Source organism: Desulfosediminicola ganghwensis (assembly GCF_005116675.2).
GTDB lineage: Bacteria > Desulfobacterota > Desulfobulbia > Desulfobulbales > Desulfocapsaceae > Desulfopila > Desulfopila ganghwensis.
Window position 1 is genome coordinate 1476374 of record NZ_CP050699.1, and the last position, 115343, is coordinate 1591716.

The following is a 115343-nucleotide window of genomic DNA, read 5'->3' on the forward strand; positions in this document are numbered from 1 at the left end:
TGTTGTCGGTGTGCCCGGAGATATCGTTGAAATAAAAAACAAGCGAGTCTATATCAACGGTACGGCTATCGAAGACCCCCATGCCCATTTTACCTCACAACTGGTAGTCAGCGGCAGGGAGAGCAATCGGGATAACTATGGGCCGGTAACTGTCCCGGATGGGTCGCTACTTGTGCTTGGCGACAACCGTGATAACAGTTACGACGGCAGATTCTGGGGATTCGTTGACCAAAGAGACGTGCTGGGCAAGGCCTTTATCCTGTATTGGTCATGGGATCTCGAGAAACCGCTACTTTCAATGGATAGGTTCACGTCGGTTCGCTGGAGTCGGATCGGCAGCCTTATAGACTGATAAACCTTTGAACACGGGTAACACCATTGCAGGAAAACTATAACTTCAAGCACAGGCATATCCTCGGTCTCGAGCAAATGAGCGCCGATGATATCTGCCATGTGATCAATACAGCACGCTCATTTAAGGAGGTCTCCGCACGGCCGATAAAAAAGGTGCCGACCCTCCGCGGTAAGACAATCGTCAATTTCTTTTTTGAGCCATCGACAAGGACCCGCCTCTCATTTGAGATAGCAGCCAAACGAATGAGTGCCGATACCTTCAATATCTCGGCATCGACGAGCTCCGCCACCAAGGGTGAGACCCTCATTGACACTGCGAGAAACCTGCAGGCGATGAATCCTGATATCATTATCCTTCGCCACTCCAGTTCCGGGGCGCCGCATCTTCTTGCACGTAATGTTCAAGCTTCGATCATTAATGCAGGGGACGGAACTCACGAGCATCCGAGTCAGGGGCTTTTAGACATCATGACTATCATGGAGCATAAAGGTAGTCTCGCGGGTTTGAAAATCGCCATAATAGGTGATATTGCCCATAGCAGGGTCGCCGGCTCTGATATCAGGGGCTTTACCACACTCGGTGCACAGGTTTACCTGGCTGGTCCCAAAACTTTCATGCCGGCCGCGATCGAGCAGATGGGAGCAGTTGTCTGTGAAGATGTGCGCGACGCTGTTCGCGATGCGGATGTGGTTATGGCGCTCAGGATTCAGCAGGAGAGGCAGAATGACTCCCTCATCCCCAGTCTGCGTGAGTATGCCGTCTGCTACGGCATTAATGACAGGTTGCTGCAGCTGGCTAAAGACGATGTGTTGGTAATGCACCCCGGGCCAATTAACCGAGGTGTGGAGATGAATCCGGATGTTGCAGACGGCGCAAGATCTGTGATTCTGGATCAGGTGACAAATGGTGTGGCTGTCCGGATGGCACTGCTCTATCTCGTGTTGGGAGGAGATAAACCGGGCGTGGAGCAGGGAGGCTGATATGGACGGATTAATCATTTTAAAAGGCGGGAGGGTAATCGACCCGGTAAATGGCAGAGATGAAGTTGCGGATCTCTGGGTTACAGATGGGAAGATTGTAGCCTCTCAGGCTGAGACGCCTGCGGATGCCAAAGTAATTGATGCGACTGGTTGCTGGGTGGTGCCAGGGTTGATAGACATCCATGTCCATCTCCGCGAGCCAGGCCAGGAGTACAAGGAGAACGTGGCGTCTGGTACCCAGGCTGCCGCGGCCGGTGGCTTCACCGCTGTGGCATGTATGCCCAATACCACCCCGGTCAACGATAACGGCTCGGTGACCCGGCTCATACTTGAGCGGGCCGAAGGCTGTGCCGCCAGGGTGTATCCGGTTGGTGCAATCAGCAAAGGCAGCAAAGGCGAATCCCTTGCTGACTACGCAGAGATGAAAGAGGCCGGCATTGTCGCTGTGACAGATGACGGAATGCCTGTTGTCGACAGTCAGCTGATGCGCCGGGCCATGGAGTATGCGGCAAGTCACAAACTTGTTGTCATGTCCCACTCTGAAGAAGAGGCGCTGGTTAGAAACGGTTGTATGAATGAAGGGCTTAACTCCACCCGGCTCGGGCTTCGTGGAATCCCTGCCGCAGCCGAGTCTATCATGGTCTATCGCGAAGTGGCCCTGGCTGAGCTTACTGGCACCCATGTCCATATAGCTCATGTGAGTTGCGAAGATGCCCTGGCGGTTATCCGCTTGGCGAAACAACGTGGGGTGAAGGTTACTGCCGAGACCGCTCCGCATTACTTTACGCTCACCGATGACGCCGTGTTGGGGTACAACACCAATGCCAAGATGAACCCGCCACTCAGGTCGGAAAAAGACCGGGAGGCGATCAGGGCTGCCCTGGCGGATGGTACTCTCGATGCAATTGCCACTGATCATGCTCCGCACTCCGTTTTAGAAAAAGAGCTGGAGTTCAACTACGCTGCCAACGGCATCACCGGGTTGGAGACATCCTTGTCACTCACTCTGGAGCTTGTGCGCCAGGGAGTAATTACCGAAAGCAGGATGGTTGAGCTGATGAGCGCCGGTCCTGCGGGCATTATCGGTGTAGAAGGTGGTCAGCTTGGTGAAGGGGCAGTTGCGGATATCACTGTGATCGACCCGGAAATGGAGTACGTCTTTACCGCTGAAGCGAGTTTTTCAAAGGGGAAGAATTCTCCCTTTAATGAAACAAAGATGAAAGGGCGGGCGATAATGACCTTGGTCGATGGCGAGGTGAAGTACAGGCTCTGATCATTTTTCGCATACCTGAGTCATTTTTTTAAAGGGCGAAAGAGCTTGTGCTCCTCGCCCTTTTTCTATTGGTGCGAAGTGAGGGCCGTCAGGTCTTGTGCGTTTTATGGAAATAAGGTTATATTTCGCAAGGTAATTTTCGTATCACATCAATACCGTGAGGTGATACCTCGGCCTGGTATGCGAGAATCATAACTCCTTTGTCGACGGCTTCTTTCAAGGTCTCGCTGTACACGGGGTCGATATGGGCAGCAGGTGCAAAGCTGTCTGTGTCCATGCGCTGTACCAGAAAGAATATACAGGCACCGTGCCCCTGTTCTGAAAGGATCATTAATTCCTTAAGGTGCTTAGTGCCGCGGGTGGTCACGGCATCCGGAAACATTGCCTGACCATTTTCAACAAGCGAGCAGTTTTTTATTTCAACATAGGTTGTCATCTCGTTATGGCTGACAGCCAGGTCGAGTCTGCTGGAGCTTGAAACCTTCACTTCTCGACGAATAGCAGTCACTTTATCGAACTCGGCAATTTGACCGTCGTTGATTGCTTCTGCAACCAGTCGGTTGGTGAGGCCGGTGTTCACGCCTATCCAGGTACCATTATTTTGTACCATTTCGAGAGTGTGGGGGTATTTTCTCTTCGGGTTGTCTGATATACTCATGGCAACCGGGCTGCCGGGTTCAGAACAGGAGCGCATGGAACCAGTATTCGGGCAGTGGATAGTGAGGGTGGAACCGTCGGTGAGTTCCACATCGACGAGAAAACGTTTGTAGCGCCGGATTAAGGTGGCAGTTGTTAGAGGTGGATTAAATTGCATGCTTTTTTTGGGGATGTGTGGTATTCCTGATAGGTTTCTTTATGAAAAACAATGACGTCGCGTATAAACGAAATTTATGAATTTCGTTCGTTGAGGCCCCGCAAGCGATCCTTGATTGCGGACATAGAGGCGGCATTAACACTTGTGACACAATACTCATAAAGGAGACGTATTGCCATGTATTTAGGTATCAACGGTCTTGGACGAATTGGGAAGCTTTCATTATGGCACCATGTATCGCGTAAGCACTTCTCAGGGCTTGTTGTTAATACCGGTCGCGAAGTCGGAGGCGGACTTGCCGATCTTGCAGCGATCATAGAGCGTGATTCAACATATGGACGGCTGGGTACGTATCTCCACGGCCATACGGCAGGGAGGATGATCCAGGAGCTTGATGAAGAGAAAGGCTCCATGGTGATTAATGGTGTTCCTGTACGCATACTGCGGGAAGCCAGAAATCCTCTCGATATTGCCTGGCGGGAAAATGATGTCAAGCTGGTGGTGGATACCACCGGTGTCTTCAAAGACCCCACTGCGGATGCCAGTGAAGGCCGTGGTGCAATGAGAGGTCATATGCAGGCAGGTGCGGAAAAGGTTTTATTGTCTGCGCCATTCAAGATTAAATCCAAAGGGCTGGATATGCCGGACGATGCCATTACCACGGTAATGGGCATCAATGACGACATGTACGATCCGGCCAGGCACAATCTCATCTCTGCTGCCTCATGTACCACTACCTGCTTGTCATACATGATCAAACCACTCATGGAGCGAATGGGAGCGGATCGTATTCTCAGTGCTTCAATGGTGACTGTTCACGCGGCAACAGGCAGCCAGCAGGTACTTGATCGTCTGCCCGGCGCAGGTGCAGCCGACCTCAGGAAAAACCGTTCGATTCTCAATAATATCATCCTGACAACCACCGGAGCGGCCAAAGCGCTTTCGTTGGTTATTCCAGAGATGGAGAAAATCGGTTTTATGGCAGAATCTGTCCGTATTCCGACTTCAAGTGGTTCCCTGATTATCCTGGTGCTCAATCTGCAGGATGAGCTTGATACCCCGACAAAGCGCGCGGATATCAACAGCATCTACAGAGAGTTTTCTGAGGTTACCCCATACCTCGAGTATACCGAGCAGCAGAATGTCAGCTCGGATATCCTCGGCACTCCAAGGGCTGCTGCGGTTATTGAAGCGTCTGAGACGCATACGCGTACCGCTGCTATTCCGGTCAACCTTGGTAAGGTCAAGGGGGCAACTGTTGCAGCTGGTGCCGATCCTGTCCTCAATGTACCGGTAACCCAGGCGGTGGTTTATGGCTGGTATGACAACGAACTTGGTAGCTATACCAATATGCTCGGTGATTTAACCGTCAAGGTTGCCGACGAAATGGTTTAAGTCGTTACCTGTGAATATCCGTAACATGGCTCCGGAAGACTGCGGGGCCATTTCCATTATCGAGCAGGAGTCTCCATCTCCGTGGACACCTGCTCAGATTCTTGCCGAACTCCCCCTGCCCGAAAGTATTGTGCTTGTCTCAACCGATGACGATGGTAACATTAATGGCTGGTGTTGTTCTCGCTATTGCGGGCCTGAAGCCGAGTTGCTGAAGATCGCGGTTGCGGCCTCCGAGCGCAGAAAAGGTGTGGCGCAAAAATTGCTCAGAGTTCTTATCAAAAAACTGGCGGCTGTTAACGTCAGTAGTCTCTTTCTTGAAGTACGGTCGAAAAATGAACCGGCGTGTAAATTTTATTGTTCCCAGGGGTTTGCTCAAGTTGGCGAACGCGCTGGGTATTACGCGAATCCCAGGGATAATGCCTTGATTTATAGGAAAGAATTGCTCTATATTGATGGTTGAAGGTGCTATTTTCTTCCAGTTAGACAACCAGCCTTGTTCCGGAGATTTTACGATGAAGACTATATATGATTTAGAACTGTCGGGCAAACGTGTGCTCGTGCGCGCCGATTTCAATGTGCCGATGGATGATGGCGGCAATATAACCGATGACATTCGCATCCGTATGGTGTTGCCGACCTTGCAGCATATCCTTGAGCAGGGAGGCTTACCGGTTATCTGTTCCCATATGGGGCGGCCCAAAGGGCAAAGGGTGGAAGCGTTCAGCCTGCGCCCGGTAGCGGAACACCTGGCAGCCTTAATTGGGAAAAAAGTGCATTTTGCCACCGATTGTATCGGCGAAGAGGCAGAAAAGGTCGTGGCGGCAATGGCAACAGGCGAATTAGTCCTGCTGGAGAATCTGCGCTATTATAATGAAGAGACAGCCAATGATCCGGATTTTTCCAAAAAGCTAGCCCGCCATGCTGAGGTTTACATAAACGATGCTTTTGCCTGCTCGCACAGGGCGCATGCCTCTGTGGTAGGCGTTGCCGAATTGGTCAAAGATAAAGGCGCCGGCATGTTGCTCCAGACAGAAATGGATTACTTTCACAAGTCGATGGATAATCCTGTTCGTCCCTTAGTTGCTCTGGTTGGTGGTGCAAAGGTGTCATCGAAGATCGGTGCACTTGAGAATATGCTCGGCAAGGTAGATAGTATGGTGATCGGCGGCGCAATGGCCAACACTTTTCTAAAATCCATGGGAGTTGAGGTCGGTGCCTCAAAAGTGGAAGATGATCTGCTCGATACTGCCAGAAATTTCATAGCCGCAGCCGAAAAACAGGGAGTAAAGCTCTATCTGCCGGTGGATTTTGTGGCTGCTGACTCATTCAGTCCCCACGCAGTTACCAAAAACGTGACCTACAAGGATATCCCGGAAAACTGGATGGCCCTTGATATTGGGCCGGCAACCACTATCCTATTTCAGGAAGCGTTGGCTGATGCCAGAACCATTGTCTGGAACGGGCCAATGGGAGCTTTTGAGATGGACGCCTTTGCGCGGGGAACCATGGCTATCTGTCAGGCTGTCGCCTCATCACATGCACTGTCCATAACTGGTGGCGGCGACTCAAATGCGGCAGTGAAGAAGTCTGGTGAATCCAGAAATATCTCGTATATGTCCACCGGTGGTGGTGCCTTTTTACACCTTATGGAAGGGAAAGAGCTGCCGGGTGTTATTGCACTTGGCGACTAAGACGTAACCGGTCGAGTCTGTTTACGTCATAGCAAAATTTCAAAGAGGATCATCATGAGAAAATCGTTGATGGCCGGTAACTGGAAAATGCATACCACCCGTGAGGATGCATGCCGGTTGGCTGAAGAAGTTATGAAGCATTGTCCCACCTTTGCGGATCGGGAGGTGCTTCTCGCTCCACCCTACACCGTTATAGCTGCGGTGGCTGAAACGGTTTCAGGCAGTGATATCATTGTGTCGTCCCAGAATGTCTGCTGGGAGGAACAAGGCGCTTTTACCGGTGAGATTTCACCGGTAATGGTTAAAGATGCTGGTGGTAGTGCGGCCATTATTGGCCATTCAGAGCGCAGGCAGCTGTTTTTTGAGACTGATACCCTGATAAATCAGCGGGTAAAAGGCGCTCTGGATTTTGATCTCATGGCCCTGCTTTGTGTCGGAGAGACCCTGACAGAACGTGAGTCGGGCCAAATGCTCAATGTCCTTGAAACCCAGATTAGAAACGGATTGGCCGGGGTGAGAGCCGAGCAGATGGCCAGGGTTGTTATTGCCTACGAGCCAGTCTGGGCTATTGGCACAGGCAAAACAGCAAGCAAAGAGCAGGCACAGGAAGCTCATGCTTTTATCAGGGAACTTATCTCAAAGTTGTTTGAAAAAAACGTTGCTGAGCAAATGAGAATATTGTATGGTGGCTCGGTCAAACCAACCAACGTAGATGAGTTGATGGCGCAACCCGATATAGACGGTGCGCTGGTTGGCGGAGCCGCTCTGGACGCTGAATCGTTCGGGCGTATTATTAATTACCAGAAGAACTAAAAGAAGGTCTGAATGGATACATTACTCACAATTGCACACGTTGTCGTTTGCCTCTTCCTGGTAGGCATTGTCCTGCTTCAGCAAGGTAAAGGCGCCGATATAGGTGCAAGCTTCGGTGGGTCCAGTCAGTCACTTTTTGGCTCAGAGGGCCCAATACCACTGCTGAATAAAATCACCACGGCAGCGGCTGTAATTTTTATGGTAACTTCGTTGTCTCTTGCCTATATTTCATCGGAAAAAAGTGCTGGATCTGTGATGAAAAGTGTGGTAAAAGAGCAACCCGCAGCAGTTGAAGAGGCAAAACCTCTTGCCCAGGAAGATGCAGTTCTTCCCGCAGCAGAAGAGACAGAAGCAGCAACAACTGACAGCGAAACAAAATAGACACACTCTTTGAGTGCCGAAGTGGTGGAATTGGTAGACACGCTATCTTGAGGGGGTAGTGGGCCACGCCCGTACGAGTTCGACTCTCGTCTTCGGCACCATTTATATAAAACCGTAAATTACTGAACAGTAATTTACGGTTTTTTTTTATCCATTTTTTTAAATTGGATTTTCAGGTTGCTTTTGAATCTCAGCAAGGATCGATCGGGAATTAGGCGTGAGAATACAGACGTATAGGTTCAGTTGATTATATGCCTGATAAAAATACGCTGAAAGAATTGGAATGAAACGCTGCCCTGGTAGGGTGTAACTTCTAAATCTTTTTTTTATCCTCCCTCAAATCTTACGCTGAGGATGCTGGTAATCTCATTGTGTGTTGTCGCCATGTTGTCTATGTCTATAAACGACTATCCATCTATTCCCCGCCACCTTGTAATCATTGACCCCTTAACGGTTTCTCACTATCATCTGCTTTTCATGTAGGCAATCGAAATGTATTCAGTGAGGCAAGAATGAAATTTCTAGAGGCGAATCTTCTCGATCATCTTGAAAGACCTGAGTTTGCAGACCTGTATTCAGCCCTGGAGCCCGAATATCATGCCAAGGGGAACTTTGTCAGTCAGCCGGGTGATCAGCGCAATCGAATCTTCATTGTTGTGCATGGCCGGGTGCGTATTTATCTCGGTTATGAGGAAAAGGAGTTCAGTCTCGGTATTCTGACGCGCGGAGATATCTATTCGAGCCATACCCCTACATTTGTGCAGGCGCTTACTGACGCAACCCTGCTTACCGCCAACGTTGAGACTTTCCGGCAACGCATGGTCGGTGACCCTGAAATCACCAAAGCCATGGTACGGGTGCTGGGTAATATTCTGGAGCGTTCTTTCTCAATAATTGACAGCCTTGCCTTTAAGGATGTGGGTGCACGTCTGATAGCTCTGCTCTCCTACGAAGCGAGAAAACACGGATCAGTGCAGGGTGATGGTTCAATTGAGGTTGAAATAGATCTGTCGACCGAGCACCTGGCTCGTCTTGTGGGCTCGTCGAGGCAGACGATCTCAATGCTCCTCAATGAACTTATACGTGGCGATCTTGTTATCCGGCCACGGCGGGGACTCTATGTAATTCAGGACATTCAGGCCCTGGAACATGCTGGTGGGATAGGTATCCAGTAAGCGGTATTGTTTTTTTCTTTTTCCTCTGTCAGGTAGACGACAGTTTTTTAACTGACGACGGTGTACTGATGTACATACCTAGTGAGGTAAACCGGGTTTCCTGAGCGTAAAAAGATTTCGGAGGAGAAAAGATGGCTAAAGATAGTGGTGATGTGAAGAACAAAAGCATCTGGGAAGATGCTACGAAAATGATAGAAAAAGCGGCCAGGGATGGCGTGGAAACTGTCTGGGATCGTTTTGAACAACAAACACCCGGGTGCAAATTCTGTGAATTGGGGTTGACCTGCAAAAACTGCAATATGGGACCATGCAGGATCAGCCTCAAAGAAAACGGCAAGATGCAGCGTGGAGTTTGCGGGGCTGATGGTAACGTCATTGTAGCCCGAAATTTCGGCCGCTTTGTCGCTGGTGGCTCTGCTGGACATTCCGACCATGGCCGGGACCTGATTGAAGTACTTGAAGCGATAGTGGAGGGCAAAGCCAGTGCTTACACCATCACGAATGAAGAGAAGCTGTACCGGGTCGCACAGGAGGTAGGAGTAGCCACCGATGGCAGGACAAAGCAGGATGTGGCGAGAGAACTGGTCGATGTCTTGTTTGCAGATTTCGGCAGCAGAAAAAAAGAACTGGCCTTTATGGGCCGGGTTCCCGAGAAGCGAAAAGAGATCTGGCGGCAGTTGAATGTAATTCCCCGGGGGGTGGACAGGGAAATAGCAGAGATGATGCACCGCACCCATATGGGGTGTGATAATGACGCGATTTCCACCATGCTGCACTCAGCCCGGACGGCCTTGGCAGATGGTTGGGGTGGCTCGATGATTGGGACTGAATTGTCGGATATTATTTTCGGAGTACCGACCCCCGCTGCATCGAAAGTAAACCTGGGAGTGATCCGGAAAGAACAGGTCAATATCCTGGTGCATGGCCACAATCCGGTGGTCTCAGAAATGGTTTTGGCAGCAGCCCGTGATCCGGAAATGATTGCCAAAGCAAAAGCAGCCGGCGCGGAAGGCATCAATATCGGTGGATTGTGTTGTACCGGCAATGAGCTGCTCGGCCGTCAGGGAATTCCCATGGCAGGCAACCACCTGATGACGGAACTGGCCATAGTGACCGGGGCGGTGGAAGCTGTTGTGGTCGATTACCAGTGCATTATGCCAAGCCTGGTTCAGGCGGCTGCGTGTTATCATACCAGGTTTATCACGACTTCCGACAAGGCGCGTTTTACCGGTGCAACCCATGTGTCATTTGATACTTCAAGAGCAGCGGAGCAGGCGCGCCAGATCGTCGAAATGAGTATTGAGGCATATGGTAGTAGGGATAACTCAAGGGTTGAGATCCCGGTGGAGCCGGTGGATATAGTCTCAGGTTTCTCCAACGAAGCCCTGCTGGACATGCTGGGAGGTAGTCTTGAACCGTTGCTTGAGGCCATTAAGGACGGATCGATCCGTGGTGTCGTGGCGATAGTTGGCTGCAATAACCCCAAATTCACCCACGATTCACAGAACGTGGGGCTCGCTAAAGAGCTCATCAAGAGAGATATTCTCGTGCTCGCCACCGGCTGTATCACCACAGCGGCAGGAAAGGCGGGACTGATGGTTCCAGCAGGTGCCGAAATGGCAGGGCCGGGTTTGCAGAAGATCTGTGGCGCTCTTGATATACCACCGGTGCTGCACTTCGGCTCATGTGTTGATAATTCGCGGGTCATCCAGTTATGCGGTAGTATTGCCGACGCTCTGGGCGTTGACATCTCTGATCTTCCGGTCTGGGGCGCTTCGCCTGAGTGGTATTCGGAGAAAGCGGTGGCTATTGGCGTTTATTGCGTGGCTTCCGGTATTCCGGTGCAGATCGGTACCCCGCCCCAGATCACTGGTTCAAAGCTGGTGACTGATCTGGCAACAGGTGGGCTGGAAGACGTTTTTGGCGCATCATTTCTGGTGGAAGCGGATTACAGGATTGCGGCAGAGAAGATGGATGAGCGGATCAAGGCAAAGCGTAAGGCGCTTGGGCTTGGTGAGTAGTCACAATTCAGGTTGTAAAGGGTGGGGCAGTACACGGCAATAACATTGCTGTGATACGTTCAACTGTACGACAGATCACAGACAAAGAAAAAGGGGGTGTTCCGTGTGAACACCCCCTTTTTCCGTTCGGCGAATTACAGGCTGATACCAGCTTATTTCTTTAGTGCACCAATGGGCAGAACGGTACGGCCGTACTCATTGTTCAGTACCTGCGCCATGGCAAAATAGATCGCGCTCGCGCCACAGATGATGCCTTCAAAGCCGGCAATGGTACCGATCAACTCGCTGCCGGTGAAATCGCGGGCAGCAAGCAGAAAGAACAGCAGCGTCAATGAACCGAACACAAACTGTTTGGCCCGGGGATAGCGGAGTGAGCCGACAAACATGAAGGTGGTGAAAATTCCCCAGAGGAGAAGGTACCAGCCCATGAAGCTATGTGGACTTGCAGGTAGTCCCATATGCGGCATGGTGAGCAGGCCAACAAGGGTAAGCCAGAACAGTCCGTAAGAAGTAAAGGCCGTGGTGCCGAAGGTGTCACCCCGGAAAAAGCACATGATGCCGACGATTACCTGGGCTATACCACCATAGAAAATGCCCATGGCAAGAATCATGGAGTCGATGGGAAAGAACCCGGCATTGTGAATATTGAGCAGAATAGTTGTCATACCGAACCCCATAAGTCCTAGGGGTGCGGGATTGGCAAGTTCGCGAGACATGTTTCACCCTTTGTAAATGAATAATTCCAGCCACCGTTGATGCTACTGCGCATCAGGTGCAAAAGAAAAAGGGAGGAACTTACAGAAAGACGGGGAGTAAAGCAATTAAAATTCACGAAAACATGTTGTGATATGTACTTCGCAAAGTGATAGTTCTACCTCTGTGATGAGGGAATGTGCTGGTATCTCAAAGATATTCAGAAGCCAGGATGTACCGCTCTCATAGATGACAAAAATGCAGAATGTCGAATGAGGTTTTACGGCATATCCTCAAAGCGACGGGTTGAGCTCATTCGGCAGAAATATTCTCTATGTGGACGCGGGGTGAGAACCTCGATGTCCTTTGCAGGGCAACCTCATATTATGACCCTGCAGTAAGGTCCTAGCGTTATGAGTAATTCTCCGCAGGCATCTGTGGGTAACGTAGCGGGAGCCTCTCAAACGGTTTGGCAGAATCGGGCATAGAGTAAATTTGAAGGTGAAATTGACCGTTTGTTTATGCGAGATGATCTTTAGCTGCGAAAAGTCGGGTAAAGGTGTCATGCGTAGACATCTGTGTGGACTGTGTTACAATCAACAAAGAAAATTGAATTATGTTGTGAACAATTCTTGACCTTGTCCCGGGGCTATGGTAAAAACACGTCTCCTTGCTACGGGAGAGCAGAAACTGCTCAACCGTCCGGGTCAACTACCTGATATCAGCAGTCCGGATACCAGGCAGCTTTAACCGGAGCAATCATATTGCTGTTATGTGCCGAAGTGGTGGAATTGGTAGACACGCTATCTTGAGGGGGTAGTGGGCCACGCCCGTACGAGTTCGACTCTCGTCTTCGGCACCAACATATAAAAAAGCCGGAATCACTGAAAAGTGATTCCGGCTTTTTTCGTTTATACCGTTCTCGAATTATAATTCCCCATGAGATAGCAGAGGTTTCGAATTCTGGTCCCTGCATAAACAAATAATCTGATCACCAAGACTCCACAGCTAAAGGTTGATGCGTGGCAGAAGCAACGGGGACCAGAAGTGAAACTGCATGATAATCGATTTTCACGAAGCAGGAGCACATCGCCCAATGATAGGGTAATGTTTGATGGTGCAGGACTGTGGCGTATGTAACTCTGCTGAAAAAAACTCAGCGGATCAAGCTTTGCTCTGGAAAGGAGAAGAGTATGGGGACGGATGGCTATAATCCAGCTTTGCATCATCTGGGCAGGCGTTTGCGGTTGGCAGTGATTGGTGGCGGCCCTGGATCGTTTATCGGGGGAATGCACCGGCAGGCGGCCAGATTGACTGACTGTTACGAGTTGGTTGCTGCAGCACTTTCCTCAAACCCGGAGCGCGCAAGACAAGGCGGGAAAGATCTGGGCCTTTCAGAAGATCGCATCTACACTGATGGACTGGAGCTGATTCGATCCGAAGTGGCCAGAGACAACGGTGCAGAGGTTGTGGCGATCATGACACCGAATGACAGTCACTTTATCTATGCGGCTGCCGCAATGAAGGGTGGTCTGGATGTGATATGTGATAAGCCGATGACCAATACTCTGGATGAGGCAGAGAAGCTTGTCGACATGGTAGCGCAGACAGGGCGGATATTCAGGCTTACGCATAATTACACCGGCTATCCACTGGTTCGTCAGGCAAAAGCCATGGTGGAACAGGAGGAATTAGGTGAGATTCGACTGATTCAGATTGAGTATGTGCAGGGCGGCAAGGCTGATGAGTCGAAGGCAGATCCGACAGGGGCAAATGCTCCCTGGCGTTATCGAGTTGAAAAAGGTGGTCCTTCTCTGGTGATGGGGGATATCGGAACCCATGCCCATAATCTTATCAGATATGTGACAGGACTGGAGGTTGCGGAGGTTGCTGCAGAGGCAGGTGCCATAGTACCGAACCGGCTGATTGACGATTATGCCGGGGCCATGCTCCGCATGAATAATGGTGCGCGGGGGAGTTTCTGGGTAACCCAGGCCGCGGCGGGGGTGGAGAATTCGTTGCAGTTTCGAATCTCCGGAACTAAAGGTACTTTGGAGTGGGGCCAGGAGGTTCCGCAGCGTTTAACTTTTAAGCCCCTTGGCCGGCCGGCAGAGGTGAGGACACCAAACGGCCCCGGAACTTTGATGCTTTCCGCATATGCCAGCCATATTGTTGCAGGGCACCCGGAAGGTTTTCCGGATGGATTCGCCAATATTTACCGGGATGCTGCAGAAGCTATAGCTGCAAAACGTGCTGGTGTTCAACCAAGGGGGGAGGCGATGACCTGTCCTGATGAAAAAGACGGACTAGCCTCTATCCGCTTTGTGACAGCTGTGCTGAAATCCTCTGAGCTTGAGAGCCGTTGGGTTGGAGTTTAGTTGTTTCTTCTAACTATCAGAATTGTAGAGGGTTCTCTAAACTTTTTCAGGCTGAAGATTGGGGTTGAATAATCGTTCTTGTTAATGTCGTCTTGGACCGGACGGATAAGCGTTATGGTCATGTGTCTAATTATGCCTATCAATCAAGTGTAGTTATTTCCGATTGAAAATAATCATTCAAAAAGTTAGGTTTGGGGTGCTGGTGGTGTAAATCCTTAATCGTCTACGATTAATCTAACTCAACAGGGTGACTTATGATCAAGCAAATGGCATTGTGCGTTACGTTGGCCTTGAGCGCTGGTTCAGCAATAGCTGCTACGGAGATAACGCCGGGTGGTCCCTGGCTCACACCAAATCAGCAGGTTTCATTATCGAGGATCAGCACATACGAAGATCTTGAGAAGAAACTTTTTCAGTTAGAAAAATCTTCCAAGGGTCTGGTGGAGCTGGAGGTAATTGGGCATTCCGGGCAGGAGAGAAATATCTATCTGGCAAAAGTCGGTAATCCTGCAAACACTCCCGTTATGATAATGACTCAGCAGCATGGTAATGAACAGATGACCACAGAGGCTGCGTTGCAGGTGTTGCAGCAACTTGCCACCGGCAACAGCAAGGTAATGTCGATTCTCGATAAACTTTACGTCCTGATGATTGTACGGGCTAATCCTGATGGTGCTGTGTTGGATACCAGGGGAAACACTGACCCATCGGCACCTCCGCGCAACTCAGGGAGTTGTTTTGCCAGTGATGGCACGGTTATTGATGAACTACTTGATCAGGGGCGAGGGGTGTATTCCACAACTTTCGTGGATGCTGATGGAGTCCTTCAATCGGACTATGATATCAACAGATATCATTGGCACGATTGGTCGCAGAGTGATCAAGTCGTCTGCAATCCAGGGCTGTCAGGCCCTGCATTTGATCCAGATGTCAACCCGGTACCTGAAGCTCAGGCAGTTCTTGATGCCTTCAACTATTATGCCCCTCTCTGGATTGCAGATTTTCATCATCAGGCGACATATGTCACAGATGATGGTGAAAATGTCACGAGCTCAATTCTCTGGCCGAGAAATGAGAATGTTGAGGCGGGGGTAGTCGATCTTTCGAAACAGTTGTGTGTGACAATCTATGAGCATATGCAGCAATTTGGTTTCTCGACTGTAACACTTTATCCTGGTGGTACCTTCCCTGGAATTGCCAGGAATGCTTACGGACTTGGTGGCTCCGGTTCAATTCTCGTTGAACTGAAAGGTGCAATAGGGCAGAAGCAAAGTGGTATGATCATTAAGCACGCCTCAGAACAAATGTGGGCTATACTGGAGGCCACCGCAAACGAAAGCCTTTTTGGGATAGATCCGCTATTGGCTGATGAGATACCGGCAGATCGTTACTTCTATTACAAAGATTTCCAGAAGTCGGCAGATGACAGTGAAGAATAGATCACGGCAATCTCCTGATTGGTTGCCGTCAGCTCTCTGCAGCACCATTTTAGTTTGCTGAGAGGTCGTTTCATGCTCTATTGGCCTGCGTTCCCTGTGAACAGCGGGCGGATAGAGCATGAAGCCGAACTGCTGGGCGATTATGAAAGGCATCATTATTGATATTGCTCACAAAACCCGCAAATTGTGAATTTCCAGATTGCGCGGCTGTAGTGGTTGCTCCCAACAAGCGTTCCTGAATTGGATCAGGTTTTAATAAGGCAGTCCGACCGTACTTCTTTTTTTGCAGAACTGATTTTCGCAGGCAAGGTGTTCATATTATTTAAAAGGTTAGGCTTTTGCTCATTATGTGTGCTGAATACGTGGTGGTTTCAGTAGATTTTCTCAATGAGAAAGATTCCTGATTGTGGTATTGACTCGTGAAAGATAGCGCTTCAGCTGTATTTGTAATTATTCTTTCAACGAGCAGTTACCATGTTAAACAATTCTGTAGATTCTCCATCAGAGCCAAGTCCCTCGGCTCTGGCTCTTTTGCCGCTTGGCGTTTTTCTTCTGCTATTTATAGGGGTTGGCGGTTATTTGACCATGCAGGGGGTAGATTTTGCCTTCTATCAGCTTCCTGCCCCCGTTGCCGCCTTGCCTGCCGTTATCCTGGCACTCATTTTGAGTAAGGATAAACTCAATAAGGCACTCGAACATTTTCTGCGCGGCGTAGGCCATAACGATATAATGGCCATGTGTATGATCTATCTGCTGGCAGGCGCATTTGCCGCTGTTGCCAAGGCAACGGGTGGTGTTGATGCCACTGTCAATCTGGGCCTGTCTCTGTTGCCGGCGAGTTTTATCCTGCCTGGCATATTTATTATTTCAGCTTTTATCTCAACAGCCATGGGCACTTCTATGGGCACCATTGCTGCTGTCGCCCCCGTGGCGTTGGGAATTGCGCAGGTGGCAGGCATTGATACATCCCTGATGGCTGGTGTGGTCTTGAGTGGTGCCATGTTCGGCGATAACCTGTCTATCATTTCCGATACCACTATTGCGGCAACCCGCTCCCAGGGCTGCCACATGAAGGATAAATTCAGGGAAAACCTGTTTATTGCCCTGCCTGCAGCTGCTGCAGCAATCGCCATATTCATGATGAGCAACAGTGTTACCGATGCTCCGGCAGCAGAGTCTTTTGAGTGGATCAAGGTACTTCCCTATATAACGATCCTGGTATTGGCCGTTTCGGGGTTGAATGTTTTTGTGGTTTTGGGAATTGGCATTTTGCTGGCTGGAACGATTGGTATGGTTTCGGCAGCGGATTATACCCTGGGAAATTATGTAAAAGATATTTATGCAGGTTTTGGCAATATGCAGGAGATTTTCCTGCTCTCCATGCTTATCGGCGGCATCGGTGAATTGATGCGAAGACAAGGTGGTCTCGCCTGGCTTACAGGTCTGGTTGGGCGGGTAATCGGTGCGTTCAGCAAGGATCATAACACCGGCAGTAACCTGAAGGCAAGTGAGCTGGGGATCGCTGGGCTTGTGGCCCTTACCAATGTCTGTACAGCGAACAATACTGTCGCTATTATCGTTTCCGGTGGTGTGGCCCGCAAGCTGGCTGAGGAAAACGGGGTAACAGCAAGGCGGTCCGCAAGTCTGCTGGATATTTTCTCCTGCGTCATACAGGGCTTGTTGCCCTATGGTGCCCAGGCATTGTTGCTTGGTTCGGTTTTTGCGCTTTCGCCTCTTTCTGTGGTCTCACATTCGTACTATTGTTTGTTGCTTGCAGCATCAGGTATCATTGCGGTTTTTTTGAAACGTCGAAGGCAATAACCGGCGGGTTGTCATTCATCAGGGTTAAGGGGCGGAATACGGCGTGCCGGCATAATGCTGGTGCGCATATTCTATTCTACGAGTTCATCTTTCCCGGACACAAACGTGGATACTGGGGATGTATCTCCGCTCTTGATTATCTCAGAACATTCTGCAATCGTTGAAATAGGAATAGTTGGTGACTTTGTAACGAGTGATTTTACTGTTCCGGGCTTTGATCTGCAGTTGCATGTTGGCAGATTTGAAGGAGTTCTATTATTAACAGCAGGTGGCCAAGTGAGGAGGCTATGGAAAGTAAACATATAGCAATGAACGCATTGAAAAAAAGTATTTCGATATCAATAATGTTGGCAGCAATGGCTCTTTTTGCCAGTGGTTGTTCAGTATCCTATTCTCTGGAGAAATCATCCGATTCCGTTTCCAAGAGCTCTGAGTCGATTATGGGGAGTTTTGAGTCAATTTCCGCAAGCTCATCCGGCTCTGATGAGTCTGTGGCAATGAATCTGAAGCTTTATCAGGATGACGTTGCAGGTCTGGTGAGTTTTTATGTGAAAAGGCACGGAAAGAGCCGGGCTGCATTTGAGAATGACCTGAATCAGATTGCCAGATCCCATGGCATTACTAACTGGGAGACAATGGAAGAAACCTACGAGGCAATTGGACGTGGTCTCAGTATTGGCGGTGTCTCAGTTTATGGGCATAGCTGGTTGCTCGACGAAGGGTTGATGAAAAGATATGATAGAGCCCTGAAAAGAGGATATGGCGTTTCCTAAGTATATTTCCGCTCTTTTTCTCTTTCTGTTTTTTTCCTGCTCTGCCCTGGCGGTAGAGCAGGAGCTTACCCTTGATTTCGTCTACGTTTCTCCCAATACCGGGCATGCTGCTGGTGGCCATTATGGTTTGAAGTTAGGGGGATTTCTGTACCATTACCAGTTTTTTGCTAATGGTGAATTCCTGCTTGTGCGGGACAGCTGGCAAAAGTTCACTCTTATTTATGCCGAGTTAAGCAACCGCCCTATTCATATCGCTGAAGTACCTGTTGATGCCAACACCTTTGAAAAAGTTGAGCATCAGCTGGCACAGACCCTGGTCAGGCAGAAGCTTGATCAGCAGCAGCGCCATGACCTGATCAGGGCCCAGCGTTTGCTTGATTCTCTGAAAAGTGATAACAGCCGTATTGTTATCCCTGCTGTGGGATTTTTTGCAGTAGATAATTCAGTTGGTGCTGCCAGGTTGTCGACTTCTTTACGGCAGAAAATTGCCGCAGATATTGGCGGTGGGGCTTTTGCAGAGAAAATCGGCAGGATTGAACAGCGTATCGCCTTGCATGAGACAAAGCCTGTTACTGCTCAATGGAGCCTGGAACTGCAGAATATGTTGCAGAAAAAGCTTGCCTTGGAGGTTATTGATTCAGGGCGTAGCCTCAGTGAGTCGGCGGTCATTGCACCTCTCCCCGACGAATTGCCGCTCAATGAAGATGTTCTGGCTGCTCTTAAAAAATATCGGCAGACTGTATATCAATCACTGTTGAGGCTTATCGTCTCAGATCGTGCCGGCGACGGGTCGGCGCTGCTCCTCCAGCTTGCCAGATACCATGTGCTGTCTCTGTCCCTGGAAGAGCGGAGACTGTACTCACTCGACCCCTTTCCTGAAGATGCCCTTACAATTACCCTTTCAGAGCAAATTGTTGAATCTGATGCCTTGCAGAACCTTTATCGCGCCCAGTTGCTTGACCGCCGGAATCTGATGGAGCAGATGGTGACGGGTCAACATCATGAACTGGTAATAAACAGGCTGGAAGAGGTTCGGGGGAGAATGGCTGAACTCGATAAGGTGTTTCAGGGCGCGGATCAAATACGTTATGATCGAGGCAAAATGGTGCCAGAGAAATCCGGGGCTGTGCACTATGACTTTCAGTTTTCAGAAGATACCTTGGAGGCGGCCATTGCAGACATCTCAGACGAATTAGAGCAGGCGAACCGCCAGATTCTTGCAAATTACAGCTATAACTTGCTCAGTCGTAACTGTGTGACAGAGATGAATCACCAGCTGAACGCATCGTTTTCCTCCCGCGAAGAGGGTGAACGGCAGTTGGGGGGCTGGATCTCGCCGGGTGAGCAATTCTCCTTCAGTCCATTCATGTTCCACAGCCTGGTCAAAAAAAATTATAATCTCCATGATAAAGAGGAGATTCTGTCAAGGCGATTACGTCAGCTTGAAGACCAGCAACTGAATTCGCTTATTGCCTGGCTGCGAGAGTCCAATGCGATGACGAGTACCCTCTATACCAGACGGGACCGAGATACTGCCTTTCTGATGTTTACCGATAACAACTGGGCATTACGACCGGTGTTTGGGCTGGTCAATGCAGGATATGGCGCTCTTTATACTCTCGTCGGGGTGTTGACCTTGCCTTTTGATAAAGGTGAACGTTTAGAGCAGGGAGCACAGGGGGTATTCTATAGCCTTCCAGAACTGGTATTCGTCAATATTCGCAAGGGTACATATCTTGCGCCGGATTATTCCTTTCTAGAGGAATCCCCGTAAAAAAATAGGCACTATTTGTTTTAATTATAGGATCGCGAAAGATTAGTGATCATGCCAATCTGTGAAATTCATTGTGCTTTCTGAAATGATAAACTAGGTTTCTGGCCACGATGTAGCGCATAGTGTGCAAAATGTGCATTTGTCACATTGTGGCCGTAGGGACGGAAGATGTGAAGGGCAGACTCAGGTGTCTGTACTCGCATGGAATATTTTTTTAATAAGTTTATTCAAGGAGTTGAGGTACGATGTCGGATACCCACAAAGTTGCAGAAAGACGCCCGCTGTATATCTCATATGCCGGGCCCGCATTGCTCGAAACACCACTTTTGAATAAAGGAAGCGCCTTTACCGAATATGAACGACTTATGTTCAATCTGGAGGGGTTGCTGCCGCACAATATAGAGACAATCGAAGAGCAGGCCGAGCGTTGTTACCAGCAGTTTAAAAGTTTTGAGAACTCACTGGATAGACATATCTATCTGCGCAATATCCAGGATACCAACGAAACCCTCTTTTTCCGACTGGTGGTTGAAAACGTGGAAGAGGTTATGCCGTATATTTACACCCCTACAGTGGGAAAGGCATGTCAGGAGTTCTCGAAGATATACCGTCGTAAGCGGGGATTATTCATCTCGTATCCCGATCGTGACCGCATAGATGACATTTTGCAGAATGCGACCAAGCACAATGTTAAAGTGATTGTCGTCACCGATGGTGAACGAATTCTGGGACTTGGTGATCAGGGTATCGGCGGCATGGGCATTCCTATCGGTAAGCTCTCGCTGTATACCGCCTGTGGTGGAATCAGCCCGGCGTATACTTTGCCGATTGTGCTTGATGTCGGAACCAACAATGAAGAGCTTCGCAACGATCCGCTCTATATGGGGTGGCGCAATGAGCGAATCGATGGTGATGAATATTTCGAGTTTGTAGAGAAATTCGTGCAGGCGGTTAAACGCCGCTGGCCGGATGTGCTGCTGCAGTTTGAGGATTTTGCCGCAACGCATGCTTCGCCGTTGCTGGAAGAATATCGTGACCGGATGTGCTGCTTCAACGATGATATACAAGGCACCGCAGCCGTTACTGTAGGGACTTTGCTGGCAGCGTGTAAAAATCTTGATCAGCAGTTGGGGGAACAGAGAATTCTCTTTTTGGGAGCGGGTTCAGCCGGCTGCGGTATCGGTGAGCAGATTATCGCACACATGAAACAAGGCGGGCTGACCGACGAGGAGGCCCGTGGCAGAATTGCCCTCATAGATTCCCGTGGTCTGGTCACGGATGATCTGGAGTATTTGAAAGATTTCCAGAAACCGGTTGCCCAGAAGCGTGAGGCCAGTGAAGGTTGGCAGCGTAACGAGAAAGGGCGGGTCGATTTTGTCAACACTGTTCGTAACTACAAGCCGACTGTGTTGATCGGTGTATCTATGCAGCCGCAGGTTTTCACCAAAGAGATCGTTGACCTGATGCTGGAGACTACTGAAACCCCAATTATTCTTCCCCTTTCCAATCCGACTTCCAAATGTGAGGCGTACCCCGAAGACCTGTTGACCTGGACTGATGGTAAGGCGGTTGTGGCTACAGGCAGTCCGTTTGATCCGGTAGAGCTGAATGGTAAGAGCTATCCGATTGCCCAGTGTAATAACTCGTATATCTTTCCGGGTGTTGGTCTTGCTGTTTTGGCCTCGAAAGCAGGCAGGGTGACGGAGAATATGCTGATGGCTTCCAGTGAAGCACTTGCAGAATGCTCAAAAGAGTATGAGGGCGATGCCTTATTGCCACCACTGACTGATATTCGTGAGGTGAGTGTAAAGATAGCCCGGGCAGTTGCCAAGCAAGCAATGGCGGATGGTGTGGCAAACGTCATCACTGACGAGGCTCTTGACGAGCAACTTTGTGAGAACTTCTGGGGTCCTGAATATCGTAATTACAGACGTACCTCCATCTGATCAGCTATCACAGTGGCTCACGTTATCTGAGATGGGCCGGATCTTCAATTGAGCGGGAGGCTGTTGCCTTCCGCTCAATAGTTCGGCTAAGAGGTATTCTTCAGCTTCTTAGCTCCCTCCCTGTTGTTTTACTTCCCCTTAAGGCTAGACGGTTGCCAAACGGTCAGACAAGAAAAAATGTGCCTGCATGGCAGTTCCGGGCAATTGGTTCTTGTTGTCGAAATATTGCGCAAAGAATAGTTCTTATTACTGATTGTGCTTGCTTTGCGCTATTATCTTTTATATCGGAAAGTTTTTCCATGGTCCTGTCAAGTAGTTGATTTCAAACTGGGGCAGGAGGAATTTAAAGCGAGAATAGTTTAAGTTTTAAGTGTGGCTAAATTGCCTGGGGACTACGCCCTGCTTATACTTTTGCATCAGTGGATCCCGGAAGGGAACCGTTTGAAAAGAGCTGGAAATCAGCTTCAGGTATTTGATACAACCTCAATTTGGGATGCATATAATGAAAAGCAGAACCGCAATATTCTTTTTCGCTCTTTTGGTGAGCCTTCTGGTAGGTGTTTCTTCTGTTGTTGCAAACACTGTGGTGAAAGTGGGGATGTCCGGCAGATATTTTCCATTTACTTTTGTTCAGATGGATAAACTGCAAGGTTTTGAAGTTGATCTCTGGAATGAGATTGCCAAGCGAAACAACTACATAGTCGAGTATGTCACTGCCAACTTCTCCGGTCTTTTTGGTCTCCTGGAGACGGGGCGGATCGATACCATCTCCAACCAGATAACCATTACCCCGGAGCGAAGCGCAAAATATCTGTTCTCTGAACCATATGTTATCGATGGGGCGCAGTTGGTGGTCAAGAGGGGGAATGGTGAAATTCAGGGCGTGGATGACCTGGATGGTAAAACCGTTGGTGTGAACCTCGGCTCAAATTACGAACAGCTGCTTCGTGAACTTGATATAGAGGGAACCATTAAAATCAAGACCTACGATACCGGCATTGAGCATGACGTTGCCCTGGGGCGGACAGATGCATTTGTCATGGATCGGCTCTCAACTGTACAGCTTATCAAAAAGGCCAACTTGCCGCTTGAGCCTGTTGGTGAGCCCTTTGAAAGGATTGAGAATGCCTGGCCCTTTGTCAATAATGCCCAAGGAGTGCAGTTGCGGGACGAGGTGAACAGTGCCCTTCGGGCAATGCGTGCGGACGGTACCCTGGGAGCGATAGCAGTAAAGTGGTTTGACGCGGATATCACAAAATAATAATCGGGGATTGGTTTTGAATACCTGTCTCCAGGTGGGGGGCCATGATTTTTGACCTGCAATATATGTTTTCGCTTATGCCGATTTTGTTCAGATATCTGGGCATAACCTTGGGTATGGCCTTTTGGGGGCTGTTATTCAGCCTTGTCATTGCGGTAGTTCTGGCGCTGGTTCGGGTATATCGGCTCCCAATTTTTAATCAGTTGAGTCAGCTTTATATTAGCTTTTTCAGGGGAACACCTCTCCTGGTGCAGCTCTTTCTGCTCTATTACGGTCTGCCGCAGATTGCCCCAGTGTTTGTGGGTCTCAATGCTTTTTCGGCAGCGGTGATAGGTTTGAGTCTACATTTTGCCGCCTATATGGCTGAATCTATCCGCGCTGCAGTTATTGGTGTTGATCGCAGTCAGCGGGAGGCGAGTTTATCTATCGGCATGACAGAGATGCAGGCCATGCGTCGGGTTATACTCCCCCAGGCTACCAGGGTCGCCCTGCCGTCGCTTATGAACTATTTTATCGATATGATCAAGTCTACCTCGCTGGCGTTTACCCTTGGCGTGGCAGAGATAATGGCCAGGGCGCAGATGGAAGCATCTTCCAGCTTCAAGTTTTTTGAAGCGTTTCTGGCGGTGGCGCTCATCTATTGGGGGATGGTGTTGATCCTTACCCAGGTGCAGAATTGGGCAGAGATCAGGTTGAACAGGGCGTATAATCAATAATTTTTCAGCTCTTATCTATCTTGGGGCCTGGCAGTACATCTATGATTCAGATCAGAAATCTTAGTAAGAAATTTGGAGAAAACAGGATCTTCTCAGGCATTGATCTCGATATTGCCAAAGGAGAAATTGTTGCCATAATAGGCCCTTCGGGAACAGGGAAATCTACCCTGCTCCGTTGCATCAATTTCCTCGAGACAGCCGATACCGGCAGCGTCAGGATTGACGATGTGTCGTGCGATATTCGCAGCGCCAGGAAGAGTGATATTCTGGCACTGCGTCGCAAGACCGGTTTTGTCTTTCAGAATTACGCGCTCTTTGCCCATATGACCGCCCTGCAGAATATAGCGGAAGGGCTGACAACCGTACATGGTTGGAAGAAATGGGCTGCCTGTGACCGGGCCCGGCAGATTTTAGAAGATATTGGTCTCGGTGATAAGGGGGATCATTATCCTGCTGCTCTATCTGGTGGTCAGCAGCAGCGGGTCGGCATTGGCCGGGCAATGGCGCTGGATGCCAAGTTACTGCTCTTTGATGAACCGACCTCATCACTCGACCCTGAGTGGGTGGGGGAGGTGCTCGGCCTGATGCAGAAACTTGCCCGCCGCCATCAGACCATGCTGGTGGTCACCCATGAGATGCAGTTTGCCAGAAATATCGCCGACAGGGTTATCTTTATGGCTGACGGCGGATTCGTTGAACAGGGCGAACCGGCCAGGATCTTCTCGGCGGCAGAAGATGTGCGTTTGAAAAAATTCCTCAACCAGATTCAAATCCACTAAGAAGCCTCAAAAGTTTAAACAGAAAAATTTCTTCTACTCTTCCCGTAGCTATGGAGCAGAGATGCATCTGTTTGAATCCACCCATATTTGCAATCACTTCACATATTTTTCTCAATTTCATAGAATTAGCACACGTGCAGTTTCGGTATCATCACCTGGCTCGGTTTGGCTATTATCAGTCAGCAGTTCTCTCAAGTTATTGTGGGTACGCTTCTGGCAGGTACATCAAATGATGCCATTGGGGGGGATTTTGTAAGGTTCGGTTGACAGATGTAGGTCCTGGCTTGGGTCCGTTCTATGCCTTATGTTTTTGGTTGGTTTAGGTTGGGGTGGGTCATTTGCATCGTATTGTTAGGTTCTTAATGGGGCTGGTCGATTGTGTTAAATATTTATTACTGCTTACGGCAGTGCTTGCATCCCAGCTGTGTACCATGTATATAGGTCAATAATTGGATACATATGTATTAACACTCGGGAGAATGTATCACTGTGAACAATGAACATACCTTACTGACACGGATCGCTTGGGCCTACTATAACGAAGGGTTAACTCAGGCCGAAATCGCCACCAAGCTCGGGATAACCCGTGCACGGGTTAATAAGTCACTTCAGGATTGCCGGGATAGTGGTTTTGTCCAGATTATCATTAATGCCGAAGAGGTAAGTTGTGCAGAGCTGGAGAATAAGCTCGAGAAGCGGTATGGACTTGTTAAAGCTATGGTGGTACCGACTCCCGTCAAGGAAAAACATCTCTATGCAGCGATAGGGGAAACCGCTGGCTCCTATGTTTCAGGTAATTTGCGGGATGGGCAGAGTCTTGGGCTTGGCTGGGGGAAGACCCTGCGTGCTGGCCTGGGCGGGGTGGTGCAGCGGGGACCATCTGAAACCTCCATTGTCTCACTCTTTGGTGGTCTGCCAAGAAGCGGAACGACTAATCCCTATGATATCGCAGCGGTTTTTTCCAGGCGGCTCAATGTTTCGAAATGTCATTATATCGCCGCCCCCATGTATGTAACCTCTGAGGAGGTTCGTACCACTCTCATGACCCAGCCAATGTTTGAAAGAACCTTTCAGCGTGCAGTAGAAGTGGATATGGCGCTGGTCGGTGCAGGTGATCTTACCGTTCGTTCCACCAATGTGGTGCTCGGGGCGCTTACCGAAAGTGAATGGAATTCCCTTCTTGAAGCAGATTCTGTCGGGGAGGTGTTCGGCTATTTTCTGGACAAAGACGGTCAGCCGATTGATCATCCTATTAACCGACGGTTCATGGGAGCCGATCTACATCACTTGAAGAAAATACCGACCAAAGTGGTCGCCTCGGGTGGTATTCATAAAGTTCCAATTATTCAGGCGGTCCTGCGGGCAGGATACGCAGATATACTCGTTACTGATGAGGTAACCGCTCAAGCTGTGCTTGAGAATTGATACAAACGAGGTTGTAAAACATGGGTAGTACAGTTGCATCATCGGACAGGGCTGTTATTGAAGCGGTGTTCTGGGATATTGACGGAACGCTGATTGACAGTGAAGAGTTGCATTATGAAGTAATAGCCGATTGGTGTCGCTTACGGGGCTATACCCTCAATAAGCAGGACAATGAACTTTTGCTTGGTAAGTCCATGGCTGAGAAATGGCAGTATCTTGCGAAAGTCCATGAGTTCAACAGTAATCTGGAATCTTTTTGCCAGGAGTGCGCCGATATCTATTGCGAGGCTCTGCAAGAGGGGATGGCGCGGTCTGAATCAATTGCTGTTTTCAATAAAATTGCCGAACTTGGTATTCCCCAGGCCTGTGTATCCAACGGCGACATGCAGGTAGTCGAGGCCAATCTCGCCCTGTTGGGGCTGAGAGAAATGGTACGTTTCAGCATATCAGGGCAGGATGTGGTAAATGGCAAGCCTGATCCGGAACCGTATCTGGTGGCGGCAGAAAAGCTTGGGGTGAGCCCGGCCAGATGTCTGGTGGTGGAAGATTCCATTGTCGGGGTTTCGGCGGCTGTTAAGGCAGGAATGACAGCGGTCGCCTGGCCAGAAGCAGGCACAAGCAGAACAGGATATGAGGCTGCACAATATTTTCTTTGTTCCCGGGAGGAGTTTCCCTGGAAGTTGTTGAACTATGAGTTGAAGAGTTAGTTTTTCCCTGTCTGCTGGTACGAGCCAGGGAGAATACATATACAGCGTTGTACAAAACACCACGCGATAAAGTGGAAAACGATTAAAGGAGAAAAAAATGCGTAAAAGTAAACTGGCGGCACTGGGACTTTTTGTTTCTATGACCTTGGCTGGTGGATCATCTGCCATTGCTGACGATTATAAATTAACCCTGAGATTGAGCCACGTTTTCAGCCCGGCAGAGCAGTTGACCATATCCATGGATGCTGTGGCGGATTCCATTCGGGAGAAGACCGATGGGGCGATCAATATCCAGACTTTTCCACAAGCGCAGCTCCCAGCTTATAAGGAAGGTGTGGAGCAGGTAGTTCGCGGAGCCAACTTCATTTCTGTTGAAGATCCATCTTTCATCGGTGATTATGTTCCAGACTTTAAAGCGCTCTATGCCCCAATGCTCTATCGCAGCTTCGATGAATACGTTGCCCTTACCGAGGGTGAACTTGTTGCCGATATGATGGCCAAGGCCGAGGAGCAGGGTATTAAGATTCTCGCCCTCGACTATGTATATGGTTTCAGAAACCTGATCACCCAGAAAGTCATCACCACTCCGGAAGATCTGAATGGCATGAAGATCAGAACTCCGGGTTCCAAGTCCTATATCGATACCCTTACCGCCATGGGCGCAGTTGCAACTCCTCTGCCATGGGGTGAGACCTTGTCCGCTGTTCAGCAGGGTGTTGTGGATGGACTTGAAGGTTCCGAGTTCACCAATATCGGTACCAAGGTATACGAAGGCCCAACCAAAAATGTTGCTAATACCCGTCATATTCTTGGCACCTGTGGTGTATATATTTCTACAGATGTATGGAACTCTATCCCTGCCAAGTATCAGGCTATCATTGCGGAAGAGTTCACCAAAGGCGCAACCGATATGGTAGAACTGCTGAAGTCCCAGCACGGTGGTGTGGTGAAGGAGCTTGAGTCATACGGCGTGAAGTTCAATGAAGTTGACGGCGATGCGTTCCGCAAGGCGCTGGCTCCGCTGTATAAAGAAGATCAGGGTATGACTCCTGGTGTTTTTGAAGCGATTTTCTCAGAGCTTGACAGCATGAGATAAAATTTCTTATCGGTGCACGGAAGGTATGTCTTCCGTGCACGTTCTTTGTGAGCAATGTCGAATACACCTAAAAAGATTTACAGCAATTTAGACCTTATCCTCGCCGGTGCTTTTCTCTGTGTCACCGTACTGGTAGTCATTGTCAATGTAGCCCTGAGGTACCTTTTCCACGGTGGCTTGTATTGGGCTGAAGAGGTGGCCACAACCAGTTTTATCTGGTCTGTTTTTGTGGGCTCCGCTGCGGCTTATCGTTACAAAATGCATATTGGTATCGATTTCGTTACCCGCTTTGGTCCCCGGACGTATCGCGCTGTTATCGCAGTGGTAATCGATATGATGATGGTCATTATCAATGGCTATATCGCTTACCTGAGCGTTCTCTTTATCCAGGCGAACAAGTTGAAACGCACTCCGGTTCTCGATATCCCTGCAATTTACGTAAATCTGGCTTTGACTGTTGGTTTTACTTTGATGACGATTTATGCCCTGACCTTTTGCTATCAGGATCTGCGCAAGCTGTTCTCCCCCGAAGATGACCAGCTTCCCCAAAAAGCGAGTTCATCAAAGTGAAGATAAGCAAATTATACTTGTCCGAAATCCGCCCAAAGACGTTACATATTTAAACAAATAACGCCATGTCAACATTCCCCGTCATCATAGTAATGCTGCTTTATTTCACCAGCATTCCCATAGCTTTCGCCCTTTTGGCCGCGGCTCTTGCCTACTTTACCTTTGGCGATGTGGGAACACCGCCGGATCTCATTCTGCAGAGGTTTCTTACCTCAACCGCTTCGTTCCCGTTGCTGGCTATTCCGTTTTTCATCATGGCGGGTGAGATTATGAATTATTCAGGGATAAGTGCTTCGCTGATGAGAATGGCTGAGGTGCTCACCGGCCATCTGCGAGGCGGTCTTGCCCAGGTGAATGTTCTGCTCTCAACTCTGATGGGCGGTATTTCCGGTTCGGCCAATGCGGATGCGGCCATGCAGTCGAAAATTATTGTGCCGGAGATGAAAAAGCGCGGTTACAGCGCTCCATTTTCAACAGCGATAACTGCCGCCTCATCTGCAATCGCACCAGTTATCCCGCCAGGCATAAACCTTATTATTTACGCTCTTATCGCCCAGGTTTCGGTGGCGAAGATGTTCATTGGCGGCTATACACCGGGGCTGCTCATGTGTTTCGGCCTGATGTTTACCGTTCATCTCATTGCCAGAAAGAGAAATTATCAGCCGACCCGGGAGAAGATGGCCTCTGGAGCTGAGATTTTCAAACAGTTCAAACAGTCGATTTGGGGATTGCTGCTGCCTTTCGGTATAATTTTCGGTATCCGCTTTGGTGTTTTTACCCCCACCGAAGCGGGCGCGATGGCGGTGCTGTTCTGTATCGTTATCGGTGCGTTTGTTTACAAACAGCTGAAATGGGAACATTTCCCCATAATATTAAAAAATACAGTTCTTGCTACCAGTTCGGTAATGCTGATTATTATTGCAGCTTCCGTTTTTGGCCAGTATATGAGCTGGGAGAGAATCCCGCACCAGCTGACCCAGAGCATCCTGGCCATTTCAGATTCTCCATGGGTTATACTCATTGTAATAAATGTCCTGCTCCTGATCCTTGGCATGTTCCTGGAAGGGGGGGCGCTGCTGATCATTGTTGCACCGCTTCTCGTGCCACTGGCCAAAGTTATGGGCATTGACCTGATTCACTTTGGCCTGATCATGATTGTAAACATCATGATTGGTGGGATAACACCACCTTTTGGTTCCATGATGTTTACGACCTGCTCCATCACAGGGGTACGGATCGGTCAGTTCATTATGGAAATATGGCCATTTATTATTACTCTGCTGTTGGTACTGCTGGTGGTGACCTACCTGCCTGCAGTAGTAATGTTTTTGCCAAACCTCTTGTAATAAAGGATGTCTAAATGCTGTTGATAGGCCATCGGGGGTGCTATTACCCCGGCTATAATCAGAATACCATTCGCGCTTTCGAGAAAGTTGCCGGAGAAGGTGTTCCCGCCATTGAATTTGATGTGCAGTTATCGGGTGACGGCCATCTGGTAGTGGTCCATAACCTAGATCTCAAGGAAGTTTCCACTGGTAAAGGTGCGGTCTCCGGCACCGATTCCAATACTTTGAAGAGCCTTTTCGCCGGGGACCCGACACGTGGTGAGGATCGCATCCCCTTTTTGTCGGAGGTGTTCGACTTTTTCTCGGCTATTAAGGCTGAAGAACGACCGGCTCTTCACCTCGAGCTCAAAGGGGCTGATACCGGTACCCGGTCTGGTGAAATGCTCGCTGAGTATGTTGCCGCGGCAAAACTGCAATATTCAGATCTGGTGGTGAGCTCGTTTAACTGGCAGGAACTTGAAGATATTCAAAAGGTTTGTCCGGAGTTGAAAATAGCATTGCTCGACGGTGCCATCCGGCGTAAGCAGTTGATGCCAAAGACAGGGCCGGAGGCGGAGCAATATTTTGAGCGTATTTTTGCCTATGGTGCCGAAGAGTATATGCTGCCGCGGTTTGCCAGCCTTGAGGAAAACCTGCAACTTCTCGATTCAGAGTGCCCTGACCCTGGTTTACGCCAGGTCCTGGCTGAAGAGATCGAGGCATGTCTGGCCGGTGAATACTATACAGATCAACTGCTCGACAGGGCCTGTGAGATGAATGCGGTGTCGGTTAATGTCTGGTATCGCTCGTTGCCGGCCCACTTTATCGAAAGAACTCACAAGCGGGGGCTTCTTCTGCAGGTCTTTACTGTAAATGATCCCGATGACCTGTTGGCTGTCGCCAAGCTGGGAGTCGACGGCATCTTTACTGATTATTACAAGGATGCTGCCCGCTTGCTTGCAGATTATATCGAGCAGTAACAAGCTTATAGACTTTTCATGGTCAGGTTTGGTGTGTAGCTTGGAGGTATCATCAGTTCAGGCAGGGTTATCCTGACCAATTGCCTATAATATTAGGCAATTGGTAGAACAATATCTTGCAACCTGGTCAAAGAAAATGTAATTAGCATTCATAGAGGTGGTTCCCCGTCCGCCCGGGCGGGCTGAGGGAGCCACTTTCAGTATAATTCCAGCGCCTGGGAAACAATTCTACGCTTTTTCCCGGCAATCCCTTCAGATACTACCAGAGGCTACACCGTGTTTGTCTTCGATAGTACTGAGTTTGTAGAAAATTCACCCTGACATCTGCAGCTCGTTTTTTACCGTTGCGGATGCACCCAGATATCATCATGCAAATTCGGCCTTCATCTCTTTTTTTTGATCAGGAAGATTATCAGCTTCTGGAAGTCGTTGTTGATGTCGTGGACCAGGGCGCAAGCTCGAAAGTTCTGCAAACTCTGCTTGAAGAGCATATGCACCCCCACGGCATCAAGGAGATGGCCGCTCCCCAGGGCCTTCGTGTTGCCTACGCCATGGCAAGGCTGCTCGATTCTTTTGACAAGGGCAAGGCGGAAGGCCGGATCAAGGCATTGCAGGGGCTGCAGGATGAGGTACAGCTCTCTTTGAATTTCTATCGCAAAAATGCTGCCCGGGCCTTGCTGCAGATAATGAAAGAGCTGATGCGGAGTAAGGGGGATGAACTTCGTCAGTTGAAACTGGCCCATGATTTTCGCATGGTTTCAGCAGGCAATCCCCGGACTGTTCGAGCGCAACTTGAAAAGTACCATCTGCTCGAGATGCCCGAGGAATGGAATCAGTGTGCCTTTGATCATCATGTGCACGATGCCAATACCAAGGGCCGGAAATCTCCTACCCATCTTGTAATGGATGCCTGGATCAAGGGAATCAGGCATCTGACAGTTGTTTACTATAATTTTGTGCGACCCGATGTGGTGCGGGAATTGATTGCTGCCGGTGAGATCCTTGATGTGAAGGTCCAGGTGGGCATTGAGATGACCAGCAGGTTCCATGATAAATATGTTCGTTTCACCTGGGAACCTCACGACTTTACCAGCAACAGCCAGTTTCTCAGTTTTCTTGAGCACGAAGAAACACAAAAGCTGATGACAGAGGCGAGACAGGTCTCATTGTATCAACAGCGCTATGTTTTTGATGTGTTCGACCTGTTCAATGAGCTGTATCTACCGCAGTTGAACGAAAATCTTCAGCTCGAGCTTGAGCCGCTTGATCTCAGTAATTTCCTATCTTTTATTGGTGTGGGGCAGCCATCGCTGCTTCATCTCGCCAGATATATTCGGGATACGCTTTTAAGAGAAATCGGTGCTGTGCTGGAAGAATACAACAGGCACAATCCCGGGGGGCAGGAGAAGCTTTTTGAGTTAAGAAAGAGACGCCTGGCAACCCTTGAAGTTGAAAACATAATCGATGAGTTCCTGGCGCCGGCACGCAATCCGCAGCTGCATAACCCGAATCGTCCTGTCTTGGTGGACGACGAGAGTAGAGCTGCTGATATCCCGAAACTGTTACAGGAATCCCCCCAATCTCTGATGCGCAGGTTGCGCTCGTTGCATTCAAGCTCGAGATTTGTTCTGAACCTCGGCAATTTGTCTCTGCAGGATACCCTTGAGCTACTGTATGACTGTGGGGGAATGATTACCCACATCGAAGCATATAACCTCGTTGATGCAGCCCACGGCATGACTTCCGGCATAAGCTCAGGCAGGGAATATTTTGCGGGCGAAGCTGTCGATTTAAAGAGTCCGGAGCGAAATTACAAACTTGTCGGTGATTTGCAAAGGGCCTTGAATGAAGATAACGTCATCAGTCTCAAGAGAGCGATACGGGCAATTATCTGGGAGCATGAAGAGCGATATCAGTGGATTATCAGGAACCTGCAAGGGAAAAAAGAGAAAAAAAGCGAGCTGGCACCTGAATTACGGCTCCTTGAAAGCCGTAAACGAAGGTTATTGGATATCCTCTATAATCTCGAAGAATTTCATAATTATTACAAACGGAAAAGCCTGCTTTCCCGGATTGGTTCAGGTTCAACAGGGCAGGCTGAACATCGGCACGGGATGGGGTTTGCGGTGATCGATACCTTGCCGTTGAGGTCACAACGCAAGGTCTATGAGGCTGCAGCCAGTGCTGACCGTACCATTATTCCTGTCAGCGCCATGTTGACCAGGACCAGCCATCGAAAAAGCCATCATTTGCCCGATACCGGGAGCCGTTTAAATAAACTGGGTGGTCTCGTCAGGGCTCTCAGAATACGCATGGGGCAGCAGTGGACTGACTGGAGCATGGATGAATTCGTCGTTCATGCCGGTACTTCCGGTAACATTGCCACGCTTGGTGGTATTGCCAGAGGTTCTGGCAACGGTAGCGCGGACCAGATTAAAAACGGCAGTCGCGCAAAGCAAGGTGTACCAGCCCGCATCGCGAACAGCTGGAAATATCTGAACACTACCATAAAGAACAGTCTGAAGGTGTTGTTGGGCTTTATACCGGCTTTTCTTACCTTTTACCTGACGAAAGAGTGGTGGTTACTTGCCTGGTTTGGTGCGGTTATCTGGTTTGGTATTACCGGTTCACGAAATATTATCCAGTCTGTGTTGGGGGGCGGCGGCCTCAAGCGTTCTCCGTTATTGCCCTGGAGTTCCCTGGTCAATTGGAACCGAATTGCCGACTCCCTCTTATATACCGGCTTCTCCGTTCCCCTCCTTGATTTCCTGGTGAAAACTCTCTTGCTCGATAAGGGTTTTGGCGTAACCACGGCCAATAACCCGATCATGCTGTACGCAGTGATGGGGCTAGCCAATGGCATCTATATTTCCAGCCATAATATGTTGCGGGGGCTGCCTAAGGGTGCAACTATAGGTAATTTTTTCCGTTCCATCCTGGCGATTCCCCTGGCTGTTCTGCTGAACTCTCTGGTTGGAGCCGTTTTGTATATGGCTGGCGTTCCGGATGTTTCTGGAATGTTGCAGAAATGGGCCGCAATAATCTCAAAATTTGCCTCAGACTGTGTTGCGGGGATAATAGAAGGCCTTGCTGACCGACAAGCAAATATCAGAGCGAGACTGACTGCTTATAGAGCCAAGATCACCCAACTTTTTGGTGTCTTTTCCCAGCTCGACCTGATGCTTCCTGAAGAGGATGTACTCGACCTTCTGCAGTCTCCGAAAATGACTATCCAGACCCTGAATTACCAGGCCAGGGAGCAGGAGAAATATATCATCGTAAACGCGCTTGACCTGATGTATTTCTGGATGTACCAACCGCGTGCAAGCAAGGCATTATGGTTGACCATGCAGGACATGTCGGAAGAGGAGTGGTTGATTTTTTATCGCTCTCAACTGGTGCTGAAAAGACATAAAGAGATCAGCCAGGTATTCGTGGATGGCTTGGTCGGCAAGAATTTTACCAAGGCCCTGGCTTTTTATCTGGACAGGTCAGAAGAGTATCTCAGGGATCTGGAACGGCTTGGGGCAAAGCGAAGATAGGGGAAAAAATTATCTCCGGAGTAGCGCACAAAAAGAGCCAGAGTGCGGTATGCGGCGCACTCTGGCTCTTTGGTATTGCATCTGTATCAGATACGTACTCAATCAGGTTCACGAAGAGAACTGTGAAGAGCACGGGGGTAGCCCGAGTTTCTCGTGAACTCAGGCAGTACCATATTGAAATATTCCGACAGGATATTTGCGTAGTCAGCGCAGTCCTGGGCCTATACGCCTTCAGTGTGCTTTCAGCTTAAAAGAACAGGTGTGCCATCATCGCAATGACCGGCAAGGTCACCAGGGTGCGCACCAGGAAAATGATGAACAGTTGCCAGAGTTTCACCGGCAGCTTGCTGCCGAGGATAAGCGCGCCCACCTCTGAAAGGTAGATAAGCTGGGTCACGGACACTGCAGCGATGACGAAGCGGGTCATTTCCGTTTCAATGGATGCGGCCAGGATTGAAGGCACGAACATGTCTGCAAAGCCAACCATTAGAGTCGCTGAGGCTTTGGCCGCTTCGGGCACGCCCAGCAATTCCAGCAGCGGAATGAACGGCATACCCAGCCAGGTAAAGATCGGCGTCGTTTCTGCAATGACCAGAGCCACAGTACCTACCGCCATGATCACCGGCAGCACCCCGATCCATAGATCGGCCACGTTTTTCAGTCCCTGTTGCAGTACCAGACCAGGTTTACTGGCACGTTGCGCCTGTTGCAGGGCCTGGTGCCAGCCCCAACTCAGTACAGTATGTCCTTTCGGAATCAGGTCTTCATTGCCTTGCCGTTTCTTGCCGTTAATGTATTTGTCGGTAAAAAGCGATAGTGGTGGGATACGCGGGGTGATAACGGCTGCGGCAAAACCAGCAGCGCAGACGGCAGCATAAAATTGCAGAAACATATGCTCCAGGCGAACCTGGGCCAGAACCACCAGTGAAAACGTGATAGAGACGGTTGAGAAGGTTGTTGCCATGACCACACCCTCTCTCTGGGTGTAGTGGCAGTCCTCATATTGTTTGGTGGTCAGCATGATGCCTACGCTGCCATCACCGAGCCATGAGGCAAGGGAGTCAACTGCGCCACGGCCAGGCAGGGTAAAGAGCGGACGCATGATTGTGCTCATCAGGGTGCCCACCAGTTCCAGCAGACCGAAGTAGAGCAAGAGCGGCAGCAACATGCCGGCAAAAAGGAACACACCGAGAAGGGTAGGCAGCAGATCGAAGAGGATGAGCCCGCCGGTGTCTTCAGACCTGATAACTTCAGGACCGAAGCCAGATACGATGGCGAGCACCATCGCGGCACCTGCCATTCGGACCGCATACCAGCCGGGCGAAAGTTTGAACAATGCAGTCAATAAGGGGCTTTTACCCAACCAACTGGGCTTGGCAAACAGCACGTAGCTGCTCATCAGCGCACTGCTGCATATCAGAGCCGTGATAAGCCACTTTGCCCACTCCCCAATGCCGGTGGTAAAGAGTTTGGCCAGAATGGCAACGGGAATGGTTACAGAGCCATTATATGGAATAGGAGTCATAAACAAAAAGACTCCCAGTAAAGATGGCAGCAAGAAGCTGATTACCTTAGGCGAAGTTGTATCTATTTTGCCGGCCAGGTCGGCTACTTCGGAATTCTGCATAACTACAAACTGCTCCCTTCGTAAAACTGATAGGTTCAATGCCTACTGAAAAAAAAGCGGGAGAATAGCGTATATATGTAGGCAAGGCAACGACTAAATGGGCAGGTTGTTGTGGTGAAGTAGCCTCTGCGAAGTTCAACAAAATTGGGCATTGCAGCAAAGTTTGGTTATATTCGATTGTTATGAAAGTCAGTTTCTATGAGGGGCTTGTGGCGTCTGGGAAAGAATTTTTTTGAGTGTGAAAGGAAGGTATCCGGAGAGGGGAGCTGCGGAGAATCATAACCCCTCTGATATACCGGAGGCTGTTGGAGACTCCCTTCCTTGAACTGGGGTAAGGTGGAGGAAAAAGACACCAATGTTAAGAAAACGAGGACAAGGAGGTGTCCCTATGACCAATTAAACCAACATTCAAGGAACATACATGGCTTTTTGCTCCCTCAGAAGTGTGGCGGAAAAGTGTTGCATTACCTGATTCAGCTCAGTGCCGCGTACTTCAGAGTCTCGCGAGCTCGCTTACCTGCCAAGGAGTTGCTGCACGGTACGCGATGATCAGAAAGTTTTGATCTGGGCATAGGGTGCCTTTTCTCTGTTGGGTTCTGGATGTTTCGACAAGTGGTTATTAGGCATAGCCGAAACGTCCTGATTCACCACGTCAAAAAGAAGATAAACGACTTGCCGGTGAGATCAAAGCGGCTCACCAAAGAAGCCGGGAAACATATGGGCCAGAAAGGTTACAAGGCGACCTGGCTGAGCATGGTATGCATGTATAGAGCCTTTGATGGATGTCATTTCGTTGCTCCCCATGAGAGGTGATGTTTGCATTACATAATTTTAGGAGGTTAGATACTTCGGCAGGATTTGCTGAAATACTGCGATGCTGCAGCCAATTCGGGAGAATTTGTAATATGTTGTAGGATCGGTGTTGATCGTTTACTGTGAAATGTTTAATGAAAAAGAAATTTCTTGCATCATTACAATAACGTGCGATTGAAGCCTAACTCTCTTTTGGGGGGGTGTCGTGAACGTCCAAGGTCAGGTAGTTTGCCTACTGCTGGCTGCTATGTTGATTTTCGCAGGAACAGCCAATTCCGCCGGTAACAGTTCTCCGAAAGCTCAGAACGGCCTGCTCGATCTTTCTGGCTGGGATTTTCAGCGTGACGGCAACATCAATCTCAACGGAGAGTGGGAATGGTACTGGCAGCAATTGCTTGACCCTTCTGATTTCAGCGTTGTCCCCCCTCCCCAGCCAACCGGGCTGGCAACCCTGCCCGGCGCCTGGAACGGAAAGGAAGTAGACGGCCAGACGCTTACAGGGAACGGCTTCTCAACTTACCGTTTAACTACACTTGTTCCGCGAGATGGGCGTATAAAGGCTATCAGTATCAAAAACCAGTCTTCCGCTTACGTTCTTTATATCAATGGACAGATCGTCGCCCGCAACGGTGAAGTGGGGACGGAACGTGACACAGTAACCCCCCGGTACCGGCTTGAGCAAAAACCTTTTCATGACAATAGCGGATCTCTCGAAATCATCCTGCAGGTGGCCAATTTCAATCACCGAAAAGGCGGGATTTGGAATCCCATCAAGCTTGGCAATGCTGACACCCTTCGTTCCGAACTAAACCTCCAGTGGATTTTCGATCTCAGCCTATTCGGCTGCCTCATGGTGATGGGGATCTATTATATTAGCCTGTATGTACTCTATCAGGATGATCGCTCCCCCCTGTACCTTGCCATTTTCACCCTCTTCATAGCTGCAAGGATTCTCGTTACCGGCAACTACTATCTAACCCAGATCTTTCCACACATACCGTGGGAACCGGCATACAAGTTTGAATTTGGTACGATCATTGTTGGCCCTGCAGGTCTGCTACTCTTTGTTGTCAGCGTGTTCGGTAAGAAGAAAAGAGACATGCCCGCATCAATCCTGCTAGGTTGCATGGCCATAATCGGTTGCATCACTCTCATAACACCCGCCCGGATCGCCAGCTGGCTCGTTGTTCCCTGTCAGCTGTTCATCCTGGGCATCTTCGTCTACATCCTCTATGTATTGGTCCGAGCCCTGTTTCAGGGTGACCAAAAAGCCGCTATTCTACTAGGCGGCATGCTGCTTTTAACGGTTACCGTCGTCATTGATATTCTCAGCGCCAATAAGCTCATCTACCTTAGCTACCTAACTCATTTCGGCATTTTCTTCCTCATTCTGTCCCAGTCGTTCGTTCTGTCTGTTCGTAGTTCAGATAGTTTTAGGCAGGTCAACATGCTATCCGGTGAACTAGCCAAAAAAAATCTCGCCTTGGAGCGACTGGACATGCTCAAGGATGAATTTCTTGTCAACACCACCCATGAGCTGCGCACACCACTGAACGGGATCGTGGGCATGGCTGAAAGCCTGCTTCAGCAAAATGGCGATCCTGCTTCATCAATGGCGCAGACCAGCCTGAAAACCATCATTGCCAGTGGAAGAAGACTGAACGGGTTAATCAATGATGTTCTCGATTTCGCTCGGCTGAAAAATCATGATGTAACGCTCAACCCCACGGCTGTCGATCTGAAAAGCCTCACGGACAGTGTTATTTACGGGCTGCAGCCACTGGCCGACAGGAAAGCGCTTCTGCTGATCAATGAGATTAGCGAGGACATACCAGCCATTCATGGAGATGAAGACCGTCTTCAGCAAATTCTCTACAACCTGATCGGCAATGGCATCAAGTTTACGGAAAAGGGGGTGGTGCGGGTTCATGCAGTTTTACAAGACAGTTGGGTGCGGGTATCGGTTTCCGATACCGGTATCGGCATTCCCCCGTCCCGCCTCGGGACGATCTTTTCCCCCTATGAGCAGGGAGACGCCGAGACGATTCACAAATATGGTGGCACCGGCCTCGGTCTGCCCATCGCGGCAAAACTCGTAACACTCCATGGCGGCACGTTAGAGGTTGATTCAGACGTACCCCGTGGCTCTGATTTCAGTTTCACCGTTCCAGCCAGCCAGCAATCATCTACCGTTGATCATGACCGGCGGGCGGTTCCATCGTTATCTCCCAACCACATACCCCACTGGCCGAAGGGGCGAGCTGTGGTTCCTGGTGAATCGATACTTGTCGTCGACGACGATCCAGTGAATCTACAGGTGGTTGGCCATCATCTCCAGGCAAAATCCATCCCCTTTGACCTTGCCGCCGATGGGGTTGAAGCCTTGGAAAAGGTTCAAGCTGGTCATATACCGGCCGTGATTCTGCTGGATATTATGATGCCGAAACTCGACGGTTATGCAGTCTGCCGGCAGCTACGGGAGAAATATTCCGCCGCCGAGCTACCAATCATCCTGCTTACCGCCCGCAGTGGTCTGGATAATCTGGTACGGGGGTTTAAGGCTGGCGCCAACGATTACATTACCAAACCTTTTGCCAGAGATGAACTGCTTGTCCGCGTGCAGACTCAGCTGGATCTACAAAAGGCCTATAAGACGTTGGAAGAGAACCTGCTGCTGAAAACGGAGATAAAGCGGCGAAAACGCACCGAGCTTGACCTGAAGGTCATGCAGCGGCGACTCGCTAGGATCCTTGATACGGTCAACGATGCGGTGCTTGCCGTTAATGAGAGTTTAGAACTGGTATTCGTCAATTCCAAAGGGGCCGCACAATTGGAAAGCGATGCGCTGGCGTTGCTCGGCCTCCACGTCGGGGAGGTGTTTACACCTGAAAGCAGGCGGGAATCCATGGAAGTTTTGGAGCAAATATTGAGTGATGGTGAAGGAGATGATCGAATCAGGGAAAAGCGATTCACCATTATGCGGCAGCAGAGCCCACCGCTTGCCTGTGCAATTCAGTTTGTCCGGCTGGAGATTGATGCCGAGCAATTGGTCGTACTCATCTTTACTCCTCAGGATCAATGGAACGGTGGCAACTATCCGGCTGACCAAATGTCGGTCCTGAAGCTGATTGAAGGGCTCAACACTACTCGACAACGTATGCTCTGCATGGAGGAATCTCTGCAACACCAATCGCCGGACGAACTGCAGCAGGTACAGAACAACTTTAAGCTCGTCCGGACTGCCCTGACGGAAATGGAATCGCGCCTGGCCGGGAATTCGAATGATATGATCAGAAAAAGCCTGGCCATCGAGGCCATGAATCTGTCCCTTGAATACTGGCAACAGTCAACTGGGTTGACCAAAGCCGACCTGGCGGAACAATCCGGCATCTGGAAAGTCTACACCAATCCGGATGGGTTTTCCCGCACCCAGACCCTGGATAAATACCTCGATGCGACTACCTTGCCCAACTATCCAAAATGGCATAATATCCTCGCCACTATTGAATTTGTTCTCGTTGCCTGCGACACCCCTTCGCCTGCAAGGGACTTGCTTGAGGAGCGGGCATTGCAGCTACGGTTGGCACCCTGATTGGCTTACCTATTGCCCCCCCTGCCGGACTGAATACCCGACAGGCAGGAACCTGCTTTATTGAATAAGTGGTTAGCACAATGTGCTTTCTTGCTAAGTAGAACCAATCATGGGATATGGGTAGAGTCAGAACTTTCAGCATTGTCCGCAGGTATATAGGTCATCCCATCAAGGGTGAGGTTTTCAACTGCAAAGGCCAGGGTGTCTCCAGAATTTACCGATATCTTTCTGGATTCTAGGACAGCAACACCGTTTTTGTCGGTCCCTTTCGTTACGACCATAAGTAACGAGGCGTTGAGCTCCCAGCGTCCGGAAACCGATACACCCTTCAATGGCATGCCGTTCCCGTCAGTAACAGTAACGAGGGACTTGCCGAGATAGCTGGAACCCCTTTTCATCAGAAGCAGATCCATATCAGCAATGTGCATCCTTGCATCTGGGGCTATGGAGGCGTCATTCACCGTCACGATGAACGTATCGGCTCCTGTTGCCCCGCCATTATCTTCGACGGTCAGGGTAATAACATGTTCACCGATTGAAAGAGGCACAGCCAACGTCGCGGCTGTGCCGAGTATTGTTTCACCGTCCTGCCAGAGATAGGAGATGATTTGCCCATCAGGATCCGATGAAGCGGAGCCGTTAAGCAGTACGGTTTCCGCTCCATCACCATCCTCATCGTCAATGCTCCGATCATTACCACCATCCACCACCGGTGGTTGATTGGCGACAACGGTCACTGTTACTTCATCCGTAGCACTCATGCCTTCATTGTCCGTAACCGTCAAGGTGATCGAATGCTCCCCTATTGAAAAACTGCCGGTGAAGACTTCTGCTGTTCCAAGGACACGTTGATCTTCGGTCCATAGGTAAGAAAGAGGAAAGCCTTCGGGGTCCATCGAGGCCGACCCGTCGAGTGTATACAACTCAAAACTATCTCCATCAGCGTCCGAGAGCGTGTCACCGGTCCCGGCATCGGCCGTCGGAGGCAGGCTCGGCAAAGGTGCGGCTGGCTGGCCGATGACGGAGACATCGTCTATGTACCAACCTTCGAAATCGTTATACATCTTGTCAACGGTGTCGAACGAAAACCGGAGACGGATTATTTCGCCATCGTATGCTGCGATGTCCAGTGTTTCCTGAGCCATGATGTTATCGGTGCTCCTGCTGGTAAATATCTCAGTAAATGAAGCTCCGTCGTCTGTACTGATGGCTACAAAGGCCTTGTCGAAATTCGGATCATCTTCCGTTTCAAGGTAGTGGTTGAACAGGAGTGTTGAAAAGGTGACCGTGGTCAGGTCAATCGGGGGCGAGATGAGATAGCCCTCGTTGGCAGCTCCGGTATCGTAGTTGAGAGTATTGTCAATTCCATAGTGCCATGATGTGGAAATGCTTGAGTACCGGGTGCCGGAGAGGTGCCAGAGGGCTGTCTCGCCCTGGACAGTCCATGGATCATTTTCCTGCTCAAAATCATCGTAAAAGATTGTTGTCAACTCCGGCTGCTCCAATGATACCTTGCCGAGCAGAGCATCATATCCGTTGAGTCTTCCGCCTGTTGCAACCCTGCCCCTGAGGCCGATTGCAGGTGATACGGCGTTGAGTATACGGTCTTTCACTGTGATGATTGTCGATGCTGGGAATTCGGCCATAAGCAGCGCTGCGACACCGGTGACGTGTGGTGCCGCCATTGAGGTTCCGCTCATGTGTTCATATGACTCATTTGGGGTGGTTGACAGGATATCCACTCCCGGTGCGCCCAGATGTACTGTGGAAGGGCCATAGTTCGAAAAAGCTGCAAGGTTGTCATTGTGGTCCGTTGCGGCAGTTGAAATGATGTTCGGTAAATCGTATGCGGCGGGATAAAAAGGGGTTATATCAGTGAAGGAGCTACTGTTGCCTGCTGCAGCAATGACAAGATGATCTGCAGCTCCGATAGCCTCCTTGAGCGCTTGTGAAAAGCCTTCGCTTCCCCAGCTGTTATTTGACAACTGGGCCCCCTTCTGTACTGCGTACTGGATGGCTTCGATTGCATCGGTCACGGTTCCGTTGCCGGTGGCATCCAGAAATTTCAGAGGCATAATGCTGGCCGACCAGCATACCCCCGCACTGCCTGTACCATTGTTGCCTGCGGCTGCAATGATCCCAGCGACATGAGTTCCATGGGAATGATCGTCGTAAGGATCATTATCACCATTGGCAAAATCCCAGCCCCGGATATCGTCGACAAACCCGTTATTGTCATCGTCAATACCGTTGCCTGCTATTTCGCCATCGTTTGTCCACATGTTAGGAGCAAGATCAGGGTGAGTATAGTCCACACCGGAATCGATCACCGCCACAATCACGGCGGAGGCATCGGATCGAACATCCCAGGATTCGGGGGCGAAAATGTCGGCTTCTGTCGTTCCCCCAGTCTGCCCGTTGTTAAATAGACCCCAAGATTCATGGAAATAGGGGTCATTTGGAAACATCGCCGCGTGAACTATGTAATTCGGTTCGGCATATTCTACCCTGCGGTCACGGCGGTATTGTTGTACGAGTTTATCTATAGATCGCCCTTGGCCGTGAACCTTCAGTTTCATGAAGCGACCTTTCCGATTTTCAGATAGTACGGAGGTCTGATGAAGCTGGTTGATGCTGTTGATCTCATTCCGACTGGTTCCGGATGTATATTTTACTATAATTTCATCCTGTACAAATCTTAAGTTCTGGTGACCGGCCTGAATCGAGGCTGAAGCTGTTGATGTCATACAAAGTAAAACGAGCACACCATACATGAGTTGAAATGAAGGCCGCATTTTTCTTACCTTTGCTTTTGATGTCGAACAGGTTGATAACAGCCGGGACCGATCTGGCAGACCGGTCCCGGCTGCACCCAGCCACAGGAGCGGCCATTGCCTGGGGAGCCTCTCCTGTAAATCTTATCTTATTGATCAAAAACAATTTTACTGCGCTGACCCTCAGGCACCAGGAGGAGTGTGCGATTATCCTCCATATACTTCTTGATTGCCGCAAGCTGGTCTTCCAGGTCCAGAAGTTGTGTGTTGGTATTGCCTGAACTTGTCCTGAGCTCGCTGATATCACTTTTGAGGAGGTTTACATCCTCCTGCAAGACCACGACCTTGCCTTTCTTGCCTTCCGAGGTGTTGAACTGGTTCCAAATCTGCTTGCTGCAGGCTTTGGAGTCGTCTGCTTGATAGGACTTAGCCATTTCCCCACTGAGGGCGGTTATTTCCTTTGCATCACTCAATATGGTGATCACCCCTTTGAATACATCATTGAGTCCCTTAGCGACATGGAATGCGATTGTCATCGGAGAACATGCTGCCCTGGCATTGAATCCCATAGCATCCTGAGCGCAGGTGTCATGGGCTACATCTGATATAGTTTCTAGCACTTCAATCCCGACATTGGTGACAATGACCACTGCATCTAGGGAGGTGATGGTAATTTGAAGAACCTGTTCAGCGATTAGGTGGTCGCTTACCGGATCGGTCGTGACGTTGTCGCAGGGGTCGTCTGCTGGGGCTGGGGGTTGGTAGTCATCCTGGGTTACCGGCATGGCGGCAAGCATGGCTCCCAGTTCGGAGATCATTGCGCGCTGCTGGGCAAGCACCACATTTGCAGCACGTTTAGACGATATGGCATCCTTCAAACTCCCAACGAAACGCTCTTTATTCTGGCCTTTTCGTGAAACCCCGTTGCCATCAGTTTTGTCGTTACAGACCTGATCGCACATGTTCGCTTCGCGCTCATTTACCCAGACATCTTCCCCGTACAGATCTGTAGCGGAAAAGACATCACATTTTCCATTGCCGAACTTGTCTTTACCATTTCCTGTATCCACCCAGGAATAACCAGGTGGCAAGTAATTGTCATCTACTAGGGACTCGTAGTAGAGCAGGTCAGAATCCTTGCAGTTTTTCCCCTGCTCCTTGTCGGCTTTTGACAGCATCTCGTCATAATCCTCGTCGGTGGCCGTGGCATTCATCTCACGGGCCCGACGGTTGTCGTTACGTAGTGTTTCAATCCTGTCAATGAGTTCGGGTTGAGGATTAACCCCGGTCTGCACCCTGATAACTGCAAAAATCCCGGCTGATTCCATTTCCTTAAGCATATCATCAGCCTGGTCGATCATTTCGTCCTCCTGGTCGAGGATATCTGACATGCAGGCAGAAACAGAGCCATTTTCACAGCTTTCCTGTGATTCGGCTAGAGCAACCGCGGCTCCGAACAGAAAAAAATGCAGACTGCAAAAGAGCATCACTAAAAAAGGCATCATATTGTCGTTAGGCGTGGTATGCCTTCTGCGTCCTGGAGTACTCATTTTAGCCTCCCTGATTTGAAATTGTACGCTGTTTGATTGCGCATGCGGACGTGAAAGCCTGTTGCAATGGCAACCCGTCCGACAATTTACCTGTTTGTTTTGGATCACTGGATACGCTTACAACATTCGAGCTGGCCTGGGCGAAGGAAAAAATTTACGTGACGGCCGGAAGAACAGGAGTGCGATTACTGCCGGATCAATTCCCCCCAAAAAAAGACAATGTCCTTTAACGAAGCAAAATCACCTGTGTTCCCTATCCCCTTCATCGCGCTAAAGAAGATGTGCTGACTGAATTTTGGTGCAGATTCTCAGATACAAAGAAAATGGCGGTGTCTGCAAGAAGAGACCGTGTTAAAATTGTTAAAATAACAACATGTATATGAATTTATTTAACTTTTCTTTGTGGGTTCGATCTGGGTTTGTTCATTTCAAGAAACGTTAGCCGAATATCTCCAGCTCATGAAAACGTGTATCACACAGCTCTGGGGAAGCAGGGCAGTTTCAGGCTGAGCCAGAAATCGCCGAACTAGAATTTTAGATAAAGACGAACGGTAAAATATAGATGATAGAGAAGGTAAGAGAGATAAATAAGTGCCTTTTCAACTGATTGTCCCCATGGCAAAATCTGACGGCCGTATCCTCTTGTGCCGGTTTTCCCACGAAGTTCTTTGGAATCGCAATGTCGTATTCACAGGGGGTAGACTCCCAGTGGCATCAGGATGACAATCCTCAGGGCATGCGACAGGCGAGAAAGGGACTGATTTAATTTCTGATGCAAGAGAATACCCGCCACCTCTCCTGAAAGATGACTGACAATCATATGTCATCAAACTCTCGATAGCCCAGAAGAGAATAGCATTACTGGGAGATTTCAAGGTGGGGCGCCGAAACCGAGGTTAAGGTTCCTTCTGTGAATTTTTCCGCGGCTATATGAAAACGATGGGAGATCGTCAGATTTGATTGCGCTACAGTTGTAGGGAGTGTGTTATCGGATCTTTTTTTCAGTTTATAGCTCGTAATAATAGCTTCTCAGGGGTGCTGTTGCGCAAAAAAAGCATAATTTTTAAAACAGTTCCTAGCGGAATTTACCCGGGTCAAGGCTCAGGCGCTGACACAGTTTTTGAATGGCAACTCTGGACAGTCCGCTTATCCTGGCAGCCTCCGAGACATTGCCTGACGTCTCCTTGAAGAGTTGTTCAAAATAATTTTTGGTAAACCTGTCGGCGACCGCAGCTTTCATCATTTTGTACGGGCCAAGTTCGCCATCGATGCTGGGCACGGCCTGGCCTGGATTTTCGATACGTCCCACAGTGGCCATGGTGATATTGGCTCCCCCGGAGAAAATAACCAGTCTTCGTATATAATTCTGCAACTCCCGAACATTGCCGGGCCAATCCTTGGTGCTGAGGTAGGAGAGTACATCGGGCTCCAGGCCGGTTTGTTCGATACGCATCTCCTTGCAGGTCTGGTCGAGGAAAAACCGGGTGAGCAGGGCGATATCCTCAACACGTTCCCTGAGCGGCGGCAAATGTATTGTCACCACATTCAAGCGGTAATAGAGATCTGCCCTGAAGGTGTTTTGGTTGACCTTCTCCTCAAGTTGCTGGTTGGTGGAGGCGATGATGCGTACGTCTGTTTTATAGGTTTTGGTGGAACCTACCGGGCGAACCTCTCCTTCCTGTAGAAAGCGCAGAAGTTTCAACTGCATGGCGTGGGAAATGTCACCGATTTCATCCAGATGCAGGGTGCCCAGGTTGGCGGATTGGATCAGACCATCCCTGTCCTTGTCCGCCCCTGTGAAGGCGCCCTTGGTATAACCGAACAGCTCGCTCTCCATCAGCGAGTCGGGAATTGCCGGGCAGTTCACAGCGATAAATGGTTTATCGCTACGGTTGCTGAGCTGGTGCACCATGCGGGAGGCGAGTTCCTTGCCTGTACCTGATTCACCGAAGATGAGCACGGGATAATCGGAAACTGCAACCATCTGCAGGGATTTCTGAACCTCGAGCATTGCCGGGCTCTGACCGAGCAATATATCGCTCTTGTTACCCTCCAGCATTTTTTTAAGCCGGCTGTTCTCCTGCTCGAGCCGGATATATTCTCTTACCTTATTCAGCGTGCTATAGAGCTGATCCGATGCAACCGGTTTGGTGAGAAAATCGAAGGCGCCCAGGCGCACAGCCTCTACAGCCTTTTCAATGGTGCCATAGCCTGTCAGGAGCACAACCTTGATACCGGGTTGGATCTCCAATAGTTTTTTGGACAGGGTAATACCGTCCATGCCTGGCATACGGAGATCGGTGATGACCAGATCTACCTGGTTACCGGCAACTGCGGCCAGAGCCTCTTCACCGCTTGAGGCAGTACTGATTTGTATCTCAGGGTATTCCACCGAAATCAGCCTGGAAAGACCACGGCTGAAGTCGGGCTCGTCATCGACGAGAAGTATATGCATTTCAACCTTCATGGTTGTGTTCCTTAACTATCGCTGGCGGGGAAATTCAATTCAAAGACAGCACCGCCTTTTGGCAAAGAACGGGCTTCAATAGTGCCACCTAACTCTTCCATGGAACGGTAGATGATCGCCAGTCCCAGGCCTGTTCCTTTGTTCACGTCCTTGGTGGTGAAAAACGGGTCGAATATGTAGGGGTGGATGGCAGGGTCAATGCCGGTGCCACTATCTTCGACCCTCAATTGTACCACATTTGTTTCTTTAAGGTAATCAATGTAAACATCTATGGTACCGTTTGCCTCCGAAACCGCGTCAAGTGCGTTAAGGAGTAAATTGAGTACGATGTGTTCAATAACACTTGGTTCGACCAATACCCTGCGATGAGCATCGGAGCGGTGACAGCGAAGGGTTACATTTTCTTTAGCCGCCTTCACTTTGAACACATTGGTTACCCCCTCGGTGATATCGCCAATTACAGTGTGGCTGGACATGGAAACTTTGGGTCGGGAAAAGTTCAGCAGATCGAGCAGCACCGCCTGAGCCTGCTGGGTATGTTTGAGAACCACATTGATATCTTCCTGCAATTCAGGGTCGGAGACCGATTTTTTCAGCAGCTCGGCATAACAGAGAATTACGCCGAGCGGGTTGTTCAACTCATGGGCCAGGCCGGCAGCAAGCTCACCCACCGTGGCCATTTTCTCCGATTGAACCATCTGCTGGAGAACTCGTTTGTGTTCGGTATTCTCCTGAATTGACAGAATAAGACGAGGAGGCTGGTCACCTGCGGGTATCAGCGGGAAGGTGGAAAGCAGGAAGCTTCTGCCGCCATCGATAGTAATCTCTTTTGATTTTGAGCTGTATGGTGGATTTTCCGGCAAAAGTTCGGAAACCTCTATGCCGCCGAGGGACACAAGGCATTGAGTTATGGTCTGCTTCCTGTCGTTAAAGGCAAGTGATTCAAGCAGGTTGTTCGCTGCGTCATTGGCCATGATAATCGCCCCCGGGTGTTCTATCAGCATCAACGGATCTGTGATACCCTCAAAAATCGCCTGGAGGTTGTTGGTCTGGCGCAATACGGAATCAAGTGCCGCAAGGTTCTCTGCAGCGATACCAAGTTGCCGGCCAACGGCATTAAACATCTCTACTTCATCGTCGCTGAAGCTTTTACCGGGAGGGCGCTGTAGATACAATAATCCTTCGATATTATCATCACTGCTGCCAATGGGAATGAATACAGTGTTATACTGGGCAACTATCCGTGGTCGAGTGAGAAGATCTACGTGATTTGCAGGCAATGCCGGGGCCATGGCGCCTGGCGGCCAGCTATAGCTGCGGTTACTGGAAAATGTGCAGATGTATGATGCAGACTGCAGACCAAGTGTCCTGGTGAGTACAGGCAACACTGATTGCCAGAGATCGGACTGTTTCTGACTTGCTTTCAGTGACCTGAGAATATCGACGAAGAGCTCGAAATCCCGGCGCCTGCGTAAGTTTTCTAAAGAGAGCTGCTCTGTTCTGCGTGCTACTTCTGCTTCGAGATTGGCTGTGTGACTCTTAAGTTGTTTGTCTGTCTCATAGAGATGCTGGCCCAGTCCCTCCATGGCTTCTATCATCTCTTCAACTTCATCGCCGTGTTCCACTTTCTTGAGCAACTCGCTGCCTTTCTGGTCTTTAAAACTATTACGGAACTGGCTGGTGAGAGTGCGCAGGTTAACAATGACAACCCTTTGAAATGCCTGATAAATAAGAAATAGAACCAGGCATGAAATTGTCAGGTAGATAACAACATAGAGCAGGAACTCACTGTCATTTTTGGCAGCATACTCTTTGGTGGGGATGCCAACCAGATCTATGCCGTCGATGGAATCAAGAGTGTGATAAAATCCCGAATCCGGATAAAGATCTGCCAATTCTTTGGGGGAGTCGGCTGGGTCACCATGGCAGAGCAGGCAACTCTGACCGTAGCGAACAGGGCGGGCCATGATGTAAACGTCCTGCTCCCTGATCTTCTTTGTACCCGTCCAGAGCTCCTGATCCTGGTTGTCCCGAAAATATTGAACCAACTCCTTTTCAACCTTATTTGCCTCAAATTCGGGATTTCTTGCCCCGATAGCTACCCGTCGGAAAATATAGTTCAGGCTAGCGGAATGATTCTGCTCCATGACGCTGCGGGTGATGAAGGAGGAGGACATCGCTTCTCTTATAAACTTGTCGGGAACCTCTTCAAACATCTTTGGGCGCAGGGATAGCTGTACATATTTTTTAACAGAATCGACCTGGTCGAGAACGATCTCCGCTCTGGTGCTTACCTCATCCTGCAGGGTTTTCTGCATGAAAAACCAGAGGCCGGTGATATTGATGACACTGATGATCATTATGATGAAAATCAGGCCTAGGATAAATTTGCTTTGCAGTGAATATAGTCGGGGAATTCTCATGATACCTTTTCGTTGCTCTGGTACTTCGATTGATGCCGGTTTTTTGATTTGAGAGTTTTCGGGCATCGGTTCAGTCGAAATGTACCTTATTTTTCAGAGCAGCGAAAGATATCGAGTTGTGCGCAGGATTTTGAGGGTCCTGCCGGGTGAGACCTTTTTGGGGTGCAGCAAAAGAGCAAAGGGGCTCTTGCCGGTTTATTCACCCACAATGGCACTGTTTTTTTGGATTGCCGCGATGCGTTTTGGTCGGTCGGCAAAATACTCGATGGTAGATCTGGCATTCATGTCGGCATGTGAAACAATCTCCACGCTGGTGTAGTAGAAATTGCCAGTCTCGATGCCGGTTTCGTCTATGTAATCTGCAAGCCCCTGGATAGAGTCGCTGGAACTGGTGATTGCAGGCAAAACGTAGAAGGTAACACCCCAGACTGCGATAAGGCTGGCTGCAAGTTGGCTAATACCTTTTACTTTTGATTTTTTCAATTCCTTGCTCATTTGTGCCTCCAATGAAGGGGCAGCGGAACCCGAAGGTTCCGCTGCCAGATGTACTTTTTTCAACTGTACTACTTTACATTCCACGTATCCACGAATCAGATTGCTGCGGTGATTTCCGGGAACACCAGGTAGAACATGATGTAGGCCATGGTAAGGGTAAGTACCAGGTTGAGGGACTGACCGCATACGTAGAGAATGAACGGCTTACCACCCTTGAAGTAGGGAGCCAGCTCACGGAAGTTGGTAGCCAGACCGATCGCTGCAAAGGAGAAGCAGAAGAACCAGTCACGGCAGATGCGGGTGAAACCTCTCAGTACACCGTTGTCGATCATGGTGAAACCAGCGTCCGGACCGATCTTGGTGTAAAGGAAAGAGAAGAATACGGAAGCCGCGAGGAAGCCGAGTACGAACTTCGGAAAGCGGTGCCAGATTTCCATCCAGCCAACCTTGTTGCCGGTCTCTTTCGGCTCTACCTTCATGGTCCAGTACACCGCGATACCAAAAGCGGTAACACCGATCAGAACGTTCTGGATCATCTTGATGGTTGCAGCAACATAGAGTGCTTTCTCGGAGAGGAATGCTCCAGCTGCGGCAACAGCACCGGTTGCATCGATGGTACCACCCATCCAGGCACCACCAAGGATGTACGGCATACCGGTGGCTTTAATGATGGCCGGCATAACGATCATCATGATGGAGGTGAAAACCAGGGACAGGCCGATGGCGAGGGTCAGCTCTTCTTTCTTGGCGCGACATGCTGCGGCGGCTGCGATTGCGGCAGAGGTACCACATACGGACATGTCGGAAGAGATGACCATGTTCAGGGTCTTGGATTCAATCTTCAGCACTTTCTGGCCAAACCAGAAGGTAGTGATGAGTACAACAGGGGTAACGAACCATGCTACGAAGATACCAGGAACACCGATTGCTACGATCTTGTTAAAGAGGATCTCACCACCGAGCAGAACAAGACCGGTCTTGATGAAGAACTCAACCTGCAGGGCAGGCTTAACCCAGTCGGGAGTGCCGACGGTGTTAGCTATCAGCATACCGAGGAAGATTGCCCAGGCTGCGTAACCGAAACCATAATGTTTAGCGGTGGCCTGACCGGCCATGAGATAGGCGAATACAGAGAGTGCAAAAACAGCGGTAAAACCGATAAGGAATTTCTTTACATCGCCACCCATGAAATGGATACCGATGGAGAAGAACAGACCTGAGACTACCATAAAGCCGAGCAAACCAGGAATGACATTATACGGTTTGGCGTTCGCCTTGGATTTGGCAGAAGAAGCCTTGGCGTTGGCGCGTCTCCACTGATCAATCTCTGTCTCAGCAGTTGCATTCAGAGAAGCATTGGCAAAACCTGCAGCAGCGGCGATATCCTGGGCGGCCAATGCGGTGGCGCGTGCTTCAACAGCGGCAGCGGCTGCTTTTTCGGCGGCAGGCGCTTTCTTTACGTTGATCGCGTCAGCCTGTGCCTGGGTTCGGTACAGTGCATCAAGTGGATTGCTGGTCCAGCCTTTAGGCTTGTCCATGAATCCTGCGATCTTTTTAGCAAAACTCTGATTTCTTGCCCGAACTTTCTCTTTTGCGTCCTGAGCTTCAAAGAATTCTAAAGTCTTGAATGGTGCCTTTGCAGCTTCCTGCTCCATGATGGCATTTGATTTATCAAATACCTCGTGCATGTTTGCCGGTGGCCGTGGCATAAAAATGATGAGACCTGCGATAAGCAGGGAAAAACCGAGCCAAATTGCCCAGTAATCTTCCTTCAACCACAAATCGCTCCACTTGCTTTGTCCTGTGTCGACGACGATATTACTGTCGACTTGAGTCTTTGCTTCTGCCATGATTCTCTCCCGTGAGTTAAAATGCTCAAGTGTAATGCCTAAAAAATGTTCACCCGGATGCCCTGATTGAGACCAGGTGAAAACTGCTTTATATCAACACTGGTCATACCAGCAAATCTCATGCCATTATGTGAATTATTTCCTAACTATTTAATGTTAGGCACCGGGTGCGCAAATGCACAGAATGGCCACAATGTGGATGTGTAAACTCAGGTTTGCAGTTGTGGCTATCAGGTTTGCACTGCTGGGCGCGGGTGTGGTGGTTGTGAAAAGTCTCTAGCTCAAGGGCCTGATATTGCGTTTTTTGACTATAGCTTTTGCTGAAGAGTGAAACTGATGAAGGTGCAGGGGGAAGGGGTGCTTTGGGCATGCCTTTGGAGCAGGTGGTGCTGCTGGTCCGGATTGCTGATTGTTCAGGTGTTGCCAGATCCAAGATTTTGACAGTACGTCATGTTGTTCTAATTTACGGGCTGAAATACGGGAAAAGGTGTGAATCGTAAGGGCTGTACCCTGAGGGCATCTCTTAAATAGTATTGTTTGATATGGTGTGAAAAAACGCTTAGGGCAATTCGTACTGGATCTCTGCCATGTTGCCGTGTTTTGTAGCAAAAGTAGGTTGACTTCCTTTCGAGTTCTGAGGGGGGATTACCGGGCTGGGGCAGCCTTTTGCAGGCGGGAAAGACTGGTGGCATGAAAAAAGGCGGTAGGTGAGCAGATTGCCGTGAAGCAAGCTACTCACATACCGCCTTTAAATACGTGTGGGGTACGTTGGAATGAAAGGTCGTGAGGTCTGTTGTTGTTACTTATGGGCAAAATACTCGATGGTTGAACGGGTGTTGATATCGGCCTGAACGACAACTTCGACGCCTGTATAGTAGAATTCACCAGTATCGATTTCAGATTCATCAATAAAGTCAGCAAGTGTAAGGATGTCGGGGTGAGACTGGGTCAACGCAGGCAGAACATGAAATGTAGTGGCCCAGACGACAAAGCAGCAGGCAATGAGTTGGGCAAAGCCCCGAACCTGGCTTTTGGGTGATGCAGTTTCCATAGATTTCTCCTCGGTGAAGAATGCGGCGGAGCCTGTAAGGGCTCCGCCGCATTGTGTTCTATCTGCCCGGGTTATCCCCGTGCAGTTTTACTGTTTAATTCCCCAATTGTATTAGATCGCAGCAGTGATCTCCGGGAATACCAGATAGAACATGATATAGGCCATGCCAAGGGTAAGAACCAGGTTCAGAGACTGGCCGCATACATAGAGGATGAAAGGCTTGCCGCCTTTGAAGTAGTGAGCAAGCTCACGGAAGTTGGTAGCAAGACCGATTGCAGCAAAAGAGAAGCAGAAGAACCAGCCGCGGCAGGTCTTGGTGAAACCTCTCAATACTCCGTTGTCGATCATGGTGAAACCAGCGTCCGGTCCGATCTGGGTGTAGAGGAAAGAGAAGAAAACAGAAGCCGCGAGGAAGCCGAGTACGAACTTCGGAAAGCGGTGCCAGATTTCCATCCAGCCAACTTTGTTGCCGGTCTCTTTGGGCTCTACCTTCATGGTCCAGTAAACGGCGATACCAAAAGCGGTAACACCGATCAGTACGTTCTGGATCATCTTGATGGTTGCAGCAACGTAGAGTGCTTTCTCGGAAAGGAAGGCACCGGCAGCGGCAACGGCACCAGTCGCATCAATGGTACCACCCATCCAGGCACCACCGAGGATATACGGCATACCGGTGGCTTTAATGACGGCCGGCATAACGATCATCATGATGGAGGTGAAAACCAGGGACAGGCCGATGGCGAGGGTAAGTTCTTCTTTCTTCGCGCGACATGCTGCGGCGGCAGCGATAGCTGCAGAGGTACCACACACGGACATGTCAGAGGCGATAACCATGTTCAGAGTCTTCGACTCCATCTTCAATACTTTCTGACCGAACCAGAACGTAGTGATAAGTACTGTAGGGGTTACGAACCATGCTACGAAGATACCAGGAACACCGATGGCAACGATCTTGTTGAACAGTACCTCGGCACCGAGCAGTACCAGGCCGGTTTTGATGAAGAATTCTACCTGTAGGGCAGGCTTGACCCAGTTAGGTGTGCCGACGGTGTTGGCGATAATCATACCGATGGCGATGGCCCAGGCAGCGTAACCAATGCCGTAGTGTTTAGCGGTAGCCTGGCCGGCAAAGACGTAGGCAAGAAGGCTTACTGCAAAAACAGCGGTGAAACCTTTCATGAAGCCGGTAACAGAGCCACCCATAAAGTAGATACCGATAGAAAACAGCAGGCCGGTGGCAAGAAACATTCCAAAGAGGCTTGGAAAGAGGTTAAAAGGCTTGTTCTTGGTCTTTTTCTTGGCAGAAGATTCTTTGGCGTTGGCGCGTCTCCAGTCATCGATCTTCTTTTCAGTAACACTGTTCAGCTCGGTGTTGGCGAAACCTGCGGCAGCGGCAGCGGTCTCTGCTGTGACAGCAGCAGCCTTTGCAGTAACGGCAGTGGCTTTGGCAGCCTCATACTTCGGCATGGCCTTGGCATTCTTGGCGTCCGCCTGCTCCTGGGTCATGATGAAAGCGTCAAGCGGATTGGAGGTCCACTTCTTTGGCTTGCTCATGAATGCAGCAATATCCTTGGCAAAACCCTGGCTTCTTGCCTTGATCTTCTCTTTGGCGTCCTGGGCTTCGATAAAAGCTACAGTTTTAAATGGAGCTTTTGCTGCTTCTTGCTTCATGATTGCATTTGAAGTGTTGAACACTTCCTGCATGCCTTCCGGCTGACGTGGCATAAAAATAGCCAGGCCGGCAAGCAGCAGGGCAAAGCCGAGCCAGATTGCCCAGTAATCTTCCTTCTTCCATAAATCACTCAACGAACTTTTTGCTTCGTCGACGACAACGCTGTCCGTCTTGATCGTACTGCCTGCCATAATTCCCTCCCTGAGATTAAAGCAAAATTGTTTGCAACAGATACCGGCCAACTCCGGCCGGTATCGCTAATAAAAAAATGCCATGAAAATTGTTTGATTCAGGGAGAGCAAGGTCTGTGCCATGTTGGTTCTGTATGTTTGAAATGACCCAATAACAGCAAGATATTCGGCGGAGCTGGGTGTGGCCGGGAAGATAGCTGCAGACAAAGTGTTAAGGTCTGTTTGCACACAGGAAAGACGCTATCATATGCATGGAGTGAAGCTTGGTGGAGGAGGTGAAGAAGCAGTTCGAGGCAGGATAGGATTTGACGATCTGGTTCGGCTCCGATGGAGCAGGTCTGATTTTGTGATTCAGTTATTGCGGAGCTGGTCTGATGTCCGTAGCTTAGCTGGGGACAGGACCGAGCCCTTTAAGGAAGACCGCTCTGCCTGATATGTGCTTTGCAATTTCTGCGCGCAGGCGACTATGGGAGAGCCCAGCAGCTGGGTGACACCAATCGCGGCGAATACATTTTCTGAAAACTGCGAGAAGTATCTGGAGTTTACGGCCCTGTGCACCACCATGGGAAGCATGAACTCAGGATCAAATTCCGTTACAATCAAGCCGTTACGTTCAAACTCCTGAGAAATTTCTTTGCGGGTGAATAGAGTATAGTTTCTGGTGTTTTTTTCAAAGAGTTTCTTTATCGGGAAAAGCATGGAGTAGAGGATGTTGGTACTGCGCCAATCGGGATAATCTATAATTACTGCTTTTTTGGCGACTCTACTCAGTTCTCGAATGAGAAGTCGCCAACGTTCGACATGGGATATAAGCCTGAATGCGAGAACCACATCGAAACAGTTGTCTTTAAACGGCAGGTTGAGCATGTCGCAGGTATGGTAGCTGTAGCTTCCCTGTAAACCTGCGGCCAGCAACCTCTCTTCGCAACAATCGTCACTGCCGGTTATGGTTACATTGTAACCTTTCTGGATGAGGGGGATTGCCAGTTGGGCATGGCCTCCGCCCACGTCGAGAATTGTTGGCCTGTAGTAACCCGCCAGGTATTTCTCAACTTTTGCGAATTGCATCTCGAGAAAATACTCACCGGTCTTGCCATGAAATCTGCTGGCATAATCTTCAGAAGAAGTTGAAATGTCAGCCGTTTCTTCGTATTTATCCATAAATCTTCCTTCAGTACGCTGAATGGTTGTTGGCTTGTTTTCGGTATATTTTTTCTCTGTGCTATCTGTATGTGCGGCCCTGCAGTTCGGGGATAACCCCGGTGGACCACTCGATTCGCGCCAGCGATCTCAAGTATGTGTAATACGTTACAACCAGATTAGTCTGGTTTTGGGTAAGAAGCAACTGGGCATCGTTAAATTCCAGCCAGTCCCCAAGACCTGTTTGATACCGTTTATCAGCCAGTTCCAGGTTCTCTTCGGCGAGCCCTAGGGACTGGCCGGCAATATCAACACCTTCTTTGTTTTCAACAGCACGCAGGTAGCTGTCAGTTACCTGTTGCGTCACTGACAGGTTGAATTGGCGATAACCTGCCGTAACTTCACGCAGGTTGGCCTTGGCCTCGGCAACCAGCCCCTCTGTCTCAAAGCCGGAGAAAAGCTCCCAGGTGGCACCGACGCCTACCTGCCAGGTGTCATTCAGGCTTGAGATATCGGTATCGTAACCTGTATATGAGCCGGTCACACCGATGGACGGCCAGTAATCGCCTTTGGCCGAGCGAAGATTTGCTTCAGCCGCTTCAATAAGGTAGCCGAATTCACTCAACCCGGGTCGGTTTTGGTCCGCGGTAACCAGAAGGTTATTCAGTGTATCGGGGATCGGTGGCTTATCTGTAACCAACTCCCCCAGGCCGGTCTCATCTATTACAACCTGATAGTCCCCGTTGTTGGGTGCACCACCTAAAGTTTGCTCAAGCGCGACCCTGGCCGACTGTAAATCAGCTTTGGCCTGCACCAGGCCCAGCCGTTCGTTAGCCAGGTTGACTTCGGCGTTTGTCACATCGATTCTGGTTCGTATACCCGCTTCAAGATATTTTCTGGCTCGATAGAGTTGGCGCGTATAATTAGTTACAGCCTCTTCGGCTACGACTATGAGCTCCTGACTCTCCAGTACGTCGTAGAATTGATTTTTTACATCAAGGACCACATCGTGATAAACTTGTCTCAGATTTTCTTCCGACGCTGCAACATTGAAGGCGCTGGCGTCGATCAGACCGGTGGTTCTGCCGAAGTCATAGATGAGTTGGGAGAGTGTCAAAAGCAGGGAGGCGACGTTATCTTCATCCTCAGGACTTAGACCGTCTACATATACCCTGCCGTAGTCAGCAGTTGTGCCAAGACGCGGCAGGTAGCCGGATTTCGCCTGGGTCAGTATTCCCGCATCTCCGGCGAGCTGCTGTCTGGCAATTTCTATCTGCGGATTTTGCTGCAGGGCGATCTCGATCAGGTCATTGAGCCCGAGTTCTATCGTTTCCGATCGAAGCCGACCGGGGGCGATCAAGGTCAGGACAATCATCAGCAACGCAACCATGTTGGATTTATAGTGCATAATATATCTCCAGACGAAAAATTGTTGAGCGTTCTTCAGGGCTCCAACCTCGTTGAAACCCAACAGGATCAGGGCCTGGTTGGCGAAACTCGTAAAACCGATCAAGAAATCGATCTGGTTAAATGTCTTTTATGGTAGAACAGAATTTAAATTAGAGCAACAATGTGTTAGGTATAAGGAGGATCTTTCTTACGATTACACCTTAAAGGGGGATATAGATGACCCATCTGAGTCCTATTATCTGGTTATTGACAACCTTGGTCATGGTCCAGGGTTGCAGTGAGGAACAGCAGCAGGCTCCACCCCAGGAACCGCCGCCGCTGCCGGTGGAGGCGATCACTGTGCAGGATGAGCAGCTGCCCATCTGGATCGAATATGCCGGCAAGACCGAAGCCACCAAACGGGTTGAAGTACGAGCCAGGGTCGCCGGTCGGCTCGAGGAGGCGCTTTTTGCTGAAGGTGATTACGTCGAGGAAGGCGACGTCCTGTTTACCATAGAAAAAGATACCTATGAAGCTGCGCTCGACAGCGCCAAGGCCCGCCTGGAGCAGAATAAGGCGTCCCTGGCCCTGGCAAGAAGGGACGTGGCGCGCTACCAGCCGCTGGTGGCTGAAGAGCTGGCCCCCAGAGCCACCCTGGATCAGTATGAGGCACGGGTGGCAGAGCTGGAGGCCACCTTGAAGTCTGACCAGGCCGCCATCCGTGAAGCGGAACTCAGTTTAAGTTATACCGATGTACTTGCCCCAATATCCGGCAGGGTCAGCAGGAGGTTTGTCGATATCGGCAACATCGTCGGCTACGGAGATCAGACAGTCCTGACAACTATCGTCAGCGATGACCCTATGTATGTCTACTTCAACCCGACCGAACAGCAGTTCCAGATGATGCGGCAATACAAGTCGCAGGATAACATGGAGGCCAGGGTCAACGTGCCCGGCAACACAGGGGGAATGCTTGAGCGGGGGCAGCTGGAGGGCCTGGTCGATTTCACTGATAATCGTGTTGACCGTACTACCGGTACCATTACCATGCGGGCCTCGGTTGCCAACCCCGATCATTCTGTGCTTGAGGGAACCTTTGTCTACATCGAGGTGATGGTGACCGACCAGGTCAGCTTTCTGGTGGTGCCCCCGGCAGCCGTCCATGAGGATCAGCGCTCCAGCTTTCTCTATATTGTGGGAGAAGAGAGCAGGATCAAGCGGGTGGATGTGAGAAAAGGATATGAGAGCAGACATTACACCATTATCACCGAAGGGCTCCAGGGCGGGGAGCAGGTGATAGTTTCCGGCTTTGCCAAGCTTCAGCCGAATCGTAAGGTCGAGGTGACGGACGCCACCGACACAAAGGGGATACAGGCGTATCTCAAAGAGCAGAATATGCTGCCGTCAACGCAGTAGGCCGGTAGAGTACTTCAAATTGCACGCCAAACGGGCTACTCCTGGTCTTAAGGGAGCCATCCTTTGGACGCAGCGTGCAGCTGCTTTGCCGGATATCTATATCAACAAAGAGAAACTGATAACAATTTCACCCTTGGGCGCGAGTCGATCCGGCCCCCAGCAGGCGCAGTTCTCACGATTTGCAGGGCAGAATGTGGAAATTGCCTGACGTTGCCTGTGAAGGTTCAGTTCAGCTCGTGAAATAAGCGGGGTAGCCATGTTTTCTATATTTTTTATCAAGCGGCCCATCTTTGCGATGGTTATCTCTCTGCTGATTGTCCTGTCCGGGCTGGTCTCCATCTTTATCCTGCCGGTGCAGGAGTACCCAGATGTCTCTCCGCCCACCGTTGTTGTGTCCGCAACCTATGTCGGTGCCAATGCTTTCACGGTGGAGGAGGCGGTAACACGCCCCCTCGAGGATCGCATTAACGGGGTCAAGGGCATGATCTATATGCAGTCCTCCAGTACCAGTTCGGGCAATTCCAGCATCAGCGTCTATTTTGAACCTGGCTATGATATTGATATTGCTGCGGTGGATGTGCAGAACAAGGTCTCAATCGCCACTCCGCAACTGCCGTCGGAAGTGCGGCAGCAGGGCGTGGTGGTTGATAAGAAGTCGCCTGCCATCGTCTGTCTGTTTTCTCTCACTGGTGATGAGCGGTATGACGAGAGCTTTTTAAGTAATTTTGTCACCATAAATATCCTTGACGAATTGCGCCGTATTCCCGGGGTCGGCTCAGTGGAAAACCTCGGTGAGAAAAAGTACTCCATGCGGGTCTGGCTGGACCCGGACCGGATAAAATCGATGGGCATCAGCCCCGGTGATGTGGTGGCGGCGATACAGTCCCAGAACCGGCAGGCGGCCCTGGGAAGGCTTGGTTCACCTCCGACCTTTGACGATCAGCAGCTGCAGTTTGTGCTCACCACCGAGGGCCAGCTGGAGGATGTGAAACAATTTGAGAATATCATTATCAAGTACCTGGATGACGGCACCTTGGTGTATCTGGCTGATGTGGCAGATATCGAGCTCGGTGCGGAAAACTATGACTGGAACGCCAGGGTGAATAGCAAGCCGGCCGCCTCCATCGCCATCTATCAGCTGCCGGAGGCCAATGCCCTTTCGATAAAGAAGCTGGCGGTGGCCAAGATGGAGGAGCTGAAACGGCGCTTTCCGGAGGGTGTCACCTATTCAATCCCCTATGACACCACCCTGTTCGTTGAAGTGGCCATCCAGAACGTGGTGGTCAACCTCTTCATCGCGGTGGCCCTGGTTATCCTGATCGTCTTTATTTTTCTGGGTTCCTGGCGGCCGACCATTATTGCCTCGGTGGCGATCCCTGTTTCTCTGGTCGGCACCTTCGCGGCCATGCTGGCAGCGGGTTTTTCCATTAATTTCCTGACACTTTTTGGCCTGATCCTGGCCATCGGCATTGTGGTTGACGACGTCATCCTGGTGGTGGAAAATGTTGAGCGAATCATGAATGAGGAGCCGGCGCTGACCATCCCCCAAGTGGTGAAAAAGGCCATGCTGCAGCTTATCGGCCCGATCATCGCAACCACCCTGGTGCTGGTAGCTGTGTTCGTACCGGTTTCCATGATGCCGGGCCTGGTTGGGTCGGTGTACCGGCAGTTTGCCTTGACCATCTCCTTTGCGGTGTTGATCTCCTCGCTCAACGCCATGACCCTGTCGCCGGCCTTATCGGCCATCGTCGTCAGGAGGCTGCCGGAAGGCCAGGGAAAGTTCATTTTCTTTCAGCTGTTCGACAAGTTCTTTGCCTGGCTTACCCGTTGGTATATCCGGCTGGTGGAACTGCTGATTAAGCTTCGTTACCTGGTGGTGCTGGTTTTTATCGGACTGTTGGTATTGACCGGATGGGTGCTGAAAACCACCCCGACCGGCTTTGTTCCGGAAGAGGATAAAGGGGTGCTAGTCATTATGTTCAACCTCAAGCCAGGTATGGCGCTGAACCGCACCAGCGAGGTGCGCGAGGAACTGGAGGAGATTCTGCAGGATATTGAAGGGGTTAAGGATATGGTGATGATCGATGGCTACAACATGCTCTCTGCCACCCTTGACACCAGTGCGGGAGCAGGCTTCGTGTCACTGGACTCCTGGGGTGATCGCAAGAAAGTGCAGAGGGATATCGAGACCATCCTGGCCGAGACGAACATAAAGGCCCAGGGAATCACCGAAGCGAACGTGGTGGCGTTTAATATCCCGGGCATCCCCGGCATCGGCACGGTGGGTGGCTTCGACTTTCGTCTCCAGGATTATCTGTCGGGGGACCTGAACAACTTTGTCAGCTATGCCTATACACTGATAGCAGAAGCGAATAAGGATCCTCGCATAGGGGTGGCCTATACCACCTACGCGCCCAATTATCCTTTTGTCAGCATTGATATAGACCGCAACAAGACGGCGGCGCTGGGGGTCGATCTGGCCGAACTCTTCACCACCCTGCAGACCTATCTTGGCTCCTTGTATATCAACGATTTTACTAAGTTCGGCAAGGTCTTCAGGGTGTATGTCCAGGCCGAGATGGAGTATCGCAGTGAGATAAGGGATATCAATGAGCTGTTTGTCCGCAACCGGGAAGGCAAAATGGTGCCGGTGGCCTCTCTGGTCAGCCTGAACCAGACCATAGGCCCTTCCGATCTGCCCCATTACAACATGTACCGCACCATCACCATCAACGGCTCGGCCGCCCCCGGTTACAGTTCCGGCCAGGCCATGGAGGCCCTGGAGGAGATCGCCCAGCGGGTGCTGCCGACCGACGGCAGCTATGGTTTCGACTGGTCGGGAATGTCCTATCAGGAACGGTTGGCGGGCAATGCCCAGATCTATGTCTTCACCTTCGCCCTGATCGTGGTCTACCTGGTACTTGCCGCCCAGTATGAGAGCTGGGTTTTGCCGATCATGATCATGGTTTCGGTGCCGCTGGTTATGCTGGGGGCACTGTTTGCCCAGAACCTTGCCGGGCTCGACAACAACCTGTTCGCCCAGATAGGCTTGGTGTTGCTGATCGGTCTTTCCTCCAAAAACGCTATCCTCATTGTTGAGGTGGCCAAGGAGAGCCGAGAAAGCGGCATGTCCATCATCGAATCGGCGGTGAATGCAGCACAGCTTCGTTTCCGGGCCATCATGATGACCATTCTCTCATTTGTGTTCGGTGTTTTTCCCTTAGCTGTGGCCACCGGTGCCGGAGCGATGACCATGAAATCGATTGGCGTAGTGGTGCTCGGCGGTATGGGAGCCGCCACACTGATCTCCACCATGCTGGTGCCATGTGTTTACGTGCTGCTTGAAAGCATGCGGGAGCTGGTGGTGGATGTGCAGGAGGAAGTCCGTAATCGGGAGATGATCTAATAGCTAATCAGTCCACGCGATGCCACCTGAACTGATTAGAGTACTAGATGAGCAGAAAGGCATTTGGTTATTACACCCTGTTTATTGATAATTTTGATTCAATATTTGCAGCATTTCCAAGAGATAAAGCATTTGACGGAGAGAAGCTGTAGCGGGGCTTTGGCCCTTGATGCGAGATAAAACGTTTGCACATTGGAGGCTCTATGAAAGGTTTTCATGGCTTTTCCTTGCTTTGTGTTCTGTTATTTTTACTGTTCATGCCGGTACTCGCCATAGGTGGGCCCTACTCTTTTGACGACAATCTTTCCGGCGACTGGAAAGGGTATCGTAACAGTCTGCATGAGGCGGGGGTTGATGTGGGCTTGAGTTACACGGCAGAACCGGCGGCGCTTCTTGGTGGCGGTATAGATACCGACTCCACCTATATCCATAACATAAATGCAGAGTTGAAGATGGATCTGGATAAGGTGGTGGGTATTCCCAGGACCACTTTCCTGATGAAGGTCTCAAGTCGTGAAGGTGATAACCTCGGAGAGGAGTATATAGCCCCTGCCGCATCCCCGGATGGCCGTTATATTTACGGTGAGTATTTTAACAAACCCCAGGAAGCCTTTGGCGGACAGACAACCAAGCTGACCAACTTTCAGTTCACCACCCGGATTACCGATGAATGGTCGGTGGATATCGGGCGACTGGTTATGAACGACCTCTTCCTCCGCTCAGATCTCTATTGCAACTTCATGAATAACGGCATCTGCGGTAGCCCCAAAGGTGTCTTTACCCCGTATGCCCTGAATGCCTATCCCGATGCTACTGCGGGCATTCATACCAGGTACAGGGTGTCGGATATGGTCGATGCGAAGTTCGGTATCTTTGACGGTGGCTGGACGAAGCAGAACAGTAACGGCCTGGACTGGGAACTTGGTTTGAATGGTGCGGCATTCACCGGTGAGGTGCACCTCTTTTTTGATCGGGCCGAGCAGGGCGGAACGCAGAATGTGATCAAGGTGGGAGCGAATTACCATACCGGAGATTTTACCAACTTCAAGACCGGCGGTGAATCGGATGGCAATCTCTCACTGTGGCTGCTGCTTGACTGGATGTTGACCAGAGAGCAGCACGATCCGGCGCAGGGGCTGGCGTTTTTTGGTTCGCTGGTGGTCAACACGGATGAAGAGATTGCGGCCCTGCCTGTCTCTTCCACTCTTGGCTTTCTTTACGAAGGGTTGTTCCCCGGGCGGGACAGGGACAAGCTTGGCCTGATATTCATCCACTCTGACCATTCAAAATACAATACCTATACCCACGATTTCGTCTCCGACCATAAACGGGGCAATGAGCTTGTGGTGGAGCTTACCTATAATTTTGTGTTGAGATACGGGGTGCAACTGATGCCCACTTTCCAGTATATCATCAACCCGAACGGTTCCGAAGATATCTCTGATGCGACCGTACTTGGTTTGAAGTTCAACTTGAATATATGAGCATTGCTGAGTTTATGGCTGCCTTGCCGGGACCTGCGGTATTGGAGTGAGGAAGGATCAGGGGCCGGGCAACGATAGGTCTTTTCTATGTTGTGGTTAAAACGTCACAACGTAGAAAAGACCTGACGCGTTTAGGGGTTGAGTCTTAATCAAATCTGACAGCTGTGAGACTTTTTTTGTCGAGCAGGTAATGATTTACAGAATAGGTTTATCAATAGTTGCGCTCTGGCAGTCCTTGAATTCACAACAAAACATGCTGCAATTATTGATAAACCTTGAGAACTGAACTGCGGGGGAGTTGTGGCCGGAAACGTTATGCTATGGGGATTAATTGCGGTTCCTGATTACTGTTTATCGGTCGTGGTGCAATATTGAGAAGCGGGTCTTTCGAGCATAACCGGCGAAACTGGTCTTTGATGACGCTGGCTATGCGACAAAATGTATATTTTTTCATGGCACCCACGTATTTGCTCGCAATCTTCACCTGTGCAAGACGCAGCTATCCTGTTGAATCCAACATCGGTATATCTGGAAATTAGATAAATCCTGATACAGAAACCTGATCAGGAGCTATCATCATAAGCCAGGTCGGTAATCGGCCTGAGATAGACCAGCTTTCCCTTGCCGCACTGCGGGCAGCAGCAGATGTCGATGCCGGTCAAGCGCAGCATCATCTCCTGAACGGTCTCCACTGTTTTCTGTGTATATTTGACGTCTGAACCGATCAGGGTGCGGATTAAAGCGATGCAGGTTTTCTTGTTAGCATGAGCCAGGAAGCCGTAATAGCGGATTTTGGTAAAGCCGCTCGGCAGCACGTGCAGGAGAAATCGCCTGATAAATTCTTCAGCACTGAGGGTAAGTTCTTTTTCCTTATTGTCGTCGCTGCGGTCCCGATACCTGAAGCTAACCTTGCCATCATCGATAGCAATGATCCGGTTGTTGGTTATTGCCACCCGGTGGGTATAGCGACCGAGATATTCGAGTACCTGTTCCGGTCCACCAAAGGGCTGTTTGGCATAAGTGATCCACTGCTTGCCACGCAACGTTTCTATGAACGTCAGGAACTGTTTTTTCTCTTGCAGCCCTGCAACCTTGCCAGGGAAAGAAAGGAGGTTTTTCTTATGTGCCCTTTCTAGCTTGTCCAGATAGCGTTTTTTGAACTCCTTCGCCAATGACTGAACCCGGAATAAATATTTTCTTCTGGTGCCGGTCCAGCTTGTACGATCAAATGAAAGAACTCCTGCCGGGATGATGCAGTGCAGGTGGTAGTGGTCCATGAGTTTCTGATTCCATGTGTGAAGCACGGAAATGAAGCCGAGTTGGCCCCCAAGGCGCCACTGCGGATCACGGGCGAAGACCTGCAATGTTTCTTTGACTGCGGTAAACAGCAGAGTCAGCATAATGTGTTTATTGCCCATAACCAGGGGATTAAGCTCATGCGGCAAAGTGAAAACGTTGTGAAAATAGGGGCAAGGCAGCAGTTCTGTCCTTCTGTCACTGAGCCATTTCTCCTTGACCATGGTCTGGCATTTCGGACAGTGTCTGTCCCGGCAGGAGTTATATGCGTTGCGGCTATAACCGCAATGATTACAAGCTTCGACATGGCCTCCAAGGGCAACGGTCCGACATATTTCGATGCGTCTCATGACCTTATATTGCTGAGATCCCACCACATGCATATCCCGGTATTTCTCACCATATCTGCGAAAGATATCGGCAATCTCCGGTGTGTTGCCATTATCTTTCATCTGCTCCCTCCTTCGTCTCGTCCAGCAGATCAAGCGGACTCTTGAGTTGGACATACCTGGCTGGAACCAGATGCAGATAGATCGTCGTTGTTTCTATGTTGCTGTGGCCGAGCAGTTGGCTGATGGTATAAATCATAGCCTTTATAGAGGAGGTGGGTGGCAAAGCTGTGTCTGAGAGTATGGAGACTGCATTCCCTGGTTAAGCCGATTTTTTTTTAGCTGCGTAGAGCATCATCGAGACGGAAGCACTTCTGATATGGGTTCCGGGCTTCTGGCCGGGAAACAACCACAGCTTGGGCTTGTACTCCTGCCAATAGGTCCGCAGTTCAGGGAGCAACTGTCTGGACAGAACCGTATAGCGATCCTTGCGTCCCTTGCCCTGTTGGACCCTGATTACCATCCTGGACGGATCGCTTTCAATATGCTCCGGCTTGAGGCGAATAGCTTCCCCGACACTAAGCCCTGCGCTGTAGATGGTCTTGAGCAGAACCCGGTGTTTAAGGTTATCAATGCAGCCCAGAAGACGGCCTACCTCTTCCATTGACAGTACGGCCGGTAGTTTCTTGCTCCGTGGTTTCGACGGCAGGCCAAAGCGGTCATCAACCTCCCGGTCGCAAATATGACGGTAGAAATAGGTGATGCCTGAGAGATAGGTCTTGCATGAACTCCATGCCAGTTTTTTCTCCAGCAGCAGATGGCGGAAATAGCCCCGCACCTGGTCATTGCTCAGCTTCTCCGGGGACTGATTGTAGTACTTTGTCAGGCATCTGACTCCACTGATGTACCCACGCTCACTGCTGTCTCACAAATAATAACGTGATTACGGATAAATAAAGGCTCGGAGAGCTTCTTGTGTTATAGTGAATTTGCGAAAAACAATATAATAACAAGGAGATCCGAGCCATGGCTCATTCTAGCACAATCCTAAATCAGATTGCTTCATTTTTCCCAAGACATGATTTTGAGAAACTGGCAAGAAAGCATCATCATGGACAAAAGTTTCGCTCCTTCAACAGATGGAGCCAGTTTCTCGCCATGACTATAGCCCAACTCACTTCCAGAAAGAGCCTTCGTGACTTAGTCAGCAACCTGGCCGTTCAAAAGTCTCGTTTGTATCATTTGGGTATGAGGCCAACTAGTCGGGCCACCTTGGCTCGTGTCAATGAGCAACAGCCTTATGAGACTTTCAAAGCCATGTTCTTTCAGCTTTTGCATAAGTGCCAGGCGAATGCTCCGAAGCATAGGTTCAAGTTCAAGGGTAAAATTTATTTACTCGATGCAACGATGGTCAATCTCTGTCTCTCAGTGTTTCCGTGGGCTAACTACCGCAAAACCAAGGGTGCCATGAAATTGCATTTTGGCCTTGATGCAAGTGGCTATCTTCCAGTCTTCATGGATATGACGGAGGGCAAAAAACATGAAATCGAATGGGCACGATCTCTTAACCTGCCTGCCGGTTCTTGTGTAGTTTTTGACCGAGGGTTCACCGATTACACTTGGTACGAGACCCTCGACAAACGCAAAATAACGTTCGTAACACGGCTTAAAAGTAATGCAAAAGTCTATCGCTACGGCAACCGACGTAAACCCGATTCTCCTGATGTTCTTGAAGACCAAAAGATAAAAATTCCAGGATATCAGTTCACTTTTCGACGGATTATCTATGTTGATCCAGAAACGGGCATTGAGTATCAGTTTGTGACAAATTCGAGGAAACTCAAAGCATCAGAGGTTGCTGCAATTTATAAAGAACGCTGGCAAATCGAACTGTTCTTTAAGTGGATCAAGCAACAACTAAAAGTGAAGACGTTTCTTGGAACATCTGAAAACGCAGTACTTACACAGCTATGGATTGCCCTCTGTGTCTATCTAATGCTGTCGTATTTTAAATTCATGGCCAAATTCAAAGGATCGCTCACGCAACTGCTCAGGCTATTGCAATTGAACATTTTTGAAAGAAGACCGTTGGCTGACTTGTTAAAGCCGCCTGACAAACCAGGAAAAACACAATTTTCGCCACAACTTGCATTGTGGAATTAACTATGAGACAGCAGTGACCCACGCTGGGTCTCATGGGTGAGACCGTGAAAATTCATGTGTTCGACGAACTCGTCTCGGATCGGACTACTCATGACGCACCTCCTTGGTTGAGTTGATAAGGACGCTACTACAGTATCTTATCAATCAGAGAAGTAATGGTAGAAATGAATTTCATGCTGGAAGAGGTGGGACAAAAGGGAGGCTGGTTGGTCGGTTTTTCTGCGTAGCGGTTCAGTTCACTTTGGTAATCAACTTAAGTAGTCTTCCAATGAAGTCTTCGCTGATCTGTAATAACTATGTATCAGAAGCTACTCTATTTCACTGTATTACCAGAAGGTTTAATGTTCTTAAAGCTCCCCGAACCATCTTGAGCAGGATCGAAACGAAATACATTTTTATCGACAAACCTATGTAATCTGACATCCACGTAAGTGGTTTGGTTTGGGCTTAAAATAGATTCAACAGGAATACCATTTGAACGGAACTCACCAGCACAATAATACGAAAATCCTTTCGAAGGACGAGCAACAATGCGGAGTCCAAACTGACCATCTTTAATTTCTTTCATTTTTTCATAATTCAAGTAGTAGATTAATCTGCCGGTGGCATCGTTCATCTGTCTATCTTTAAAGAAACCCTTCGGTAACAGTTCAGGCTTGTATTGTTTTCCGGCTAGCAAGAAAAGATCATAGTTACCTTTCCCAATCTGCTCTCCGTGATCATCTTGTATATTAAAAATTAGCATGCAATATTTATCTTCTCCTGCTTGCTGCTGCTCAGTTAGTTTGTCCAGCTCCTTAGCTCTTTCTTCATATGTTTTTGGGCTTTCTACTTTTAAACATTTTAGGATACCAGTTACAATTGGGGAATTAATATCATCACTCTCTACACTCCGCATAATACCCATTCTGGTTCCAGAATGGCTATACTCATTATATACACCAATAGACATCTTCTCAGGAATTCTCACATTACCTTCAGGCAATAGAGCAAAGGTAATTGGTCTTTTGCGTATAATTTGATCTCTACTCTGCGCTAGGGATAAATATCGATAATTCATATTTGCTCCAGCAACTCGAACGACACCGTCAGACCCATTTTCAACTAAATAGCTATTAACAAAATCATAGAACTTTTCATCAATACCCTGCCCAGTTAAAACAAATGGATAGAAACCACTATTGATATAGTCATAATCAAGATACTTTTGGTTAAGAGACCACTGACCATCGCTACCTAAACTTAGCCAGTCCAAAATCCTTTGCCCTGGTTCAACACCTTGAAACCAGGCTTTTATTCGACCTACTCTAGTTTTACCTAATTTAGCTAGCGCAGATCCATGATTAGCAGGTGCAAGCATGACAAGATGCTTTAGAGGCAAGAACTCTAAACCTTTTTCACTGTAATACTTATCAATCCAATATCTGACTACAGGCCCGCCTGTAGAATGAGTGATACACGAAAAAGGAGCAATACTATGTTTACCATTATTTTCAGGGAGATCGCGTAGAGCTTGGTCCAAAGCTCTTGCGAGATCATCTACTGTAACTTCATCCCTAAAACTAATGTATCTTCCGAGGTAAAGATGCTGAATATTTAGATCAAGATCAAATGATATCGCAGCACTTGAAAGTGCTTGGGGTAATTCTCCGTAGGTTTTGGTATTGGTCACACTCCACCCATGAATAAAAAGAAGTCTCATCTTTCCCCCATAATGTCATTTTCATATAATAACTACTACTTAAATTGTTAGACTAACAACAGTGTACTATTAACTAATATCAGTTACTTCTTCATTGATATATTGTTCAAGTATTGATTGGGCAGATGGATCAATACCTGTAGAGTCTTTAATTGAAGAAAGTGGGTACCAAACAAAATCTTGATGCTCCTCATTCAAAAGCACCTTCTGCTTTTTTGACCTACAAGTATAATAAAAAAAGATAAAATGCTTTTCTTTCCAAAAGGACTTGCCATAAATAAATTCGACGAATTTGTAAAGTTTAAAATTCTTCGGAGTTAAACCTGTCTCCTCGTAAACTTCTCGCTTGACCCCACTTATTAAGCTTTCACCTAGCTCAAGATGTCCGCCTGGAAGTGTTAGTTTGTTAAATGTTTTGAATGAGTTAAGCAATAGAACTTCATGATTATCATTCAATATAATCGCAGAGACAATTATTTCAGGGTATGATTTAGGCATTTAAACCACCATTTCAATTATAACAAATGATTAGGCTATTTCTCTCTCCAATGTCGTATCTGGTGGCCATCAAAGTTAAAGTCTTCCCTAAGAAGAACCTTTGATATATCGTTCAATTGTAAAATCCGACCAAATGATTTATATGATGAACCACATATCATGGAAATTTCACCATTTGGAGTGATATTGATATATGACCTCATAGTTCTAGCATTACTGTTCCTAATATCCACCTGAATGCTATCGTCAGAACTTTTTAAAAATAAAGTATTTTTAAGGAATTCATCTTCGGTAAGAAAAAATTCCTTGGAATTAACATAACCTCTTCCAAGAGGATAAAATCTAAAGACTTTCCACTTATAGACACTATGTTTCTTTAGTATTAGGAATATATCTTTTAATTTAGACACATTTTTTTTTGTAACAACAGTAGAAATATCTGTCTTGATGTTATAACTCTTAACTATCTCCAACAAACTCAAAATTTCTTCATAATGTTTATTATCACTCCTATGCAATGCATGTTGTTCTGCATAAGCACCATCAAGTGGAATTGATAATTCGTCTAGGATATTATTTAAACGTTGTAATTTCTCACGACCCAACAACTTTCCATTAGTATGCAGTGCAACTTTTAAACCTTTCAACTTAGCATATTGAATTAATTCGAATATATCCTTAGTTAACAAAGGCTCCCCACCCCCAAAGGATATCTTTTTCAACTCAAATTCATCAACAAGCCTATCTATGATCAAAAACTTTTCTTTAGTTGAGATTATGGGATTAATATCTTTATTATTGTAATATGCGTAACATATTGGGCATTTCATATTACAATCGACAGTCGTTGTCCAACACACGCCAGAAACTTTTAAGTTATTCATTTCAATCTAATCTGCTAATAATATTAATTCTACTTTTCTTTCAATCAACTTATCAAGCATCTCACTTTCAGAACCTGCAAAGCCATATTTTTCAGCTTCCTTTAAATTCGCATTTTTAACTTGTTCAAATTGGGCATCAAATTCAGATATACTTTGAGCGACTACTGGCAGCTCCCGATGTACTACCACTTTATCATACGATACTTGTTGGTGCCAAATTCTTTTACTCTCTAAGCAAACCTCATTGCCCAATATATTAATATTATTTGCTGTTGGAATACCAATATCAACCAAACTGATTGACCCTGAATACTTTCTGTATTGAGATAAAAATCTCTTAAACCGCTCCTGCCTTTTATCTATATCTGGGTAACGAGAGAGGGCCCAGTATAAGTCCAAGCATACTAAGCATTTAGCAAATGCGCCATTCTCTAGTAGTTGACACCATGATTTAGCACATTCGCTTTCAAGATCAGTAAGATTTCTAGTTGAAAAAAGCAATTCATCCTCTGCCTCAAACGGAGTGCCAAGCGGACCGATATTAGAATGATTCCTGATTATTTGACCTTCTGCCTTCTTATAAAAGTAAGAATTTTCTCTGTTTAATATATTTAATCGATCCTCTGAATCTAATGCAGACACAGATACGTTACCAGACAGTTCATCAATAAAACATTCAGTTGCCTCTTGATGCGTAGAGGCCATAAACACAATGGGCTTTAATCCTCGTTTGTTGAGATAACTTACTTCTGCATCACTCGGATTAGGGAGAAAAATATATGACGAATTCGACAATTTTTGAAGTTTATCACGCACATAATCAAACAATATCTTAAAATTAAAATCATTAAAACTATAACCAATAAATACTATAGTATTAGTAGCTAATACAGTAGATATATACTCCTTAACTAGAGTCTGATTCCTCATAAAATCATAATAGTCGTCTTCTGAAAACACAATTGAATCTGAATAATTTATCGTCCCATGCATTTTAAGCAGTACCCGCCCGTTTCTTATGCTGGACATCTGTTTATCTTCCCAAATAACACTTATCACCTCACTTGAACCTTCTTTAGCTGCCTCCTCCAACAAGTCATCCCAGTTAGTTGTAATTATTGTTTTTACAGGAAATGACATTAACCTTTTATGTAATCTGGTTCTCTTAACAGACCTCTCAAAAATTGCTTTAACCTCAGCAATAACATCTGATTTACCCACGCAATCATATAAATACTGAGCTTTTTGAATTGGAGATAGTTTCTCATAAAATTTTTTTTGATCGTCATTTAAAGAGTCACCAATTAGTGAGTGCTCTAATTGACCTATCAAATCGTCCCATAATGGTAGATTTGCATTATTTGAAAAACCACTACCTATAAAAAATGTGATATTATTATATTTAAAACTATTTATTAATGACGGCGGTATCTTGTTCATAATTATCACTGATAATAAACTATTAACAAACTATTACATGCTATCATAGCTTTCATTATTCCATACATACTCATCCTGATGAGGCTTGTAAGAAATGCAAAGTGGGACTGTACCATTAAAGTTTTTCTGTTGACTCATACATGGCTTCTTTTTTAGTCGAGATGGAAATATTTCACTAAGATTGCCTTCTTGAAAATTAATATAATTTTCATCATAAGTAGCAATGCTCATCTTTGTCCCGATACATAGAGCACATATCCTTATATTTCCATCCGGGTGTACAAGTACTCTCTCCCCAATTCTTACGGGGCAATAGTTATAAGCTTTAGGCTCCTTATCATACTCCGGCCTTGACACATATCGGTTTGGAATTCGGACCTTTATAGGGAGACTCTCGTTCTCAACCTCTCTCCTCATTTCACTATAAATATTAATCCATGTTTGAGGATCAATATGGGAAAAACCTGTAAACTTATCTCTTTCTATGCCCATTTCCAATAAGGGGTGAAAATTTACGACCGGAACACCTATATCTGCCAAGAAATATACAAATTCAGACAAATGACTTGAATTAGATTTATTGACACAACATGTAACAGATGTAGGATATCCTATTTGAATAGCCTGTTTAATCCTACTTACACACCTTTTATAAGATCCATTACCTCTATATTTGTCGTTTACATTTTCTATGTGACTATCAAGGCTAAATGCAAAATCTGATACATCTTTCAGTGATGATGTTAATAAAAAATTCGAATCGAGTTGACCATTAGTATCAAGACGAATATATTCATATCCAATCTCAGCACTATATTTTATTAATGACATCAATTTCTTATTGTCATTTTCAACATCGTATAATGTCGGTTCTCCACCAATTAGGGTTAGCTTTTTCGCACCATATTCTTTGAATATTTTTAACATTTTGCATGCAGTAGAATATTCAATTGAACGATCTGCAATCGTCGTTTTATACAGGCAATAATCGCAACTTAAGTTGCAAAGATCTGTAATATACAAAAAAACCTGCTTCAGGTTACCATCAAAATAATCAATGAATTCTTTATCTATTTTCATAGCACATTAGTTGTTCAGCTAGTAGATTTATTCATTTCTCTAGAAGTTGAAATGGGTATCCTCGATAATCGACACGACTACTATCAAGTTTCAGCAAAAGGACAACATCCATTATTTTCTCCCTTGTTTTGTCAACCCCACCATGGTCTTTTGTAGCTTCAATTTCGACAAAACATCCTAAATTTTCAACCCTATCAAGGGATATTTCAAAATCATTCTTATATAAATATACAATTCTATTCTTTGAAACGGTTACCAATTTAACTATATTTAATTCCTTCAATATATTTTTTAATGCGGACGGTGACGATATCTCAGTTTCATACTCATCACAGTGAGAGTGTTTTTCCCCTCCTTCTGGGTAAAAATGCTTGAAATTCAGTATATTTCTCCCACCCCTTTCTCTAACACTCAACCATTTATAGGGGTACTCTTCGTCCATATATCCCTCATTACTTGGGGAGAAATAATGATCTACTTGGTCTGTCTCACCAATATACTGTGCCATTTCGTCTAGCTCATTTTTAACCCTCTCATATTCACCTGGATCAACTACCAGCTTTATCTCTATTTCAGTATTGTTAAATGACATAATCTCACCTAATGATTGACAAAAAGCGATCAATCTTTTCTATTATTTTCCTTCTATCCTCGTCTACACCATTCTCCACACATTGATCAATTAGCAAACTATTATTTTCCATATCAATGGCACTTTTAATACTCATTGCCTCACGGTAACAACCTCCGTAATGGAATATTTCACAATCCATATAATTATTTTGAAAATTACCTTGAACCTCAGAAGAGACTGGAACTAAAGATAGTCCTTCCTGCAAGACAGATATAGAAAACGCAATTTCCTCTCGAAAACGAAAATCAATGACATCCTTAATATCTAAATATACTTTTCTCCATTTTTCAGTAATATTTACCCACTCTTTATACTTTCCGATGATTAAAGATGTATTGTAATGATTATCAACACCAAGATATCCGACTGAATCTAAAGCTACTCGATCCTTTTCACTTAATTTTTCAACCTCAGAGCTTATAAGAAATGCTTTTTCTTGTGATCGGATTGACATTGATTTAAAAGCAACATGGTCAGGGTCAGCATATACAATAGTATCAAATTCATGACCGATATCTTCAATAAAAGAAGAAATTAAAAATTTAACTCCATATGGATCATCTTTAAAAACCCTTCTATACCCTCGACACTTCACCCCAAGATTAGATAAAGTAACAATGAATGATTCCGGTAAATTAATATGATTTGGATATAAAACTAATATTTCGTTGAATATGTCAACAGACCGTCGTTTCATACTTTTTACTAGCACAATAAAGGCCTTATGATTGACTGTTTTTTCATCTACGACAGTTAGAAGCACCTGCCTTTCTTGCATCTTCATCATGTCTTTCCTAAACTCACTATATATTTACCAACAGTTCATACTCAACATGCTACCTTGTGGTATCCGATAAAAATTGACCGGTACTAGATAGTTTCCATCCTAAAACTGTCATTTTGCCCAATCTCAGCGTTGCATCTGAAATTTTAATCCCTGGAATATCAAACACATGCCTGTGGTTTAAATTCCAGCCGCGCCTCGATATAGAACGAAATGCCGAGTTTTAGGATGAAAACTAGATAAAAAACGGTCGTTTTGTGCTAGAAAGTATCCACACAAAACATCGTAACATTTTCCTAAAAAGATTAGATACATAAAAGCAACAAGAGACTTTTATGTCAATCGGTAAAAACGAAGGGGTTTTAGAGCACTAGAGTTGGGGGCCTTATCAGGTAAATATGCATCTACATGAGGCCAAGGCTTAGGCTAGCATTACCAACCTCAAATAGCTGACAACCTATTCAAAATAAACTTCCCAAACAAATAACTCTGAACGATAAGTGAGAATTCTCCAGAAATGGAGTAACCGCAAACAAGAGATTTCCAAAGAACATCTCTTAGGTGTGCAACAAGGGGTCAAACTGAAGATATCTACTGTTAATCTGCAGAGCCACACGCTATAGCAACGATAGAGGTTATCGTTGGCAATGTTAACCATGTAAGAAAACCTGCAAGTTAATACCTTTCCTCACTGCTGTCTCACAAGTAATAACGTGATTACGGATAAATAAAGGCTCGGAGAGCTTCTTGTGTTATAGTGAATTTGCGAAAAACAATATAATAACAAGGAGATCCGAGCCATGGCTCATTCTAGCACAATCCTAAATCAGATTGCTTCATTTTTCCCAAGACATGATTTTGAGAAACTGGCAAGAAAGCATCATCATGGACAATAGTTTCGCTCCTTCAACAGATGGAGCCAGTTTCTCGCCATGACTATAGCCCAACTCACTTCCAGAAAGAGCCTTCGTGACTTAGTCAGCAACCTGGCCGTTCAAAAGTCTCGTTTGTATCATTTGGGTATGAGGCCAACTAGTCGGGCCACCTTGGCTCGTGTCAATGAGCAACAGCCTTATGAGACTTTCAAAGCCATGTTCTTTCAGCTTTTGCATAAGTGCCAGGCGAATGCTCCGAAACATAGGTTCAAGTTCAAGGGTAAAATTTATTTACTCGATGCAACGATGGTCAATCTCTGTCTCTCAGTGTTTCCGTGGGCTAACTACCGCAAAACCAAGGGTGCCATGAAATTGCATTTTGGCCTTGATGCAAGTGGCTATCTTCCAGTCTTCATGGATATGACGGAGGGCAAAAAACATGAAATCGAATGGGCACGATCTCTTAACCTGCCTACCGGTTCTTGTGTAGTTTTTGACCGAGGGTTCACCGATTACACTTGGTACGAGACCCTCGACAAACGCAAAATAACGTTCGTAACACGGCTTAAAAGTAATGCAAAAGTCTATCGTTACGGCAACCGACGTAAACCCGATTCTCCTGATGTTCTTGAAGACCAAAAGATAAAAATTCCAGGATATCAGTTCACTTTTCGACGGATTATCTATGTTGATCCAGAAACGGGCATTGAGTATCAGTTTGTGACAAATTCGAGGAAACTCAAAGCCTCAGAGGTTGCTGCAATTTATAAAGAACGCTGGCAAATCGAACTGTTCTTTAAGTGGATCAAGCAACAACTAAAAGTGAAGACGTTTCTTGGAACATCTGAAAACGCAGTACTTACACAGCTATGGATTGCCCTCTGTGTCTATCTAATGCTGTCGTATTTTAAATTCATGGCCAAATTCAAAGGATCGCTCACGCAACTGCTCAGGCTATTGCAATTGAACATTTTTGAAAGAAGACCGTTGGCTGACTTGTTAAAGCCGCCTGACAAACCAGGAAAAACACAATTTTCGCCACAACTTGCATTGTGGAATTAACTATGAGACAGCAGTGACCTTTCCTGTAAATTTTGCTGACTAATTTCGAGTAACCTGTCAAAGAAAATAGAACTTTTCAGCAGGTGAGTGTCAGATCGAATTTCGATTTCTCAAGTTAAAGCGCGATATCCCAGCAGGCGTGTGAGACCTGGGAGACTACAAAGCGAGTGGCGAGAAATGTTTCGATTACCGCGATATTGGTCAGGGTGTGGTTGGTCGGTTGCAGGGTTCTGACATGACCGGTGCCCGCCAGCGCCATTGGCAGCAGCAGCTGGTCGGCCAGATTGGGCCCTACCGGCGCGCCGCTCTTCAGGTATCTTTTCACCTGGCTGACGGTTCGCTGCGCCACCTTTTCCGCACTCAGGTGTTTTTCGCCAAAGCCCGTAAAGGTCTCGGTCAGCTGGTCGGAGTGGACAAACACCGAGAGCACATTGCCGGGACCATATCGTTCATCCTGAATATGTTTTGTGTTTGCCCTGTCGATATGCAGTGTGCCGCAGACAACCCGCAACTCCCTGCGGCCGATGTGCTCAGGTAACTGGGCGCAGTACGAGCGGGCAGACAGGGACACCTCTCCCCTGGTCACCAGCTCAAGCGGCGTTAAGGAGCGGGCGGGGATAATCTCCACCTCTATCCGGCCACCGCCAACGGGGAAAAATCCAGGCCGGACCAGTCTTGCCCGAATCTCGACTCCCATCCTGTTTAGCAGTGGCAGATAGCTCTGTTGCAGGAACTCAAATGGGGGAGCCATGGGGTTGTGGGTGCCCCCCTCGATAGTTACGCGGCAGGGGTGGCTGCCAGCCAGTAGCCCGGGAAGGATGGCCTGCAGCACCAGGGTGCAGCTGCCGGCTGTGCCGACTTGAAACAGGTAGCTGCCTGCCTGAACCGCGCCGGGTTCAAAATAGAGCGTCTCGGAACCAAGCGCTGCTCCCTGGACCTGGGCGGAGCTGATCTGGGCGGCAGCGCGAACGGCAGTCAGATGCTGGCGCAACAGTCCTGGCTTTTTCCTTTTTGCCCGTATGTTTCGTATGGTGAACGACCGACCGGTGACCAGGGACAGGCCGAGTGCCGAGCGAACGATCTGTCCGCCCCCCTCACCGTATGCCCCGTCAATCTCGATCATGGCTCTTACCTTGTGCAGCCCACAGGATCATTGTGCTTCTTGGGATGATGCCTGCCACCTCCGTAAGCGAGGGAGCAAACAATGTCGTTGGTTTCTCCTAGCCAGTATAGTCCAGAGAACCCGCCAGTATCAATCACCCTTTCTGTTAGAACTCCTCCTGTCTGTATAACAAATCACTTCTTTTCCATGGCTGCCTGATCTTTGCCGACAAGAAATATTATCAGAATTTGACCTAAGTCAAGGAATGTGGGTGCCACCTTGTGGAATGATCAAGTAGCGTAATATCGAAACTTTAAGGGTGCAACGATTGTACGCCAGTGACTGGGGAGGAAAATGAACGGACAACCAAGATTAAACCAAGAGGAGGGATGTATATGTACTTCATGCTGGCAACAGCACGAGCTTCGGGGGAGTCTCAGGACATAAGGGATTCCGGGTGCCCACGGGACCTTCTATAACAGGGAGAGGAATTCTCATATGAAAACAAGTTGTTGGATAAAGTATTGCTCGCTGACTGCGTTTGTAGCTGCGTTGGCGTTTTTCGTCTACCTGGTAGACGCTTCCAAAGCGCTTTCGTATCTCTCCAAAGACCCGCTGGCATGCATCAACTGCCATGTAATGAACCCGCAGTACGCAACCTGGCAGCACAGTTCACACAAAAACGTCGCAAGCTGTGTGGATTGCCATCTGCCGACAGACTCGATGGTTGATAAGTATCTGGCCAAGGCTAGAGACGGCTGGAATCACTCCGTTGCGTTTACCTTGAACACCTATGGGCAGAATATTCAAATCAGTGATGATGGTGCCAAAAGGGTTCAGGCAAATTGTATCGCATGTCATGCAGGGCTAACAGAGACAATCAGAAGCAACCAGGACAGGTACCACGATTTCAGCGGAGCCCCTGCTGCAGACAGAAAATGCTGGGAGTGTCACCGGGAGGTTCCCCATGGCAGGGTACGGAGTCTCTCATCGACTCCGGATAATCTTGGTGTTCGCGAACTTTAATTTTGGGGAGGATAGAGTGAATAAATATGGATTTTTGATGATTGGGTCGGCGGTAGCCCTGGCAGGTATGGGCTTGATGGCAAATTCAATTAATGGCAAACAGGTGGAGCGGGAGGTTCTGACCACACTCCCCGTAGTAAAGGCTGATGGTGTGGAGAGTCGAAATGATGAATGGGCACGTTATTACCCTCGTCAGTATGACTCATGGAAACAGACGAAAAAGAACGACAAGATAAAAGATATGCTCGAAGAGAAGCCGCAGCTGGCAATTCTCTGGGCAGGTTACGGTTTTGCCAAAGACTATAATGCGCCCCGCGGTCATTTCTATGCACTGCAGTCCAATATCAATACCTTGAGAACCGGTGCTCCGGTCGGCCCCGTGGATGGTCCCATGCCCACAGCCTGCTGGACTTGTAAATCTCCGGATGTGGTGCGGGTGATGGAAGAGCAGGGCGAAAATGAATACTTCACCGGTAAATGGGCACGCCTGGGGGAAGAGATCGTCAACCCCATCGGCTGTGCCGACTGCCATGATTCGTCCACCGGCGACCTGACCCTTACCCGGCCGTATCTTGAGCGTGCACTTGAAGCAAGTGGCACCAATCTCGATGAGATAACCCACCAGGAGATGCGTTCACTGGTCTGTGCCCAGTGCCATTCGGAGTATTATTTCAAAAACACCGAATATACCGATAAAGAGGGTACGGAGCAGGTTGCCAAGGTGGTCACCTTCCCATGGAGTGAGGGCTTGGGCGCCGAGGACATGGAGCGGTATTATAACAACTACGGTTTCAAAGATTGGACCCACAAGATCAGTAAGGCTCCAATGTTGAAAGCACAGCATCCGGGTTACGAAATTTACAAGACCGGCATCCACGCACAACGCGGTGTATCCTGTGCTGATTGCCATATGCCGTACAAGCAGGAAGGCAGCGTCAAGTTCTCCGATCACCACATTGCCAGCCCGTTGGAGAATGTGGAAAATACCTGTCTCACCTGTCATCGTGAGACCGAAGAAGAGTTCAAGCAACTGGTGAAAACCAAGCTCGACAGAAAAGAGCAGCTGATGGAAATCACCATGGATAACCTGGCAAAGGCGCATCTTACCGCCGGTAAAGCCTGGGAGTCCGGCGCCACCGAAGAGCAGATGGCAGGGGTGTTGGAGTCAATCCGTTCAGGCCAGTGGATCTGGGATTACTCTATCGCCAGTCATGGTTCATTCTTCCATGCACCGGAAGAGACCCTTCGTCTGCTCGGTGTAGCCAATGAAAAAGCGCAGCAGGCACGCCTTGAACTGGCAGGTATTCTGGCCACTCTGGGGGTAACCGATTACCAGATTCCGGATTTCTCCACTAAAGAGAAGGCACAGAAGCTGGCAGGGGTGAACCTCGAAAAGCTGGTGGACGAGAAAAATGAATTCCGTGAACTGTTGCTCAAGGAGTGGAGTGAAAAAGCAGTTGAGGCCGGGCGTCTGAATCCGGCAACCAGGGAAGGAATGAGCGATAAGACTTCGTATAACCAGTAATCCCAGTGGTTGAGACGCAATTATAACGATCCGACTTGATTGGATGTTGTCCGATCAAGTCGGAATTGTTTTTAATGAGTTATATTTTTTCGATTTCACGAACAGTTTTTTCATTTACGATATTGCCGGTGTTGAGAACAGACCCAGGTTCAAAAAGCATCACGTGACATTCTTCCAGGGCTACGGGCAGGTGCTCTACCCCTTTGGGAATGATAAAGAACTGTCCTTCCTGCAGTTGAACATCCCGCTCTCGTAACTTGATGGTGAGCTTACCTTGGATCACCATGAATAATTCGTCTTCACTGGCGTGATGATGCCAGACAAATTCTCCTTTCAATTTTGCCAGTTTCATGAGCTGCCCGTTAAGCTCACCCACAATTTTCGGGCTCCAATATTCGTCGAATTGGCCAAGTTTTTCTTTTATATCTACCGGGATCATTGTGTTTTTATAATTCAATTATTATCTGTTCAAAGTGTTGAGGTTATCGCTGCGCTGCTCTTGACATGTATCGACTATCCACCTGGAAAATCTTTGATCTGGCCACAATTTCAAACCCAAACCTTTGGTAAAAGGTGACATTTTCATCTGTGTCCGTTTCCAGGTAGGCTGGTGCTGAACAGTTATCCACCTCCTGGCAAAACCGTTGCATAAGTTTGGAGCCAATTCCCATTTTTCGATGAGATGGCAGTACACCGATTGGTCCGAGATGCCAGTGCTGTTCCAGGGGATCTCGTATTGCCCATTCCCGGAGCCAAAAAGACTTCCTGAAATTGAAATCATTCTCATCTGGAAGAATTTGTGTTTCATCCTGATCTTTCTTACCGGCGCATGAGTTCATCCTCATAACACCGATGACTTTACAATCTTGCCTGGCAAGAAAAACTATTCCGGGGCGGGTATGAAACAGTTCAACGAACATCGTTTCAATCTTCAAACGTTCGTTCTCTCCATTACCCTGAAAGACGGCAATATGGAGTGGATTGTTCAGCATAGCGATGCTGAGAACCTTTGTGGCCTCCTCGATGTCGCTACGCTGCATAAATGAGATATGAACACGGCTCATATGCATGCTTTATAAAGTTTGAAATTGTTCTTGCACGAGTAAGATATCTAATTGTTATTCATGGAATCTTCACCAGTTTTTTTGGCTGTACCCGCAAGAAGATCGGGAACTGAAATATCCCATGGAGTCCAGAAGAACGGCGATTGCTGCATATGAGATTCGTTTTTGTTGCTTTTGTTGCAGCAGGCTGGCTAGTCTTCAATGAGTCGAAATTGAATCCCTTTTTGTAAAAGAAGATTGGGCAACCCGGAGGTTCCTACGCAATGCAGTGCGCCAACAACAATGAGTACAGGTTGGTTAAGTTTTATTACGTCGAGTAATTTCGGCAGCCAGTTACGATTTCTCTCAATAACTAAGTTGTTGAATAATGTGGGATATAGCTTCAGGTTATTTTCGAGGTAAGATCTCAACCATTCAATGTTTGAGTGTATTATGCACTGAATCATGGTCTCCAGTTCACGGAACTGATCTTTGAGTTTGCAGGTGACTGTTTCAAGGTATTGAATTTGTTCTTCTTTGCTGGCCGTGTCAAATGCTCTCAGCGGAGCGTTGATATCTTCGAGTTGAATGAGATTTTTTGAGTCGATTTTTTTGGCTCTGGTTAAGAGTGCCTGGTCGATACCGTTCGCTTCATTATATCCTCGTTTCTCTGCGTAATTTAAAAACATCCAAGTTGCGGCAGTGCATGGCTTTAACAGGTCGAACTCAATACCTATTATTCCATAGAGATCCCAAAGTTGTTTTGCCTTTTTGTAAAGCTCGTTTGGGATATCATTTTGAATCCTTATGCCGCTGGGATAGTAAAGCAATGTGTTATCAATTAGAGATGATTGAGTCAGGTCTGTTTCGAAAGCTATGTGTTCTGCGGAGCGTAAATAGTTCTCATATCTCTCGATCAATTTTTTTTGTTTTTTGTGAAGAATATGGACAGAACCACAAATGTGAACTGGATAAGAATCCGCTTTCCAAATCATCTGAGTTCCTCGCTAATATGAAGATGCAATCAGCTGATTCCCACTCACCCGGTTTTGGGAGAAAATTGCCCATTGATCGGAATGTGTAGCCTGGATGATGGTGGGAGAGTTTGCCATCGACGTTCTCTCTTAGAGAAAAAGTTAAAAGTAGCAATGTGTTGAAGGGTATTTTATACAATTTTATCGTGCTTTGTTTAGTATTGCAACGCAGGCAGAATGGTGGTTTCGTCAGGAAATGTACAGTACGATTCTGCAAGCTGCGACTGTCTTGAACTCATATACAGGCCAGTGGATTTTCCCTGAAATGCATGGTGAATAGTCTTGGTTTCAGCCATTCGGGATAAAACTGAAGTTCAGAAAACCTTACTACTTGTTACTTCGGAGGATTGAATGAATTTTGAAGTGCGATTTGATTGTGAAGAAGTCGATTGGCAGAACGTCTCAGACATTTTGAAATCTGTAGGCATGGCTCACCACGGAGCCGAAAAGCATGAAGCTGCCTTCAGGGGGAGCTACACCACAGTTTTCATCTACCAGGGAAAACAACTGGCGGGATTTGGCCGGGCCATATCGGATGGAGTCTATCAGGCCGGGGTCTATGATGTGGCCGTGGCAACAGACTTTCAGGGGCAGGGATTGGGCAGGCTGATTATGGAAAAGATCCTCTCGAAAATATCGAACTGCAACATCATCCTCTACGCTTCACCGGGCAAAGAAGGTTTTTATGAAAAACTGCAGTTCAGGAAGATGAAGACCGGTATGGCACGATTCATGAACAGCGAGGCAATGCAGGCTAAAGGCTTTACCGAATAGGGGAGAGCCGAGAGGTCTCCCCTGTGAGGTGTCGGTGGATCTATATGTAAACGTTACTTGGAATGACAGGCGTGCAGGACATCAGCCTTTTTCCAGAACGGTTTTTCTTGAGATATACTCATCTTCAGAAATATCACCTGCAGCAAAGCGATTGTGCAGGATATCCATAGCTGATTGTGTTGCGCCGCTATTGGACTTCGAGGCAAAATATCTGAAAATGCTGACAAGGGCGTAAAGAACAATTCCCCAAAAAAGTAACGGTACAAGCCAGTTAAAAAGAAAAGGACCATGTGGATGTGGCCAGATTGAGAACCAGGAACTTCCTCCCTGCCACCAATGTCCCATGTTACCTCCCCAGCTTCCGTGATGTGCGCTCCACATAAAAAATCCTCTGTCTGAAATTATTGCAAATGCGGGTTTCGTTTCTAAAGTAAATTTAAGCAAAAGTCATACCGTTTCGGAATGGATTGCTAAAATCTAATAAAATCAAGTTCTTAATATGTTTAGAGAGCTGTTTGATATAGCGGGACTTACTGGGGGCTGTATAAAAAGTACCCATCAAGGAACGGTAGGTGGGCAAAAACGTACCAGATTTGTTGTAGTTGCCTGAGTACATTCTGGATAATCTGTTTACGGGAAAAAGAGAAATGCCCGTAATTCTAGACTATTTTTGCCTTGCTGCCGGTGCTGGTTTGCGGTGCCCCTGGCACCATCGGGGGGAGTATCACAGATTATCCGGGGGGCAGCAGTATCTGGAGTAACCTGCACGCTTATCCTGGTTGGCTACTCGGTTTCGGCCTGGTGGAATGCCTGGCGACCAGTATGACTATCGCCGGGTTTACTGCGTTGAGATTAAGAGATTATCCCAAATTTCTCTTCAGTTCAGGGAGCTGGTCGATAATCTTTTGGGCCTGCTTAAGGTGGATGCGCAGATGGAACGCGAACATACAGTTCCACCTGTGGGCGTCAAAGGTTCCAAAGAGAGGGTGAGGTGCGGTCGCTGTGTTTCGCAACTGATCGAGTGCATCTATTACGCTCAGATGCTCATCCACCGACCTGTTAAAGCCTTCCACAGCTTCAATGCCAATATCATCAGCGGGCAACACATCGGTTGCCGGGTTTATTTTTGCTTTTCCTGAAAGAGGCTGGTTCTTTGCCAGTTGTTCTGTCGAGGCTGTTATCGCCTCGTTGACCAGTCTGTTATGTTCCAGCAACTGGTAATATGACCAGTTGCGCATATTCTCATCAACACCGGGCATGGGTGGCACCAACACCTGGGTTGCGCCTGCTGCGGCTGTTAGTTCTTTTGCCATGTTGTTATAGCGAGCCTGGAACTCAATGGTCTGCTCCCGTACTTTTTTTCTGCTCGTTAAAAAGAACAGGGTCTGAATCACCGTTTTGAGAAGTAGGTTGCCCATTGTCAACTTTGCACCGGTCAGAATTTTTTCATAGCCTGCTGTGTGAGTTCTTTCCAGGATATTGCCGATACGGGTTGACATCAAGAGTCGCGCATCTGTTTGCCGAGTTCAGGTAGTCACGGTACACTAAAACTATAGGAGGTGCGCCATGGAAACCCGTCTGTTCGGTACTCATCAGCTTAGTCAGATTTCTCAACTCGAACGTTTATCCGAGGAACAACGTTTCGCCATTCGGGTGGTTGCTACAGTGCTGCCGTTTCGAGTGAACCACTATGTGATCGACCAACTCATCGACTGGGATAAAATCCCTCAGGATCCGATGTTCCAGCTCTGTTTTCCCCAGGCAGAAATGTTGTCACCAGCGCATTTCAATCGAATTGCTGATTTGTTGCGGCAACAGGCGTCGACGGAGCAGATAAAGCATGCTGCCCAGGAGATTCATAAGGAACTGAACCCCCACCCGGCCAACCAGCAGACGCTCAATGTGCCCAGGCTGGATGAGGTCCCGATAACCGGGATGCAGCATAAATACCGGGAGACAGTGCTCTATTTCCCCAGTCAGGGGCAATTCTGTTTTTCGTACTGTACTTTTTGCTTTCGCTGGCCTCAGTTTGTCGGTGAAAAAGAATTACGAATAGCCGCAACTGACCCAGAGGTACTTTTTGCTTATCTGCGTCGTCATCCTGAAGTTACCGATCTGCTTATTACTGGTGGAGACCCTCTGGTGATGAGCGCGCGGCGGCTGGAAAAAATAGTAATGCCCCTCTTGAAGGAAGAATTCAGCCAGTTGAGGAATATTCGTATAGGCAGTAAAGCTCTTTCTTACTGGCCATATCGTTTTCTGACCGATCATGACAGTGACGACCTGTTGCGTCTTTTTGAGTGCGTGACCAAAGCCGGGAAACATATGGCGCTGATGGTGCATTTCAACCATTGGCGGGAAATGCAGCCCGAACCAGTGCGCAAGGCGATTTCGCGAATTCAGGGGACTGGTGCAGTTCTCCGTACGCAGTCACCGCTACTCAGACATATCAATGCTGCCTCGGATATCTGGCAGAGGATGTGGCAGGAGCAGGTACAGCTGGGGTTGATTCCCTACTATATGTTCATAGTCAGGGATACGGGGCCGCGAAGCTATTTTGAGGTGCCGCTGGTTGAGGCCTGGCATATCTATCGCCGGGCGGTTCGCAAAGTTTCAGGGCTGGCCCGTACTGTTCGCGGACCTTCGATGAGCGCTGGTCCGGGTAAGGTCGAGATTCAGGGTGTTGTGGAGTTGACTGGCGAGAAAGCGCTGGTACTGCGATTCATTCAGGGCCGCAACCCCAACTGGGTGCAGAAACCATTTTTTGCCCGATACGATGAGGCAGCCACCTGGCTTGATCAGCTTAAGCCTGCATTTGGGGAGGAACGATTCTTTTATGAGGAAGAATAGTTTGTTGAAAATAGAATTTGAATTTTAGGTATTGCCGGGCGGTTATCAGCACCTGAGTATGAATTAAATCTGCACTATTCTGTAAATATTTTCCCCCTTGTTTTCCGAAGTGCGAGGAAATGTAAGGGGTGATCATGGTCTATCCTTTTCTTCGGGCAATGTACTGTTCAGCCTATCCCGTTTCTACATTCTCTGCCGCCGCAACCATCGGACAACGTTCATCGTCGATGAGATGGAGACCGGCTCGATCAGCTCAAACCTGATGACGGTTTCCTGTCAGGATTTTGCTGTCCAACCCCTGGGGCTGGCCGCGCTTAACCTGTTGGCCTGTCGTGTTTGCGCGGTGAGTGTCACTTGGTTAAAGACGATATTTTCCCCGGCAGGATTCATCGGGAAGGGGGAGGTGCAGTCTTCAGAGTTGGTCGAAAAAGTCATTGTAACATGAAATTTTTATGGATATACATTGCTGCGTGTCAACACGATTCTTTTGGAAATTTTACCAAATCCTAAAGGAAGGTTGGCTAGATTGTAACGCGTCCATTGACTGGTGCATTACAGATGCCCGGTCCTGTCGAAGAGAGCGAGTGAGGTTTGGTCGAAAGAGGGTTTTATCCCGGTGTCGAGGGGGGCACCGCTTTCAGCCGGATCTCTCGGGGGGAGTTCTTTTCAAAAGACAGAGGACGTGAGGGAAATTGAGATTCGTGGCAAGCTTTTCCTTTTACAATCTTAAGGAGTATACGTATGAAACCGAAATTACGATCCCTGTCTAACCATTCCGGAACAGGCATTCATCGTCGGGATTTTCTCAAGTTTTGTGGTGCCGTGGCTGGTGCACTCAGTCTGGACGCCACTTTTATTCCCAAAATTGCCGAGGCGCTGACCACCGGCAACCGTCCGCCGGTTCTCTGGCTGCATTTTTCCGAATGTACCGGTTGCACTGAGTCCTTGCTGCGGAGCTCCGCACCGTGGATGGACGAGCTGCTGTTCGATACCATCTCTCTCGAGTATCATGAGACCCTGATGGCAGCGGCCGGGCACACTGTCGAGACTTTGCTCACAGACGCCGCAAACGCCTATGAGGGGCAGTTTTTCTGTGTAGTTGAGGGATCTATTCCCACTGCGGATAACGGCATTTACGGCACCATCGGTGGCCGTACCATGCTGAGTATCGCCAATGAAATTATCCCCAAGGCCCAGGCTGTCATAGCCTGCGGTACCTGTGCGGCCTATGGCGGATTGGCTGCAGCATCACCCAACCCGACCGGCGCTAAAGGTGTTCTTGATGCCTTACCTGACCTGAATGTACCGGTAATCAATCTTCCGGGTTGCCCACCCAACCCTGTCAATTTTGTGGCAGTACTTACCAACTATCTGCTCAACGGTTCCCTGCCGGCGCTGGACAGCAACCAAAGGCCGCTTTTTGCCCATGGCAAGAGGATTCATCAGCAATGCCCATACAGGCGGGAGAAATCGAAATGCCAGAAAAATTTTGGCTGTAAAGGACAGTGGACTTCAAGCAATTGTCCGAATGTGAAATTCAATGATGGTACCAGCTTTCCCATGCAGGTGGGGCATCCATGTATCGGCTGCTGCGAACCTGACTTCTGGGACACCATGACTCCGTTGTATACCGCTTCCTAGCGGCCGGAGCAATGATGGCTGAGTTGTGTGCCGTTCACTGAAAATTTCACATGAGGAGACAAAATCATGTCTGAGCGAATAGTTATTGATCCGGTGACTCGAATCGAAGGTCACCTGAAAATCGAAGTGGAAATTAACAACGGTGTTGTCACCGATGCCTGGAGCTCGGGAACGCTGTTCCGCGGGGTCGAGACCATCCTGTAGGGCCGCGAGCCGGAAGAAGCGTGGTTGATTACCCAGCGTCTCTGCGGGGTATGCACCTATATTCATGGCGTAACTTCAGTGCGTTCGGTAGAGGACGCCTTAAACATCACTGTGCCTGAGAATGCCCGACATATACGTAATCTTTTAACCGGTGGCCTGTACGTGCATGACCATCCGGTACATTTTTATCATCTGAGTGCCCTTGACTGGGTTGATATCGTCAGCGCACTCTCTGCCAGTGTTTCCGCTACCGAGTCACTGGCCAAGTCACTTTCAGCCAATGCACCAGCTATAGATTTCGCTGCTACACAGGAAAGTCTGCAGAATTTCGTAAACAGTGGAAAGCTCGGCCCCTTTGCCGGAGGTTACTGGGGCCACTCAGCCTACACCCTGTCACCTGAAGAGAACCTGCTCTTTGCAGCGCATTATCTTTATGCCCTGCGTCAACAGGTGAAGGCGGGCCGCATGCACGCTATCTTTGGTGGCAAGAACCCGCATATCCAGAGTTTACGAGTAGGTGGCGTTACCTGTGCAGATGAGATCAATACCACCCGTATAGGTGAATTCCGCAGTCTCTTAAATGAGATGCGTGATTTTATCGACAATGTCTACCTGCCGGATGTCCAGCATCTTGCCTCCGCTTACCCTGAGTGGGGTACAATCGGTGGTTTCAGGAATTACCTGGCCTTTGGTGAGTTCCAGATGAGCAATAGTGATCAGGGTGATCTGTTCCTGCCTGCTGGTGTAATCATGGATAAGAATATCGGCCAGGTGAATGACGTTATGCTTGCTGAGATTAACGAGCATGTACGCCATAGCTGGTATGAAGGCTCCACTGCCAGGTATCCGCAATATGGAGAGACCGTGCCGAACTACACTGGCTACAACACTGATGATCGGTACAGCTGGCTGAAAGCTCCTCGTTATAAAGGTGAGCCGATGGAGGTTGGTCCTCTGGCACGTATGTTGGTTGCTTACGGTATGGGACACCCCAATGTGGTGAGTGCTGTAGACGGTTTTCTCGCCAAGGCAGGCCTTGGTGTTGATGCCCTGCATTCCACCCTGGGCCGTTCTGCCGCCAGGGCCATTGAGACCAAGATCATCGCCGATGAGATGGGGTACTGGCTCGATCAGCTCCAGCCGGGCAGCAGCGCAAGAGTTTCCGCTTCCATGCCGAATCAGGCAGCCGGAATAGGTCTCAATGAGGCACCACGCGGAGCGCTGGGCCACTGGATCAACATCGAGAACCAGAAGATCGGTAACTACCAGATGGTGGTTCCTTCTACCTGGAACCTGGGCCCGCGCTGCGCTTCGGGATCACGTGGACCTGTCGAGGAAGCACTTATCGGTACCCCGGTGGCCAACCCGGAGCAGCCGGTTGAGATCCTGCGTATCGTTCACTCCTACGACCCATGCATCGCTTGCGCGGTGCACGTGACCGACAACGATCAGGACAGCCATTACCAAATTAAGGTTCTCTAACTGTAATTTCCGCAACTGGTCTCTCATCTTTCCGGTTGCCGAAAGGCGGCCGGGAAAAATGAGTAAAAAAAAGGCTTGGAAATGCCTTTTTTTTATCTGCTGCAAGCATTTGAAACAAATTGGATTTCTGCCACATTGTGGGTGTTTTGGTGCGGCTAAGTGTTGTTACTTTCGTAAAAAAAATAGTTGTATTGCTACCGCTTCTAGGCTATTGCTGTGTTGCAGGCTTGATCCTGGCAGGTGATAGATGTATGCCTATAATATTGTTAGGTTTACCTTTGCAGTAGATGCATTCCTGTCGAAGAGATTTGGTTGAGCTGAAAAGAAATGACACAGCCGCTTTGCTGCCGTGGACTGTTTCTTAGTGTAGGCAACCCATGGGGGGGGAGTCTCTCTATTAACGACAGAGAATGATGTTGGGAAATTGAGTCTCAGAGCTGTAGGTTTTCCCAAAATTCTGTGCAAGGAGTATGTGTATGAAACCGAAATTCAGGTTAGAACAGGCCCAGACGACAAAGGGCGTTCATCGTAGGGACTTTATGAAATTCTGTGGAGTTGTCGCTACAGCGCTCAGTCTCGACATCACTTTCATTCCCAAAATTGCCGAGGCCTTGACCTCCGACAACAGACCTCCCGTCCTATGGCTGCATTTTGCCGAGTGTACCGGCTGCACCGAGTCTATCCTCAGGACTTCAAGCCCATGGATGGACGAGCTGCTGTTCGATACCATTTCCCTGGAGTATCATGAAACTCTCATGGCCGCAGCTGGGCATACTGTTGAGGCCCTGCTTGCTGAGGCCGCAGCTGTCCATCAGGGTGAGTTTTTCTGTGTTGTGGAAGGTGCCATCCCCACCGCCGACAACGGTATCTACGGCACCATTGGGGGGCGTACCATGCTGAGCATAGCGGAAGAGATCCTGCCCAAGGCCAAAGCGGTGATTGCCTGCGGCACCTGTGCAGCCTATGGAGGCCTGGCAGCCGCTTCTCCAAACCCGACGGGTGCCAAAGGTGTCCAGGACGCGCTCCCGAGCCTCAACGTGCCAGTCATCAACCTGCCGGGTTGTCCGCCAAATCCTGTCAATTTCGTCGCAGTTATCACGAGCTATTTGCTGAACGGGCAGCTTCCTGCCCTGGATTCACTCGGCCGTCCAACTTTTGCCCATGGTCGTACAGTGCATGATCGCTGCCCCTATGATGAGGACAGCCTGGAGAGGTTCTGCCTGGAACATCAAGGTTGTAAAGGTCCGCGCACCCGCAACAACTGTTCGACCATCAAGTTCAACGACGGGACCAGCTTCCCCATGCAGGTCGGCCACCCGTGTATCGGCTGCAGTGAACCCAATTTCTGGGACACCATGAGCCCAGTCTATTCCGGAAGTGTGGAGGAATCAGGTGGGTCGGATGACTACCCTTCAGGTGGCGGCAGTGATATCCCGACTGATGGTGGCGATATCCCTACCGATGGCACCGGTGATATTCCGACTGATGGTTCCACCAAAGGGAATGGGCGTGTGAAGAACGCTGACCGGGGCAACAAGAAAAGCAGCAGTAATTAACGAGGGAGTATTGAATCATGGTTGAACGTTTAGTTATAGATCCGGTGACCCGAATCGAAGGTCACCTGAAAATAGAAGTAGAGATCAACAACGGTGTGGTAACTGATGCTTGGAGTTCAGGTACTCTGTTCCGCGGCATCGAGACCATCCTCCAGGGCCGCGATCCGGATGAAGCCTGGCTGATCACCCAGCGCCTCTGCGGCGTCTGCACCTATATTCACGGCGTCACCTCGGTGCGTTCGGTTGAGGATGCGGTAAATGTCACTGTGCCGGAGAATGCCCGTCATATCCGCAATCTGTTGACCGGCGGACTCTTTGTTCATGACCACCCGGTACATTTTTACCACCTGAGTGCACTGGACTGGGTTGATATCGTCAGCGCACTCTCGGCCAACGTTGCCGCCACCGAGTCGATGGCCAACTCGTTGTCACCCAACGCACCGGCCATCGACTTCGCCGCCACCCAGCTGAGCCTGCAGAATTTTGTAGACAGCGGCAAGCTCGGCCCGTTTGCCGGTGGCTACTGGGGACACTCCGCCTACACCCTGTCGCCGGAGGAGAACCTGCTCTTTGCCGCTCATTACCTCTACGCGCTGCGCCAGCAGGTGAAGGCGGGCCGCATGCACGCAATCTTCGGCGGCAAGAATCCGCATGTGCAGAGTCTCAGGGTCGGAGGTGTAACCTGTCAAAACGAGATCAACAGTACCCGGATCAACGAGTTCAGAAGCCTTTTGAACGAGATGCGTGATTTCATAGACAATGTCTACCTGCCGGATGTCCAGCACCTTGCCTCCGCTTATCCTGAGTGGGGTGCCATCGGCGGCTTCAAGAACTACCTGGCCTTCGGTGAGTTCCAGATGAGCAACACCAATCAGGGCGACCTGTTCCTGCCCGCCGGTGTGATCATGGATCAGAACATTGGCCAGGTGAACGATGTCATGCTGGGCGAGATCAACGAGCACGTCCAGCACAGCTGGTATGAGGGCTCCACCGCCCGCTATCCGCAAAACGGTGAAACGGTACCCGGCTATACTGGTTATGATACCGCTGACCGCTACAGCTGGATGAAGGCTCCCCGCTATCAGGGTGAGCCGATGGAAGTTGGCCCGCTGGCCCGTGTGCTGGTCGCTTATGGTATGGGCCATTCAGCTTTCGTGAATGCCGTGGACAGTTTCCTGGCCAAGGCAGGTCTGACCATCGAGGCCATGCATTCCACCTTGGGCCGTTCAGCGGCCAGAGCCATCGAAACCAAGGTCATCGCCGATGAGATGGGCTCCTGGCTCGATCAGCTCCAGCCGGGGGCCATTGCCAGGGTATCCGTCTCCCTGCCGAACCAGGCCTCCGGTATCGGCCTCAACGAGGCGCCGCGAGGAGCGCTTGGTCACTGGATCAACATTGAGAACCAGAAGATCGGCAACTACCAGATGGTGGTTCCTTCCACCTGGAACCTGGGCCCGCGCTGCGCTTCCGGATCACGTGGACCTGTCGAGGAAGCACTTATCGGAACCCCGGTGGCGAACCCCGAGCAGCCGGTTGAGATCCTGCGTATCGTACATTCTTACGATCCATGTATCGCTTGCGCGGTCCATGTGACTGATAACGACCAGCAAACCCATTATGAAGTTAAAGTTTTGTAAATAAATCGAACGTTCCGAAGAGTAGGTTGGTTCTACTCTTCGGTTGAACCTGCAAAAGAGATAGGTATGCAGAAAAGAAAGAACATTCTGGTATTGGGAGTGGGCAATATCCTGCTGCATGATGAAGGAATAGGTGTTCACGTGGTGAGGGATCTGGAAGAGCAGTACTCTTTTTCCAAAGAGTTAACCCTCCTTGACGGGGGAACTCTCGGTATACGGCTGTTGGATGCTATGGGGCGGGCCGATTACATGATCGTGGCCGATACCTTGTGTTCAGGTAAAGCTCCCGGCACCATTACCAGATTGACCGGTAGCGAGTTACGTGGCCGGGTTGCGGCCAAAAACTCACAGCACCAGGTGTCTTTCCTGGAGACCATCGCCTATGCCGACTTTCTGGGCATGCTGCCCGAGACAGTGATGATCGGCTGTGAACCCAAAGATCTCAGCGCCTGGGGCACGGAGTTAACCGAAGAGGTTGCTGCAGCCAGACCGCAGATGATTGCGAGAGTGATAGATGAGATTCGGGCGGCCGGTGGTGAGGTTATGCAGGCTCAGATGTAAGAGATGAAGCAGGAGGAAAAGGGTATGTCTGCCGGTAGTTGGGAGACTAACGGCAGACATGCCAGATGACGTTTTTAATGATCGTACTGCGTTGCATACTCTGCGTCGTTATACATCGGTTCACCGTAAAGATCCTTGCCGAAGCTGCCGATAATAGCCTGGCCTTCTGCTGAAGCGACAAAGTCGATGAACTGAGAAGCCAGCGGTTGAGCTGCGGTGGCACCTTCCGGCTGGCAAAGACCGTGGTAGGTGTTGATCAGCACAGGATCACCTTTAAAGAGTACCTTAAGGTTACCCATCTCTTTTTTACCGGCAACCCAGGTGGAAGAATCAGTCATGAAATAGCCGTTGGTCTGGTTGGCCTGTTTCAGGGAGGCCATCATGAATTCCCTGGTGATTACGTACCAGTCACCAGCCGGTGCAACTCCAGCGGTTTTCCAGATTGCCAGCTCTTTCTTGTTGGTGCCTGAGTTGTCTCCACGGGAGAGAAACGGGGCTTTTACCGCGGCAATTTTGGCATACGCGTCAGCAGCGCTGGTGGCACCAGCAATTCCTGCAGGGTCATTTTCCGGGCCGACGATGTAAAACTCGTTGGAACCGATCAGGGAGCGCTTGATAGCCCAGCCGTCAGCTATAGCCTGCTTTTCTGCAGCCGGGGCGTGCACCAGAACCAGATCAACTTTCTTGTCTTTCAAGAGCGCAAGAGACTTGCCGGAACCCGCTTTTTGCCAACACATTGTGGAGCCGTGCTTGTCGTTGAAGGTATTGGCCAGCTCTTCAAGCAGGCCGAGTTCACCGGGGCTGCCGGTGGCGAGAGTGTAGGTGTTTTCGCCGTTGCCATAGATGGCTTTGCAGTTGTTTGCGGCCTGGGCTACGGTTGCCCCGGCGATGGCCAGGGCCATTGAGGCACCAAATACGAGCTTCCTGATATTCATGATTGTTCCTCGGAGGTTGTTGTTCTGGACGTGTTCAGCTGGTCGAGAATGGAACACGCATCTCTACGAGGAGGGCAGATACCCTTTTATGGCCGGAGCTGTCAATGTTGTCAGCATGGATGACCAAAACGGACAAAGATGAACAGTGGAGAACGGGCAGTGCGCTGCAATTGCCAAGGGCCTGGTAGCCCTGTTTCAATATCAGCCAACAGTTCCCATGGTCTTCAGAGTCTCTTCACGAATGGACTCAATCAGCCCTTTTTTGGCCTCCATAAAGAGTGGTTCTGTCATTATCTCGTAGCTGCGGGGACGGGAGATGCCGATACGCTTGTCCTGCTTGAGTCGGCCGGGCCGCGATGACATCACGATAACCCGATCGGAGAGGAATATTGCCTCATCAACGTCGTGGGTGATAAAGAGCACTGTGGTTTTGTGCTCTCCCCACACCTTCAGCAGCAACTCCTGCATCATGCCGCGGGTCTGGGAGTCAAGTGCCCCGAACGGCTCGTCCATCAATAGCACCGATGGTTTATAAACCAGTGCCCGGGCAATGGCCACCCGTTGTTTCATGCCGCCTGAAAGCTCGTTTGGGTAGGCCTTTTCAAAGCCGACCAGTCCCACCGATTCGATGTAGTGCTGCACCAGTTCACGCTTTTCACTCTCCCCCATGTCAGTTCCTTTCAGGGCAAAGAGAATATTGTCGGTGACTGTCAGCCATTCAAAAAGGCTATAGGACTGGAACACGAAGCCGCGATCCCTGCCGGGGCCGGAGATGGGCATACCATCTATCTGGACCTGGCCTTCGGTGGGGTCGACCAGGCCGCCGACGATATTGAGCAGGGTCGATTTCCCGCAGCCCGAGGTGCCGACCACGGTCACGAATTCATTTTGGGCAATCTCTAAATTGAAGTTATCGAGCACTACGAAAGCCGTGCCGTTCTTATTATAGATTTGCGAGACATTGTCGATTTTGATTTTCGGAATTGTCATTGCTGCGTGTCCCTTTATTGCCCTTTATTCCACTTAAACAGTACTTTGCCGGAAAGTTTGAAAATATAGTCGGTAATCAGCCCTAAAAAGCCGATGAAGAGGATGCCGAAGATGATGGTATCGGTGGCCAGATAGCGTTGGGCGTCCATGATGCGTCGTCCCAGGCCGTTATTGGCGGCCACCAGTTCGGCTACAACCAGATAGGTCCAGGTCCAGCCCATGGTGATCCTGAAGGTGTCCCAGATCTTGGGCATGGCGGCGGGCAGAACTATGGATTTCAGGATTTCAAAACGTGAAAGCCCAAGGGTTTGCCCGACTTTGATAAGACTGATCGGCACCGACTTGACGTTATCCATCACCATCAGTACCTGCTGGAAGAAGGTGCCGATAAAGAGGATCAGGAATTTCTGAAAATCACCTATACCGGCCCAGAGGATAGTGAGTGGTATCAGGGCGACCACTGGCATATAGCGGACGATATCGATAAAGGGTTCGAACAGTCCCTCGAAGAACTTGAAATTGCCCATTAATATACCGATGGGAACAGCAAACAGTGTAGCGAAGCCCCAGCCCATGACGATACGATAGATGGAGGCGGAGGCATCTGCCCAGAGTATGCCCTCGTTTATCTGCCGTAATCCTTCCGTGGCAATGTTTGCTGGCGGCGGCAGAAAGAGGGGGCGTATCAGACCACTGCTGGTGACAATTTGCCAGGCAACAAGAAGCAGCAGGATAAAACCTGCTCCTAAGGCGATATAGACATTTTTGGGGATATCTTCTCGTAGGGCAAGGTAGCGGGTCGGTTTCTTGTGCTGGCGTGTGGTGTTGCTGTCAGGTGATGGTTTTTGTGGGTCGGTCATTGGGGCAATCCTGCAGGGAATGTAGGAGCAGGGGTAATCCGCCAAACGGCTACCCCTGCGTTCTTACAGAGCGGTCGGCAGCTATTTGGCCATGTTCTTGATGACGTCTATGCCAAGTGCGTCAGCCGGGTCGGCGACAGTTTTGATAACGTCCGGAGTGGTCTCTTTCATGATAGTGTTGATATCGACCATGGTTTTCTGGAACTCTCCAGCCAGAATTTCCTGGTTTCCCTTGAGGTCGTAAACATGTACTCCCTCCATGGCGAGCTTGTACTCATCCATCGGGCTTTTTACCGCATCGGCAATGATTTTGCCGCCTTCTTCAGGATTCTCGTTGAGGAATCGAACGGCTTCATCCCAGGCTTTGATCAGCGCCTGAATAGTTTCAGGATTGTCCTTGATGAATGTAGCGTCGGAAATGGCAACATCACTGATGAGACCGGGCTTCTCGGCACCTGTGTAGAGAACCTTATAATCATCGCCTTGCCGTAACGCGGCAGAGATGTACGGTTCGTAGGTGACTGCGATATCGACTCTACCGGCTATAAGCGCCAGGCCTGCATCGGCGGCAGCCATATTCACTGGCTCGATATCTCTGATGGTCATGCCATTTTCTTTGAGCGCGTAGTTGATCAGCAGATCACTGGTTGCACCCGCTTCATAGGCGACTTTTTTACCTTTGAGGTCAGCAATGGTTTGTACTGATTTCGGTGCCAGAATGGCATCTGCCTCATAGGCGGAATCGAGTATCAGGAATGCCTGCAGATCGATGCCCTGGTTACGTACTGTGATCAGGGTATTGGTCGCCGCGGCGATAACCTGAACTCGGCCGCTGGCGACAGCGGCACTCATGTCGGCATCCCAGGTGAAATTAACGATCTCGGCATCAAGGCCATGTTTGGCGAAGAAGCCTTTCTGGTCGGCAATCCACCAGGGGCCGTAACCGAGCCAGGGTTGAACACCGACTTTTACAGTTTTTGCAGCAACCGGGGTAGCTGGAACCAGAAAACCTGTGGTGAGGCAGATGGCAAACATTGCCAGGGCCAATAACTTTTTCATAACAACTCTCCTCAATTCATTTTTATTCAGGAATAATGGGGGAATATGACCCTGGTTCGGTCAAGGCACATGCTCTGGTGATTCCGGCAGGGTCGGGAAGTACGTACACTGAAAACTGCGGATGTGTTGTAACTGCACAATAAGTTGAACCAAAGGATTCTTAACCTTTTCGAACCACAGAGTAAAGAAAATAAAGCATAAATGACGTTTTCCTTATCTATGTGAGGGTCGAGTTTCGGTTATTGCCGGCAATATCGGCGATAGCTGGCGAATCAATTGGTAACATTAATGGAAATGGAGCTTGAGCGGCAACTCTATTGTTTGATAGAATGATACTGATATCTATCGTATTTATCTCTTTGATTTTCTGACATTTCAAAAGATCGTCTTTGGCCGATCAGTACCAGGGGGTGAAAAGTGATAGTGCGTCTCAGCAAGTCCCTGTGTGTATGGCTCATCATGATACTCCTCATGTCTGTACTCGTTCTCCAGAGCCGTGCCCGGGCAGATCTCGCTTTGTCCAGGCAAGTAGCCGAAACAGCGATGGAGGATACCAGTGGTTGGCCTCTACCTCCTGCTGGACCCGCCGCTGCAAAAAACAAACTGATTGTTTATGTCGCTGAAGACCTCAGAAACGGTGGGGTCTTGGGAGTGGGCTCCGGTGTCTGTGAGGCAGCGGAAAGCATTGGCTGGCAGTGTCGAGTATTTGATCTCGGCAGCCTTGACGTGAAGAGGGAGGCGATTTTTTCAGAGGTTTTTGAGCTGGAACCGGACGGAGTGGTACTCGGTGGTTTGGATGCCCATGCCAGCCTGAGATATCTGGAGCGGTTTAAAGACGCGGCAATTCCGATTGTGGGTTGGCATGTTGCGCCATTTCCTGGCGTGGTGGAGGGGACACCTATTGCAGTCAATATTGCCACGGACTCAAAAGATGTGGCCAGGGTGGCGGCGCATTACGTGATAGCAGACTCCGGGGGCAAAGCGTCGGTCATACTATTTACGGACAGCCGATTTGCCATCGCCCTGAAGAAATCGGACATCATGGCGGAGATTATTCAGAGTTGTGAAGGATGTGAAGTTCTCGAAATTCTGGATGTCAGCCTGGATAGTGTGAATGTACAAATGCCTGATGTCATAAATGCTTTAATTGGGAAATACGGCGAGCGCTGGAATTACTCTCTCGGCATAAACGATTTATATTACGATAGTTCTGTAACTTCACTGGTGCTGGCTGGTAACGATCCCGGTGGGCCGCCGTTCAATATTTCGGCCGGGGATGGCAGCCCATCCGCTTTTTTGCGAATTCGCAGCGACAGTTATCAGAAGGCAACGGTTCCGGAACCATTGCTTTTTCATGGTTGGCAGCTCGTAGATGAACTGAACAGGATCTTCAGTAACAAACCGCCAAGCGGTTATGTGACCCCGCCGCATATCGTGACCAGAAAAAATATATGGCCGAAGGATGAAGGTCTGAACCTGTTTGATATAAAAAATAATTACAGGGAACATTACAGCAGAAGCTGGTCCGGGAACCAATAACCTGAATATTTTTTAGGGATTAACAACCGAACCTCATCTTTCAGTATAGTTTTTGAATCCCTGGCGATCGTTGCAATTCGCTGGATTGGCAATACCTTATTTCCTATTATGGAAATATTCGGGCAAACTGATGAGAAAATGGTTTTACAGTATTCAATCAAGATTGACGGCGACCCTGGTTATTGCAGTGCTGGTTATTCTGCTGGGAGGCTGTCTGTATTTTTACTATTCAAACCAGCTGCTATCGGCCACAGAGATCTTCGTTGAGAATACCCTTCCCAGTATAGAGACGGCAAATGCACTTGAGCATACGGTTACCGAAATCGGCAATTTCAGCCGGGACCTGACAGAGAGCGATACTGTCGATGACCTGAGCCTGATCTATGGGCGGCTCGAGGTACTGCTCTACAGACTGGAAGACACCACAGCGAGAATATCACAGAAGGAGGGGGGGTTCGATCTCCTGAAACTCAATTACCTGAGTCAGGCGATTCACACTCTAGTGCTGCAGATTTTCCAGCTTGAGGCCCATAAGCTGGAGATCGAACACCAGAGAGAGAGTCTGCTTGGTGATATCGGCAGTCAGCTGCTGGCGGAGGCGCTGCCCTATGCTGCGGTAGTCAATGCTGAGGTATGGCGGGAAAAGGTCGCTGTTGATGCCCAGCAGGTTACCGCGGATCTGTTACGTAGCTGTCTCCTAAAGATGGTTATCATCTCAAGCCAGCTTGAGTTGGTGAAAGAGAGTGAAGAAATTGATGCGCTGGAGGACTCTTTCGTTATCATCAAGGGTGTGTATACCAAAATGCTGGCGGCCAATCAGCAACTGGCACCTGTGAAGAGTGTCTATCAGACCCATATCAGTGACATGGAGGCGCTCTATGACAGGCATCGCAAGTACCTGCTGATAAATGAGGACGTTGCCATGTTTTCGACAGAACTGGATGAGCAGATAATAAACCTGGCCTCCCTTGCTTCAGAGTCGGTGGATGTGGTTTTCGGCCACTTTCATCAAACTGCGGCAAAGGTCATTGAGAAAGAGCGCATAGGGTTGTACATCACTACAATGCTCACTCTCGGGGCGATTGTAACGCTCTATATACTCTATCGCAGGGTTGTGGTGAGTGGCTTTGGTGACAGGCTCAGCCTCATCAGCCGTGCCATGGTGGCGGAGTCGGGGAGTGAGCCGCCCCATATCCCGGTAAGAGGCAGGGATGAGATCGCGGTGATGGCCAAGGCAGCGGAAGAATTACTGGGAAAAGCAGTGCGTCTCAGAAATCTTGCCGCAGTCGACCAGTTAACCCAGGTGTGGAACAGACGTCATTTTTTTGAGTTGGCCGCAATTGAGACAGACCGGGCGACCCGACATAATAGTGTCTCGGTGATAATGATGCTGGATATCGATCATTTCAAGAAGGTGAATGACACCCATGGTCATAATTTTGGTGATCACGCCCTGTTCGAAGTGGCTCAGAGTTGCAAAGGTGCAATCCGTTCAATAGATATCTTTGCCCGCTACGGCGGCGAAGAGTTTGCCTTGATTATGCCTGAAACCTCTCTGGAGGAGGGCGTAATAGCCGCAGAACGTATTCGAACCACCGTTGCCTCTAAACCACTGCAAACGAAAAACGGTAAAGAACTTGTACTGACAATTAGCATTGGCATGGTTGAGGTTCGGCTGAACCAAGTCAAGATTGATGATGCTCTGGGGTTTGCCGACCGAGCACTCTACCTTGCTAAGAAAATGGGGCGAAATCGAGTGGAAGTTTTTCAAACGGGCAGCCTGACAGGTGGCTGGCAGGACGAAATGTCTTGAATATACCTGGGCAAGAGCTGTATCCTGACTCTTTTGTTGGGTAGCGTGCCGGGGCTCTGTTGGCAACGTTTTGTGGTGTTTTGATTTTTTACTTTTATGTGTTTGGAATGGCTTGGTTATATCTGTTTATTGCAGGGTTGTTTGAGTGTGGTTGGGCTATTGGCCTGAAATATACTGAAGGTTTCACAAAACTGATGCCCTCATTGTTCACTGTCGCAGCAATGGGGGTAAGTTTTTTTCTGCTCTCTGCAGCTATGAAAACCATTCCGGTCGGTACTGCCTATGCGGTGTGGACCGGGATTGGTGCCGTTGGGGTAGCCATTATGGGTATGGTGTTGTTTGATGAGTCACGTGATATCATGAGAATCTTGTGTCTGCTATTGATTGTGACAGGGATTATGGGGTTGAAATTCCTGGCTATGAGCGCGGAGTGAGATGATTTCAACACCCGGTGATATCATATACGCATCCTCGCCCGGGACCGGTATCGAAGCGCTCTCCTGCGTGAGTGATTTCCACTTCGGCACTCACATCCACGATGGGCACGTTATCTGGCTCAACTCAGCTGGTGGTGAGCATTTCTCGGTGAAAGGAGACAGTGACATCCTGCAACCGGGTAGCGTCAGCGTAATAGAACCGGGAGTGGCCCATACCAATCATCCCTGTGAGGGCAGCGGGCGTCACCTCCGCAGCCTCTATCTGGCACCCGATTTTTTTAGCCGGGTGGCGCAGATGTTCATCGGTATTCCTGATACCATAAACCTGCCGACAGCAACCTATCATGATGAGGTGAGCTGGCGTGAGTTACTCAATCTCCATGAGGCTGTTGTCTCGGGACAGGAGCAACTGGTTACCGAACAGTTTGTGGTCAGCCTTTTTACCAGACTCTGGCGGAACACCACTGCGGTACAGCGTAGTTCAGGCCAAAGCGTACGTTTTACCAATAAAAGATTTTCACAGCTTGCCGAAGTTCTGCACAGCGACCCGGCACAGTCTCACACGCTCTCTCAATTGGCCGAGTTGGCCGGTTGTACCGAACACTACGTGATCCGTCTCTTTAAAAAGCACTGTGGAATATCACCCCACGCCTATCTGGTACAGTTGCGACTGGAGAAGGCACGCAGGCTGTTGGGGGCAGATGTTTCCATTGCCGATGCAGCCTTCCGTTCAGGTTTCGCCGACCAGAGTCACCTCACCCGCAAATTCAAAGAGCGCTATGGGCTTACGCCTGGGCGTTACGTAAACCTGTAGAAGTAGCACGACCTGAAGACTTTTCAGACTGACAACGCAATCCGCGCCGCCCAGGTCAATTTTGTTCAAGACGTGGCTGGTGATTATTCGTTATCCTGGCTGATCGATATATTTTAACCAGAAGAACAGGAAACGAATACCATTATGACTCCCTATCTCTACGCGCTCGGCGCAATTCTCTGCTGGGCCAGTCTGCCCGCGGCGACAGGCTCAGGTCTGGTAGAACTCACAACACCAGAGCTGATGTTTTTCAGCTTCACAGCTGCAGCGATCTATCTGTACCTGCAGGATCTTGTGGTAAAGCGTTCAGCCAGAGTTTTTCTGCCCCCACTTCCTGCATCTCTTTTTGGTGTAACGGGGATTTTTGTTTACCATTTCGTCTATTATCTGGCACTGGAGCGGGCACCTCTGGCCGAAGGTGCCATTCTGGCTACGACCTGGTCTTTGTGGATCGTGATCTTCTCGTCAATTCTGCGCTTGAAGCGGTTGGCGCCGTCGATGATTGTCACAGCCGTACTCGGCTTTGCCGGCGCAGCTCTGGTGATTGGTGGCGGCAAGGAACTCTCTTTTCAGGCTGCGGCCATGCCCGGCTATCTGCTCGCCCTGTGCTGTGGTCTGATCTGGTCGAGTTTTTCCGTAGCATTGCCATATCTGAAAATAAAAGAGGAGCCAATGACCGCCTTCACCATCTACGCGGCGATCTGCTCGGCGATTCTTTATGTTTGCACCGGGCCATATGAGATGCCATCTCTGCAGGCTCTATTATCGGCAACCTACCTTGGCTGCGTGCCGCTTGGTCTGTCATTTTTCTTGTGGAACAGGGCTGTTACCACAGGCAATATGGTGATTGTCGGCTTTTTGAGCTACCTCACCCCGCCACTTGCGGTGTTGCTGGTGGCGCTGGTTCATGGTCAGAAGATCAACACGTCCGTGATCTGGGGAATGTGTTTGATTATTGGCGCCTCACTTCTTGGCAGGTTAAGATTGAATATGCTTGAAAAGGGTGGAACGAAAAAGACGTCAAATTGAAAAAAGATGGTGAGAATGGAACCGGTTGGTTGTTAAAATGGGAGGTACTTATGTCTGATTAAGCTTGTTTTCCTATCTCATAATTGCTGTATCATTGGTGTGTTACCAGAGCCTTGAAGCATTTTTTGTTCTGGAAGCACCACACTGCCTTCTAACTCGGCAACGGTGTTCTCAACCCGTGCCACCAAGAATTGATCTGCTGCATATAACCTTTCCAAGGTATTCAATTCATATGAGTTTTTTCAACTCTATCCGTCATGAATTGCCCTCAACCAATACCGCTTATATTTTTGGTACCCCATTGTGCCGAGCTTCCGTCAGTTCGTTGTTTTTCCGAATGGATGAGTGATATGATGTAGTACCGAATTGTTCATTGGTAAACGCCTTGGGTTATGGTGCTTGATCAATGTCAACACAATCAGACTACATAAAGCCGGTATATCTGCTGTGGGTTTATGTAGACAATATGGCACGTTCAATTCATGCCCATCAAGGGAGAATGTATGCCGATCTTCAGTTATCTCGCCATTGCTAAAGCAAATGCAAGGGAGTCACTCTGCTCTGAATTATCTGCTCTCAAATATTGTGAAGTGATTCCAGCCGAAAATCAGGAGGTGATCGTCCTTGTGACGGATACTCCTGACCATGCGACGGAGAAACAGCTTGCCGAAACATTGAAGACCCTGCCGTCTCTGCAATCTTTGAGCCTGGCCTTCGGTTATGACGATACGTTATGACGAAACAGAATGACAAGGGAGATTACACAGACCATGAAACTCGACAGAAGACAGTTTATAAAACAGGCGGCGATAACAAGTGCATTTGCGACTGCCGGTTCTCTTTTTCCTGGCATAAGCTTCGGAGACTGGACCAGACTATCGAATAACTCAGGGGTTATTGCGTGGCAGAAATCTCCCTGCCGTTTCTGCGGCACCGGTTGCGGTGTGTTGGTGGGAGTGAGTGATGGTCGGGCGGTTGCGGTCAAGGGTGATCCGAACTGCAGCGTGAATAAAGGGCTGTGCTGCATGAAGGGCTACCATTCGGTGCAGGCACTGTATGGTAAAGATCGGCTGACCAAAGCCCAGGTGCGAAAGAACGGCACCTTGGTTGATGTGCCCATCCAGGAGGCTCTTGATCTTATCGCTGACAAAATCACTGAGACCAGAGAGCAATATGGCAAAGACTCTGTGGCGATTTATGGCTCTGGCCAGTGGACCATCCCTGATGGTTATGTCGCATCGAAGCTGTTTAAAGGGTGTCTGGGCACCAACAATGTAGAAGCGAATGCCCGGCTGTGCATGGCCAGCGCTGTAACCGGTTTCATGACTTCTTTCGGCATTGATGAACCGATGGGCTGTTACGAAGACATTGATCACGCCAACGTCTTCATCACCTGGGGCAACAATATGGCGGAGATGCATCCGGTGTTGTTTTCGAGGATGTTGGCCAACAGGAAACGCAGAAGCAATGTTGCCATTATCGATTTCGCCACCCGCTATACCAGAACCAGCCAGGCCGCAGATAAAAGTATAATTTTCAAGCCGCAAACCGATTTGGCCGTGGCCAATGCCATCTGCTATGAAATTATCAAAAACGGCTGGGTGAACCAGAACTTTGTCGACGAGCATGTTTCTTTTCATAGCGGAAAAACCAATATAGGCTATGGCACAGAAGATCATTTCTCTTTTACAGACCAGCCTGAAACTATCAACTTTGGCCAGTTCGAAGAGTTTCTGCAGGATTATACTCCGGAAAAAGTAGAAAAGATTTCCGGGGTTTCAGCTCGGGATATCAAGTATCTGGCTGCTCTTTATGGTGATCCTTCCCTGAAGGTTACGTCATTTTGGTGTATGGGGATGAATCAGCATACCCGTGGCACCTGGATAAATAACCTTGTCTATAATATTCACCTGCTGGTGGGCAAGATTTCCACCCCGGGCAACAGCCCCTTTTCACTCACCGGCCAGCCCAGCGCCTGCGGAACGGTGCGTGAGGTCGGTACCCTGACCAACAGGTTGCCCTATGGCGAGGTTACCAATGAACACGCCCGTGAAAAGGCCGCGGAGATATGGGATGTCCCGCTTGAGAATATCGACCCGAAGCCAACCTATCACACCGTTGAAATGTTTCGTGCCCTCGACAGGGGTGATATACGCTTTATCTGGATCCAGGTAACCAACCCGATGGTAACCATGCCCAACCTGAAAAGGTATCGTGATGGTTCCCTGAAAGAAGACCGCTTTGTGGTGGTATCAGATGTGTACCCAACCCCAACCACCGATGTGGCTGATGTGATCCTGCCAGCTGCGATGTGGATAGAGCAGGAAGGAATGTATGGTAACTCAGAGCGTAGAACCCAGCATTTTACACGCATTGTCGAGCCGCCGGGCGAAGCGATGTGTGATACCTGGCAGATTATCGAGGTAGCACGACGGCTCGGCTTTGAGAAGCAGTTCCCCTGGGACCAGGAAGAATATATTGCCAACATATGGGAAGAATATCGAAAATTCCATGCCGGGCCGAAACATGAAATGGCTCCTTACACGGTACTACGTGAGCGCTCGGGAGTGCAATGGCCCTTTGTAAACGGTAAAGAGACCAGGTGGCGCTTCAACGCCAAGCACGATCCCGCCTGCACCAACGGTAAAGATTTTCATTTTTACGGTAAGCAGGATAACCGCGCCTGGATATGGGCACGACCGTATGAACCTGCCGCAGAATCTCCCGACGCTGAGTATAATTTCTGGCTCAATACCGGCCGGGTTATCGAACACTGGCATACCGGCTCGATGACCAGGAGGGTGCCGGTGCTGCATAATGCTGTGCCATCGTCCTATGTGGAGATTCACCCGGAGGATGCAGCCGAGTTGGGGGTTGTGAACGGTGAGCGCGTCAAGATCATCTCCCGCAGGGGCGAGATAACAATACCAGCCCAGATAAACGGCAGGGGGGTACCGGTGAGAGGTATGGTCTTTGTACCGTTTTTCGATGAAAGTTACCTCATTAACGAGGTGACGCTGGATGCCTTTTGTCCTATTTCCAAACAGCCGGATTATAAAAAATGTGCTGTACGACTGGAGAAAGTGTGATGAAATATCTCAATCAGGAGGGCAAGTTGCTTGCGTACGTTGCCATTCTCGGTTTCGTCGGTATTTCAATAGTATTGCAGACAACTGTCTTGGCAGAATCCAATGTCCCTGTTCGGTTTGATAATGAGGGCTGGAAAATTTTCAGGGCTCAGAAAGAGACTCCGGTAATCAATCTTGAGGCGGGCTCCGGTGCCAGAACCCTGGCGGATTTTTACGGCCTGCGTCAGTACCCCGGCTCTCCGCCACGCATTCCCCATGAGGTGGATATCACCTTCAGCGGTAATGAGACAGATTGTCTCTCATGCCACGAAAAGGGTGGATACAGTCAGGAATTTGATGCATTCGCTCCTGTTACGCCGCATCCGGAGAATATCTTATGCTATCAATGTCACACCCTGGTGCAGACAGAGGAAAAGTTTGTCGAAACAGATTGGGTATCTATACAACCGCCCCGCCTTGGTCAATCGTTTCTCAGCAGTTCACCACCAGCGGTGCCGCATAGCCTGCAACTGCGGGAAAACTGTATAGCCTGCCATACGGGCCCGGCGGCAGTGGTCGAGATACAGATACAGCACAGTTCAAGGGGTGACTGTCGGCAATGTCATTCGGTCGTTATTCGGACAGCACCATTTAAGGAATTTGAGCGGCCGGAATAGTTGAACGGTTCTAACCACCACCCAGGCAAGGTTTACAATGAACAGAAGAGTCGGTTTGTGTTTTCTCCTTTTGCTTTCGGCCTGCATCTACGGCAGCTTCGCAATGGCAGCCAGGAAATCGTTTATGGATGAGGTGAGAGAGTCGGAAGCGCCTTTTGATAACCGAACTGTTCCTCTTGAAAAGCAGGTTATCGAAGAAACGGTAGTTACCATGTCACCGAATAATGATGAATTTTTTCGGGTTCTGGCCAGAAAAAAGCAGATAGGGCGTTACAAGTGCAGCAGTTGCCATACCGATAAACCGGTGAAAGCACGGCAAGGGCTTGAGCTCACCCACAGCGATGTGGTGCTGCAGCACGGCCTGGGTGGCAGAGCTCTTGTTTGCATCGATTGTCATCACCGTGAGGAACGCGATTACCTGGAAGATAAAAAGGGGCGGAAAATAGATTTTGATCACAGTTATCAGTTATGTGGTCAGTGCCATTTCCGCCAGAAAAGGGACTGGCTCGCCGGGGCACATGGCAAGAGGGTGGCCAACTGGGCCGGTGAGCGCGTGGTCTATAACTGCGCTACTTGCCATAACCCTCATTCGCCGCGCTTTGAAAAACGATTCCCGGCTACCTATTCGGTGCCTCTGGACTGATCGGGAGAAAATATGAGCTCTGATAAAAAGCACCCTAAAGAGTCTGATATTATAAAACTTCTTGAAGGTGATAGCAGCAGAAGATCGTTTATAAAAAATCTCTCAATTGCTGCCGCTGCGGGAAGTGCGGCCTTGACCACCGGCTGCATTCCTTCTCTTGCGGAAGCAAGTACAGAGGAGATGAAACTGCGCTGGCAGGAGTTTTTCAAAAAACATTATCGTTTGATGACCCAAGAGGAAAAAGATGCAGCCGTGGGGCGGCTGGAGCGGCTGGCAAAGCTTGAGAACAATCTTGATCTGCAGATGGGCAGTGAGCCTCCGATTGATGGTGTGCTCTATGGTTACGGTTTTAATATCACACGCTGTACAGGGTTTATGGAGTGTGTCACCGCCTGCATAAAAGAGAACAATTTAGACCGTAAAGTACACACCCAATATATCCGGATTTTTGAAATGGAGCCGGGCAAACTCGACCCTAGCACCGGGGATGGCCAGTATTACCATGAGGTGCCGGTGGATAATAAATTTTATATGGGTACGCAATGTTTTCACTGTGAAAATGCCCCGTGTACCAAGGCCTGCCCGACCAAAGCGACCTGGAAAGAACCGGACGGAATTGTGGTTGTTGACTACGATTGGTGTATCGGCTGCCGATATTGTCAGGCGGCGTGTCCATACTATGGCCGAAGATTTAACTGGGGAAAGCCGGAAATACCGAAAGACGAGATAAACACCAAACAGCATTACCTCGGTAACCGTATCCGGCCTATGGGAAAGATGGAAAAATGTACCTTTTGCATTCAACGAACCAGAAAAGGCCGGCTGCCAGCATGTGTTGAAGCATGCCCGACAGGTGCCCGTGTATTTGGCAACTTGCTCGACCCGGACAGTGAGATTCGTTATGTCCTGAAACATAAGAAGGTGTTCAGGATGAAGGAGGAATTAGAGACGGATCCTAAGTTTTGGTACTTTATTGACTGATAGGTGTCATATGCGAGCACTTCATGAGAAGAGTCTGAAAACATTCTTTATAGACGGTATTCGTTGGAATCTTCAGGGCACCCCGGCCTTTCAGATATTCAGGCTGGTGCTGCTCGGTTGTATGGGCCTTGGCATTTATGCCTATTCTTTTCAGGCTCGGTACGGCCTGTCTGTAACGGGTATGAACGACATCGTCAGCTGGGGGTTTTACATTTCCAACTTCACTTTTCTGGTAGGAGTGGCAGCTGCTGCGGTTATGCTGATTTTACCGGCCTACGTCTTTCATGACCCTGATTTTCATCGGGTGGTCATTATTGGTGAGGGGGTGGCGGTTGGCGCATTAATTATGTGTCTGACCTTTATTCTGGTAGATCTGGGCGGCCCGCTGCAGGCATGGCATCTTATTCCGGGCATTGGACTATTCAATTTCCCTTCATCGATTCTTGCCTGGGATGTAGTTGTTCTGAATGGGTATCTTCTGTTAAACGCCCTTGTGCCAGCCTATATCTTATATTGTCACTATATGGGTAGAAAGGCGGATGAAAGAAAGTATCGGCCCTTCGTCTTTCTGTCGATATTCTGGGCATTTTCCATTCATATGGTTACAGCCTTTCTCTATCAGGGCCTGCCTGCGCGGCCATTTTGGAACAATCCATTAATGGGGCCACGCTTTCTCGCTTCGGCTTTTGCTGCAGGCCCGGCCCTTATTACTCTTATTCTGGCAATTATTCATAGCTCTACCACCTACAAGATTGACAGGTCCGTCTTCAGTAAGCTGCGGATTATCATTGTCATTTCGGCGATAATTAACCTCATCATGCTCTTTTCAGAGATCTTTAAAGAGTTCTATTTTACCACCCATCATTCAATCTCTGCGGTATATCTCTTTTTTGGGCTGGATGGCTATGACGCACTTGTTCCCTGGATCTGGACTTCGGTATGTGCAAATGTCCTCGCCACTCTGGTGCTTGCCCTGAACCCAGGCAAGAATAACCCTAAAGTTTTACTGCCAGCTTGTGGCTTACTATTTATAGCGATATGGATGGAAAAGGGGATTGGTCTTATTGTGCCCGGCCTGATCCCAAGCCCGCTCGGTGAGGTTGTGGACTATTTGCCAACCTGGGTTGAACTCTGTGTGACCTTGGGCATACTCGCGCTTGGCATAACTGTGGTGACCTGGTTGGTCCGGGTGGCGCTCATAATCGAACAGAACGAAAATCCCCTAGGCTAAGGTAACATAGGTATAACTTTTAGAGAGATTCCACTTTGACCAGAACTCTATACGGCAATCAGAGGGACGGAAAGGCTAACTGGAAACTCATTTGGATAGACCGCCTTTTCTACTGCCATGACGCCGGGATTTCATTTCTTCTTTGTGTTTCAGCGGAGATGGTGTAACACAGAGCAGGGGCTGGACTTGAACGTCTGTTGTTCATAATTTGAAAGGGTAGCAGTGTATCCTCCCCCCAAAAAAACTCATACAATCTAATAATTGATCAGGTGACTCAGTGCAGGAACTACAATATTTACAAGGTTATCCCAACGATATCACAGCGCAGGTACAGCACCTGATCGAGAAGGGGAAATTGCCCGCACTCCTTCTTCAAAAGTATCCTTCACCCCATGAAATTCGTACCGATAAAGCTCTCTACGAGTACGTGACGGCGATCAAAAATTCTTCCATACAAAAGTCACAGCCTCTCAGCAAAGTGCTCTATGACGCCAAAATCAAGATGCACTATCAAGCCCTCGGTGTGCACAAAATTATATCGCGGGTGCAGGGGAACAAGTTGAAATCCAAAAATGAGATCCGCATCTCCTCTGCGTTTAGAAACGCACCAGAACCACTTCTTCGCATGATTGTCGTGCATGAACTTGCTCACATCAAAGAGAGGGAGCACAACAAAGCTTTTTATAAGCTCTGTAAGCATATAGAGCCCCAATACCATCAACTTGAATTCGATATGCGCCTCTATCTGACACAGTTGGATATTTTTGGGCCGTTGTATTGAACTCAATAAAATTCCCACGAAGATTTAGCACAGTAACTTCTATCCTGTTTGGGGGAGAGTTGTAACTATACGACCCTGTAACGAAGGCTCTGCGGAAAAATCTCTTGACCCGCAGGGTGACCTTTTTCGACTTGAGACGAACAGCACTCTGATTGTGAACGATTCAAACAATTCAGTGCTGGCAACCATTCGAGATTCAATTTTAACAGGTCATGAGAAATTCGGGTTAGCCCGACTTTCTCATCAAGAAAGTTTTTCGCAGATCGAGGCACAGGCCGTGGAGCTGTAGTAATTTACCGCCTATGGCCTGTAACGAAGGCTCTGCGAAAAAATCTCTTGACCCGCAGGGTGACCTTTTTCTACTTGAGATGAACAGCACTCTGATTGTGAACGATTCAAACAATTCAGTGCTGGCAACCATTCGAGATTCAATTTGAAAAGGTCATGAGATATTCGGGTTACACCTCACACCAGTAGATCCGCACATGCTCCGGCTGGTCTTCCAGTACCGGGAAATCCATCGGCGGGCTAAGTTGGGTGACTGTGCCGAAATGTTTTTCCAATTCCTGGAGATAATAAGCCGGCTTTCCGCCGCGATGATTATTGGCAAAGAGAGCAATACCGTTACCAGAGAGCAGTAATCGAATCTGTCTGGCAAGTTCCGGCCATTGCTGCTCAACATGGAATCCGCGACCTTTGCCGGCAGAAGCAAATACCGGGGGGTCACAAATAATGAGATCCCAATAGGCATAATCACTTGGATCAGCACTCTGTTTGCGCTCCTGCCTGCTCAACCATTTACATACATCTCCCTGTATAAATTTGCCCCGACCTGATTGATCAAGACCATTGATTGCAAAATTTTCCTTTCCCCGAGCCAGGGTCGAGCCGGCCAGATCCACGGAAAAAACAACTTCAGCCCCGCCAGCAAGAGCAGCTGCGGAAAATGAGCAGGTAAACGAGAAAAGGTTTGCTACACGTCGAGCGCCAGCGGTTTTGCTCACGCGCCTTCTGGAATCGCGTTGATCGAGGAAGAGTCCCACATGCTGTGAATCGTTGATGTTCACCTCAAAGAACAGATCGTGCTCACGTGCCAAAACGCTATCCGGTATCGGTTCCCCCCAACAGATCACGTCCTGAATAAGTTTTTTGCGATGCGGATTTTTAGCATGTTGCCGTAACAGTGCACCACGCCATTCGATTTTTGTTGCCAGATAATCGCAGACAGGGGCCAGTTTGCTCTTGAGCTGTCCGGAAGTCAGCTGCTCACTAAAAGCGGCAATAGAAAGATACGCATCATAGATGTCTATGCTCACCGGTAAATCCAGCTCTCCGCGATGGATAAGCCGATAACTGTTGCTCACCGTGCCGGGCCACCCCATTCGCCGTTCCCAAGCCACCGCTGCATCCTGCAAAATTCGCTCTTTCCCTTTCAAAAGGAAGGTAAAAGAATCAGGAAATTGTGCTGTTACTTCCGCAGAAATACCAGGCCAATTGAGCCTGCTGGAATGCAGACAGAGTCGTGAAAAGGACCTGCCTCCATACTCTTCATCACCAAGGATAGGTACGCCGGAGAGAGCCGCATGCTGTCGTATCTGATGAGTACGCCCACGCTTGATGACAGCTTCATAACAATAGCAGCCGTGACCGCTTTCTATGAACCGAAATTGTGTCGAACACTCCTTTCCGGCCAGGGGCTCATTAATGGTCCACTGCGTATTTTTACCTTCTTTTCCCTTATAAGGTCGATGGCTTATGAAATGATAGGTCTTCTCTGCCTGAAGAGTTTCATGAATGTCCTGAGCCAGGCTGCTCGCTTTTTTTGTTTTGGCAAAGAGTAAAACCCCACTCGTTCCCTTGTCAAGTCTGCAACATACAAAGGCTTTCAGGTTGTGGTGGAGCTCCAGCCACTCCACCAATCCGGAACCGCCTCTCACAGCGGCATGTGTTGACAGTCCCGTGGGCTTGTTTACGACCAGCCAGTTATCATCTTCATATGCAATCATAATATTACTTCATCAGCTGAATGTCTTATTTGAACAGTGGTTGACTGTTTCATTGCACCTTCGTTGGTGCAGTCATGATCAGTTATCTGGTTGATCAGCACCCATGAGCGTGCCTCATCGGCAGTAAAGCACCGACAGATACGCAGAACCTCGCGAGCGTGATTTGGTCTTATCAGCAGGGGCGGGCGCACATTTGATGCACCTGCGGGGCCGACTCCAGGGTTGGCAAATTGTACTCTATAACTGGAGGTTGAAGAGGCGACAACTCTATCGCAATGAAAGAGGCTCGTCGGGATAATCCAGACTGTGACCCCTTCGACAGTTGTATTGAGCGTATCCGGTCTGCTGATGGTACTTCTGGCAACTCCGTTTTCATGCTCCCTAATGATATCGGTGTATCCCTGCTGTTGGGGCATGACACGTCTATGCCTTGCTGGCATATCATTTTTTACTCTACTCTTTGCAGAATAAAAAGCAGGAAAATAGGAATGGGGAAACTACGACAGGCCAGAGACCGAGAGAGATCAAGTCATTTCTGTGGCAGGATATCTATTTTGGCGCTGGTGTTATTTGCTTTCAAGATACAAAAGCGGGAAACGATATTATTGAACTTGATCCATTGAGAGTAGAGATGGTCAAAGACCCTGGCTAGTATGTTTTGCATGCCTGGCATCTTAATGGTGTCTGTGGTTTGTTGGAGATATGCACGCCACATCCTGAGCATCCTGCATTGGCAGCGAACATCGAAGAGGAAAGAAGCAACTATCGTTCGCTGTTTTCCAAGGATGTTGCTGGCAAGTTGTTGGTAGAGATACGATCAAATGCCAGCAAGGGCCCGGCCATAGGAATCCATCGATTCAGAGAATAAGTCGAGTCGCTGATCGGGAGGAAGGTAACAGCGTTGAAAAAGGGAGACCCTATATTTCATTTACTTTCGAAAGTAACCGTCAACCTTGTTTACACCCCATTGCTCGTCAGGTAACTTTGTTTACACAATGTGCGGACAAGTAATTGACATTTCTTTTATATTTCATTACGTTAGTAAGCTAACTCAACACCGCTCAGCATTGTTACCACCAGGGTCATAATTAATGTGAAGAACGCTTCAAAGCAGGACCTCAGCCAACTTCGACAACGACTTTCCCAGGCGTCCAACTCGGGTACGCTCGAAAATTATAAGTCATCGGTCATTTTCTATACCAGGATTCTTCCCAAGGTTATGGGGGTAGAACGGTGTACAATTTTCATCCTGGACAGCGACTCAAACAAAATCTGCTCAGTGTTTGGAACCGGTCTGGAAGAAATGCACATTATGCCGCCGCTTGAAGACAGTATTGTGGGGCAGGCAATTTCAACAGGGCAAAGCATAATTGATAATAACCTGAGCAGTCATTCAGGCTATCATCTCCACACAGCCAAACAGACAGGCTTTGTTTGCCGGAATCTGCTATGCGCTCCCATAAAAAGCAAAAAGGATATAAGGGTTTATGGCGCTATACAGCTGCTGAATAAGGTGGGTGATAGAACCTTTACAGATAACGACAGTGTTGTGCTGGAAGAGGTGGCCCAGCTGCTCTCCTCCTCCATCGAAACGATCCTGCTGAACAAGGAGATTCTGCAACTCGCCGATGTTCTCGGTCAGGAAGTCGACAGATTGAGCCGGACCTCGGCCACCGAGAAACGTGTTATTGCCGAAAGCCCCGCTATGCTGGAAGTTCTCGACATGGTGGAGGTTGTCAGCAACACTCCGGTAAATGTCGTACTTCTTGGCGAAAACGGGACCGGGAAGGAATTGCTTGCCCACATGATCCATGAAAAAGGAGCGCGACAGGCAAAACCGTTTGTTCCCGTCAACTGTGCCTGTATCCCGGAAAGTCTCATCGAAAGTGAATTTTTTGGACATGAAAGAGGCGCATTTACCGGAGCGGATAACAGCCGGAAGGGCAGGTTTGAAGAATCCCATGGCGGTACGTTGTTCCTTGACGAAATCGCAGAGATGCCCCTTAGCGTACAGTCCAAATTTTTACGGGCAATTGAAGAACAGGAGGGCCGCAGACTGGGAGGCAACAAAAACCTGAAATATGACCTGAGGCTCGTCAGTGCAACGAACAAGGACCTCATGGCGGAGGTGCGAAAAGGCACATTCCGGGAAGATCTCTATTTCAGGCTTTTTTCGGTGGAAATCGTTGTTCCCCCTCTTCGAGAACGACGAGAAGACATTTTCCCGCTTTCGCTCCATTTCCTTGCGGCCACGAATAAACGTTTCTCTAAAAATGTCGCAGGATTTTCAAGCGAAGTACTCAACTTTTTCGAGAAGTATACCTGGCCGGGTAATGTTCGCCAGTTACTGAGGGAAGTAGAGCGGCTGGTCGCACTTACCTCGGACAATGAAATCATCCAGATCAAAAACTGTTCCCCTGGCCTGCTCAATTTCCGCCCCGGAAGTGTCGAGACCAATGACCTCGGGAATTGTGATTCCCTCTCCATCCCTGATCATGTAGAGCATCTTGAAAAGGACCTTATTCGTCAGGCCATGCACAGGGTCTCCGGAAACAAAACACAGGCCGCCAGACTGCTCAGTCTTACGCGACAGGGGCTCGCTCAAAAACTTAAACGCTACAAGCTTGCAGTCTGACGACGTGCTCCTCCGCTGAGACTGCAACATCACTATTGAGTTCCGATCCTAAAACTACCCTTCCGTCCAATCTCAGGGTTGCGGCTCAGATTTTCAAACTTTCCTGATTTCCCCAATGCTCACCGAAGGCCAGTCCATGCAGCACCATCTTCTACAGTTTTTTGCCAGTAAAGAGGGCTAACTATAGTCCACTGGCAAAACTTTCGAACCTGGTACCGTCTGGACTGGTGAGAAATGTGAGTGAGCCATCTATCCTGCCGGCAGAAAATCGATAGGATAAAGAATGGTTATCTGCTGCACATCCTTTGAACCAAAATTAAACTTCTTGACACGGGCAACAATCTTGGCCACGAGTTCCGGCGAGTCCAGATCTGTGGATTCCATTTTGCAGAGCGATACTTCCCCATTCGCTTCGATTACCAGCTTCAGTAGCAGTTTTCCTCTCAGAGTTGGGTCCTTACGTAATTCCTTGTTATAGATTCGATAAAGTGTTGCCTTATAACGATCAAATACGATTTGTATTTCTTCATCGGTTCGACCAGACCCATAATCTCCGCTCAGCGGGCGACCTGCCTCTTCCATCAACCCTGCCACGGAACTCGCAACCTTTTCGGTGCCAACACCGCCGATCGCACCGGCGTTGCCGTATCCACTCTTGCCACCTTTTCCGCCATTACCAAGATCCTGGCTGACCTTGTAATTGCCAATGCCACCACTGCCCCCGCCTTGGGCCTGTATTGCAACCAATGAACGTTGAGCTTTGGCCTTGCCGGGGATCTTGTTCGCTGATTTTTGCAGGCGGGCTTCAGCCCCGAGTTTAGCGACAGGGACTTCATCCATTAAATCATCAAAACTACTCTTAAACGCAAGTACACCAACATTGCTGGCTTTTTGCTTTGCTTTACGTTTCACGTCGCCAGCAGCTTTGGGAGCGGCTGGTTTTTGGGTCGGAGTTTTCTCAGCTTTAGCGACTTCCTCAGGCTTTTTCTCTTCCATCTTTTCCGGTTTCTTTTCAGCAACCTGAACCGGAGGAGGCTCTACAGGTGGTGTCTCCTTGATCAGCATTGCTAAGCGTTCAGGAACTTCTACAACCTCTGCCCGATCAAGTATCGGTAGTGTCACCAACGGAATAGTGGTTCCGAAAAACAAACAGAATGCCAGCGAAACCAGGACAGTCCGTCGAAAGCGTCTGTCACTCTC

General features: G+C 48.9%; 89 protein-coding genes, 2 tRNA genes and 4 pseudogenes (2 of these 95 running past the window's edge). 57 read left to right on the forward strand and 38 right to left on the reverse strand.

Annotation, left to right across the window (positions count from 1 at the left end; all coding sequences use genetic code 11):
- The 3 genes in view from lepB to FCL45_RS06335 are tightly spaced (at most 26 nt apart) and all read left to right on the forward strand, a layout consistent with a single transcriptional unit that may run on beyond the window.
- A protein-coding gene (lepB, locus tag FCL45_RS06325) for a signal peptidase I (RefSeq protein WP_136798577.1) crosses the window boundary here: on the forward strand, window positions 1-352 show its 3' portion. Its footprint begins 293 nt before the window's first position; the window shows 352 of its 645 coding nt (coding positions 294-645); the start codon falls outside the window, past its left edge; it ends in the stop codon at window positions 350-352.
- A 26-nt stretch (window positions 353-378) separates the two neighbouring features.
- Window positions 379-1335 (forward strand): aspartate carbamoyltransferase catalytic subunit, encoded by a 957-nt coding sequence (locus tag FCL45_RS06330; RefSeq protein ID WP_136798578.1) that lies wholly within the window; start codon window positions 379-381, stop codon window positions 1333-1335.
- A gap of 1 nt (window position 1336) precedes the next feature.
- Window positions 1337-2608 (forward strand): dihydroorotase, encoded by a 1272-nt coding sequence (locus tag FCL45_RS06335; protein ID WP_136798579.1) that lies wholly within the window; start codon window positions 1337-1339, stop codon window positions 2606-2608.
- Between the two features lie 118 nt (window positions 2609-2726).
- Here FCL45_RS06335 and sfsA read toward each other — a convergent pair whose 3' ends face one another.
- Window positions 2727-3422 carry a DNA/RNA nuclease SfsA gene (sfsA, locus tag FCL45_RS06340; protein ID WP_136798580.1) on the reverse strand — a complete coding sequence of 232 codons (696 nt, stop codon included), beginning with the start codon at window positions 3420-3422 and terminating at the stop codon, window positions 2727-2729.
- A 177-nt stretch (window positions 3423-3599) separates the two neighbouring features.
- Here sfsA and FCL45_RS06345 point away from each other — a divergent pair, with 177 nt between their 5' ends.
- From FCL45_RS06345 to cooS, 8 genes are all read left to right on the forward strand, one after another.
- The gene (locus FCL45_RS06345) at window positions 3600-4817 is read left to right on the forward strand and encodes a type I glyceraldehyde-3-phosphate dehydrogenase (protein ID WP_136798581.1); all 1218 of its coding nucleotides are present in this window, start codon (window positions 3600-3602) and stop codon (window positions 4815-4817) included.
- Window positions 4818-4827: 10 nt separating this feature from the next.
- Window positions 4828-5277, forward strand: a complete 450-nt coding sequence (gene rimI / locus FCL45_RS06350; RefSeq protein WP_136798582.1) for a ribosomal protein S18-alanine N-acetyltransferase — start codon at window positions 4828-4830, stop codon at window positions 5275-5277.
- Between the two features lie 52 nt (window positions 5278-5329).
- Window positions 5330-6508, forward strand: coding sequence for a phosphoglycerate kinase (locus tag FCL45_RS06355; protein ID WP_136798583.1), 1179 nt, complete (start codon window positions 5330-5332; stop codon window positions 6506-6508).
- 54 nt (window positions 6509-6562) lie between these two features.
- On the forward strand, window positions 6563-7321 hold the full coding sequence (gene tpiA, locus FCL45_RS06360) for a triose-phosphate isomerase (RefSeq protein WP_136798584.1): 759 nt from the start codon (window positions 6563-6565) through the stop codon (window positions 7319-7321).
- A gap of 12 nt (window positions 7322-7333) precedes the next feature.
- On the forward strand, window positions 7334-7702 hold the full coding sequence (gene secG / locus FCL45_RS06365; RefSeq protein ID WP_136798585.1) for a preprotein translocase subunit SecG: 369 nt from the start codon (window positions 7334-7336) through the stop codon (window positions 7700-7702).
- A gap of 15 nt (window positions 7703-7717) precedes the next feature.
- Window positions 7718-7803, forward strand: a tRNA-Leu gene (locus FCL45_RS06370).
- A 411-nt stretch (window positions 7804-8214) separates the two neighbouring features.
- Window positions 8215-8877, forward strand: a complete 663-nt coding sequence (locus tag FCL45_RS06375; RefSeq protein ID WP_136798586.1) for a Crp/Fnr family transcriptional regulator — start codon at window positions 8215-8217, stop codon at window positions 8875-8877.
- A 131-nt stretch (window positions 8878-9008) separates the two neighbouring features.
- Entirely contained in the window at window positions 9009-10898 is a 1890-nt protein-coding gene (gene cooS, locus FCL45_RS06380; protein WP_136798587.1) for an anaerobic carbon-monoxide dehydrogenase catalytic subunit, read from the forward strand.
- A gap of 152 nt (window positions 10899-11050) precedes the next feature.
- Here cooS and FCL45_RS06385 read toward each other — a convergent pair whose 3' ends face one another.
- Entirely contained in the window at window positions 11051-11614 is a 564-nt protein-coding gene (locus FCL45_RS06385) for an acetate uptake transporter (RefSeq protein ID WP_136798588.1), read from the reverse strand.
- Between the two features lie 753 nt (window positions 11615-12367).
- Here FCL45_RS06385 and FCL45_RS06390 point away from each other — a divergent pair.
- The 17 genes from FCL45_RS06390 to FCL45_RS06470 all read left to right on the forward strand — a co-directional run bounded on the left by FCL45_RS06390 (window position 12368) and on the right by FCL45_RS06470 (window position 34123).
- Window positions 12368-12453, forward strand: a tRNA-Leu gene (locus tag FCL45_RS06390).
- 331 nt (window positions 12454-12784) lie between these two features.
- The gene (locus FCL45_RS06395; RefSeq protein ID WP_136798589.1) at window positions 12785-13969 is read left to right on the forward strand and encodes a Gfo/Idh/MocA family protein; all 1185 of its coding nucleotides are present in this window, start codon (window positions 12785-12787) and stop codon (window positions 13967-13969) included.
- A gap of 254 nt (window positions 13970-14223) precedes the next feature.
- Window positions 14224-15408 carry a M14 family zinc carboxypeptidase gene (locus FCL45_RS06400; RefSeq protein WP_136798590.1) on the forward strand — a complete coding sequence of 395 codons (1185 nt, stop codon included), beginning with the start codon at window positions 14224-14226 and terminating at the stop codon, window positions 15406-15408.
- A gap of 474 nt (window positions 15409-15882) precedes the next feature.
- The gene (locus tag FCL45_RS06405) at window positions 15883-17229 is read left to right on the forward strand and encodes a Na+/H+ antiporter NhaC family protein (protein ID WP_136798591.1); all 1347 of its coding nucleotides are present in this window, start codon (window positions 15883-15885) and stop codon (window positions 17227-17229) included.
- A gap of 287 nt (window positions 17230-17516) precedes the next feature.
- Window positions 17517-18002 carry a putative lipoprotein gene (locus tag FCL45_RS06410; protein ID WP_136798593.1) on the forward strand — a complete coding sequence of 162 codons (486 nt, stop codon included), beginning with the start codon at window positions 17517-17519 and terminating at the stop codon, window positions 18000-18002.
- The gene (locus tag FCL45_RS06415; protein ID WP_136798594.1) at window positions 17989-19776 is read left to right on the forward strand and encodes a hypothetical protein; all 1788 of its coding nucleotides are present in this window, start codon (window positions 17989-17991) and stop codon (window positions 19774-19776) included. The genes FCL45_RS06410 and FCL45_RS06415 overlap by 14 nt, the downstream gene beginning before the upstream one ends.
- Before the next feature lie 245 nt (window positions 19777-20021).
- On the forward strand, window positions 20022-21722 hold the full coding sequence (locus FCL45_RS06420) for an NAD-dependent malic enzyme (RefSeq protein WP_136798595.1): 1701 nt from the start codon (window positions 20022-20024) through the stop codon (window positions 21720-21722).
- Window positions 21723-22224: 502 nt separating this feature from the next.
- Window positions 22225-22983, forward strand: a complete 759-nt coding sequence (locus tag FCL45_RS06425) for an amino acid ABC transporter substrate-binding protein (RefSeq protein WP_136798596.1) — start codon at window positions 22225-22227, stop codon at window positions 22981-22983.
- A 44-nt stretch (window positions 22984-23027) separates the two neighbouring features.
- Window positions 23028-23699 carry an amino acid ABC transporter permease gene (locus FCL45_RS06430; protein ID WP_136798597.1) on the forward strand — a complete coding sequence of 224 codons (672 nt, stop codon included), beginning with the start codon at window positions 23028-23030 and terminating at the stop codon, window positions 23697-23699.
- A 41-nt stretch (window positions 23700-23740) separates the two neighbouring features.
- On the forward strand, window positions 23741-24478 hold the full coding sequence (locus FCL45_RS06435; protein WP_136798598.1) for an amino acid ABC transporter ATP-binding protein: 738 nt from the start codon (window positions 23741-23743) through the stop codon (window positions 24476-24478).
- Window positions 24479-24967: 489 nt separating this feature from the next.
- Window positions 24968-25903, forward strand: coding sequence for a sugar-binding transcriptional regulator (locus tag FCL45_RS06440; RefSeq protein ID WP_136798599.1), 936 nt, complete (start codon window positions 24968-24970; stop codon window positions 25901-25903).
- Between the two features lie 20 nt (window positions 25904-25923).
- The gene (locus FCL45_RS06445; protein WP_136798600.1) at window positions 25924-26610 is read left to right on the forward strand and encodes an HAD family hydrolase; all 687 of its coding nucleotides are present in this window, start codon (window positions 25924-25926) and stop codon (window positions 26608-26610) included.
- 97 nt (window positions 26611-26707) lie between these two features.
- Window positions 26708-27706: a C4-dicarboxylate TRAP transporter substrate-binding protein gene (locus FCL45_RS06450; protein WP_136798601.1), complete on the forward strand. Its 999-nt coding sequence runs from the start codon at window positions 26708-26710 to the stop codon at window positions 27704-27706.
- Window positions 27707-27760: 54 nt separating this feature from the next.
- Window positions 27761-28276: a TRAP transporter small permease gene (locus FCL45_RS06455; RefSeq protein WP_136798602.1), complete on the forward strand. Its 516-nt coding sequence runs from the start codon at window positions 27761-27763 to the stop codon at window positions 28274-28276.
- 65 nt (window positions 28277-28341) lie between these two features.
- Window positions 28342-29622, forward strand: coding sequence for a TRAP transporter large permease (locus FCL45_RS06460; protein WP_136798603.1), 1281 nt, complete (start codon window positions 28342-28344; stop codon window positions 29620-29622).
- A gap of 14 nt (window positions 29623-29636) precedes the next feature.
- Window positions 29637-30581, forward strand: coding sequence for a glycerophosphodiester phosphodiesterase (locus FCL45_RS06465; RefSeq protein WP_136798604.1), 945 nt, complete (start codon window positions 29637-29639; stop codon window positions 30579-30581).
- A 368-nt stretch (window positions 30582-30949) separates the two neighbouring features.
- On the forward strand, window positions 30950-34123 hold the full coding sequence (locus FCL45_RS06470) for a hypothetical protein (RefSeq protein ID WP_136798605.1): 3174 nt from the start codon (window positions 30950-30952) through the stop codon (window positions 34121-34123).
- A 247-nt stretch (window positions 34124-34370) separates the two neighbouring features.
- Here the strand turns inward: FCL45_RS06470 and FCL45_RS06475 are convergent, their stop codons facing one another.
- Window positions 34371-35750, reverse strand: coding sequence for a YjiH family protein (locus FCL45_RS06475; RefSeq protein ID WP_136798606.1), 1380 nt, complete (start codon window positions 35748-35750; stop codon window positions 34371-34373).
- Window positions 35751-36768: 1018 nt separating this feature from the next.
- On the opposite strand from FCL45_RS06475, the gene FCL45_RS06480 reads away from it, so the two are divergent.
- The gene (locus tag FCL45_RS06480) at window positions 36769-40155 is read left to right on the forward strand and encodes an ATP-binding protein (RefSeq protein ID WP_136798607.1); all 3387 of its coding nucleotides are present in this window, start codon (window positions 36769-36771) and stop codon (window positions 40153-40155) included.
- 107 nt (window positions 40156-40262) lie between these two features.
- Here the strand turns inward: FCL45_RS06480 and FCL45_RS06485 are convergent, their stop codons facing one another.
- The 10 genes from FCL45_RS06485 to FCL45_RS06530 form a co-directional block, all read right to left on the reverse strand.
- Window positions 40263-42950 carry a S8 family serine peptidase gene (locus FCL45_RS06485; RefSeq protein ID WP_136798608.1) on the reverse strand — a complete coding sequence of 896 codons (2688 nt, stop codon included), beginning with the start codon at window positions 42948-42950 and terminating at the stop codon, window positions 40263-40265.
- Window positions 42951-43078: 128 nt separating this feature from the next.
- On the reverse strand, window positions 43079-44479 hold the full coding sequence (locus FCL45_RS06490; protein ID WP_136798609.1) for a hypothetical protein: 1401 nt from the start codon (window positions 44477-44479) through the stop codon (window positions 43079-43081).
- 1075 nt (window positions 44480-45554) lie between these two features.
- Window positions 45555-46946, reverse strand: a complete 1392-nt coding sequence (locus tag FCL45_RS06495) for a sigma-54-dependent transcriptional regulator (protein WP_136798610.1) — start codon at window positions 46944-46946, stop codon at window positions 45555-45557.
- A gap of 11 nt (window positions 46947-46957) precedes the next feature.
- The gene (locus FCL45_RS06500) at window positions 46958-49369 is read right to left on the reverse strand and encodes a c-type heme family protein (RefSeq protein ID WP_167495828.1); all 2412 of its coding nucleotides are present in this window, start codon (window positions 49367-49369) and stop codon (window positions 46958-46960) included.
- Window positions 49370-49564: 195 nt separating this feature from the next.
- Complete coding sequence (locus tag FCL45_RS06505; RefSeq protein WP_136798612.1) at window positions 49565-49864, reverse strand: hypothetical protein; 300 nt, start codon at window positions 49862-49864, stop codon at window positions 49565-49567.
- A 95-nt stretch (window positions 49865-49959) separates the two neighbouring features.
- A complete protein-coding gene (locus tag FCL45_RS06510) occupies window positions 49960-51714 on the reverse strand; it encodes a YeiH family protein (protein ID WP_136798613.1) in 1755 nt (584 codons plus the stop codon).
- A 799-nt stretch (window positions 51715-52513) separates the two neighbouring features.
- Window positions 52514-52765: a hypothetical protein gene (locus FCL45_RS06515; RefSeq protein WP_136798614.1), complete on the reverse strand. Its 252-nt coding sequence runs from the start codon at window positions 52763-52765 to the stop codon at window positions 52514-52516.
- A gap of 111 nt (window positions 52766-52876) precedes the next feature.
- Window positions 52877-54628: a YeiH family protein gene (locus FCL45_RS06520; RefSeq protein WP_136798615.1), complete on the reverse strand. Its 1752-nt coding sequence runs from the start codon at window positions 54626-54628 to the stop codon at window positions 52877-52879.
- 351 nt (window positions 54629-54979) lie between these two features.
- Window positions 54980-55789: a class I SAM-dependent methyltransferase gene (locus tag FCL45_RS06525; RefSeq protein WP_136798616.1), complete on the reverse strand. Its 810-nt coding sequence runs from the start codon at window positions 55787-55789 to the stop codon at window positions 54980-54982.
- 61 nt (window positions 55790-55850) lie between these two features.
- On the reverse strand, window positions 55851-57176 hold the full coding sequence (locus FCL45_RS06530; RefSeq protein WP_136798617.1) for a TolC family protein: 1326 nt from the start codon (window positions 57174-57176) through the stop codon (window positions 55851-55853).
- Window positions 57177-57394: 218 nt separating this feature from the next.
- Between FCL45_RS06530 and FCL45_RS06535 the strand changes: the two genes are divergently transcribed.
- The 3 genes from FCL45_RS06535 (at window position 57395) to FCL45_RS06545 (ending at window position 63463) form a co-directional block, all read left to right on the forward strand.
- Entirely contained in the window at window positions 57395-58573 is a 1179-nt protein-coding gene (locus FCL45_RS06535; protein ID WP_136798618.1) for an efflux RND transporter periplasmic adaptor subunit, read from the forward strand.
- A gap of 256 nt (window positions 58574-58829) precedes the next feature.
- The gene (locus tag FCL45_RS06540; RefSeq protein WP_136798619.1) at window positions 58830-61979 is read left to right on the forward strand and encodes an efflux RND transporter permease subunit; all 3150 of its coding nucleotides are present in this window, start codon (window positions 58830-58832) and stop codon (window positions 61977-61979) included.
- A gap of 203 nt (window positions 61980-62182) precedes the next feature.
- Window positions 62183-63463 carry a carbohydrate porin gene (locus tag FCL45_RS06545; RefSeq protein ID WP_136798620.1) on the forward strand — a complete coding sequence of 427 codons (1281 nt, stop codon included), beginning with the start codon at window positions 62183-62185 and terminating at the stop codon, window positions 63461-63463.
- A gap of 563 nt (window positions 63464-64026) precedes the next feature.
- Here the strand turns inward: FCL45_RS06545 and FCL45_RS06550 are convergent.
- The 4 genes and pseudogenes from FCL45_RS06550 to FCL45_RS24800 form a co-directional block, all read right to left on the reverse strand.
- Window positions 64027-65211 (reverse strand): IS91 family transposase, encoded by a 1185-nt coding sequence (locus tag FCL45_RS06550; RefSeq protein WP_176360006.1) that lies wholly within the window; start codon window positions 65209-65211, stop codon window positions 64027-64029.
- The gene (locus tag FCL45_RS06555; protein ID WP_217907682.1) at window positions 65201-65347 is read right to left on the reverse strand and encodes a hypothetical protein; all 147 of its coding nucleotides are present in this window, start codon (window positions 65345-65347) and stop codon (window positions 65201-65203) included. Before FCL45_RS06555 ends, FCL45_RS06550 begins: the two co-directional genes overlap by 11 nt.
- 63 nt (window positions 65348-65410) lie before the next feature.
- Window positions 65411-65752 (reverse strand): tyrosine-type recombinase/integrase, encoded by a 342-nt coding sequence (locus FCL45_RS24795; protein WP_267314018.1) that lies wholly within the window; start codon window positions 65750-65752, stop codon window positions 65411-65413.
- 69 nt (window positions 65753-65821) lie between these two features.
- Window positions 65822-65998 (reverse strand): annotated as a pseudogene (locus tag FCL45_RS24800) (phage integrase N-terminal SAM-like domain-containing protein); the annotation flags it as partial.
- Window positions 65999-66114: 116 nt separating this feature from the next.
- Between FCL45_RS24800 and FCL45_RS06565 the strand changes: the two are divergent.
- Complete coding sequence (locus tag FCL45_RS06565) at window positions 66115-67251, forward strand: IS4 family transposase (protein ID WP_176359988.1); 1137 nt, start codon at window positions 66115-66117, stop codon at window positions 67249-67251.
- A 313-nt stretch (window positions 67252-67564) separates the two neighbouring features.
- Here FCL45_RS06565 and FCL45_RS06570 read toward each other — a convergent pair whose 3' ends face one another.
- The 7 genes from FCL45_RS06570 to FCL45_RS06600 all read right to left on the reverse strand — a co-directional run bounded on the left by FCL45_RS06570 (window position 67565) and on the right by FCL45_RS06600 (window position 74276).
- Window positions 67565-68953: an esterase/lipase family protein gene (locus FCL45_RS06570; RefSeq protein ID WP_136799962.1), complete on the reverse strand. Its 1389-nt coding sequence runs from the start codon at window positions 68951-68953 to the stop codon at window positions 67565-67567.
- A gap of 69 nt (window positions 68954-69022) precedes the next feature.
- The gene (locus FCL45_RS06575; protein ID WP_136799963.1) at window positions 69023-69451 is read right to left on the reverse strand and encodes an NUDIX domain-containing protein; all 429 of its coding nucleotides are present in this window, start codon (window positions 69449-69451) and stop codon (window positions 69023-69025) included.
- A 35-nt stretch (window positions 69452-69486) separates the two neighbouring features.
- Window positions 69487-70335 (reverse strand): radical SAM protein, encoded by an 849-nt coding sequence (locus tag FCL45_RS06580; RefSeq protein WP_136799964.1) that lies wholly within the window; start codon window positions 70333-70335, stop codon window positions 69487-69489.
- A gap of 6 nt (window positions 70336-70341) precedes the next feature.
- Complete coding sequence (locus FCL45_RS06585) at window positions 70342-71775, reverse strand: SIR2 family NAD-dependent protein deacylase (RefSeq protein ID WP_136799965.1); 1434 nt, start codon at window positions 71773-71775, stop codon at window positions 70342-70344.
- Window positions 71776-71808: 33 nt separating this feature from the next.
- On the reverse strand, window positions 71809-72855 hold the full coding sequence (locus FCL45_RS06590; protein ID WP_136799966.1) for a radical SAM protein: 1047 nt from the start codon (window positions 72853-72855) through the stop codon (window positions 71809-71811).
- Between the two features lie 31 nt (window positions 72856-72886).
- Complete coding sequence (gene cyaB / locus FCL45_RS06595; RefSeq protein WP_136799967.1) at window positions 72887-73447, reverse strand: class IV adenylate cyclase; 561 nt, start codon at window positions 73445-73447, stop codon at window positions 72887-72889.
- Between the two features lie 4 nt (window positions 73448-73451).
- A complete protein-coding gene (locus FCL45_RS06600; protein ID WP_136799968.1) occupies window positions 73452-74276 on the reverse strand; it encodes a hypothetical protein in 825 nt (274 codons plus the stop codon).
- Window positions 74277-75073: 797 nt separating this feature from the next.
- Between FCL45_RS06600 and FCL45_RS06605 the strand changes: the two are divergent.
- A pseudogene (locus tag FCL45_RS06605) lies at window positions 75074-76210 on the forward strand (IS4 family transposase).
- A gap of 115 nt (window positions 76211-76325) precedes the next feature.
- On the opposite strand, the gene rtcA reads toward FCL45_RS06605, so the two are convergent.
- Window positions 76326-77333 carry an RNA 3'-terminal phosphate cyclase gene (gene rtcA, locus FCL45_RS06610; protein WP_136798949.1) on the reverse strand — a complete coding sequence of 336 codons (1008 nt, stop codon included), beginning with the start codon at window positions 77331-77333 and terminating at the stop codon, window positions 76326-76328.
- Window positions 77334-77810: 477 nt separating this feature from the next.
- Between rtcA and nrfH the strand changes: the two genes are divergently transcribed.
- Together nrfH and nrfA are read left to right on the forward strand one after the other, a co-directional pair.
- Entirely contained in the window at window positions 77811-78338 is a 528-nt protein-coding gene (nrfH, locus tag FCL45_RS06615; RefSeq protein ID WP_136798948.1) for a cytochrome c nitrite reductase small subunit, read from the forward strand.
- A 16-nt stretch (window positions 78339-78354) separates the two neighbouring features.
- The gene (nrfA, locus tag FCL45_RS06620) at window positions 78355-79863 is read left to right on the forward strand and encodes an ammonia-forming cytochrome c nitrite reductase (RefSeq protein ID WP_136798947.1); all 1509 of its coding nucleotides are present in this window, start codon (window positions 78355-78357) and stop codon (window positions 79861-79863) included.
- Window positions 79864-79942: 79 nt separating this feature from the next.
- Here nrfA and FCL45_RS06625 read toward each other — a convergent pair whose 3' ends face one another.
- From FCL45_RS06625 to FCL45_RS06635, 3 genes are all read right to left on the reverse strand, one after another.
- Window positions 79943-80302, reverse strand: a complete 360-nt coding sequence (locus FCL45_RS06625; RefSeq protein WP_136798951.1) for a cupin domain-containing protein — start codon at window positions 80300-80302, stop codon at window positions 79943-79945.
- Between the two features lie 43 nt (window positions 80303-80345).
- Window positions 80346-80927 (reverse strand): GNAT family N-acetyltransferase, encoded by a 582-nt coding sequence (locus tag FCL45_RS06630; RefSeq protein WP_167495856.1) that lies wholly within the window; start codon window positions 80925-80927, stop codon window positions 80346-80348.
- 191 nt (window positions 80928-81118) lie between these two features.
- Window positions 81119-81901 (reverse strand): TraB/GumN family protein, encoded by a 783-nt coding sequence (locus FCL45_RS06635; RefSeq protein ID WP_136798945.1) that lies wholly within the window; start codon window positions 81899-81901, stop codon window positions 81119-81121.
- 390 nt (window positions 81902-82291) lie between these two features.
- Here FCL45_RS06635 and FCL45_RS06640 point away from each other — a divergent pair, with 390 nt between their 5' ends.
- Window positions 82292-82714 carry a GNAT family N-acetyltransferase gene (locus tag FCL45_RS06640; protein ID WP_136798944.1) on the forward strand — a complete coding sequence of 141 codons (423 nt, stop codon included), beginning with the start codon at window positions 82292-82294 and terminating at the stop codon, window positions 82712-82714.
- Between the two features lie 81 nt (window positions 82715-82795).
- Here the strand turns inward: FCL45_RS06640 and FCL45_RS06645 are convergent, their stop codons facing one another.
- Together FCL45_RS06645 and FCL45_RS06650 are read right to left on the reverse strand one after the other, a co-directional pair.
- On the reverse strand, window positions 82796-83158 hold the full coding sequence (locus FCL45_RS06645) for an SHOCT domain-containing protein (protein ID WP_136798943.1): 363 nt from the start codon (window positions 83156-83158) through the stop codon (window positions 82796-82798).
- A gap of 416 nt (window positions 83159-83574) precedes the next feature.
- Window positions 83575-84213 carry a DinB family protein gene (locus tag FCL45_RS06650; protein ID WP_136798942.1) on the reverse strand — a complete coding sequence of 213 codons (639 nt, stop codon included), beginning with the start codon at window positions 84211-84213 and terminating at the stop codon, window positions 83575-83577.
- Window positions 84214-84280: 67 nt separating this feature from the next.
- Here FCL45_RS06650 and FCL45_RS06655 point away from each other — a divergent pair, with 67 nt between their 5' ends.
- The 7 genes and pseudogenes from FCL45_RS06655 (at window position 84281) to FCL45_RS06685 (ending at window position 92645) form a co-directional block, all read left to right on the forward strand.
- Complete coding sequence (locus tag FCL45_RS06655) at window positions 84281-85564, forward strand: KamA family radical SAM protein (protein ID WP_136798941.1); 1284 nt, start codon at window positions 84281-84283, stop codon at window positions 85562-85564.
- 109 nt (window positions 85565-85673) lie between these two features.
- The gene (locus FCL45_RS06660) at window positions 85674-86009 is read left to right on the forward strand and encodes a hypothetical protein (protein ID WP_136798940.1); all 336 of its coding nucleotides are present in this window, start codon (window positions 85674-85676) and stop codon (window positions 86007-86009) included.
- Window positions 86010-86305: 296 nt separating this feature from the next.
- Window positions 86306-87205, forward strand: coding sequence for a hydrogenase small subunit (locus FCL45_RS06665; protein WP_136798939.1), 900 nt, complete (start codon window positions 86306-86308; stop codon window positions 87203-87205).
- Between the two features lie 66 nt (window positions 87206-87271).
- Window positions 87272-88891: pseudogene (locus tag FCL45_RS06670) on the forward strand (nickel-dependent hydrogenase large subunit).
- Between the two features lie 476 nt (window positions 88892-89367).
- Window positions 89368-90261, forward strand: a pseudogene (locus tag FCL45_RS06675) (hydrogenase small subunit); the annotation flags it as partial.
- A 203-nt stretch (window positions 90262-90464) separates the two neighbouring features.
- The gene (locus FCL45_RS06680; RefSeq protein WP_136798937.1) at window positions 90465-92084 is read left to right on the forward strand and encodes a nickel-dependent hydrogenase large subunit; all 1620 of its coding nucleotides are present in this window, start codon (window positions 90465-90467) and stop codon (window positions 92082-92084) included.
- Between the two features lie 66 nt (window positions 92085-92150).
- Window positions 92151-92645: a HyaD/HybD family hydrogenase maturation endopeptidase gene (locus FCL45_RS06685; RefSeq protein ID WP_136798936.1), complete on the forward strand. Its 495-nt coding sequence runs from the start codon at window positions 92151-92153 to the stop codon at window positions 92643-92645.
- Window positions 92646-92719: 74 nt separating this feature from the next.
- Here the strand turns inward: FCL45_RS06685 and FCL45_RS06690 are convergent, their stop codons facing one another.
- The 4 genes from FCL45_RS06690 to FCL45_RS06705 form a co-directional block, all read right to left on the reverse strand.
- Window positions 92720-93580 carry an ABC transporter substrate-binding protein gene (locus FCL45_RS06690; protein ID WP_228721449.1) on the reverse strand — a complete coding sequence of 287 codons (861 nt, stop codon included), beginning with the start codon at window positions 93578-93580 and terminating at the stop codon, window positions 92720-92722.
- 201 nt (window positions 93581-93781) lie between these two features.
- Window positions 93782-94570 carry an ABC transporter ATP-binding protein gene (locus FCL45_RS06695; RefSeq protein WP_136798935.1) on the reverse strand — a complete coding sequence of 263 codons (789 nt, stop codon included), beginning with the start codon at window positions 94568-94570 and terminating at the stop codon, window positions 93782-93784.
- Between the two features lie 14 nt (window positions 94571-94584).
- Window positions 94585-95430 (reverse strand): ABC transporter permease, encoded by an 846-nt coding sequence (locus FCL45_RS06700; RefSeq protein ID WP_136798934.1) that lies wholly within the window; start codon window positions 95428-95430, stop codon window positions 94585-94587.
- Between the two features lie 81 nt (window positions 95431-95511).
- Window positions 95512-96489, reverse strand: a complete 978-nt coding sequence (locus tag FCL45_RS06705) for an ABC transporter substrate-binding protein (protein WP_136798933.1) — start codon at window positions 96487-96489, stop codon at window positions 95512-95514.
- 471 nt (window positions 96490-96960) lie between these two features.
- Between FCL45_RS06705 and FCL45_RS06710 the strand changes: the two genes are divergently transcribed.
- From FCL45_RS06710 to FCL45_RS06765, 12 genes are all read left to right on the forward strand, one after another.
- The gene (locus FCL45_RS06710; RefSeq protein ID WP_167495854.1) at window positions 96961-98028 is read left to right on the forward strand and encodes a type 1 periplasmic-binding domain-containing protein; all 1068 of its coding nucleotides are present in this window, start codon (window positions 96961-96963) and stop codon (window positions 98026-98028) included.
- Window positions 98029-98158: 130 nt separating this feature from the next.
- Complete coding sequence (locus FCL45_RS06715; protein ID WP_136798931.1) at window positions 98159-99841, forward strand: GGDEF domain-containing protein; 1683 nt, start codon at window positions 98159-98161, stop codon at window positions 99839-99841.
- Window positions 99842-99948: 107 nt separating this feature from the next.
- Window positions 99949-100275, forward strand: a complete 327-nt coding sequence (gene sugE / locus FCL45_RS06720; protein WP_136798930.1) for a quaternary ammonium compound efflux SMR transporter SugE — start codon at window positions 99949-99951, stop codon at window positions 100273-100275.
- Between the two features lies 1 nt (window position 100276).
- Window positions 100277-101092, forward strand: a complete 816-nt coding sequence (locus FCL45_RS06725) for a helix-turn-helix transcriptional regulator (RefSeq protein WP_136798929.1) — start codon at window positions 100277-100279, stop codon at window positions 101090-101092.
- Window positions 101093-101236: 144 nt separating this feature from the next.
- On the forward strand, window positions 101237-102121 hold the full coding sequence (locus tag FCL45_RS06730) for a DMT family transporter (protein ID WP_136798928.1): 885 nt from the start codon (window positions 101237-101239) through the stop codon (window positions 102119-102121).
- A 503-nt stretch (window positions 102122-102624) separates the two neighbouring features.
- Window positions 102625-102858, forward strand: coding sequence for a chaperone NapD (locus FCL45_RS06735; protein ID WP_167495853.1), 234 nt, complete (start codon window positions 102625-102627; stop codon window positions 102856-102858).
- Window positions 102859-102891: 33 nt separating this feature from the next.
- Window positions 102892-105210: a molybdopterin-dependent oxidoreductase gene (locus FCL45_RS06740; RefSeq protein ID WP_136798926.1), complete on the forward strand. Its 2319-nt coding sequence runs from the start codon at window positions 102892-102894 to the stop codon at window positions 105208-105210.
- Window positions 105210-105866, forward strand: a complete 657-nt coding sequence (locus tag FCL45_RS06745) for a hypothetical protein (protein WP_136798925.1) — start codon at window positions 105210-105212, stop codon at window positions 105864-105866. Before FCL45_RS06740 ends, FCL45_RS06745 begins: the two co-directional genes overlap by 1 nt.
- Window positions 105867-105903: 37 nt before the next feature.
- Entirely contained in the window at window positions 105904-106509 is a 606-nt protein-coding gene (locus FCL45_RS06750; RefSeq protein ID WP_136798924.1) for a hypothetical protein, read from the forward strand.
- A gap of 12 nt (window positions 106510-106521) precedes the next feature.
- The gene (locus FCL45_RS06755) at window positions 106522-107490 is read left to right on the forward strand and encodes a 4Fe-4S dicluster domain-containing protein (RefSeq protein ID WP_136798923.1); all 969 of its coding nucleotides are present in this window, start codon (window positions 106522-106524) and stop codon (window positions 107488-107490) included.
- Window positions 107491-107500: 10 nt separating this feature from the next.
- Window positions 107501-108721 (forward strand): sulfate reduction electron transfer complex DsrMKJOP subunit DsrP, encoded by a 1221-nt coding sequence (gene dsrP / locus FCL45_RS06760; protein WP_136798922.1) that lies wholly within the window; start codon window positions 107501-107503, stop codon window positions 108719-108721.
- 277 nt (window positions 108722-108998) lie between these two features.
- A complete protein-coding gene (locus FCL45_RS06765) occupies window positions 108999-109502 on the forward strand; it encodes a M48 family metallopeptidase (protein ID WP_136798921.1) in 504 nt (167 codons plus the stop codon).
- Window positions 109503-109960: 458 nt separating this feature from the next.
- Here the strand turns inward: FCL45_RS06765 and FCL45_RS06770 are convergent, their stop codons facing one another.
- The 3 genes from FCL45_RS06770 to FCL45_RS24805 form a co-directional block, all read right to left on the reverse strand.
- Entirely contained in the window at window positions 109961-111508 is a 1548-nt protein-coding gene (locus FCL45_RS06770) for an RluA/RlmK domain-containing protein (RefSeq protein ID WP_136798920.1), read from the reverse strand.
- Window positions 111505-111948 (reverse strand): Clp protease/crotonase-like domain-containing protein, encoded by a 444-nt coding sequence (locus tag FCL45_RS06775; protein ID WP_136798919.1) that lies wholly within the window; start codon window positions 111946-111948, stop codon window positions 111505-111507. The genes FCL45_RS06770 and FCL45_RS06775 overlap by 4 nt, the downstream gene beginning before the upstream one ends.
- An 89-nt stretch (window positions 111949-112037) precedes the next feature.
- Window positions 112038-112172, reverse strand: a complete 135-nt coding sequence (locus FCL45_RS24805) for a hypothetical protein (RefSeq protein ID WP_267314009.1) — start codon at window positions 112170-112172, stop codon at window positions 112038-112040.
- A gap of 429 nt (window positions 112173-112601) precedes the next feature.
- Between FCL45_RS24805 and FCL45_RS06780 the strand changes: the two genes are divergently transcribed.
- A complete protein-coding gene (locus tag FCL45_RS06780; RefSeq protein WP_136798918.1) occupies window positions 112602-114143 on the forward strand; it encodes a sigma-54-dependent Fis family transcriptional regulator in 1542 nt (513 codons plus the stop codon).
- A gap of 249 nt (window positions 114144-114392) precedes the next feature.
- Here FCL45_RS06780 and FCL45_RS06785 read toward each other — a convergent pair whose 3' ends face one another.
- Window positions 114393-115343, reverse strand: the 3' portion of a protein-coding gene (locus FCL45_RS06785; protein WP_136798917.1) for an AgmX/PglI C-terminal domain-containing protein. The gene runs 495 nt beyond the window's last position; the window shows 951 of its 1446 coding nt (coding positions 496-1446); the start codon falls outside the window, past its right edge; its stop codon occupies window positions 114393-114395.

Excerpts from the sequence above, each read along its gene's own strand:
- FCL45_RS06420 (WP_136798595.1), top strand. The coding sequence starts at position 20,022 with ATGTCGGATACCCACAAAGTTGCAGAAAGACGCCCGCTGTATATCTCA.
- cooS (WP_136798587.1), top strand. The coding sequence starts at position 9,009 with ATGGCTAAAGATAGTGGTGATGTGAAGAACAAAAGCATCTGGGAAGAT.
- FCL45_RS06485 (WP_136798608.1), bottom strand. The coding sequence starts at position 42,950 with ATGCGGCCTTCATTTCAACTCATGTATGGTGTGCTCGTTTTACTTTGT.
- FCL45_RS06555 (WP_217907682.1), bottom strand. The coding sequence starts at position 65,347 with ATGATTTATACCATCAGCCAACTGCTCGGCCACAGCAACATAGAAACA.
- FCL45_RS06710 (WP_167495854.1), top strand. The coding sequence starts at position 96,961 with ATGTCTGTACTCGTTCTCCAGAGCCGTGCCCGGGCAGATCTCGCTTTG.
- FCL45_RS06650 (WP_136798942.1), bottom strand. The coding sequence starts at position 84,213 with ATGTCAACCCGTATCGGCAATATCCTGGAAAGAACTCACACAGCAGGC.
- FCL45_RS06335 (WP_136798579.1), top strand. The coding sequence starts at position 1,337 with ATGGACGGATTAATCATTTTAAAAGGCGGGAGGGTAATCGACCCGGTA.
- FCL45_RS06625 (WP_136798951.1), bottom strand. The coding sequence starts at position 80,302 with ATGATCCCGGTAGATATAAAAGAAAAACTTGGCCAATTCGACGAATAT.
- FCL45_RS06430 (WP_136798597.1), top strand. The coding sequence starts at position 23,028 with ATGATTTTTGACCTGCAATATATGTTTTCGCTTATGCCGATTTTGTTC.
- FCL45_RS06465 (WP_136798604.1), top strand. The coding sequence starts at position 29,637 with ATGCTGTTGATAGGCCATCGGGGGTGCTATTACCCCGGCTATAATCAG.
- FCL45_RS06630 (WP_167495856.1), bottom strand. The coding sequence starts at position 80,927 with ATGAGCCGTGTTCATATCTCATTTATGCAGCGTAGCGACATCGAGGAG.
- tpiA (WP_136798584.1), top strand. The coding sequence starts at position 6,563 with ATGAGAAAATCGTTGATGGCCGGTAACTGGAAAATGCATACCACCCGT.
- FCL45_RS06700 (WP_136798934.1), bottom strand. The coding sequence starts at position 95,430 with ATGACCGACCCACAAAAACCATCACCTGACAGCAACACCACACGCCAG.
- FCL45_RS06775 (WP_136798919.1), bottom strand. The coding sequence starts at position 111,948 with ATGCCAGCAAGGCATAGACGTGTCATGCCCCAACAGCAGGGATACACC.
- FCL45_RS06410 (WP_136798593.1), top strand. The coding sequence starts at position 17,517 with ATGGAAAGTAAACATATAGCAATGAACGCATTGAAAAAAAGTATTTCG.
- FCL45_RS06460 (WP_136798603.1), top strand. The coding sequence starts at position 28,342 with ATGTCAACATTCCCCGTCATCATAGTAATGCTGCTTTATTTCACCAGC.
- FCL45_RS06570 (WP_136799962.1), bottom strand. The coding sequence starts at position 68,953 with ATGAGACTTCTTTTTATTCATGGGTGGAGTGTGACCAATACCAAAACC.
- FCL45_RS06540 (WP_136798619.1), top strand. The coding sequence starts at position 58,830 with ATGTTTTCTATATTTTTTATCAAGCGGCCCATCTTTGCGATGGTTATC.
- FCL45_RS06685 (WP_136798936.1), top strand. The coding sequence starts at position 92,151 with ATGCAGAAAAGAAAGAACATTCTGGTATTGGGAGTGGGCAATATCCTG.
- FCL45_RS06530 (WP_136798617.1), bottom strand. The coding sequence starts at position 57,176 with ATGCACTATAAATCCAACATGGTTGCGTTGCTGATGATTGTCCTGACC.
- FCL45_RS06475 (WP_136798606.1), bottom strand. The coding sequence starts at position 35,750 with ATGCAGAATTCCGAAGTAGCCGACCTGGCCGGCAAAATAGATACAACT.
- cyaB (WP_136799967.1), bottom strand. The coding sequence starts at position 73,447 with ATGTCATTTAACAATACTGAAATAGAGATAAAGCTGGTAGTTGATCCA.
- FCL45_RS06665 (WP_136798939.1), top strand. The coding sequence starts at position 86,306 with ATGAAACCGAAATTACGATCCCTGTCTAACCATTCCGGAACAGGCATT.
- FCL45_RS06600 (WP_136799968.1), bottom strand. The coding sequence starts at position 74,276 with ATGATGAAGATGCAAGAAAGGCAGGTGCTTCTAACTGTCGTAGATGAA.
- FCL45_RS06750 (WP_136798924.1), top strand. The coding sequence starts at position 105,904 with ATGAACAGAAGAGTCGGTTTGTGTTTTCTCCTTTTGCTTTCGGCCTGC.
- FCL45_RS06755 (WP_136798923.1), top strand. The coding sequence starts at position 106,522 with ATGAGCTCTGATAAAAAGCACCCTAAAGAGTCTGATATTATAAAACTT.
- FCL45_RS06550 (WP_176360006.1), bottom strand. The coding sequence starts at position 65,211 with ATGAAAGATAATGGCAACACACCGGAGATTGCCGATATCTTTCGCAGA.
- FCL45_RS06730 (WP_136798928.1), top strand. The coding sequence starts at position 101,237 with ATGACTCCCTATCTCTACGCGCTCGGCGCAATTCTCTGCTGGGCCAGT.
- sfsA (WP_136798580.1), bottom strand. The coding sequence starts at position 3,422 with ATGCAATTTAATCCACCTCTAACAACTGCCACCTTAATCCGGCGCTAC.
- FCL45_RS06695 (WP_136798935.1), bottom strand. The coding sequence starts at position 94,570 with ATGACAATTCCGAAAATCAAAATCGACAATGTCTCGCAAATCTATAAT.
- FCL45_RS06635 (WP_136798945.1), bottom strand. The coding sequence starts at position 81,901 with ATGATTTGGAAAGCGGATTCTTATCCAGTTCACATTTGTGGTTCTGTC.
- FCL45_RS06445 (WP_136798600.1), top strand. The coding sequence starts at position 25,924 with ATGGGTAGTACAGTTGCATCATCGGACAGGGCTGTTATTGAAGCGGTG.
- FCL45_RS06450 (WP_136798601.1), top strand. The coding sequence starts at position 26,708 with ATGCGTAAAAGTAAACTGGCGGCACTGGGACTTTTTGTTTCTATGACC.
- FCL45_RS06585 (WP_136799965.1), bottom strand. The coding sequence starts at position 71,775 with ATGAACAAGATACCGCCGTCATTAATAAATAGTTTTAAATATAATAAT.
- FCL45_RS06545 (WP_136798620.1), top strand. The coding sequence starts at position 62,183 with ATGAAAGGTTTTCATGGCTTTTCCTTGCTTTGTGTTCTGTTATTTTTA.
- FCL45_RS06705 (WP_136798933.1), bottom strand. The coding sequence starts at position 96,489 with ATGAAAAAGTTATTGGCCCTGGCAATGTTTGCCATCTGCCTCACCACA.
- FCL45_RS06770 (WP_136798920.1), bottom strand. The coding sequence starts at position 111,508 with ATGATTGCATATGAAGATGATAACTGGCTGGTCGTAAACAAGCCCACG.
- sugE (WP_136798930.1), top strand. The coding sequence starts at position 99,949 with ATGGCTTGGTTATATCTGTTTATTGCAGGGTTGTTTGAGTGTGGTTGG.
- FCL45_RS06740 (WP_136798926.1), top strand. The coding sequence starts at position 102,892 with ATGAAACTCGACAGAAGACAGTTTATAAAACAGGCGGCGATAACAAGT.
- FCL45_RS06655 (WP_136798941.1), top strand. The coding sequence starts at position 84,281 with ATGGAAACCCGTCTGTTCGGTACTCATCAGCTTAGTCAGATTTCTCAA.
- FCL45_RS06680 (WP_136798937.1), top strand. The coding sequence starts at position 90,465 with ATGGTTGAACGTTTAGTTATAGATCCGGTGACCCGAATCGAAGGTCAC.
- FCL45_RS06415 (WP_136798594.1), top strand. The coding sequence starts at position 17,989 with ATGGCGTTTCCTAAGTATATTTCCGCTCTTTTTCTCTTTCTGTTTTTT.
- FCL45_RS06520 (WP_136798615.1), bottom strand. The coding sequence starts at position 54,628 with ATGGCAGGCAGTACGATCAAGACGGACAGCGTTGTCGTCGACGAAGCA.
- FCL45_RS06375 (WP_136798586.1), top strand. The coding sequence starts at position 8,215 with ATGAAATTTCTAGAGGCGAATCTTCTCGATCATCTTGAAAGACCTGAG.
- FCL45_RS06715 (WP_136798931.1), top strand. The coding sequence starts at position 98,159 with ATGAGAAAATGGTTTTACAGTATTCAATCAAGATTGACGGCGACCCTG.
- FCL45_RS06505 (WP_136798612.1), bottom strand. The coding sequence starts at position 49,864 with ATGAGCAAGGAATTGAAAAAATCAAAAGTAAAAGGTATTAGCCAACTT.
- FCL45_RS06455 (WP_136798602.1), top strand. The coding sequence starts at position 27,761 with ATGTCGAATACACCTAAAAAGATTTACAGCAATTTAGACCTTATCCTC.
- FCL45_RS06355 (WP_136798583.1), top strand. The coding sequence starts at position 5,330 with ATGAAGACTATATATGATTTAGAACTGTCGGGCAAACGTGTGCTCGTG.
- FCL45_RS06515 (WP_136798614.1), bottom strand. The coding sequence starts at position 52,765 with ATGGAAACTGCATCACCCAAAAGCCAGGTTCGGGGCTTTGCCCAACTC.
- FCL45_RS06745 (WP_136798925.1), top strand. The coding sequence starts at position 105,210 with ATGAAATATCTCAATCAGGAGGGCAAGTTGCTTGCGTACGTTGCCATT.
- FCL45_RS06435 (WP_136798598.1), top strand. The coding sequence starts at position 23,741 with ATGATTCAGATCAGAAATCTTAGTAAGAAATTTGGAGAAAACAGGATC.
- FCL45_RS24805 (WP_267314009.1), bottom strand. The coding sequence starts at position 112,172 with ATGCAAAACATACTAGCCAGGGTCTTTGACCATCTCTACTCTCAATGG.
- FCL45_RS06725 (WP_136798929.1), top strand. The coding sequence starts at position 100,277 with ATGATTTCAACACCCGGTGATATCATATACGCATCCTCGCCCGGGACC.
- secG (WP_136798585.1), top strand. The coding sequence starts at position 7,334 with ATGGATACATTACTCACAATTGCACACGTTGTCGTTTGCCTCTTCCTG.
- FCL45_RS06500 (WP_167495828.1), bottom strand. The coding sequence starts at position 49,369 with ATGAGAATTCCCCGACTATATTCACTGCAAAGCAAATTTATCCTAGGC.
- dsrP (WP_136798922.1), top strand. The coding sequence starts at position 107,501 with ATGCGAGCACTTCATGAGAAGAGTCTGAAAACATTCTTTATAGACGGT.
- FCL45_RS06425 (WP_136798596.1), top strand. The coding sequence starts at position 22,225 with ATGAAAAGCAGAACCGCAATATTCTTTTTCGCTCTTTTGGTGAGCCTT.
- FCL45_RS06400 (WP_136798590.1), top strand. The coding sequence starts at position 14,224 with ATGATCAAGCAAATGGCATTGTGCGTTACGTTGGCCTTGAGCGCTGGT.
- FCL45_RS06490 (WP_136798609.1), bottom strand. The coding sequence starts at position 44,479 with ATGAGTACTCCAGGACGCAGAAGGCATACCACGCCTAACGACAATATG.
- FCL45_RS06495 (WP_136798610.1), bottom strand. The coding sequence starts at position 46,946 with ATGAAGGTTGAAATGCATATACTTCTCGTCGATGACGAGCCCGACTTC.
- FCL45_RS06535 (WP_136798618.1), top strand. The coding sequence starts at position 57,395 with ATGACCCATCTGAGTCCTATTATCTGGTTATTGACAACCTTGGTCATG.
- rtcA (WP_136798949.1), bottom strand. The coding sequence starts at position 77,333 with ATGATCGAGATTGACGGGGCATACGGTGAGGGGGGCGGACAGATCGTT.
- FCL45_RS06395 (WP_136798589.1), top strand. The coding sequence starts at position 12,785 with ATGGGGACGGATGGCTATAATCCAGCTTTGCATCATCTGGGCAGGCGT.
- FCL45_RS06405 (WP_136798591.1), top strand. The coding sequence starts at position 15,883 with ATGTTAAACAATTCTGTAGATTCTCCATCAGAGCCAAGTCCCTCGGCT.
- FCL45_RS06385 (WP_136798588.1), bottom strand. The coding sequence starts at position 11,614 with ATGTCTCGCGAACTTGCCAATCCCGCACCCCTAGGACTTATGGGGTTC.
- FCL45_RS06345 (WP_136798581.1), top strand. The coding sequence starts at position 3,600 with ATGTATTTAGGTATCAACGGTCTTGGACGAATTGGGAAGCTTTCATTA.
- FCL45_RS06690 (WP_228721449.1), bottom strand. The coding sequence starts at position 93,580 with ATGAATATCAGGAAGCTCGTATTTGGTGCCTCAATGGCCCTGGCCATC.
- FCL45_RS06580 (WP_136799964.1), bottom strand. The coding sequence starts at position 70,335 with ATGAATAACTTAAAAGTTTCTGGCGTGTGTTGGACAACGACTGTCGAT.
- FCL45_RS24795 (WP_267314018.1), bottom strand. The coding sequence starts at position 65,752 with ATGGAAGAGGTAGGCCGTCTTCTGGGCTGCATTGATAACCTTAAACAC.
- nrfH (WP_136798948.1), top strand. The coding sequence starts at position 77,811 with ATGAAAACAAGTTGTTGGATAAAGTATTGCTCGCTGACTGCGTTTGTA.
- FCL45_RS06470 (WP_136798605.1), top strand. The coding sequence starts at position 30,950 with ATGCAAATTCGGCCTTCATCTCTTTTTTTTGATCAGGAAGATTATCAG.
- FCL45_RS06525 (WP_136798616.1), bottom strand. The coding sequence starts at position 55,789 with ATGGATAAATACGAAGAAACGGCTGACATTTCAACTTCTTCTGAAGAT.
- FCL45_RS06640 (WP_136798944.1), top strand. The coding sequence starts at position 82,292 with ATGAATTTTGAAGTGCGATTTGATTGTGAAGAAGTCGATTGGCAGAAC.
- FCL45_RS06510 (WP_136798613.1), bottom strand. The coding sequence starts at position 51,714 with ATGGCAGAAGCAAAGACTCAAGTCGACAGTAATATCGTCGTCGACACA.
- FCL45_RS06575 (WP_136799963.1), bottom strand. The coding sequence starts at position 69,451 with ATGCCTAAATCATACCCTGAAATAATTGTCTCTGCGATTATATTGAAT.
- FCL45_RS06565 (WP_176359988.1), top strand. The coding sequence starts at position 66,115 with ATGGCTCATTCTAGCACAATCCTAAATCAGATTGCTTCATTTTTCCCA.
- FCL45_RS06735 (WP_167495853.1), top strand. The coding sequence starts at position 102,625 with ATGCCGATCTTCAGTTATCTCGCCATTGCTAAAGCAAATGCAAGGGAG.
- FCL45_RS06590 (WP_136799966.1), bottom strand. The coding sequence starts at position 72,855 with ATGAAAATAGATAAAGAATTCATTGATTATTTTGATGGTAACCTGAAG.